The sequence below is a fragment of the Pseudomonas sp. ARP3 genome (assembly GCF_001029595.1).
GTDB lineage: Bacteria > Pseudomonadota > Gammaproteobacteria > Pseudomonadales > Pseudomonadaceae > Aquipseudomonas > Aquipseudomonas rhodesiae.
Window position 1 is genome coordinate 115,344 of sequence record NZ_LEKF01000001.1, and the last position, 110,848, is coordinate 226,191.

Consider the following 110,848-nt stretch of genomic DNA (forward strand, 5'->3'; position numbering starts at 1 on the left):
CCGCGCCGCCGCCCGTCAGCGTGGCGGCCGGTTCCACGGTGTGGCGCGACCACAGCCCCAGCTTGACGCCGTTATCGAGTATGAACAGGGCAAAGGTCGGGTTGAGTTCCACGGGCGGCTTATCGAGCAAGCGGCTGTAGAAATTCGCGCTGGTGGCGGGGCTGTCGACATACAGCAGGAAATAATGGGCGACGGTGTGCATGCAGGCTCCTTGAGGGCAGGCGGTTAAGTCAGCCCAGTCTAAAAGGTCGCACTGTCAGTTCTTGTCAGGAGCGTGGGGCACCGATGGAATCTGGCCGGTGTACAGCTGAATGATCTTGTCGATTTCCCCTGACATTTTCATGCGCTGCAACGTATCCAGGATTTGCTGCACCGGCAAATTGGGATCGTTACGCACAATGCAGCCCAGGCTCAACTCATCGACCACGGCGACCTTATGCAGACGCCGACCAAGCGGCAGAGACTGGTTGAAGCGATCAACCGTCCATTCGTTGATGACGGCGTATTGAAAGCGCCCAGCCAGCAGTTTTTGCAACACCTGTTCCTCACTGCGCGCTTCGTCACGGGTCAGCCGCCCGCTGGCAAACAACGCGGCCAGGCCGATGTAGCGGTAATTGAGTACGGTGCCGATGGCCTGCGGGGCCAGGTCGCTCAGTGTGACCGGTTGTTCGTCGGTACTGACCAGGACGCTGCGCTGCGCCATCAGCGGCACGCTCCAGGCGTAGTCGCCGGGCAGGTCATCGAGCCAGGCCTGGGTGACATAACAGCGCACGTCGATGTCGCCATGGAGCAAGGCAGTGGCGATGCGCGCGCGTGCCAGCACTTGGAACCGGGCCGGTAGGCCGAGCTGTGTGGCCAGGCTCGCCATCACGTCATACAAAATGCCCTGGGTCGGCTGACCGTTCTCCACTTGCACCATCGGCATCGCCCAACTGTCGGAAATCGAAAAACGCAGCGGGGCAGGCGCCGCCAAGCTGGCCGTGGTGATCATCCATAAAGCGCCCAGGACTACGCGCATACACTCTCCAGGTTCAGGCCGTTTCGGGGGCCAGTCAGCAGAGCTTAGTCAGATTAGACGAGCGTGCCGGATGCAATTTCCCCCTTGCTCCGCTAGCATTACCGGCCTCTGCTTCCCAGTTGCGACGGTTTTCGATGAGTTATCAGGTTCTTGCACGTAAATGGCGCCCGCGCTCGTTCCGCGAAATGGTCGGCCAGACCCATGTGCTCAAGGCTCTGATCAATGCCTTGGACAGCCAACGGCTGCACCACGCCTACCTGTTCACCGGTACCCGGGGGGTGGGCAAGACCACGATCGCGCGGATCATCGCCAAGTGCCTGAACTGTGAAACCGGGATCACCTCAACGCCCTGCGGCACCTGTTCGGTATGCCGGGAAATCGACGAAGGGCGTTTCGTCGACCTGATCGAGATCGACGCCGCCAGCCGCACCAAGGTCGAAGACACCCGCGAACTGCTGGACAACGTGCAGTACGCCCCGAGCCGTGGCCGTTTCAAGGTCTACCTGATCGACGAAGTGCACATGCTGTCCAGCCACTCCTTCAACGCCTTGTTGAAAACCCTGGAAGAGCCGCCGCCCTACGTCAAATTCATCCTGGCCACCACCGACCCGCAGAAACTTCCTGCAACCATTCTGTCGCGGTGCCTGCAGTTTTCCCTGAAGAACATGACTCCCGAGCGAGTGGTCGAGCATTTGACCCATGTGCTGGGTGTCGAGAACGTGCCGTTCGAAGACGACGCGCTGTGGCTGCTCGGCCGCGCGGCCGATGGCTCGATGCGTGACGCCATGAGCCTCACCGACCAGGCCATCGCCTTTGGCGAAGGCAAGGTCATGGCCGCCGATGTGCGTGCCATGTTGGGCACCCTGGATCACGGCCAGGTCTTCGACGTGCTGCACGCGTTGATCGACGGTGATGCCAAGGCGTTGTTGGAGGCCGTGCGCCATTTGTCGGAGCAAGGCCCGGACTGGAACGGCGTGCTCTCGGAAATCCTCAATGTGCTGCACCGCGTGGCCATCGCCCAGGCTCTGCCTGAAGGTGTCGACAACGGCCACGGCGACCGCGACCGGGTGCTGGCGTTGGCCCAGGCATTGCCGGCCGAAGACGTGCAGTTCTATTACCAGATGGGCCTGATCGGCCGTCGCGATTTGCCCCTGGCGCCGGATCCGCGCGGCGGTTTTGAAATGGTGCTGTTGCGCATGCTGGCGTTCCGGCCCGCCGATACGGCGGATGCGCCGAGACAGCCGCTAAAGCCAGTGGGGATCAGCCAGGCCACAGTTGATTCCGCCAAACCTGTGGCTGGCGCCGCCGTAGTCGCGCCAGTTGCCGCCGCGCCTGCGCCGGTCGCGCCTCCAGCTGAGGCGCCTGAGCCAGTAGTGGTTGCCGCGCCTGAGCCCGACCCTGTGGTCGACCTGCCGTGGAACGAACCGGCGGACGCCGAGCCCGAGCCCGAGTTGCAGCCTGCCGTGGAGCCCGTGCTGGAAACCACCGGCGAGCAACCCGAACTGACCCCGATGCCCACGCCGACGCCTGACAGCGTGGTGCCGGATGCGCCGGAGTGGGTGTCCGCGCCAGTGCCCGAGCCGACGGTCGCCCAAGTCGACGCGGCCACGCCGGGCATCGACCTCGACGACGAGCCGCCGCTGGACGAAGACTACATCGAGCCGGACATGGATTCGGCCTACAGCTACCTGGACGAATTGGCCAGCGAACACGCCGCCGAACCTGCCCCGGAGCCCGAGCCTGAACCCGCCGCAGCGCCGGCCACCGGTCTGGCTCTGCAGTGGCTGGAACTGTTCCCGAAATTGCCGATTTCCGGCATGACCGGCAGCATCGCCGCCAACTGCACACTGATCGCCGTCGACGGCGACCACTGGTCGCTGCACCTGGACCCGGCCCACAGTGCCTTGTTCAATGCAACCCAGCAGCGTCGCCTCAATGATGCCCTTAACCAGTACCATGGGCGCACGCTGACGATCAGCATCGAATTGATCAAGCCTGAGCAGGAAACCCCGGCCCAGGCCGCGACCCGCCGGCGTCTGAACCGCCAGCGTGAAGCCGAGGACGCGATCCACGCCGATCCGCTCATCCAGCAAATGATGCAGCAGTTCGGTGCGGTGGTGCGCCACGATACTATTGAACCTGTCGAAGCTCCGGTGCCCCAGGCGTCATGACACCGGGCTACTAACTTGATCCACGTACTTTTGAGGTGATTCCCATGATGAAAGGTGGCATGGCCGGCCTGATGAAGCAGGCGCAGCAGATGCAGGAAAAAATGGCCAAGATGCAGGAAGAACTGGCCAACGCCGAAGTCACCGGTAAAGCCGGTGGTGATATGGTCAGTGTGGTGATGACCGGTCGTCACGACATCAAGCGCGTGAGCATCGACCCGAGCCTGCTTGAAGGCGTCAGCGATGACGACCGTGAGGTGCTGGAAGATCTGTTCGCGGCTGCCGTGAACGACGCAGTGCGCAAGATCGAAGCCAACAGCCAGGACAAAATGTCCGGTGTGACCGCCGGCATGCAACTGCCGCCGGGCATGAAGCTGCCGTTCTGATCCGCAGGCTTTAGCTAGACTCCAATGCCAGGCATCGCGCCTGGCATTTTTGTTTATGCCGATCCGATCGAACCCTGGCACGGCACCCATGGTCTGCACCCTATACCGATGAATTCGATAAGGAGCCCTCTGATGCCTCACGAACCGACACTCAACCAGCGAATCGTCCTGGTTTCGCGTCCTAAAGGCGCACCGACCCCGGAGAACTTCCGCCTGGAGCGTGTGACTTTGCCGGAGCTGGCGGACGGCCAGGTGCTGCTCAAAACCCTGTACTTGTCCCTTGACCCCTACATGCGTGGGCGGATGAGCGATGCGCCGTCCTACGCGGCACCGGTGGAAATCGACGAGGTGATGACCGGCGGCGCTGTCAGCCGGATCGAGCAGTCGCGTCATCCGAAGTTTGAAGTGGGTGATCTGGTGGTCGGTGCGACCGGCTGGCAGAGCCACAGCATTTCCGACGGCCGCAACCTGATACCGGTGCCTAAGGGGCTGGCCAGTCCTTCCATGGCGCTGGGTGTGCTGGGCATGCCCGGCATGACCGCCTACATGGGCCTGATGGACATCGGCCAGCCAAAGGCCGGCGAAACCCTGGTGGTGGCCGCGGCGTCCGGAGCGGTCGGCTCGGTGGTGGGGCAGGTGGCTAAGCTCAAGGGCCTGCGTGTGGTCGGTATTGCGGGCGGCGCGCAGAAGTGCCGCTATGTGGTGGACGAGTTGGGCTTTGATGCCTGTATCGACCATAAAAGCGAGGACTTTGCCGACGAGTTGGCCCAGGCCTGCTTCAAAGGTGTGGACATCTATTTCGAAAACGTCGGCGGCAAGGTCTTCGACGCAGTGTTGCCGCTGCTGAACGCCAAGGCACGGGTGCCGCTGTGCGGCCTGATCGCCGGCTATAACGCCCATGAGGCGCCCAGTGGTCCAGATCGTCTACCGGCCCTGCAACGGACTCTGCTGACCAAGCGCGTGCGCATCCAGGGCTTTATTGTGTTTGATGACTACGGCGACCGTCAGCCCGAGTTCCTCAGCGCCATGGCGCCGTGGGTGCGCGAGGGCAAGATCAAGTTCCGCGAAGATGTGGTCGAGGGCCTGGAGCAGGCGCCCGAAGCCTTTATCGGCCTGCTCGAAGGGCGCAACTTCGGCAAGTTGGTGGTGCGCGTCGCGCAGGATTGATCATTTGACGCTAATCCGGGGCGCGGGTATAAACCGCGTCTCGTCGTTTTGTCGGACCCATGCCCCATGAGCTTCAGCCCCCTGATTCGTCAACTGATCGACGCCCTGCGTACTTTGCCGGGTGTCGGCCAGAAAACCGCCCAGCGCATGGCGCTGCAATTGCTGGAGCGTGACCGCAGCGGCGGCACTCGCCTGGCCCAGGCCCTGAGCCAGGCCATGGAAGGCGTTGGCCACTGTCGCCAGTGCCGCACTCTCACCGAAGAAGAGCTTTGCCCGCAATGCGCGGACCCGCGCCGCGACGACACTTTGCTGTGCGTAGTGGAAGGGCCGATGGATGTGTATGCGGTGGAACAGACCGGCTATCGCGGACGCTACTTCGTGCTCAAGGGCCACCTCTCGCCGCTCGACGGCCTCGGCCCGGAGGCCATCGGCATCCCGCAACTGGTGGCGCGTATCGAGGAACAGGGCACCTTTACCGAAGTCATCCTCGCCACCAACCCCACGGTGGAAGGTGAAGCGACTGCCCATTACATCGCCCAACTGCTGACCAACAAAGGCCTGATCACTTCACGCATCGCCCACGGCGTGCCGCTGGGAGGCGAGTTGGAACTGGTGGACGGCGGCACCCTGGCGCACTCTTTCGCCGGCCGCAAACCCATCGCCCTCTAGCCACCCCGGCTGTTGTAGTGAGCAGGCTTGCCCTGCGCTGGGCTGCGAAGCCGCCCCGCAACCTGGCAACCGTTTCCGCCTGACACACCGCAGCACCTGCAGACGGGGCCGCTTCGCGCCCCAGCGCGGGGCAAGCCCGCTCACCACTGCAAGCATGTGCGCCGCTCCCCGTGTAGTGAGCAGGCTTGCCCTGCGCTGGGCTGCGAAGCAGCCCCACAACCTTGCAACCGTTTCCGCCTGACACACCGCAGCGCCTGCAGACAGGGCCGCTTCGCGCCCCAGCGCGGGGCAAGCCCGCTCACCACTGCAAGCACGTGCGCCGCTCCCCGTGTAGTGAGCAGGCTTGCCCTGCGCTGGGCTGCGAAGCAGCCCCACAACCTGGCAACCGTTTCTGCCTGACCCAACGCAGCGCCTGCAGACAGGGCCGCTTCGCGCCCCAGCGCGGGGCAAGCCCGCTCACCACTGCAAGCGCGTGCGCCGCTCCCCGTGTAGTGAGCAGGCTTGCCCTGCGCTGGGCTGCGAAGCAGCCCTATAACCTGGCAACCGTTTCCGCCTGACCCACCGCAGTGTCTGGATACAGGGCCGCTTCGCCGCAACAAGTGTGTGGCGGGTTCAGTTCGGATTTCTTTGGCACCACGTTTTTTCGAATGCTTGTTAACCAAGCAAGCGCTTGGTAATTTCTCTCCACCGTTGCGTGGAGTTTGCCGATGTCTGCCTATCAGGATTACTTCGACCCCCATCACCAGCTGATCCGCGACAGCGTGCGACGCTTTGTCGAGCGCGAGATGCTGCCGGGCATCGAGCAATGGGAGGAGGCTCAAAGTTTCCCCCGCGAACTCTACGACAAGGCCGGTGCGGCGGGGATCCTTGGCATCGGGTATCCAGAATCATTGGGTGGCAGTCACGAAGGCGATTTGTTCGCCAAGGTTGCGGCCAGCGAAGAGTTGATGCGCTGCGGCTCCGGCGGCGTTGTCGCGGGGCTCGGTTCGCTGGATATCGGCTTGCCGCCGGTCGTCAAATGGGCACGGCCCGAAGTGCGCGAGCGAGTGGTGCCGCAGGTGTTGGCAGGGGCGAAGGTCATTGCTCTGGCGGTTACCGAGCCGGGTGGCGGTTCCGATGTGGCCAACCTGCACACCCGCGCCGTGCGCGACGGCGACTGTTACCGCGTCAGCGGCAGCAAAACCTTTATTACCAGCGGCGTGCGCGCCGACTTCTACACCGTGGCGGTGCGCACCGGTGGGCCGGGATTTGCCGGTATCAGCCTGCTGTTGATCGAAAAGAACACCCCTGGTTTTACCGTCGGTCCACCACTGAAGAAGATGGGCTGGTGGGCGTCGGACACGGCTGAGTTGTTCTTCGATGACTGCCCAGTGCCCGTCGGCAATCTGATCGGCGCCGAGAACATGGGGTTCGCCTGCATCATGGGCAACTTCCAAAGCGAACGCCTGGCTCTGGCATTGATGGCCAATATGACCGCGCAGATGGCCCTTGAACAGAGCCTGCGATGGGCCGCTCAGCGTGAGGCGTTCGGCAAACCCATCGGTAAATTCCAGGTGCTCAAGCATCGCTTGGCGGAAATGGCCACGGCCGTGGAAGTCTCGCGGGAGTTCACCTACCGCCAGGCAGCGAAGATGGCGGCGGGCAAAAGTGTGATCAAGGAAATTTCCATGGCCAAGAACCTGGCCACCGACACCGCCGACCGCGTCACCTACGACGCCGTGCAGATCCTCGGCGGCCAGGGCTATATGCGCGGCAATCTGGTGGAGCGGCTGTATCGCGACAACCGCATCCTGTCCATCGGCGGGGGGACTCGGGAGGTAATGAACGAAATCATCAGCAAGCAGATGGGCTTGTGATGGTCAGTGCCATTAGCGTTCAGTCAATGAAAACTGCGTCAGGCAAAACGTCGGGATGCCCATGTCTTCCAAGCGCTGCGAGCCACCCAGCTCCGGCAGGTCGATGATTGCGGCGGCTTCGAACACCTTCGCACCCATGCGCCGTACCAGGTTCGCAGCGGCTATCAGCGTACCGCCAGTGGCGATCAGGTCATCGAATATCAGCACCGAGTCGCCTTCGCACAAGCTGTCGGCGTGCACTTCCAGGAAGGCTTCGCCGTATTCTGTCTGGTAACCCTCGGCCAGCACATCGGCCGGCAGTTTGCCTTGCTTGCGAAACAGGATCAGCGGCTTGTTCAACTGATAAGCAATGATCGAACCGATCAGAAAACCACGAGCATCCATCGCGCCAATGTGGGTGAACTCGGCTTCGACGTAGCGCTGGGCAAAGCTGTCCGCCACCAGGCGCAGGGCCTTGGGCGATTGGAACAGCGGGGTGATGTCACGGAAGATCACCCCAGGCTTGGGGAAGTCGATGACAGGGCGGATCAGGGATTTGATGTCGAACGAGTCGAAGGTCATCGTCGAGGAGTCCTGGGTGCGGAAAACGGACTCGAAGTATACCTGCGACCTTGCCGATTGGCGCGGCCGCAGGTGTCTGCATCAACCTTCTATGGAGCCACCGGCCAGCGCGCACAGCTGGATCGGGTCGAGGATATGCACTTCCTTGCCTTCGGCGGCGAGCAGTTCGTTCTGCTGGAAACGGGTGAATACGCGGGACACGGTTTCCACCGCCAGCCCCAGATAGTTGCCGATTTCGTTGCGCGACATGCTCAAGCGGAACTGGTTGGCCGAGAACCCACGGGCGCGGAAACGGGCAGAGAGGTTAACCAGGAAGGTGGCGATGCGCTCGTCGGCGGTTTTCTTCGACAGCAGCAGCATCATTTGTTGATCGTCGCGGATCTCGCGGCTCATCACACGCATCAATTGGCGGCGCAGTTGCGGCAATTGCAGCGCCAGCTCATCCAGGCGTTCGAAGGGGATCTCGCACACCGAGGTCGTCTCCAGCGCCTGGGCCGATACCGGGTGAATCTCGGTGTCCATGCCCGATAACCCCACCAGTTCACTCGGCAGATGGAAACCGGTGATTTGTTCCTCGCCGCCGTCGCTCAGGCTGAATGTCTTCAACGCGCCGGAGCGTACTGCATAGACGGAATCGAACTTGTCGCCCTGGCGAAACAGAAACTCGCCTTTCTTCAGCGGGCGACCGCGTTTAACGATGTCGTCCAGCGCATCCATGTCTTCCAGATTCAGCGAAAGTGGCAGGCAGAGGGGGGCCAGGCTGCAATCCTTGCAATGGGCCTGGTTATGAGCGCGCAGCTTGACTGGCTCGGACATTACTAAAATCCTTGTGGGGAATCACACATAATGCGTAAGGGTAACGCACTGTGGGCAGTCAGGCCAGCCTGTACAAAAAAGCACCAATAGTATAGAGGTTAACGCAAGCCCGGCCCTCACCGCGCCGGGGCTTGCCCTTCAGATCACCCGCGAAAACCGCTGCCGGTTCTGGTGCTCCAAGTACGCATCGAACACCATGCACACCGAACGCACCAGCAGTCGGCCGGCCGGCAGCACGCGAATGCCGTGTTCGTCGAGGGCGATCAGACCATCCGTGGCCATCGCCTCCAGTTGCGGCCAGAGATCGGCGAAATACCCGCGAAAATCAATATTGAAAGCCTGCTCGACAGGTTCGAAAGCCAGGCTGAAATTGCAGATCAGTTGCTGAATTACTTCACGGCGCAAACGATCGTCCGTGGTGCAGACCAGGCCACGGCTGGTGGCCAGTTGCGCGCCAGCCAAGGTGTTCTGGTAGGTATTCAGGTCACTGCTGTTCTGGCAGTACAGATCGCCGATCTGGCTGATGGCCGACACCCCAAGCCCGATCAGATCGCAATGACCATGGGTGGTGTAACCCTGGAAGTTGCGTTGCAGCCGGCCTTCTTCCTGGGCGATGGCCAGCTCGTCGTCGGGCAGGGCGAAGTGGTCCATGCCGATGTAGCGATAGCCGGCCTGGGTCAGTTGTTCGATGGTGGTTTGCAGCATCAACAGTTTTTGCGCCGGGGAGGGCAGTTCGTCGCTGTTGATGCGGCGTTGCGGCATGAAACGTTCCGGCAGGTGCGCATAGTTGAACACCGACAGGCGGTCCGGCTGCAGCTTGATGACTTCCTCCACGGTGCGCGCGAAGTTGATCGGCGTCTGTTTAGGCAAGCCGTAGATCAGGTCGATGTTGATCGAACGAAATTGCAGGGTGCGCGCCGCGTCGATCACCGCGCGGGTTTCTTCCAGACTTTGCAGACGGTTCACTGCGCGCTGGACCTCGGGATCGAGGTCTTGCACGCCGATGCTCACGCGGTTAAAGCCCAGCTCGCGCAGCAGGCCCATGGTGGCCCAGTCGGCTTCGCGCGGGTCGATCTCGATGCCATAGTCGCCGGAGTCATCGTCTAGCAGGTTGAAGTGCTGGCGCAGGCAGGTCATGACCTGGCGCAGTTCGTCGTGGCTGAGAAAGGTCGGAGTGCCGCCGCCGAAGTGCAGTTGCTCCACCGGCTGCTTGGGGTCCAGGTGGCAAGCCACCAGTTGGATCTCCTGCTCCAGGCGTTGCAGGTAGGCGTGGGCGCGGCCTCGGTCCTTGGTGATGACCTTGTTGCAGGCGCAGTAGTAGCAAATGTTCGCGCAGAACGGCACATGCACGTACAGCGACAGCGGCCGTGTGGCCTTGCGGCTGTCACGCAGGGCGTGGAGCAAGTCGAATGTGCCGACTTGGCTGTCGAATTGCACGGCGGTCGGGTAGGACGTGTAGCGCGGCCCTGCCAGGTCGTAGCGGTTAATCAGATCGGTGTCCCAACGAATGGCGTCGAGCATGCGGGCGTCCCCCGGATAGGCTAGTGGGCCGAGTCTAGGGGTTGGCCGTAGGGGGCGCCTTGATTTGCGTCAACGGGGAGCGGCGCTATGCCACACGGCGTTTCAATGCCCCATCAACCAGTGCTGATGCGGGCCGGGCAGGGTCCAGATACCGAAGAGCACCACCAGCACACCGCCGGCCATGCGCACGCTGCGCTTGCGCAGTAAGGCAGTGACGCGTTCCGCCGCCAGCCCGGTGGCCAGCAACACCGGCCAGGTGCCCAGGCCGAACGCCAGCATCAGCAAACCACTGTCCAGCGCATTGCCTTGGCTGGCGGCCCAGAGCAGGGTGCTGTAGACCAGCCCGCACGGCAACCAGCCCCACAGCGCGCCCAGCAACAACGCGCGGGGCAGGCTGGACACCGGCAGCAAACGGTTGGCAATCGGCTGGATATGCCGCCACAGGCCGCGCCCGAGGCGTTCGATACGGGTCAGACCGCTCCACCAGCCGGCCAGGTACAGGCCCATGCTGATCAGCAGCAGACCGGCCAACACCCGCAGAATCATGGCCGCCGGGCTATTGGCCACGGCCCAGCCGGCCATGCCGATCAGCAGCCCGGCGCAGGCGTAGCTGAGGATGCGCCCCAGGTTGTACGCCAGCAGCAGACGAAACCGACGGCTGCGCTGCTCTTGAGGGATGGCCAGGGTCAGCGCCCCCATCAGTCCACCGCACATGCCCAGGCAATGGCCGCCACCGAGCAGGCCGAGGATCAGCGCGGAAACCAGTAACGGCGCCAGTTCAAGCATGGGGTGGTTCTTGGGGCTTGGGCGGTTGCTCGGGGCTGTTGGCTTCTTCGACGCCGGCCAAGTGGTTAGGATCCTGGTCATCGAACAGCACGCTGTGGGCCGGGCCGTCGAGGTCGTCGTACTGGCCGCTGTCCACGGCCCAGAAGAAGATGTAGATGGCGACGCCCACTAATAGCAGCGCCGCCGGAATCATCACGTATAAAGCTGGCATCTGCACTCCATGCCCGCGCGGCTCAAGCTGGCAGCGGGCGGGTTACTTGAGGGGCGCTGGCGGCCGGCGCGCTCGGCAGGCGAGTCAGGCGCAGGGCGTTGAGCACCACGGTCAACGAACTGAGGGACATGCCCACCGCCGCCCAAATGGGCGTGATCCAGCCGAGGGCGGCGAACGGCAGCATAAGGCCATTGTATAGCCCCGCCCACACCAGGTTTTCAATGATCACCCGTCGGGTGCGCCGCGCCAGGCTGAAGGCCTGCACCAGCGCATCCAAGCGGTTGGACAGCAGCACCGCGTCGGCGCTGGTCTTGGCCAGGTCGGTGGCCGAGCCCATGGCCACACTGATATCCGCGGCGGCGAGCACCGGCACATCGTTGACCCCATCGCCGAGCATCAACACCCTGCGGCCTTCCTGGTGCAGGCGTTGCAACACTTGCAGTTTGTCGTCGGGACGCAGGCCGCCGTGGGCCTCGTCGATGCCCAGCTCAAGCGCGACGCTGGCGACCATCGGCGAACTGTCCCCCGAGAGCAGCAGGGTGCGCCAGCCGCGTGCCTGGCAGGCTTGCAGCAAGGCCGGTGCGTCGCTGCGCAGGCGGTCGTCGAGCACGAACCAGGCGAGCGGGCCCTGGCGGTCACCCAGCAGCAGCCATTGTCCGGCTTCGTCGGGTGAGGCGGGCAAGGCGCAGCCGCTGAGTTCACACACGAACCCCGGCTGGCCGATGCGCAGCAGGCGCTCGCCCACGCGACCCTCCAGGCCGAGGCCGGGGGTGCTCAGCACTTCATCGGCAGCCAGCGGCGCACGCCCGAAAGCACGGGCAATCGGGTGCTCTGAACGGTTTTCCAGGGCGGCGGCCAGGCCCAGGCAGGCATCGCTGTCCAACGGGCCCAAGGGGCGAATCGCTCGCAGCGCCAGGCGGCCTTCGGTGAGGGTGCCGGTCTTGTCGAAAATCACCGTGTCGATTTGGTTAAGACCCTCCAGCACATGGCCGCGGGTCAGCAGCAAACCGAGTTTGTGCAGGGTGCCGGTGGCGGCGGTGAGGGCGGTGGGTGTGGCCAGCGACAAGGCGCACGGGCAGGTCGCCACCAGCATCGCCAGTACGATCCAGAACGCCCGCGACGCGTCCAACTGCCACCACCACAGGCCGATCAGCGCGGCGGCGAGCAGCGAGCCCAGCAGGAACCATTGCGCGGCACGGTCGGCGATCTGGGCCAGCCGCGGTTTCTCGGCCTGGGCCCGTTCCAGCAAGCGCACGATGGCGGACAGGCGGGTGTCGTGGCCCAGGGCACGTACTTCAACGGTCAGCGCGCCTTCCACATTGAGGGTGCCGGCGGTGACGCTATCGCCCACCTGGCGCGCTTGCGGCAGGTACTCGCCGGTCAGTAGTGACTCGTCGATGCTGGACTGACCGTCGAGGATCACTCCGTCCGCCGGCAGCACCGCGCCTGGGTGTACGCGCACGCGATCGCCCACTGCCAGTTCGCTGAGCAGGATGCGCTCGCTCTGGCCGTCGCTTTGCACGCGCAGGCACGACGCCGGCAGCAGGTTGACCAGTTGCGCAGTGGCGGCGGCGGTGCGTTCGCGGGCGCGGCGTTCCAGATAGCGCCCGGCCAGCAGGAACAGCGCGAACATGCCCACTGCATCGAAATACAGCTCGCCCACGCCACTGATGGCGGTCCAGATGCCCGCCAGGTAGGCGCCGCCAATCGCCAGGGACACCGACACATCCATGGTCAGATGGCGGGTGCGCAGGTCGCGCAACGCGCCTTTGAAAAACGGCGCGCAGCTGTAGAACACGATGGGGGTGGTCAGAAACATCGCTACCCAGCGCAGGATGACGTGCAGCTCTGGGCTCAGGTCGATATTGAATTCCGGCCAAGTGGCCATGGTTGCCATCATCGCCTGAAACCACAGCAACCCGGCAACGCCCAGTTGGCGCAAGGCCAGACGGTTTTCACTGGCCAATTGCTCAGCGGCGCGGTCCGCCTGATACGGGTGGGCGGCATAGCCGATATGGCGCAGTTCGCTGAGCACCTGGCTCAACGGCAGTTGCCCATCGGCCCAGCGGACCTGCAAGCGATGGTTGGACAGGTTCAGCCGCGCCTCGGCCACCGCGGGCAGGCTGCGCAGGTGTTTTTCGATCAGCCAGCCACACGCCGCGCAACTGATGCCTTCCATCAGCAGGGTGGTTTCGGCCAGTTCGCCGTCATGGCGCACAAAGGGTTTTTGCACGTCGGCGCGGTCATACAGCGCCAGCTCCTCCACCAGTTGTACCGGCAGCGCTTCGGGGTTGGCCGAGGCTTCGCTGCGATGCTGGTAATAGCTTTCCAGGCCCCCGGCCACAATCGCTTCGGCCACTGCCTGGCAACCTGGGCAGCAGAGTTCACGGCGCTCGCCGAGGATCTGAGCGGTGAACCGGCTGCCGGGCGGCACGGGCAGGGCGCAGTGGTAGCAGGGAAGTGGGGTGGTCATGGCTTGGAATCTTTAGGGGCTGGTAGGGCCTCGTCGCGGGCCAGCTCGACTCTCGCAGGGAGGGGCGGGACCGCGACGTGCGAAGCGCAGAGTGTTTACTTCTTCAGGTCTTCGGCGCCCTGCAAGGGCTCATCTCCCAGCAGTAAGTCTTTGTCGTGGCTGACTTCTTCTTCCTCGAACAGGCGCCAGGTCCTGTCGCCTTCCACACCCAAAAGCTCCACGAAACGGCGGCCTTCGACTTTATCGGTCACCTGACCCAGGTAGCGGCCCGGCTCGCTGTCGCTGCGGGTCAGGTTGATCTTGCGGTCTTTCTCCGGCTGGGTCGGTGAAATCAGGTTCAGTTGCAGGGTGTTGGGGTTGCTGTAGCCGGTGAGGTTCAGCTCGACCTCGCCGGTCAGTTCGTCCAGGTGCAGCTTGGCGCGCAACTGCAGGGTCTGGGCCAGGCGTTCACGATCCAGGGAGCGGTTGATGCCTTTGCCGGCCTCGTAGTAGTTGTCGTTGACCAGGTTGTCAGGGTTGTTCACCGCGATCGTCACCATGGACAAGGTCAAGGCCACCGAGCAGGCGAGGATACCGATGATGATCCAAGGCCAGAGGTGCTTGTACCAAGGGCTTGCGGCAGTGGCTACGGGCATTGTTCGGCTCTCTGTTTAACAACGTTGGGTTAACGGACCTGAGGGCCGATGAATCGGCTCTTGGCTTCGACGTGAATGCTCGGGTCATCGGCATCCTTGAGGATGAACGTCACCTCGTTGGTGCTCGATGGCACTTGTTCCGGCGCACTCGACAGTTCCACCGGCATGCTCACGATATCGCCGGCGGACACCTTGATCTCGCGGCGGCCCTGCAACTTGAGATCCGGCAGGCCGGCGGCATCGAGCACGTAGGTGTGGTCGCGCTGGTCCTTGTTCATGATCTTCAGGCTGTAGACGTTTTCGATGCGGCCTTCGGCGTTTTCGCGGAACAGCACGCGGTCTTTGCTGACGTCGAAGCCCACCAGCGAACGCATGAAAAACGCGGTGACCAACAGGCTGATCATCGCCAGCAATACCAACGCATAGCCGATCAGACGTGGACGCAGCTTGTGGGTTTTCTGACCGGACAGGTTGTGCTCGGTGGTGTAGCTGATCAGGCCGCGTGGGTACTCCATCTTATCCATGATGTTGTCGCAGGCATCGATGCACGCCGCGCAGCCGATGCACTCGATCTGCAGGCCGTCACGGATGTCGATGCCGGTCGGGCATACCTGTACGCACATGGTGCAGTCGATGCAGTCGCCCAGGCCCTGGGCCTTGTAGTCGGCGCCTTTTTTACGTGGCCCGCGCAGTTCGCCACGGCGTGGGTCGTAGGAGACGATCAGGGTGTCCTTGTCGAACATTACGCTCTGGAAACGCGCATAAGGGCACATGTAGATGCACACCTGTTCGCGCAGCCAACCGGCGTTGCCATAGGTGGCAAGGGTGAAGAAACCGACCCAGAAATACGACCAGCCATCGGCCTGGCCGGTGAAGAAGTCGAAGACCAGTTCGCGGATCGGCGAGAAGTAACCGACGAACGTCATGCCGGTGACGAAACCGATGATCAGCCACAGGCTGTGCTTGCTGAACTTGCGCAGGAATTTGTTGGCGCTCATCGGCGCTTTGTCCAGCTTGATGCGTTGGTTGCGGTCGCCTTCGGTGACCTTCTCGCACCACATGAAGATCCACGTCCACACGCTTTGCGGGCAGGTATAGCCGCACCACACGCGCCCGGCGTACACCGTGATAAAGAACAGGCCGAACGCGGCGACGATCAGGATGCCAGACAGCAGGATGAAGTCCTGAGGCCAGAAGGTTGCGCCGAAAATAAAGAACTTACGTTCCGGCAAATTCCACCACACAGCCTGGTGACCGCCCCAGTTCAGCCACACCGTGCCGAAGTAGAGCAGGAACAGCGCGGCACCGCCGAGCATGCGCAGATTGCGGAACAGGCCAGTGAAGGCACGGGTGTAGATCTTCTCGCGCGCGGCGTAGAGATCGACCGTCTGGCTTGAATGTTTGGCAGGCGGGGTAACGTCATGTACCGGTATTTGGTCGCTCATCATTGCATCCCACGGCGGTGGAGATTTGCCTCGGCCAGTACGTGCCAACCGGGGTCAAATTAAGGATGTTGCAGTAGCGTAATGATACGCCCCCGATGGTACGCCAAGGGTGCGACCTTTGGTCGCGTTGGGGGAAATCAATTGATGGTGTACGTGATCTGGATCAATTGACTTGGGAAGTATGGCCGGTTTTGCCGGTTCGACCTTCAAAAATGCCAGAGATGCAATGTGAGAAGGGCTGGCCCCCGATAGCAGAGTGTCAGTCAATAAAGGCATGACTGGCCCACTGCTATCGGGGGCCAGCCCCCTCTCACATGGGTTGTTTCTGTGTTGCTAAATAACGATCAGTCTCACTGCTCCTCGGCCTTTTTGTCTGCATGAGACAGGCTGTACACATACGCCGCGAGCAAGTGCACCTTGTCGTTGCCTTGCAGTTGTTCCTGCGCAGGCATCTGGCCCTGACGGCCGTAGCGGATGGTCTGCTGCAACTGAGCGAAGCTCGAACCGTAGATGAACGCGCCGGGGTGGGTCAGGTCGGGGGCGCCCATGGCCGGGGTGCCTTTGCCGGCGGGGCCGTGGCAGGCCACGCAGTTGGCGGCGAAGAGTTTTTCGCCGTTGGCCACGTCGGCCTTGGCCCCTTCAGGCAACTTGCGACCATCGAGCTTGGTCACCACAAAACCGGCCACATCGGCCACGCCTTGTTCGCCAATCACTTCGGCCCAGCCTGGCATCACCGCGTGGCGGCCTTTGAGGATGGTTTCCTTGATGGTGTTAGGTTCGCCGCCCCAGCGCCAGTCGGCGTCGGTCAGGTTGGGGAAACCATAGGCGCCCTTGGCGTCGGAGCCGTGGCACACCGAGCAGTTGGAGGCGAACAGGCGGCCGCCCATTTTCAGCGCTTGCGGATCCTTGGCGACTTCTTCGATCGGCATCGAGGCGAATTTGGCGAAGATCGGCCCGAACTTGGCGTCCGAGCGGGCCATTTCCTTCTCCCATTCGTGCACGCCGGTCCAGCCGGTCTGACCGTTGGCGAAGGGGGTTTGCTTGTCGTTGTCGAGGTAGTTATAGCCCGGCAGCAGACCCTTCCAGTTGCCCAGGCCCGGGTACAGCACCAGGTAACCAAGGGCAAACACGATGGTGCCGACGAACAGCATGAACCACCACTTGGGCAGCGGGTTGTCGTACTCCTCGATGCCGTCGAACGAGTGGCCGACGGTTTCGTCGGTTTGCTCGGCGCGCTGGCCCTTGCGGGTCGACAGCAGCAGCCAGGTCAGGGCGAAGATGGTACCCAGACTGAGGACTGTGACGTACAGACTCCAGAACGTAGTCATTCTTTGTTACTCCTAGAAGCTTGCTCGACGTGCTTGATGGCTTCGGGGTCATCCGCAAAGGGCAGCATGGTTGCGTCGTCAAACTCCGACTTGCGCTTGGGGCTGAACACCCACAGCGCCAGGCCGACAAAGGCCACCATCACCACAACGGTGCCCAGGCCACGAATCATCCCGATATCCATGAAGAATCACCGTTTGCTTTTGATGATGGTGCCCAGGCCCTGCAGGTAGGCCACCAATGCGTCCATTTCGGTCTTGCCCTTCACGGCAGCCGCGGCACCGGCGATGTCTTCGTCGGTGTAGGGCACGCCCAGGGTGCGCAAGACTTCCATCTTCTTCGCGGTGTCCTTGCCGTCGAGCTTGTTTTCCACGAGGAACGGGTACGCCGGCATTTTCGACTCGGGCACGACGTTGCGCGGGTTGTACAGGTGCGCACGTTGCCAGTCATCGGAGTAACGCCCGCCCACGCGCGCCAGGTCCGGGCCGGTGCGCTTGGAACCCCACAGGAACGGGTGGTCCCACACGCTTTCGCCGGCGACCGAGTAGTGGCCGTAGCGTTCGGTTTCGGCGCGGAACGGGCGGATCATCTGCGAGTGGCAGCCCACGCAGCCGTTGGCGATGTAGACGTCGCGGCCTTCCAGTTCAAGGGCGGTGCGCGGCTTCATGCCTTCGACCGGCTTGTTGGTCACGTCCTGGAAGAACAGCGGGACGATTTGGGTCAAGCCGCCGATGCTCACGGCGATGACCATGAAGAAGGCCAGCAGGCCGATATTCTTCTCGACTACTTCATGCTTCATCAGTGGGCTCCCACAACGGCGATCTTGGCGGCGGCTTCAGCTTCTACGGGGTCCGAGGCCCGCACGGTGCGGAACACGTTGTAGGCCATGAACAGCATGCCGGCGGCAAAGAACGCACCGCCCAGGGCACGAACGATGTAGCCCGGGTGGCTGGCTTGCAGCGCTTCGACGAAGGAGTAGGTGAGGGTGCCGTCATCGTTGATCGCACGCCACATCAGGCCCTGGGTGATGCCGTTGACCCACATCGAAGCGATGTAGAGCACGGTGCCGATGGTAGCCAGCCAGAAGTGCGTGTTGATCAGCCCGACGCTGTGCATCTGCGCGCGGCCGAACAGTTTGGGGATCATGTGGTACAGCGCGCCGATGGAGATCATCGCCACCCAACCGAGGGCGCCAGCGTGAACGTGGCCGATGGTCCAGTCGGTGTAGTGGGAGAGCGAGTTGACGGTCTTGATCGCCATCATCGGACCTTCGAAGGTCGACATGCCGTAGAACGCCAGGGACACCACCAGGAAGCGCAGGATCGGGTCGGTGCGCAATTTATGCCAGGCGCCCGAGAGGGTCATCATGCCGTTGATCATGCCGCCCCAGCTTGGCGCCAGCAGGATGATCGACATGGCCATGCCCAGGGATTGCGCCCAGTCCGGCAGCGCGGTGTAGTGCAGGTGGTGCGGACCGGCCCAGATATACAGGGTGATCAGCGCCCAGAAGTGCACGATGGACAGGCGATAGGAGTAGATAGGGCGTTCGGCCTGTTTCGGCACGAAGTAGTACATCATCCCCAGGAAGCCGGTGGTGAGGAAAAAGCCTACGGCGTTATGCCCGTACCACCACTGGATCATTGCGTCAGTTGCGCCCGAGTAAGCCGAATAGGACTTGAACAGGCTGACCGGCAACGACGCGTGGTTGACGATGTGCAGCATCGCCGTCACCAGGATGAATGCGCCGTAGAACCAGTTGCCCACATAGATGTGCTTGGTCTTGCGCTTGATGATGGTGCCGAAGAACACCGCAGCGTAGGTCACCCAGACCACGGCCAGCAAAATGGCGATGGGCCATTCCAGCTCGGCGTATTCCTTGGTGGTGGTGTAACCCAACGGCAGGGTGACGATGGCGCCGATGATGACCGCTTGCCAACCCCAGAAGGTGAAAGCGGCGAGGCCATCGGAGATCAGTCGCGTCTGGCAGGTTCGCTGCACGACATAGTAGGAGGTGGCAAACAATGCACATCCGCCGAAGGCGAAAATCACCAGGTTGGTGTGCAGCGGGCGCAGGCGACCGAAGGTCGTCCAGGGCAGGTCGAAATTCAATTCCGGCCAGACCAGTTGCGAGGCGATGAAGACCCCGAGCCCCATGCCAAGGATCCCCCAGACCACCGTCATGATGGCGAACTGGCGGACTACCTTATAGTTATAAGCAGTCGGACTGATTGCTGTGCTCATTCTAAGGTTCCACGGTTTAGGTTTTTTTATAGGTAAAAATCGGCCGCAAGTATGTAGAAAGCGAGGGGTCATTGCAACGCAATGACTGACCTGTATCAATGCGTTCCACGCCAGATTCTGCGCCCTTTCCATGTTTGGCGTAAGGACAAAATCCGAAATGGAAAGCTGATCGAGTGGACAGGAAATTTTGCAGGTCGCAACGTGACTCGTCGCGTACACCAGGATCGGTCCACTGTGCAAGCAAGCGTAGACCCGAATGGGAGGAGGGGAAAGGTTTGCTTTAGACGGGTGCGACACTTGGTCGCGTAGGGCGGTCGGTGTGGGAGCGAGCAAGCCCGCTCCTACAGACGAAGCAGCGGCCGCCCCGGGCGGGGCGGCCTTGTGTGGTTATTGCGCTTGGCTTTCTGGCTTTGCGCCATCAGCGTTGTGGGACAGGCTGTACACGTAAGCCGCCAGTAGGTGCACTTTGTCATTGCCTTGCAGGGCTTCCTGCGCTGGCATCTGGCCTTGACGGCCGTGACGGATGGTCTGCTGCAATTGCGCCAGGCCGGTGCCGTAGATGAAACCGGCGGGTTCGGTCAGGTTAGGCGCGCCCATGGCTTCCACACCGTGGCCTTGCGGGCCGTGGCAGGCAACGCAAGTGGTGTTGAAGGTGGCTTGGCCAGCGGCCAGATCGGCGGTGCTATCGGCCGGCAGCGGCAACTTGGCCAGGTCGTGGCGCACATAGGCCGCGACGTTTTTCACACCGTCTTCGCCCAGTACTTCACCCCAGGCCGGCATCGCCGCGTGGCGACCGTTCATGATGGTGGTCTTGATCGCCTCGGCAGAGCCGCCCCAGCGCCACAGGTTGTCGGCCAGGTTTGGGAAGCCGTACGCGCCCTTGGCATCCGAGCCGTGGCACACCGCGCAGTTGGAGGCGAACAGGCGGCCACCCATTTTCAGCGCTTGTGGGTCTTTGGCTACTTCTTCCACGGGCATGGCCGCGAATTTGGCGTAGATCGGCCCAAATTTCGCATCGGCCTTGGCCATTTCCTTTTCCCATTCCTTGGCCTGGGTCCAACCGCCTTCATAGCCCGGCAGCACGCCTTTCCAGTTGCCCAGGCCCGGATAGAGGATCAGGTAGCCGACCGCGAACACCAAGGTGCCGACGAACAGCATGAACCACCACTGGGGCAGGGGGTTGTCGTATTCCTCGATGCCATCGAAGGCGTGGCCCATGGTCTGGTCGACACTGCCTTTGGTCTCGCCCTTGCGGGTGGAGATCAACAGCCAGGTCAGCCCGATCAGGCTGCCGATGGTCAGTACGCAGATCCATGTACTCCAAAATAGGGTCATGGCCGAGTGCTCCTTATTGCAGGCTCTTCTTGAGCGTCGGATGGGGGGGCGGTGGGCTCGTCGGCGAACGGCAGCAGGCGCGCCTGCTCGAATTCCGCATTGCGCCGATTGTTGAACACCCACAGCGACAAGCCGATAAAGGCGATGGCGACCACCAGCGTGCCGAGGCCGCGGATGGTGCCCGCATCGAATTCAAATCCCATGGCTCACCTCTTGCTCTTGATGGCAGTGCCGAGCACTTGCAGGTACGAGACCAGCGCGTCCATCTCGGTTTTGCCCTTGAGGCTGGCCACGGCGCCCTTGATGTCGTCGTCGGTGTACGGCACGCCGAGGGTGCGCATTACGTTCAACTTGGTCTCGGTGTGGCTGCTGTCGACCGGGGCCGTGACGAGCCACGGGTAGGCCGGCATTTTCGACTCAGGCACCACGTTGCGCGGGTTGTACAAGTGCGCACGGTGCCAGTCGTCGGAGTAACGTGCGCCGACGCGCGCCAGGTCCGGGCCGGTGCGCTTGGAGCCCCACAGGAACGGGTGGTCCCACACGCTTTCGCCGGCGACCGAGTAGTGGCCGTAGCGTTCGGTTTCGGCGCGGAACGGGCGGATCATCTGCGAGTGGCATTGCACGCAGCCTTCGCGGATGTAGATGTCGCGGCCTTCCAGTTGCAGCGCGGTGTAGGGCTTCATGCCTTCGACCGGCTTGTTGGTCACGTCCTGGAAGAACAGCGGGACGATCTGGGTCAGGCCGCCGATGCTCACGGCGAGCACCATCAGCAGCATCATCAGGCCGACGTTCTTTTCAATCGTTTCGTGTTTCATCACTGACTCCTCAGGCCATCTGCGCGACAGGGGCGGCTTCGACAGGTTGTGCCGAGCGCACGGTGCGCCATGTGTTGTAAGCCATCAGCAACATGCCGCTGAGGAACACCGCGCCGCCCACCAGCCGCACGATGAAGCCTGGGTGGCTGGCCACCAGGGTCTCGACGAAGGAGTAGGTCAAGGTGCCGTCGTCGTTGATCGCACGCCACATCAGGCCTTGGGCAATGCCGTTGACCCACATCGAGGCGATGTAGAGCACGGTGCCGATGGTGGCCAGCCAGAAGTGCGCGTTGATCAGGCCAAGGCTGTACATCTGCTCGCGGCCGAAGACTTTCGGGATCATGTGATACAGCGCGCCGATGGAGATCATCGCCACCCAACCGAGAGCGCCGGCGTGTACGTGGCCGATGGTCCAGTCGGTGTAGTGGGAGAGCGAGTTGACGGTCTTGATCGCCATCATCGGACCTTCGAAGGTCGACATGCCGTAGAACGCCAGGGACACCACCAGGAAGCGCAGGATCGGGTCGCTGCGCAATTTATGCCAGGCGCCCGAGAGGGTCATCATGCCGTTGATCATGCCGCCCCAGCTTGGCGCCAGCAGAACCAGCGACATCACCATGCCCAGGGACTGTGCCCAGTCCGGCAGTGCGGTGTAGTGCAGGTGGTGCGGACCGGCCCAGATATACAGGGTGATCAGCGCCCAGAAGTGCACGATGGACAGGCGATAGGAGTACACCGGACGCTCGGCTTGCTTGGGCACGAAGTAATACATCATGCCGAGGAAACCGGCGGTGAGGAAAAAGCCTACCGCGTTGTGCCCATACCACCACTGCACCATGGCATCCGTCGCACCGCCGTACAGCGAGTAGGACTTGGTCAGGCTGACCGGGATTTCCAGGTTGTTGACGATATGCAGGATGGCCACGGTGATGATGAACGCACCGAAGAACCAGTTACCGACGTAGATGTGCTTGGTGTTGCGCTTGGCCACGGTGCCGAAGAACACAATGGCGTAGGCCACCCAGACGATGGTGATCAAGATGTCGATCGGCCATTCCAGCTCGGCGTATTCCTTGGAGCTGGTGTAGCCCAGCGGCAAGGTGATTGCGGCGAGCAGGATCACCAGTTGCCAGCCCCAGAAGCAGAACGCGGCGAGCTTCGGCGCGAACAGCTGGGTCTGGCAGGTGCGCTGCACCGAGTAGAAGGAGCTGGCGAATAGCGCACAGCCACCGAACGCGAAGATCACCGCGTTGGTATGCAATGGGCGTAAACGGCCAAAGCTGGTCCAGGGCAAATCGAAGTTGAGCGCGGGCCAAACCAATTGGGCGGCGAGAAAAACCCCGAGCCCCATGCCGACGATGCCCCACACCACCGTCATAATGGCGAATTGGCGGACCACCTTGTAGTTATAGGCGGTACTTAATGTAGTGTTCATGGTTCCCCATCCACGGTTCAACCCAAGCCGAGCGGCACTTGGGCTGGAGTTATAGGCAGACTAAATAGCGAGGCAAGCATGGGCAAAGAGCACAAGGCCAGTATTGACGGGGATCAATGGGCGCAGTGTGCGCGGGAACATGGCTGGTTGTGGAATGTCGCGTCCAACGCGCCCTCGGGCGGGCCGATCACGCTGATCCTGGCCCACGGCGCCGGCGCGCCAATGGACTCAACCTTTATGAACGACATGGCTGCACGCCTTGCCGCACAAGGCGTGAACGTGTTGCGCTTCGAGTTTCCCTATATGGCTCAGCGCCGGCTCGACGGCGGCAAACGCCCACCTAACCCGGCACCGAAACTGCTGCAGGCCTGGCGTGAGGTGTATGCCGAGGTGCGGCGTCATGTCGCTGGGTCTGTGGCCATCGGTGGCAAGTCCATGGGCGGGCGCATGGCCAGTCTGGTGGCCGACGAACTGGGCGCCGATGGGTTGGTGTGCCTGGGGTATCCGTTTTATGCAGTGGGCAAGCCGCAGAAGCCTCGGGTCGAACATTTGGCCGAGCTGAAGACCCCGACCTTGATCGTGCAAGGTGAGCGCGATGCTTTGGGTAATCGGGCCGCGGTAGAGACTTATGCGTTATCGCCAAGCATCGAGGTGATGTGGCTGGAGGCGGGGGACCATGACTTGAAGCCATTGAAGGCTTCGGGGTTTACGCATGAGCAGCATTTGGAGGCTGCGGCCGTGCAGGTGGCTGAGTTTCTCAGCGTCTGTTAGGGCCAATCGGGAGCAAGCCCCCTCCCACATTCGACCGCATTCCAAGGGATGTACGCGGTTAACTGTGGGAGGGGGCTTGCTCCCGATAGCGGCCTATCGGTTGAAACGTTCGACCAAGGAATACTGGCTATTAGCTGTATGGGTCAGGTCTTCACTCAATTGCGCCGAGTTCAGTGCCTGTTCCGAGGTTTGATCGGCCAGCAGTGCAATGGTGCTGATATTGCGGCTGATCTCCTCAGCCACCGAGCTTTGCTCCTCGGTCGCGGCGGCGATCTGGCTGGTCATATCGGTGATGTGCGCCACCGCTTCGCTGATGCCCACCAGTGCCTGATCCGCTTCCATTACCCGTGCCACGCCTTCTTCGGCCTGGCGATGCCCGGCATCCATGGTCTGCACGGCCGCGCTGGCGGTTTGTTGCAGCTTGGCGATCAAGGTATGGATCTGCCCGGTAGACTCGGCGGTACGTTGCGCCAGTTGGCGAACCTCGTCGGCCACTACGGCAAAGCCTCGACCCATTTCACCGGCACGCGCCGCTTCAATGGCGGCGTTCAGCGCCAGCAGGTTGGTCTGGTCGGCAATGCCTTTGATCACATCGACCACGCCACCGATTTCATCGCTGTCCTTGGCCAGTTGGGTCACGGTGACACCGGTTTCACCCACGGCGGTGGACAAGCGCTGAATCGCCTCGCGGGTTTCCCCGGCGATATCGCGGCCGCGACCGGTCAGGCGATTGGCTTCCTGGGTGGCATCGGCGGTGCGCTGCACGTGGCTGGCCACTTCCTGGGTGGTCGCGGCCATCTGGTTGACTGCGGTGGCCACTTGCTCGGTTTCGACGCGTTGGCGTTCCAGGCTGCTGGAGCTGTTGTGCGCCAGGGTATTGGACTGCGACGCCTGATCGTTGAGGTGCTCGGCAGTGTCCTGCAAGCGGGTCAGACACGTCCTCAGACGCGCCTCCTGGCTGAGGATCGACATCTCCAGACGCGCCTGGGCGCCACGGCTGTCGGTGTACATCTGCGCGATCAACGGGTCGGACGTGGTCTGCTCGGCCAGGCGCAGCAGGCGCTTGAGGCCGCGCTGTTGCCAGCTCAGGCCCAGCAGGCCCAAGGGCACCGACAGCGCCGCGGCCAAGGCAAAACCCCAGTGGGAGTTAAGCCAGGCCCCGATCATAAAGCTCAATTGGCTCACCAGAATAAAAGGCACCCAGTCCTGTAGCACCGGTAGCCACTTGTCGCGCCGTGGAATCGCCGACTTGCCCTGGTTGATGCGTTGGTAGAGCGCTTCGGCCCGGCGGATCTGCTCGGCGGTGGGTTTGACCCGCACCGATTCGTAGCCGACCACCTGGTTGCCATCGAAAATCGGCGTTACATAGGCGTTCACCCAGTAATGATCGCCGGTCTTGCAGCGGTTCTTGACAATGCCCATCCATGGCAAGCCTTGTTTGAGCGTCGTCCACATGTGCGCGAACACTGCCGCCGGAACATCCGGGTGACGTACCAGGTTGTGCGGCGCGCGCAGCAGTTCTTCACGGCTGAACCCACTGATCTCGACAAACGCGTCGTTGCAGTAAGTGATCACGCCCTTGGCATCCGTGGTGGAGATCAACCGTTGCTGAGCGGGGAAGGTACGTTCGCGCTGGGTAACGGGCTGGTTATTACGCATGATTGTTCAATCCGCAAGGCTTTCAGGGGGTATCGACCGGCACGGGGGTTTATTTAACTTATTTTTGCAACAATCAACCGGCCAGCATCGGATAGGTAAACAAGCCGAAGTGAAGCAGGTTCAAGCCAAAGTGCGTGGCAATCGCCGCCCCGAGGCCGCCAAACCGGTATGCCAAGCCGTAACCGACCCCGGCAATGCTCGCCAGCAGCACCCAGTGCCACCCCGCCCCCAGGTGCACCAGGCCGAATAGCAGCGACGCCAACAACAGCGCGAGGTTGTCGCCATAGGGCAGGTGCTTGAAGCGCCGGCTCAAGCCGCCTTGAATGTAGCCACGGAACAGCGCTTCTTCCACCAGCGTGACCAACAGCAGATTATTGAGCACCCACAGCCACGCCGGATCCGGCCATTTCGGTGCCCAACTGATGATGCCAAGCAGCGCCGCGCCGCCCAGGGCCGCGATGGCGGTGAGGGTCAAGGCTAGGGCGGTGACACAGATCGACAGGCGCAACGCGCGCCGCGCCACGATCCAGGGGCAGGCCAGCAGCAGCCAGAAGCCGATCAGAGGTTTGTCCTGATTCAGGTACATCGAGAACGGCACTGCATCGGGGGTGAAGCGTTGCGGGTCGATCCCGCGGCCGTTATAGAAGCCCGGCAACCAATGCATCGCCAGGCCCAGCGCCAATACGATAAACAGGCCGTGGCCCAGGTAGCGCGCCCAGGGTGTGCGTTGTTGGCGCACGGCGTAGCCGGCGACCAGCAGCAGGGCGACTGACACCAACGCCAGTGCACCCAATTGTCCGTAAACCAGGGCCATTACATAGCCGATGGAAAGCAGTGCCAGGTACAGCCAGGGCAGGGTCAGCATGGGGGGAATCCTTGAAAATACCGGGCGGCAGTATAACGACCGTCCCTGGCTCCCCGCATGAAACCTGCCTACAAGGTCTTGGCCAGTTTCCCTACCCGTAATACCAGCCACAGCGCGCCCGCGATCAACACCCCACCATATAGATGAGCCATGGACAGCGGTTCATCCAGCAATAAGGCGCCCCACAGCACGCCAAACGGCGGGATCAGGAATGTGGTGGTCATCGAGCGCACCGGCCCGATGGCCGTCAGCAAGCGGAAGTACAGCACGTAGGCAAACGCCGTACACACCAACCCGAGCCCCAGCAGCGATGCCCAGACCTGCCAACCGCCCCAACTGGCCGGTGGCTGATATAGGGCACTGACGGCGAAGAATGGCAGTAGAAACAAGGTCGCGCCGAGCATGCTGCCTAGAGCGGCGAGGCGGCTGTCCAGGCCGCCGCGTCGATCCAGCCAGCGGCGTGCCAGGAACCCGGCAAAGCCATAGCAGGTGGTGGCCAGCAGGCAGGCGAGGGCACCCATCAGCAGGGGCAGGTCGAATGCCACCGGCCCGGCGCGGGTCAGCACGGCCACGCCCAGCAGGCCCAGGCACACGCCGGCGATTTTCGAGGGGGTCAGGCGTTCGCTGAAGAACAACCCGCCGATCAACACGCCCATCAGCGGCGTGGTGGCGTTGAAAATCGCCGAATAACCGGCCGGCAGCACTTGGGCGGCCACCGAGTACATGGTGGCGGGGATCCCGGAATTGATCACCCCCAGCAGCAGGACAGTTCTGAATTTACCCTGGAAATCCCATTTCACCCGCATCACGGCCAGCATCACCAGCAAGCCGGCGGCGGCGATCGATACGCGGAAGAACGCGGTGGGCAGCGTACCGATTTCCGGCGCAATGATGCGCATAAACAAGAAACTCGCGCCCCAGATAGCGGCCAGTCCCAGCAGGTAGAGGGTGTCGACAGGTCTCACGGAAAACTTCCTACGCGAATAAGCCGGCGAGTGTTGCCCAGCGGCCTGCGCGGCACAATCCCTGATTACAGTGACGGCAGGGTGCGCACTGGTTTTTTGTCTGATTGAATCCAACTGCGCCGAAAATCCTTCTTCTCCTGGGTTCCCGCACTGGCTAAGCTCAGGGCTTCCCGATGCCCGTTCGAGGTTTCCCGCATGTCGCAGCCCACGCCCGCCCTTGCCATCGCCCGCACCATCCTTGAGGGCTTCGATGACTACCGCGAACACTTTCGTCAGATCACCGATGGTGCGCGCGAGCGTTTCGAAAAGGCCCAATGGCAGCTGGGCCAAGCGGCATCGGCGGCGCGGATCAACCTGTATGAAGAAAAGGTCGGCGAAGTCACCACGCGGCTGCGCGCTGGGTTCGAGGCCGCCGATCTGCTGGACATCGACCTGTGGCCTCTGGTGAAAAGCGCCTATATCGGCCTGATCGACCTGCGTTTCGACGATGAATTGTCCGAGACCTGGTACAACTCGATCTTCTGCGGCCTGTTCAGCCACGACCTGATCAGCGACGGCTGCATGTTTATCCACACCACCCGGCCCAGCCTGCGCCGCGCGCGGGCGGCGCAAACCCGTGTCTACGCGCCCGCCGGGCAGATTGCCGAGATGCTCGCGCAGATCGTCGAGGACTACCGCTTCAGCGAGCCCTACGCCGACCTGGCGGCCGACTTGCACCGACTCGAAGCCCAACTGCGGGAGAACTTGCCGGACTGGGTGTGCAAAGACCCGGACCTCAAAGTCGAGCTGTTTTCGTCGGTGCTGTACCGCAATAAAGGGGCCTACCTGGTCGGGCGCATCTATACCCGCGATGAGCAATGGCCGCTGGTGATTCCGCTGCTGCACCGCGAAGGGCAGGGCATCCGCATCGATGCGCTGATCACCGATGAGGCCGAGGTGTCGATCATCTTCTCGTTCACCCGTTCCTACTTCATGGTGGATGTGCCGGTGCCGGCGGAATTCGTCGGGTTTCTCAAGCGCATTCTGCCGGGCAAGCACATTGCCGAGTTGTACACTTCCATCGGTTTCTATAAGCACGGCAAGTCGGAGTTCTACCGCGCGCTGATCAACCACCTGGCCACCACGGACGACCAGTTCATCATGGCCCCCGGCGTGCGCGGCATGGTCATGAGCGTGTTCACCCTGCCGGGCTTCAACACCGTGTTCAAGATCATCAAGGACCGTTTCTCACCGTCGAAAAACGTCAACCGCGCCACCGTGATCGAAAAGTACCGCCTGGTTAAAAGCGTCGACCGCGTGGGGCGCATGGCCGATACCCAGGAGTTCGCCGATTTTCGCTTTCCTTTGAGTAAGTTCGACCCTGATTGCCTGGCCGAACTGCTGGACGTGGCCGCCGGGACTGTCGAAGTGGAAGGCGACACCGTGCTGATCCGCCACTGCTGGACCGAACGGCGCATGACCCCGCTCAACCTCTACCTGGAAAATGCCAACCCCGCACAGGTACGCGAAGCCCTGGAAGATTACGGCCTGGCCATCAAGCAGTTGGCGGCGGCGAATATTTTCCCCGGTGACATGCTGCTCAAGAACTTCGGCGTCACCCGTCACGGCCGCGTGGTGTTCTACGACTACGACGAAATCTGCTTTCTCACCGAGGCCAACTTCCGCCACATTCCCGCCCCGCGTACACCCGAGGATGAAATGGCCTCCGAGCCCTGGTACTCCATCGGGCCGCTGGACGTGTTCCCGGAGGAGTTCCCGCCGTTCCTGTTTGCCGACATCGGCCAGCGCAAGCTATTCAATGAACTGCATGGCGAGTTGTACAACGCGGATTATTGGAAGGGCCTGCAAGAGGCGATTCGGGCGGGGAAGGTGATCGATGTGTTTCCTTACAGGAGAAAGGGCCAGCCGTAAGTTTCAAGCGGCCCTTGCTGGCCGCTTGAAGCTTGCCGCTAACCCCCGCTTTTCTGCCACAATCGGCGCCCTGCATAAATAGACGGCCCTCACGTACCAGATGACTGACCAAGCGCCCACTATCGACCAACTGCTCAAAAACCTCGATCACGCCATGCTCGCCGACCGCCACCGCTTGCGCCGGCAGTTGCTTGAGCTGCGCAAGAAACCCGACGAGGAAAAGTTGGCGCAGTGGGTCGCGCGCATGCAGGCCTCCTGTGCCCAGGTGACGGCGCGGCGCGCCAGCCTGCCAGTGATCCGCTATGACGACAGCCTGCCCATCGCCGCCAAGCGCGATGAGATCAAGGCCGCGCTGAGCAAGCACCAGGTGTTGATCATTGCCGGCGAAACCGGCTCGGGTAAGACCACCCAGCTGCCGAAGATCTGCCTGGAGATCGGTCGTGGCCAGTACGGCCTGATTGGCCATACCCAGCCACGCCGGATCGCTGCGCGTAGCGTGGCCAGCCGCGTCGCCGAAGAACTGGCCACGCCCCTCGGCGCGCTGGTCGGTTACCAGGTCCGTTTCGAAGACCAGAGCGACGCCAACACCCTGATCAAGCTGATGACCGACGGCATCCTGCTGGCGGAAACCCAGAACGACCGTTATCTGGAACGCTACGACACGATCATCGTCGACGAAGCCCACGAACGCAGCCTGAACATCGACTTCCTGCTCGGCTACCTCAAGACCCTGTTGCCGCGTCGCCCGGACCTCAAAGTGATCATCACTTCGGCCACCATCGACCTGGAGCGCTTCTCCAAGCACTTCGACGATGCGCCCATCGTGGAGGTCTCGGGTCGTACGTTCCCGGTGGAGACTTGGTACCGCCCGCTGACCCTGGAGCAGGACGAGGAGGGCAACCGTGTCGAGGACGACCTCACCGTCGACCAGGCGATCCTCGCCACCCTCGATGAAATCGCCGCCTACGAGCGCAGCGAACGGCGTAGCCCCGGCGACGTGTTGGTGTTCCTGCCGGGCGAGCGCGAGATTCGCGACGCCGCCGACATGCTGCGCAAGGCCCAGCTCAAGCACACCGAGATTCTGCCGTTGTATGCGCGCCTGTCGCCGGCCGAGCAGCAGCGGATTTTCCAATCCCATCCTGGCCGTCGCGTGGTGCTGGCGACCAACGTCGCGGAGACCTCGCTGACGGTGCCGGGCATTCGCTATGTGATCGACAGCGGCACGGCGCGCATCAGTCGCTACAGCTACCGCGCCAAGGTGCAGCGCCTGCCCATCGAAGCGATTTCCCAGGCCAGCGCCAACCAGCGTAAGGGCCGCTGCGGTCGGGTTGAGCCGGGCATCTGCGTGCGTTTGTACAGCGAAGAGGATTTTATCGGCCGTCCGGAATTCACCGACCCGGAAATCCTGCGCACCAACCTCGCCGCGGTGATCCTGCAAATGCTGCACCTGCGCCTGGGCGAAATTACCGACTTCCCGTTTATCGAACCGCCGGACGGCAAGGCCATCAGTGACGGTTTCAATCTGCTGCAAGAGCTGTCGGCGGTGGACCGAAACAGCCAGTTGACCCCACTGGGCCGCCAGTTGGCGCGCCTGCCGGTGGACCCGCGCATGGGCCGCATGCTACTGGAAGCGGCCAAGCTCGGCAGTTTGCAGGAAGTGCTGATCGTCGCCAGTGCCATGTCGATCCAGGACCCGCGCGAGCGCCCACCGGAGCGCCAACAGGCCGCCGACCAGGCCCACGCGCAGTGGAAAGACCCGGATTCGGACTTCGCCGGCTTGGTCAATCTGTGGCGCGGCTTTGAAGAGCAGCGCCAGGAACTGACCGCCAGCCCGCTGCGCAACTGGTGCCGCAAAAACTTCCTCAACTATTTGCGCCTGCGCGAGTGGCGCGACTCCCATCGGCAGTTGAGCCTGATTTGCCGCGATATGCAGTTGGCCATCAATAAAGACCCGGCGGACTACCCGAAACTGCACAAAGCCGTGTTGTCTGGTCTGCTCAGCCAGATCGGCCAGAAGACCGAAGACGGCGATTACCTCGGGGCGCGTCAGCGGCGCTTCTGGATCCACCCGTCCTCGGGCATCGGCAAAAAGCGCCCGCAATGGCTGATGACCGCCGAACTGGTGGAAACCACCAAGCTGTATGCGCGCATGGTGGCCAAGATCGACGCCGACTGGATCGAGCCGCTGGCCGGGCACTTGATCAAGAAGAACCACTTCGAGCCCCATTGGGAGAAGAAGCGCGGCCAGGTCGTGGCCTTTGAGCAAATCACCCTGTTCGGGCTGATTGTGGTCGGCCGCCGGCCGGTGCATTACGGCCCAGTCGACCCGGTCGTCTCACGGGAATTGTTTATCCGCGAAGGTCTGGTGCGCGGCGAGATTCAGTCCCGCGCCAGGTGCCTCAGCGCCAACCAGCGCTTGCTGGAGCAGCTCGACGAACTGGAAGCCAAGGCCCGCCGTCGCGATATCCTGGCCGACGAAGAAACCCTGTACGCCTTCTACGACGCGCGCTTGCCGGCGGAAATCCACCAGACCGCGACCTTCGACAGCTGGTACAAGATCAACAGCCAGAAAGATCCGCAATTGCTGATCATGCGCGAGGAGGACGTGCTGGCCCGCGAGGCCAGCGAAGTCACCGCCGCGCATTACCCCGACACCTTGCACTTGGGCAATCTGGCCCTGGCCTTGAGTTACCACTTCGAACCCAACCACCCGCGCGACGGTGTGACCTTGCGCGTGCCGGCGCCGCTGTTGCCGGCGTTGCCCGCCGAGCGCCTGGAATGGCTGGTGCCAGGTTTGATCGAAGCCAAGTGCATCGCGCTGGTGCGCAACCTGCCCAAAGCGTTGCGCAAGAACTTTGTGCCGGTGCCGGACTTCGTCAAGGCCGCGCTGCAACGTATCGAGTTCGGCCAGGGCTCGCTGCCCCAGGCGCTGGGGCGCGAACTGCTGCGCATGACCGGTGCGCGGGTCAGTGACGAAGCCTGGGCAGAAGCGGCGCAGCAGGTGGAAAACCACCTGAAGATGAATCTGGAAGTGGTCGACGGCCAGGGCAAGTTCCTCGGTGAAGGGCGCGACCTGGCCGAACTGACCGCACGCTTCGCCGAAGCCAGCCAAGCCGCGCTCGCCGTGCCGCAGACCGCGAAAAGCCAACAACCGGTGGAGGCCAAGGTGTTCGCGGCGGTGGCCGAGAAGACCCAGCAGAACATCGCCGGGCTGTCCATGACGGTGTACCCGGCGCTGGTGGAAGAGAACGGCACGGTCAAGGAAGGGCGTTTCTCAACCGCCGCCGAGGCAGAGTTCCAGCACCGTCGCGCTTTGCAGCGCCTCTTGATGCAGCAGCTGGCGGAACCGGCAAAATTCCTGCGCGGCAAGTTGCCTGGTCTTACCGAACTGGGGCTGATGTACCGCGAACTGGGGCGTATCGACGCTCTGGTCGAAGACATCCTGTTGGCCAGCCTCGACAGCTGTGTGTTGGAAGGCGAAGCCAGCCTGCCGCGCGACGGCGCCGGCCTGGCGGCCCTGGCCGAGCGCAAGCGCAGCGGCTGGACCGAACACGCCGAGCGCCTGGCGCGCCTGACCCTGGATGTGCTGAAACTCTGGCACGGCCTGCAAAAGCGCTTCAAAGGCAAGATCGATCTGGCCCAGGCCGTGGCGTTGAACGACATCAAACAGCAACTGAGCAACCTGGTGTACCCAGGCTTCGTACGTGAAACGCCGGCGCAATGGTTCAAGGAACTGCCGCGCTACCTCAAGGCCATCGAATTGCGTCTGGAGAAGCTACCGAGCCAGGTACAGAAAGATCGAGTGTGGAGCGGTGAACTCAGCGGCCTGTGGACGCAGTACCAGAACCGCCTGAACAAACACACCCAAGAAGGCAAGCGCGACCCGCAACTGGAGCTGTACCGTTGGTGGCTGGAGGAATACCGCGTGTCACTGTTTGCCCAACAGCTTGGAACCAAGGTGCCGATTTCCGACAAGCGATTGAGCAAGCAGTGGAGCCTGGTCGAGGCCTGATCCCTTTTTCGGTCAGCCAGGCAGGCAGATTAAAATAGTAGAGGGGGCGTGGCGCCTCTCCTATTGAAACCCGCTGGCAGATGGCGCCAAATCCCGGTGTTTGTGGCAAACTTCGCCGCTATAAATGCCGGGATCGTCGCAGAAGTCTGCGGCGCGATGGAATAAAGCGATGCCAGTTTGGTGTCCGCGGTGCGGAATCGGACTACTTACAGTTTGGTACGACGGTACCAATATCTTCTGCCTGACAGATTTAGAGGAACGACCGTGCATAACGTCGTCATCAGCGGCACTGGCCTGTACACCCCGGCCAACAGCATCTCCAACGAAGAGCTGGTGCAGTCTTTCAATACCTACGTGCATCAGTTCAACAGCGACAACGCCGCCGCCATCGAGCGCGGCGATGTGCAAGCGCTGACCGAGTCCAGCGCGGCCTTTATCGAGAAAGCATCGGGTATCAAAAGCCGCTTCGTGATGGACAAGGACGGCATTCTCGACCCCCAGCGCATGACCCCGAGCCTGCCGGAGCGCAGTAACGACGAGTGGTCGGTGCTCTGCCAGATGGCCGTCGGTGCCGCTGAACAGGCCCTGCAACGCGCCGGTAAGACCGCCGCCGACATCGACGGTGTGATCGTCGCCTGCTCCAACCTGCAGCGCGCTTACCCGGCCATCGCCATTGAAGTCCAGGAAGCCCTGGGTATCGCAGGCTTTGGTTTCGATATGAACGTGGCCTGTTCTTCCGCTACGTTCGGCATCCAGAATGCCGCCAACAGCATCCAGCTGGGCCAGGCCCGGGCGATCCTGATGGTCAACCCGGAAGTTTGCACCGGTCACCTGAACTTTCGTGACCGCGACAGCCATTTCATCTTCGGCGATGCCGCCACGGCGGTGATCCTGGAGCGTGCCGACCTGGCCACCTCCGAGCATCAATTCGACGTGGTAAGCACCAAGCTGCTGACCAAGTTCTCCAACAACATCCGCAACAACTTCGGCTTTCTCAATCGCGCGGCGCCGGAAGGCATCGGTGCGCCGGACAAGCTGTTCGTGCAGGAAGGCCGCAAGGTGTTCCGCGACGTATGCCCGATGGTCGCTGAGCTGATTGGCGTGCACCTGCAAGAAAACCAGCTGAATGTGGCGGATGTGAAGCGCTTCTGGCTGCACCAGGCCAACCTGAGCATGAACCACCTGATCGTGAAGAAACTGCTGGGCCGCGAAGCCACGGTGCAAGAGGCGCCGGTGATTCTCGATACCTACGCCAACACCAGTTCGGCCGGTTCCGTGATTGCGTTTCACACTTACCAGGACGACTTGCCCAAGGGCTCGGTTGCCGTGCTCAGTTCGTTCGGCGCGGGTTATTCGATCGGCAGTGTCATCCTGCGCAAGCGCTGAATAACCGGAGTCTTTAATGGCTGCAGCGGACGACGCGCACCTGCTTGAACGCCTGCTCAAGGGCGAGCAGCAGGCTTACAAAGAACTGGTTAGCACCTATCAGAGCGCGATGCGGGCGGTGGCTTATGCCATCGTCGGCCAGCGCCATGCCGATGAAGTGGTACAGGACGCCTGGCTGTCGGTGGTGCGCAACCTGGCGAAGTTCGAGGGGCGTTCCAGCCTCAAGACCTGGTTGCTGACCATCACCGCCAATGCCGCCAAGGGCCGTTACAAGCAGAATCGTCGGGAGGTGCTGCTCGACGATTTGCCTTCGCCCCACGGCACCATCGGCGACGACCGTTTCAGCCCCGATGACGGTCACTGGGCCGTCGCCCCTTATGCCTGGCACCAGGACACGCCGGAGGCGTTACTCACCGAGGACGAGCTGCGCGACTGCCTGGAACATACGTTGCTGAGCTTGTCCGAGCTGCAAAGCAGTGTGTTGGTCTTGCGCGAACGCCAGGGCCTGGCGTTGGAAGAAATCTGTAATCTGCTGACCCTCTCGCTCTCCAATGTGCGAGTGCTGTTGCATAGGGCACGGCTTAAAGTCTTCGCCACGGTGGAGCATTTTGAGGAAACCGGCGAATGCTGACCTGTAAAGAACAAGTGGCACGTTCCAGTGATTATCTCGATGGGCAATTGACCTTTCGCGAGCGCCTGATGGTGCGTCATCACTTGATGTTCTGCGCGAACTGCCGCCGGTTTATCCGCCAGATGCGCCTGATGCAAGCCACCTTGAAGATGATGCCCGACGCGCCGGTCAAGAATGTGGATGCCTTGGCGCAGAGGCTCGCTGACGAGCGGCGCAAGGATCGCAAAGACGGGAAATAAACAGGCTCGCGTGGGTGAGCCGAACGGATGATGGGGATCGCCCCGCCCACGCCAGACTGTGACAACCACCTCGGGCCTTCCTGGCCCAAGGCTTACAACGCCTAGCTTCAGAACTTGGCTTCGGCATCCAACTGCAGGGTGTTGGTGTCGGCGTCGCGCTGGGTACGGCTGGAGAAATCCGCCTTGGTCAGGAAGTACGTGGCACCGACCGCGAAGTTCTTGTCGATGTCGTAACCCACTTTGAACTTGTGACCGCGCGAACCGGTGGTGCCGTTGGCGAAGTCCGAGTCGGTGAAGGCGCCGACCACGGCGTTACGCTGGGTGTCGCGGTAGTTGTAGTCCAGGTTGAAACCGAACACCTTGGACTTGGCGCCCAGCAACCAGGCGGTGTCCTGATCGGTGGAGGCGTCGTTGTTTTTCACGTATTGACCGTACAGCGACAGCGGTACGGCCAGGCCGCCGATGTCCAGTTGGCTGAAACCTTCGTACAGGCGGAACTCTTCGTTGGCCGAATTACCGTTGACCGCCAGCGCGCACGGCGTGGTGGTCGTGGTGCAGCGGCTGTCCTCATCGTTCTGATAGGCGTAGACGCTGCCGCCCACGGTCAGTTTCAGGTTGTCGGTCAGCGAGAAACGCGAGCCCAACTGGCCGGCGGTCAGGCGCAGGTCGTGGCGGAATTGCACGCCGTCGCCGTCGACGTTGTCTTTGAGGTTGTAGTTACCGATGCTGCCGAACAGCTCGGCGCTGCTGCCCAGCGGGTACTTGTAGGTCAGGGCCAGGCCTTCAGGGTTGATATCGCTATCCCAGATCACATCGCCCATGTTGACCCACGGTTGCAGCATCTTGCCGCCGATCACGTGCAGGTTCTTGATCTGGTCGGGGTGGTAGTCGATGTAGCCCAGGTCCAGCCAGATCGACTTCTTGTCGAAGTAGCCATCCTGATCCTGGTTGGTGGAGCGCGCATCGTCGCCGCCACCGGTGGCGATACGGATGCCGGTGTCCACTTGCGGGTTGATCTCGGTGTAAGCGCCCAGGCGGGCACGGATGCGCTGACGATCCTTGTCACGCCCGCCGTTGTTGGGTTCGCCGTCGATCTTGATGGTTTCCTGGCGGAAGCGTACATCACCCTTGAACTGCGTCTTGGCGGCCCAGGCCAGCTTCTGGTCGAACACGCTCAGTTCGTTGGCTTTCTTGGCGGTGGCCGCGATCTGTTCGTTGGTCTCTTGTTGAGCTTGCCGTGCGATCTGCTGTTCTTTCTGGTCTTTGGCCAACTCGGTTTGCAGTTCGGTGTACTGCGCCGCAGTGATCTGGCCGTTGGCCTTGAGCATGTCGAGCAATTTAGCGTCGACTGCGGCGCTGGCCGGAACGCTCAAGGCCAGCAACAGGCCGCCACACAGGACCGCCGCAGTTTTAGTGGAAGCAAGACGCATATCAATCTCCGAAAGTGGGGAGGGATGGCAAACCATCCAGGACACAACCGACCGTTGACGGACGGAAAAAAATAACCGCCTGCTAGAACCAGGCGCTCTAAAAACAGGCGTCAGTATCGCGGTGGTTTATGACGGAACAGTGGCAAAGTAATGTCATGTCGGTGACAAATTGTTCGGGCGTGGAACTATTGGTTTAGAGCCTTGTCCGGCGATTCAAGGGTGTGCTGGTCGCGGCGATAAGCGATACTCGCGAAGCTTTCACGCCATGATGTAGTGAGGATGCCGATGCCGTTGCAACGCCTGGACAGCCTGTCCGAAATCGCCCCGCAGACATGGGATGCGCTGCTACCGAGCGCCCAGCCCTTTGTGCGACATGCCTTCCTCAGCGCTTTGGAGGACAGTGCCAGCCTGGGCCCGCAGTCAGGCTGGCAAGCGGAGCATTTGCTGCACTGGGAGGGCGATCGACTGGTGGCGGCGCTGCCCGGTTATCGCAAATGGCATTCCTATGGCGAGTACGTGTTCGATCACGGCTGGGCCGATGCCTGTGAGCGCGCCGGTATCGATTACTACCCCAAACTGCTGGTAGGCGTGCCGTTCAGCCCGGTAAGCGGCCCGCGTTTGCTAGCCGCCAGCGTCGAGGATGGTTTCGAGCTGCTCAACAGCCTGCCCGGTTACCTGGAAATCGAAGGGCTCTCCAGCGCGCATATCAACTTTACCGACGGGTTGGCTGATGAGGCCTTGGCCGGCCAACCGGGCTGGTTGCAGCGCCTGGGTTGTCAATTCCACTGGCAGAACCGCGGCTACCGCGACTTTCAGGATTTCCTCGACGCCCTGAGCTCGCGCAAACGCAAGCAGATGCGTAAGGAGCGCGAGCAAGTGGCGGGGCAGGGCATCGAGTTCGAATGGCTGCAAGGCCACGAACTGAGCGAGGCGCAGTGGGATTTTGTCTACGCCTGTTACGCCAACACCTATGCAGTCCGTCGCCAGGCGCCGTACCTGACTCGCGCCTTTTTCAGCCTGCTGGCCGAACGTATGCCCGAGGCAATCCGCGTGGTACTGGCCAAGCAGGGCACACGCCCAGTGGCCATGGCTTTCAGCCTGATCGGCGGCGACAGCTTCTACGGCCGCTACTGGGGCTGCCTGGCGGAATTCGACCGCCTGCATTTCGAAACCTGTTTCTACCAGGGCATGGACTACGCCATCGCCCAAGGCCTGCAACGTTTCGACGCCGGTGCCCAGGGTGAGCACAAACTGATCCGTGGGTTCGAGCCGGTGATCACGCGGTCATGGCACTACCTGCGGCATCCGGGCTTGAAAAAGGCGGTGGAGGATTTTCTCGAGCGCGAACGGGTAGGCGTTTTGGCCTATGCCGAAGAAGCGAGGGCGGCGCTGCCGTATCGGCAGGCGTAAGCCGTTCGTCCGCGTCGCGGCAAACGAACTGTAAAATTGGCTATTTTGTATGTACAAAAGTACATACAGGCATTGCCATGCGTTTTGAATGGGATGAATCAAAAAACAAGGTCAATATTTCCAAGCACGGAATCGATTTCAATGACGTACCCGATATTTTTCGCCATCCGATGCTGGCCTTGCGCGATGATCGAGCGGATTATGGGGAAGAGCGTTGGATCTGTATTGGCTGGATAAAACGGTTAATGGGTGTAGTCGTATACACCGAGCGGTGTGGTGATGTGATTCGTATCATCTCCGCCCGAAAGGCAACTTAGAAGGAGGCCAAATACTATGACGCAAACATCCAAAACTGATTGGGAGCGCCTGGCCAAGATGAAAGATAAAGAAATCGATACCAGCGACATCCCTGAGCTGGACGCCGAATTTTTCCGACGTGCGGAGTTACGTGTGCCTGTAAAACAGGCGGTGACTATTCGGCTGGATGCTGACGTTCTTGAGTGGTTCAAAGGTCAGGGTACGGGCTACCAGACACGGATCAACCAATTGTTGCGTCAATACATGCAGGCCCATCAGGGTTAAGTCAGCCTCTATTGAATGCAGCCCTGCCCTGTATCGGCAGGGCTGCCCCGGCCCATCGTGGTATGGGGGCGTCAGGCTGGAGGCTCCTTACCCAACCATCCGTAAATAAAACCGCCGATCGCCGCACCCAGCAACGGCGCCAGCCAGAACAACCACAACTGCTGGATCGCCCACCCACCCACGATCAGCGCCGGGCCTGTGCTGCGCGCCGGGTTGACCGAGGTGTTGGTCACGGGAATGGAGATCAGGTGGATCAGGGTCAAAGCCAGGCCGATGGCGATGGGCGCCAGGCCCTTGGGGGCGCGTGGGTCGGTGGCGCCGAGGATGATCACCAGGAACATCGCCGTCATCACCAGCTCACTGACGAACCCCGCCGCCAGCGAATAGCCGCCGGGTGAGTGCTCGCCATACCCGTTGGCAGCCAGCCCCGACGCCAATTCGAAGCCTGGCTTGCCGCTGGCGATCATATACAACAATGCCGCCGCGACTACGCCGCCTATGACCTGGGCGATGATATAGGCCGGTAACTCCTTGGCCGGAAACCTCCCGCCGACCACCAAGCCCACCGTCACGGCTGGGTTGAGGTGACAACCGCTGATATGGCCGATGGCGACCGCCATGGTCAACACCGTCAGCCCGAACGCCAGGGAAACCCCCAGCAACCCGATCCCAACCGCCGGGAACGCTGCGGCCAATACCGCGCTGCCGCACCCACCCAACACCAGCCAAAACGTACCCAGCCCCTCTGTGACTGAACGCTTGAACAAAGACATGAAACCCGTCCTTGATAGATCGCTCTACCGAATCAGTAAATCAGTGATGCTCCCTGCAGATTTACTTCAGCGCCCGTCTGGGCACTGCACTGAATTACAGCATGGTCAGCGCAAAGTGCCAGGCGGACGGTGCAACCAGCGTTGTGTTCAGTCGATACCGACGAAGCCACCGGTTTGATGCTGCCATAGCCGCGCATACAGCCCGCCATGGGCCAACAGTTCGGTATGGCTGCCGCTCTCGGCGATCCGGCCTTTCTCCAGCACCACCAAGCGGTCCATGCGGGCGATGGTCGACAGGCGGTGGGCAATCGCGATCACTGTTTTGCCTTGCATCAGGGTTTCCAGGCTTTCCTGGATCGCTGCTTCTACTTCCGAGTCCAGCGCCGAGGTGGCCTCGTCCATGATCAGGATCGGTGCATCCTTGAGCAGCACCCGCGCAATGGCGATGCGCTGGCGCTGCCCACCGGAGAGTTTCACCCCGCGTTCGCCGACGTGAGCGTCCAACCCGGTGCGGCCTTCGGAGTCTGACAGCAGTGGGATGAATTCATCGGCGCGGGCTTTGTGGATCGCGCTCCAGAGTTCTTCATCGGTGGCGTCAGGCTTGCCGTAGAGCAGGTTGTCGCGGATCGAGCGGTGCAGCAGCGAGGTGTCCTGGGTAATCATGCCGATCTGCTCGCGCAAGGTTTCCTGGGCCACCTCGGCGATGTTCTGGCCGTCGATCAGGATGCGCCCACCTTGCAGGTCGTACAGGCGCAGCAGCAGGTTGACCAAGGTCGATTTGCCCGCGCCGGACGGCCCGATCAGGCCGATTTTCTCCCCGGCCTTGATGGTCAGGTTCAGGCCGCCAATGATCCCGCTCTGTTTGCCGTAGTGGAAATCCACCTGCTCGAAGCGCACTTCGCCATGGGGCACGCTCAGGCGCGGGGCGTTTTCACGGTCGACCACGGCCAGCGGTTGGGCGATAGTCTTCAACCCGTCCTGCACCATGCCGATGTTTTCGAAAATACCGTTGACCACCCACATGATCCAGCCGGACATGTTGACGATGCGGATCACCAGGCCCGTGGCCAGGGCGATGGCGCCCACCGAGATCAGCGACTGCGTCCATAACCACAGGGCCAGGCCCGTGGTAGTGACGATCAACAGGCCGTTCATGGTGGTGATCGCGATGTCCATGCTGGTGACCACACGGCTGGCCAGCTGGGTTTTTTCGGTCTGCTCGATGATCGCTTCCTTGGCGTATTGCTGCTCGTACTGGGTGTGCGCGAACAGCTTCAAGGTGGCGATATTGGTGTAGCCATCGACGATGCGCCCCATCAGTTTGGAGCGCGCCTCGGAGGAAATCACCGAGCGCTCTTTGACCCGCGGCACGAAATACCGCAGCGCCAGGCTGTAGCAGATGATCCACGTCACCAGCGGGATCATCAGGCGCCAGTCCGCTTCGGCAAACAGCACCAGCGAGCTGATGGCATAAATCGCGACGTGCCAGATCGCATCCACCGCCGCCACAGCGGAATCGCGCAGCGAGTTGCCGGTTTGCATGATGCGCTGGGCGATCCGCCCGGCGAAGTCGTTCTGGAAGAAATTCAAGCTCTGTTTGAGCACGTAGCTGTGGTTCTGCCAGCGGATCAGGCTGGTCATGCCGGGGCTGATCGTTTGATGCACCAGCAGGTCATGCAGGGCGCCGAAGATCGGACGCAGCAACAGGGCGACCACGGCCATCCAGATCAGCTCGCTGCTGTGCTCCTGGAAAAAATTCGCCGGCGGCGTGCCCTGGGCCAGGTCGATGATGCGGCTCAGGTAGCTGAACAGCGCGACTTCGATCAGCGCACCGATCAGGCCCACCACCAGCAGGGCGGCAAAATGCGGCCACACTTGGCGCAGGTAGTAGAGGTAGAAGGGTAGGACTTTGTCAGGTGGTGCGGCGCTGGGCGCGTCGCGAAAAATATCGATCAGTTGTTCGAAACGACGATAGAGCATTGGGGTTGACGCCCGCCGAGCGGGCTCTCCTTTCAGGTGCGCGCACAGCCTTGTGGGCTGTGCGCGGAGCATCCTGCAGACGTCAGTCGATGCGCTTGGCCGACTTGATCACGACAGGGTCGATCGGCACGTTTTGCATGCCTTGCTTGTTGGTGGTCTGGGAGTTGACGATGATGTCGACCACGTCCATGCCCTTGACCACTTTGGCGAATACCGCGTAACCGGCGTCACGGCCTGGGTCGAGGAACGCATTGTCCGCCACGCTGATGAAGAATTGGCTGGTGGCCGAATCCGGGTTGGAGGTGCGTGCCATCGACAGCGTGCCACGCACGTTGTGCAGGCCGTTGCTGGCTTCGTTCTTGATCGGCGGCTGGGTGTCTTTCTGCTGCATCTGTGGAGTGAAACCCCCGCCCTGGACCATGAAACCCGGAATCACGCGATGGAAAATGGTGTTGGTGTAAAAGCCTTTGTCTACGTAGTCCAGGAAGTTTTTGGTACTGATCGGCGCCTTGACCGGGTCCAGTTCGACTTCAATGTCACCATTGGTGGTGGAGATCAAAACGTGCGGCGCCTTGGCCGGCTGGGCCGCCATCAAGTTGGCAGCGAACAGAACGGAACCGGCAAAGAAGGCGATTTTTTTCAGCATGGGTCAGTGATCCTGAGCAGTGGTGTCGACGGTCTTTAGAAATTCGAGCAGGGTTGCGTTAAAGACCTCGGGTTGATCCAAGGGCGTGGCATGGCGGGAATCTTCGATGACCACCAGTCGCGCATCGGGCAGCAGTTTTACATAGATTTGTTTTTGCGCCACAGGGGTGTAGTCGTGGTCGGCGCTGATGACCAGGGTTGGACAGGCGATGCTGGACAGTCGTTCCTGCACGCCCCAGCCCACAATGGCGTCGAAGCTGGCGAGATAAGCACGTTTGTCGTTTTTTGCCCAGCGTTCGGCCATCTTGCGCCGCAGGTCGGCCTGCTGCGGTTTGGGAAACAGCCGGTCACCGAGAGCCTTGCCGATGGTGTTCAGGCTGAGCACCCGGGCCAGCGTCCAGCGTTTGGTCCATTGCCAATAGTCATTGGCGCTGCGCAACTTGACCTCAGGCGCGCTGTTGACGATGCACAGGCTGCGGACGCTGCCGGGCTCGTCCACCGCCAACTGAAACGCAATCATGCCACCCATCGACAACCCCACCACATGGGCCGGCGGCAGGTCGAGGTGTTGGATCAGTGCGCTCAGATCGGCGCTGAAGCCAGGGATGCTGTAGCGTTCGCGAGGTTTGTCGGAGCGCCCATGGCCGCGTACATCTACCACGATCAGGCGGTAATGCCGGGACAGCACCGGCACCTGCAGCTCCCAGTCCTGGCTGCTGGAGCCCAGGCCATGAATCAAGATCAGTGGGGTGCCGTGGCCGTATTCCTCGTAGTGCAGGCTGCAGTCGTCATGGTCGAACCAGGGCATGCTTGAACTCCGTTTCAGGCTTGTCGAGGGGCGGCGAAAGGGGCGTCCAACGGAGCGGTGTCGAAGGTGCGCAGCAATTCCACGAGGATCTGCGTGGCCGGCCCCAAGGGTTTGTCCTTGTTCGAATACAGGTAGAACGTGGGATGGCGGCTGCCGCCCTGTTCCAAAGGTAGCTGCTTGAGCACGCCCTCGGCGAGTTCGCGTTCGATCATGTGCCGTGGCAACCAGGCAAAGCCCAGGCCGCTGCCTACAAAGGACGCCGCCGTGGCCAGGCTGCCGACGGTCCAGCGCTGTTCGGCGCCGAGCCAGCCCACATCCCGCGGCTGCTGACGGCCGGAGTCGCGGATCACCACTTGCATCTGGCTTTCCAGGTCCTGGAAGCTCAGCGCGCGGTTCATACGGTGCAGGGCGTGCTCGGGGTGGGCGACGGCGACAAACTCCACATCGCTCATCTCGGTGCCCAGGTAGCCGGGGATACTGAAACCGCAAATCGCCAGGTCGGCCACGCCTTCGATCAGCAGCTCTTCGACGCCGGACAGCACTTCCTCACGCAAGCGCACGCGGCAACCGCGGCTTTGCGGCATAAATGCACTCAAGGCGCGCACCAGGCGAGCGTTGGGGTAGGCGGCGTCCACCACCAGGCGCACTTCGGCTTCCCAGCCTTGCTCCATATGGTGGGCGAGGTCTTCCAACTGGCTGGCGTTTTTCACCAGTTGCCGCGAGCGGCGCAACAGCACTTCACCGGCGTCGGTGAGTACAGCCTTGCGCCCGTCGATGCGCAGCAGCGGCACGCCGAGTTGGTCCTGCATGCGGGCTACGGTGTAGCTCACCGAAGACTGCGAACGGTGCAGCGCTTCGGCCGCCTGGGCGAAGCCGCCATGGTCGACCACGGCTTGCAGCGTGCGCCATTGATCGAGGGTAACGCGGGGCGCTTTCAAGATGGGTTCCTCTTGTCCTAAGCTGGCGGTCCTTATTGGAGACTGCCGAATGAGAAAATTCTGTTGTGTGCTGCTGGCGCTGCTGCCGTTGAGCGCGTTCGCCTACCCTATCGATGTGAGCAAAAAGATCGACGGCGTGAGCGTGGACTACACTGCGACCGACGTGGATGCCGATATCAGTTCGATTCAACTGAATAACTACGGCACCAACGATGCCCAGTGCTCGGTAGTCTTCACCAACGGTCCGGAGTCGCCGCGTCGGCGTACCGTCTCGGTACCGGCCGGCAAGAGCACCAACACCACGGTCAAATTCAACCGCGCGATTATCAAGATGCGTATCGCCCTGACCTGCACCCCGAAATAACCCATCAGCGGAGCAGGCCAACAGGGATACTCCGCTTATCAACAAATTTCTAGATGGGTTATAGCAGTTTTTTGCGCTTTTTTATCGAATGAGCCCTGGTTAATCTTTTCTCCATCGACTTACAGCAGTTTCAGATGGAGCCTACATAGCCATGTCCAACGTTCTGATCATCGAAAGCAGTGCACGCCAGCAGGATTCCATTTCCCGCCAACTCACTCAACAGTTCATCAGCCAATGGCAGGCCGCCCACCCGGCGGACCGGATCACCGTGCGCGACGTGGCCCTCAACCCGGTTCCGCATTTGGACGCCAACCTGCTCGGCGGCTGGATGAAACCGTCGGAACAGCGCAACGACGACGAACAGATCTCTCTGGACCGCTCCAACGAATTGACCGATGAGCTGTTGGCCGCCGACGTGCTGGTACTGGCCGCGCCGATGTACAACTTTGCCATCCCCAGCACCTTGAAAGCCTGGCTGGACCACGTATTGCGTGCCGGCGTGACGTTCAAATACACACCCACCGGGCCCCAGGGCCTGCTGACCGGCAAGCGCGCCATTGTGCTCACCGCGCGCGGCGGCATTCATACCGGCGCCAGCTCCGATCATCAGGAACCGTATCTGCGCCAGGTTATGGGCTTTATCGGGATTCATGAGGTCGCTTTTATTCATGCCGAAGGGGTGAACCTGAGCGGCGACTTCCAGGAAAAAGGCATCAATCACGCCAAAGCCCAGTTGGCCCAGGTGGTGTGAAGCTTTAATCGCCAGATAATCCCGCGGTGTTTATATCGCTGCACGCCAACCCTTCAAGTACGCGTAACGAACCTCCCTTTGCACTTGTGCTCCTGAGTGCTCCTGCCCGACTGACGCTTTAGCGAGGTCGGGTTTTTTTTGCCCCGAGTTTCGTCCCGCGGCGAAAAGCTTTAATGTCCCGCCCATTCGAAACGAGGCGCGCATGGGCTATCTACTGGTTGTCACCCTGATTCAGGCATTTTCCTTCAGCTTGATCGGCGAATACCTCGCCGGTCACGTCGACAGCTACTTCGCGGTGCTGGTGCGCGTGGTGCTGGCCGGGCTGGTGTTTATCCCGCTGACGCGCTGGCGTTCGGTGGAGCCGGCGTTCATGCGCGGCATGCTGGTGATCGGCGCGCTGCAGTTCGGCGTGACCTACGTGTGCCTGTACCTGAGCTTTCGCGTGCTTACCGTGCCGGAGGTGCTGCTGTTCACCATCCTCACGCCACTGCATGTGACCCTGATCGAAGATGCTCTCAACCGCCGCTTTAATCCCTGGGCATTGCTGGCTGCCCTGGTGGCAGTGGCGGGTGCGGCAGTGATTCGCTTCGACCAGGTCACCCCGCACTTCCTGATGGGCTTTTTGCTGCTGCAATTGGCCAACTTCACCTATGCCGCCGGGCAGGTCATGTACAAGCACCTGGTGGCGCGCTACCCGAGCGACCTGCCGCACTACCGACGCTTCGGCTATTTCTACCTCGGCGCATTGCTGGTGGTGTTGCCGGCGTTCCTGTTGTTCGGCAAAGCTGATTTTCTGCCGCAAGCGCCGCTGCAATGGGGTGTGCTGGTGTTCCTCGGCCTGGTCAGCACGGCATTGGGCCTGTACTGGTGGAACAAGGGCGCATGCCTGGTCAACGGCGGCACCCTGGCGGTGATGAATAACTTGCACGTACCGGTTGGGTTGTTGCTCAACCTGTTGATCTGGAACCAGCACGAGCCGCTGGGCCGGTTGGCCTTGGGCGGGCTGGTGATTGTGGGGGCGGTGTGGATCAGTCGGTTGGGCGTCAAGGCGCCCAACCGCTCGCTGGCTTAAACCGCCGGGTAATCCGGGGCTGCTAAATGACTGGCGCCCGCCACCGCCGGCAGCATCCCCGCCCGCAGATCGTTGCCACTGGGTTGCTGGTACAGGCTCAGGCCGAACTCCGGCAACACCGCCAGCAGGTAATCGAAGATATCGCCCTGGACTCGTTCGTAATCGGCCCACGCCGTGGTGCGGGTGAAGCAGTAGATCTCCAGCGGCACGCCTTGGGCGGTGGTCTGCATCTGGCGGACCATGCAGGTCATGTTCGGCTGGATGTCCGGGTGGCTTTTCAGGTAGGCCAGCGCGTAGGCGCGGAAGGTGCCGAGGTTGGTCATGCGCCGGCGGTTGGCCGACAACTGCGCGCTGTGACCCTGAGCTTGGTTCCAGGCCCTGAGTTCGGCTTGCTTGCGGCTGATGTAATCGGTGAGCAGGTGCACCTGGGTCATGCGCACTTCTTCGTCGTCACGCAGGAAGCGCACGCCGCTGGCATCGATGAACAAGCTGCGCTTGATGCGCCGCCCGCCCGAGGCCTGCATGCCGCGCCAGTTTTTGAACGATTCGGACATCAAGCGCCAGGTGGGGATGGAGACGATGGTTTTATCGAAGTTCTGCACTTTCACCGTGTGCAAGGTGATGTCCACCACATCGCCGTCGGCGCCGACCTGGGGCATTTCAATCCAGTCGCCGACCCGTAGCATGTCGTTGCTGGTCAACTGCACGCTGGCGACGAACGACAGCAGCGTGTCCTTGTAGACCAACAGAATCACCGCCGACATTGCACCCAGGCCGGACAACAGCAACAGCGGCGACCGGTCGATCAGGGTGGCAACGATGATGATCGCGCCGAACACGAACAGCACCATCTTGGCCAATTGCACATAGCCCTTGATCGAACGGGTGCGTGCGTGTTCGGTGCGGGCGTAGATGTCCAGTAGGGCGTTGAGCAGGGCGCTTATGGCCAGCACCAGGAACAGGATGGTGAACGCCAGGGCCACGTTGCCGATGAACAACGTGGCAGTCTTGCTCAGGTCGGGCACCAGATACAGGCCGAACTGAATCACCAGAGACGGTGTCATCTGCGCCAGACGATGGAAAACCTTGTTGTGCCGCAGGTCGTTGAGCCAGTGCAGGGCCGGTTGGCGCCCGAGCAGTTTGACCGCGTGCAGGATCAGGTAGCGCGCCACCCGACCCAGTACCAGGGCCACCACCAGCAATACCAGCAAGCCCAGGCCCGCATGCAGCATGGGATGTTGGTCGAGTGCGTCCCAAAGGTCTTGGACGTTGCGCCAGAGCTGTTTGATATCCATGAATAAAGCGATTCCTCGGTAAGACAAGTCGGGGGCGATTAGAGCACCTGAGTGCGACAAAGTTGACGTCGCCGACACAATCAAGCACAAAAAAACGCCTGATTGGGCCCGTTCGCGTAAAGAAACTCGGTTTGGACGCCCGAAACCGTTACCCTATGCAGCTGATATTTTGCATTTCTTCGAGGTAGCACCCGTGTTTTCCCAATTCGCCCTGCACGAACGCCTGCTCAAAGCCGTGGCCGAGCTTAAATTTGTCGAGCCTACGCCTGTGCAAGCCGCGGCCATCCCGCTCGCGCTCGAAGGGCGTGACCTGCGGGTGACAGCGCAAACCGGTAGCGGCAAGACCGCCGCTTTCGTCCTGCCGGTCCTGAATCGTTTGATTGGCCCGGCCAAGGTCCGCGTCAGCATCAAGACCCTGATCCTGCTGCCGACCCGCGAGCTGGCCCAGCAGACCCTGAAGGAAGTCGAACGCTTCTCGCAGTTCACCTTCATCAAGTCCGGCATCATCACCGGCGGTGAAGACTTCAAGGTGCAGGCCGCCATGCTGCGTAAGGTGCCGGACATTCTGATCGGCACGCCAGGGCGCATGATCGAACAACTCAACGCCGGCAACCTGGACCTCAAGGAAGTCGAAGTGCTGGTACTCGACGAAGCCGACCGCATGCTCGACATGGGCTTTGCCGACGACGTGCAGCGCCTGGTGGGCGAGTGCGTCAACCGTCAACAGACCATGTTGTTCTCCGCCACCACCGGCGGTTCGACCCTGCGCGACATGGTCGCCAAGGTGCTGAACAACCCGGAACACCTGCAGGTCAACAACGTCAGCGACCTCAACGCCACCACGCGTCAGCAGATCGTCACCGCCGACCATAATGTGCACAAAGAGCAGATCCTCAACTGGCTGCTGGCCAACGAGACCTATCAGAAAGCCATTGTGTTCACCAACACCCGCGCCGCCGCCGACCGCATCTACGGCCGCCTGGTCGCCCAGGAATACAAGGCGTTCGTGCTGCACGGCGAGAAAGACCAGAAAGATCGCAAGCTCGCCATCGACCGCCTCAAGGCCGGCGGTGTGAAGATCCTGGTGGCCACCGACGTGGCCGCCCGTGGCCTGGACGTGGATGGCCTCGACCTTGTGATCAACTTCGACATGCCGCGCAGCGGCGACGAATACGTGCACCGTATCGGCCGCACCGGGCGGGCCGGCAACGATGGCCTGGCCATCTCGCTGATCTGCCACGGCGACTGGAACCTGATGTCGAGTATCGAACGCTACCTCAAGCAGTCGTTCGAGCGCCGCACCATCAAGGAAGTCAAAGGCACCTACACCGGGCCGAAGAAGGTCAAGGCGTCGGGCAAGGCCGTCGGCGTGAAGAAGAAAAAGACCGACGCCAAGGGCGACAAGAAGAAAACCGGCGCCAAGTCGCCGACCAAGCGCAAGATCGCCAACCGCCCGAAGACCGACAACCTGTCGTTGGTGAGCAAGGACGGCATGGCCCCGCTCAAGCGCCGCAAACCCGAAGCGCCAGCTGCTGAATAAGCCTGGGGCGATATAAAAAAACCGGACGATGTCCGGTTTTTTTATGGGCTCAGTTTTCGGCCTTGGCGGCGGCCTCTTTCAGTTCTTTGAGGCGCGCGTCGATCAACTGACATTTGTCGGGGAACTCCGCGCTCTCGGTGTCCAGGTCCATTTTCTGCAGTTCGTCGTTCATCTCCTTGGCCTTGGCTGGGTTCTGTTCGGTGAGCCGGGTCACTTGCTTAGCCAGCTCCTCGCGCTTGGCGGTGGCTTCTTCCGGCGTACAGGCCCAGGTCGGCAGGGCGGTGAGCAGAGCGGCGGCGACGGTCAGATTCATCAGGGTTTTCATGGGGCGACCTCCTTGGCGTTTGTACGCAGTTGAGGGGGCGAACGTCTGGAAAGTTCAGAGAAATGACGCCCGTCCATTCGGCTGAACGGCTGCCGACGTGACAGGTCACACCTGCTGACGGGCCACTTTTGCTCACGCCCGCAGGAGGAATCAGGATGACGACTTACAACTGGGATTTGATCGAACGTTTGCTGCACGAAGTGCAAAACGGCGAGGGCAGCTTCGCCCCGCGCAAATATGCGGAGCAGGAAGCCGCCGACAAGGCCACGGCCGGTGAGTCCATCGGCAACCTGGATGCGCTGAAAAAGACCGCCGCCGACTATGAAGCGTTGCTGTTCAAGCGCGGCTTTATCGAATCGCGCCCGGAAGAACAAGGCGGTAACGGCGAGAATTTCATTTTGACCCCACGGGGAGCGAGCCTGCTGTCCCTGATTGACAGCTCCATTCCTGGCAACGCTCATCCGCGTCAGGTCATGGACGAGCAGGAAGACGCATTGGACCCTGAAACCTTTGATCGCGTGGCTTCCGAAGCGGCGATTGCGGGCGGCGCGATCTAGGATCGTTGTCGAGTTGCTAAGGCAGCCCGCATTTCAACGGGCAGCGGCCTTGAGGCACTTGAGTGCCTTGAAGTCGCTGCGCACGCCGTCGATTTTCTGGGTGAGTTTTAACCGCTGTTGCGGCGTGCTGTCGGCCATCAAGTCGACGATCAGGCTTCGCGCTTGCGCTTCAGTCTGGGCGTAGGCGGCACGGTATTGCGGGGTCCATAGGCTTTCACGGTCCACCAGCAGTTGCTGCATCTTTTGTGGGAAATCGGCACTGCGGCGTTGCTGGACCGCGTCGATAAACTGCGCCTGCCAATGGGCGCGGTTGCCGATCCACTGCTCATTCTGCTCACCCAGCGCGACCGACCAGGCCAGGACGCGGGCTTGCTGGCTGGGGCTGAGCGGGCCCATCCAGCTGTCCAGGCGCTTGCGCATGCGTTCGGCGCGCTCCTTGATCTGCTGTTGCAGTGGGGGCTTGAGGTATTCGTCCTGACGCTTGCGCAGGTCTTTGGCCAGCGCGGCGTTCATTTCCTCGACCTGCTCATCGTCCAGCCCTTGCAGCAGCTCGATGGCCGACGGGGTGATTTCTCGTGCAACCTCGGCAATCGCTTGTTTGGCCTCGACGGTGCGGGTTTGCAGCGCGGCGTCCGTGACTTGATTGGCGTCCACCATCTGTTGCAGGCGGTCCAGCCAGTCCAGGTAGCCCGGCAGTTGCGTGGTGCAATGCCAGGCCAGGTGTTCTTTGAGTGTGTCGTTGAACCAGCTCTTCTGCCCGGCGTTCATGTCCAGGTAGTCATTGAGGGTCCAGGGGATGATCACGTCCAGATTGCGATAGGCCAGGCCCACGCGATTGCAGCCGGCGAGCACCAGGCTCAGGGTCAGTACTACCACCAATAGTTTGAGCCGACGCAGCATGAGCGGATCCTTGCACAGAGGGGACTTGTGCATGTGAACCCTGGCCGGGTCCGACAGTTCAGCCCATCAATAAAACGAGCGCACGGCCTTGAGAGTCAGCAGGCCATCGCATTGCGCGTTGTGCCCGGAGTAGGCGGAGCAATTGCCGCCGCTGAGGCTGGAATCGCTGTAGATCAGGTCCAGGTCGATGCCCTTCCAGGCGCGGGAAAACTGCACCGACCAGTCGCTGAAACTGCTGATGGAGCCGCCATCCACCGACACTGGCGAGCCTAACTGATGGGTGGTGTACTTCATGCTTACCCCGATCCCGAACGGCTGTGTGCCGCTAAGGTCGGCAAAGAGGGTGCTGTCCTGGCGGTCCGGGTCGTTGCTGAAGGAGGCGCCGAAACGATTGCCGAGCAGGTTCAGACCTCCGTAGAACTCCTGGCTGTTGAGCGGGCTGAGGGTGGGGTAGCTGTAGTGGATCAAGCCGACTTCGTAGCCCAGGGTCTGATCGAAAGGGTGTTTGAAGCCCATATACGAATCGATTTCGAGGTTGCTGGAGGAGGATAGCCCCATGTTCGGCGAGAACTGGCCGAAGTACAGGCCGCTGTCGTGGCTCAGATCCAGGCCGCCGTGGAACGAGCCACTGCCCGGCGACGTCGGCTTGACCAGGCCCTGGGCCATGCTGCGGCTGGGGGTTGTACCCAGTTTCAGGTCGAAGTCGCCCAATTCGCGTTGGAAGATTTGCGCTTCGGCCAGAGGGCTGGCGACCAGGGCAGTGATCAGGAATATGCAGGGTTTAAACATGCTTCACTCCATGAAAAGCGAGGAGCAGTGACGGAAAAATCGGGCAGATGCCCGCGCTAGACGCGTGCAAGGATACCGGCGAATAGCAGTCGGTGAGGCCCGTTCGTCGATTAGCGTGCTATTGAATGCAATGGGAGGGTGGTACTGACGCTAGTCCTAGCGCCTTGAAGGCAAGGCGCTTAGGGACCAGGTGTGTTGCGAGAGTGTTACTTCTTGCCCAGGCTGATCTGCTTGGACGGGCCGAAAGTCTGGCCGCTTACGCCCTTGGCAATTTGCTGGATTTCGCCACCGGATTTAAGGAACGCAGCAATCTGGCTGTTGATCGATTCGCTGGTTTCAACGGCGGGAGCTGGCTTTGCTTTGCTGTTGGATGCTTTTACACGCATGGCGGCCACTAACCTGTAGAGAATTAACTTGGCCAGGCATCGTACATGAAATACTTGACAATTGCTTGGTAAATATCCCCTGAGAATAAAGCGCCCGGTTGAAAATGGGCAAAGTTGGGCCTATGAATAACCCGCTAACTTACTGTTTTAACTGGATAGCCCTGGAACGACTGGCCTGGCGCGCCGGGCGAAATTCATCAGGATGATCTGACGAGCGGGGCAGGGCCAGCAGAAAGCCACGCAACCCCTGGATTTTTCAGGCGTGCGCGCGTGGCGGGCACAACTCGGGTAGAATGCCGCCCACGTAACGAGGGGTTTGGAAATGGCTTTAGTCGGGCGCTACAACAGCTTGCAAGTGGTTAAACACACTAACTTTGGTTTGTACCTCGATGGTGCGCAAGACGGTGAAATCCTCTTGCCTAATCGGTATATCCCCAAAGATATTCCCAGTGAAGATGAAGACTGGCTTAACGTTTTTATTTATCTGGACAGCGATGACAAACTTATCGCTACAACTGAAAAGCCCAAAGTTCAAGTGGGCGAGTTCGCCAGTTTGAAAGTAGTGGAAGTCAACAGCATTGGTGTATTCCTCGATTGGGGGCTGCCCAAAGATCTGTTGCTGCCTTACTCGGAAGAAAAGCGTCAGTTGAGCGCGGGTGAGTATTGCGTGGTGCATGTCTATCTCGACAAGCACACGAAGCGCATCACCGCCACTGCGCGCCTCGACCGTTACCTGGACAAGACACCCGCCAACTATCAGGTGGGCCAGGAAGTCGATCTGCTGGTGGCCGAAGCCACCGATATGGGTTTCAAGGCGATCATCAACAACAAACACTGGGGCTTGATCCACAAGAACGAAGTGTTCAAATTCCTGCGTCCCGGCAAGGAAGAGAAAGGCTTTATCAAGGAGATCCGCGCCGACGGCAACATCAGCTTGAGCCTGCAACCGGTCGGTCAGGAAGCGGCCTCCAGCCTGAACTCGAAGATCCTCGCCAAGTTGCGCGAAAACAACGGCACCTTGCCGGTCAGCGATAAAAGCGATCCGGCGGTGATCAGCAACTTGTTCGGCGTGAGCAAAGGCAACTTCAAGAAAGCCATCGGCGCGCTCTACAAACAGGGCCAGATCGTGATTCATGCCGATCGCATTGAACTAAGCTGAGGGCGTTTTGCTCTTCTGTAGGCGCTGATCGGCGCCTACAGAGGCTGTTTCCATGACCAAGAAAATCCTGTTTGCCTACCTGGGCACGTTGCTCGCCTTTTTGATTCTGGACGGCCTCTGGCTCGGCGTCCTTATGGGCCCCACCTACAAATCCCTGCTGGGCCCTCTGATGCTCGATCAACCTCGGCTGTTGCCCGCGGTGCTCTTCTATCTCTTGTATGTGCTCGGCTGCGTGGTATTCGTGGTGCTGCCCAGCGTCAGTTGGCAGCGCGCGGCGCGCTTGGGCGCATTGTTGGGGCTGGTGGCGTACGGCACTTATGATCTAAGCAACTGGGCCACGTTGCAGGGTTGGTCCGCTCAACTGGCAGTGATGGACATGGCTTGGGGCACCTTCCTCACGGCGGCCTGCTGCACGGTGGGTTACGTGTGTGCACATCGGGTGCACTGATGATTGTGTACAGGATAAATCTGCACCGTTGCTGAGCGAAGTGCCGCTGATTAAGGTTCGCTGATCCCCTTGGACTGCCGTAACACAGGGATTGTGTGCCATTGGCACGTATTCTGCTGACGATCTCGTATACAAACCATGCCGCCTCCCGTATGCACCCGCTACGGCAGCGCAGGCCGGTATGACGAGGAGCCAGCGATGACCGAACAATTGCCCAACGGCTACAGCCCACGCCTGTACAACCAGGACCTTGGTCCACTCCCGCAAAAGTGGACCTGGTACAACATCTTCGCCTTCTGGATGAGCGACGTGCACAGCGTCGGTGGCTACGTGTTCGCCGCCAGCCTGTTCGCGCTGGGGCTGGCCAGTTGGCAGGTGTTGATCGCCTTGCTCGCCGGCATCTGCATCGTGCAATTGATCGCCAATCTGGTGGCCAAGCCCAGCCAGCAAGCGGCAGTGCCTTACCCGGTGATTTGCCGTCTGGCGTTCGGGGTGTTCGGTGCGAATATTCCCGCGGTGATTCGCGGCCTGATCGCCGTGGCGTGGTATGGCATTCAGACCTACTTAGCGTCGAGTGCCTTGATCATCGTGGTACTGCGATTCTTCCCACAAATGGCGGTCTATGCCGAGCCGCATTTCGCGGGCCTCTCCTACCTGGGCTGGTTTGGTTTTCTCAGCCTATGGGTGCTGCAAGCCGCCGTGTTCTGGGCCGGGATGGAATCCATCCGCCGTTTTATCGATTGGGCGGGCCCGGTGGTGTACGCCGTGATGTTTATCCTGGCCGGCTGGATTGTGTGGAAGGCGGGTTGGGCGAATATCAGTTTCACCCTGGCGGAAAAATCCCTGTCGGGTTGGCAAGCGTTTGGCCAGGTGATCGTCGCCACGGCGTTGGTGGTGTCGTACTTTTCTGGGCCCACCCTGAATTTCGGCGATTTCAGCCGCTACTGCCGCAGCATGCAAGACGTGCGACGCGGTAATTTCTGGGGCCTACCGGTGAATTTTCTGGCGTTTTCCCTGGTCACCGTGGTGATTGTTTCAGGCACCTTGCCGGTGTTTGGCGAGATGCTGCATGACCCCATAGCCACCGTCTCGCGGATCGATAACAGCATGGCTGTTCTGCTCGGTGCCTTTGCATTTGTAACCGCGACCATCGGCATCAATATCGTCGCCAACTTTGTATCCCCGGCGTTCGACTTCGCCAACGTCGCGCCGAGCAAAATCAGCTGGCGCGCCGGGGGCATGATCGCGGCGGTGGCCTCGATCTTCATCACCCCGTGGAACCTGTTCAATAACCCGCTGATGATCCACTACACCCTGGATATTCTCGCGGCGTTCATCGGGCCGCTGTTCGGCATCCTGCTGGTGGACTTCTACCTGATCAAAAAACAACGGATCAATGTGGATGCGCTGTTCGATGACAGCCCGAGCGGGCGCTATTACTTCGACGGTGGTGTGAACTGGACAGCGGTCAAGGCGCTGGTGCCCGCGACGCTGGTGGGCGTTGCGATCACCTTCACCCCGGCATTGCAGGGCCTGGCCAACTTCGCTTGGTTCACTGGGTGTTTGCTGGGCGGCCTGTTCTTTCTGGTGCTGGCGCGACGCGAGCAGGGTCGCGTGCCGGCGCCGCTGGTTGCGAGCTGAGGACGATCCCGCCCGCCACTAACAGACCTGCACCGGCGATTACCAACGCCGGCTGCAAACCGCCGCTCAGATGGCTGCTGATCGAGGCCAGCAACGGGCCGCTCAATTGCCCGATGGCGAAACTGGCAGTGAGCAGCCCGGTGTTGCGCTGGTAGCCGTGGGGCGCGATCTCTCGCAGACGCGCCATCACCAGTTGCATGCAGGCCAGGAACGGCCCGCCGCATAGCAGCACGCCCAAGGCCAGGCCCCAGCCATTGCCCAGCAGGCAGGCGAACACCCCGGCCGCTTGCAGCCATAAGGTCGTCATCAGCCAACGGCGGGTAGTGTGCGCATCCTTGCGGCGCAGGCTCGCGGCCACCACGCCAAGGGCCGATGCCAGGCCAAAGCAGGGCCAGAACAGATCGGCCTGCCAGGCGCCCTTCAATTGTGCACTGGCCATTTGCGACAGAAAGGTCGCCGGGATGATGTAGCCCACGCCGTACAGCACGTAAACCCAGCACAGATGCGTGATGCTGCCATTGCGGCCAGCGCTGACGTCGGCCCCTGGCGCGGCGGTTGCCTTGACCGGCGGCAGGAACGGCAGAATCGCCAGCAGCATCACCAACGCCACGCCGCCATACACCCGCCACAGTATTGCGCTACTTTGCCCCACTTGGTTGGCGACCAGTGCCAGCACCCCCGTCAGCAAAATCCCCAGCCCCGGTCCGGCAAATACCAGTGCCCCCAAGCGCGGGCGGCCGGCGGCAAGCGCCAGGGGCTGGCTCAGGCTGGTGATCATCACCAACGCCCACGCGCTCGCCACTCCCGTGCCGAACCGGAGTAACAAATGCGCCCAAAAGCCATGGGCCCAAGACGAGGCCACGGTCAGCAGCACACACAGCCATAAGCCGCCGTACAGACGGCCGCGAATATGCTGATGGCTGCGGGCGAACATCGAATCCACTGCGCCGACGAAATAGCCCAGGTAGTTGGCGGCCGCGATCAGGCCCGCGTCAGTCAGGTCGATCTGGCCTTCATTCAATAGGTGGGGCAGTTGCGGAGTGAGCGCGAAACGGCCAATGCCCATAGCCATCATCAAGGCGATGAAGCTGGCGAGTAAGCGGATTAACGGCGACATGGTCAGGGGTTCCTGCAAGAAACGTATGACGGTCAGCCTAAGGTGCATTGACTTTCTGCAAAAATGAATAATAGTGAGCAACTTGTTCAGTTTTGGAGAAAGGCATGGAGTTCAGTCAATTGCGCATCTTCCAGGCGGTGGCCGAAGAGGGCTCCATCACTCGCGCGGCCGAGCGCCTGCACCGCGTGCCGTCGAACCTGTCGACACGCCTCAAGCAGATGGAGGAACAGCTCGGCGTTGAATTGTTCGTGCGCGAACGTCAACGCTTGCAGTTGTCCCCGGCAGGCAAGGTGCTGCTGGACTACAGCACGCGCCTGCTGGCCTTGCATGACGAAGCCCACGGCGCGGTGCAAGGCGGCCAGCCGGCAGGGGATTTTGTGCTGGGCAGCATGTACAGCACCGCGGCGATTCACCTGCCGACCTTGTTAGCGCGTTATCACAAGGCTTATCCGCAGGTGAACTTGCAGGTGCAGTCGGCGCCCAGTGGCGAATTGCTTGAAGGCCTGATCACCGGGCGCCTCGACGCGGCCTTGGTGGACGGCCCGCTGACCATCGCCTCTTTGGATGGCATCCCGTTGTGCGAAGAGCGCTTGGTGCTGATCTGTGAAGCGGACCATGCGCCAGTGCGCGGGCCTCAGGACGTGGCTGGTCGCGCAGTGTTCACCTTTCGCCGCAGCTGCGCTTATCGCGCGCGTCTGGAAAGCTGGTTTGCCCAGGATCGTGTGGCCATGGGGCGCGCTATTGAGATCGAGTCGTATCAGGGCATGCTCGCCTGTGTGATTGCCGGTTCGGGAGTGGCGTTGATGTCCGAATCCATGCTTGCCAGCCTGCCGGGCAGGGACAGTGTGTCCGTTCATCCGCTGATAGGGCAATTTGCCACTGCGACCACCTGGTTGATGTGGCGAAAAGGTATGCTCGGCGCTAACCTCAACGCATGGATCGACCTGCAGCAAACAGGCAAGGCCGAGTTGCTGCCAGACACCCGCGCCATCGCTTGAGCGATCCGTCAGGATTCAGACCTATTCGGTAATAGTTCGTTGTGGTTTGCCGCAAGCAATACGTAGTACTTAGGGCTATTATCAGTAGGAAGCGGCGATATTTTATGTAGGGCAATTCAGCTTCCGCCGATCCGCACTACCCTCAAAGGGGGCACCACCATGAAAGAGAAAATTCAAAACTGGCTCCATGACCTCGGCGTCGCCCTGGGCTTGATCGAGCCACCGCTGCAGCCGGTGCCGATTCGCACGGATGATGAGCAGCGTCGCCCACGTCGCCGGTGAGCCGCGATTAAGGGAACATTGAGCACTTCGCAACTGTAGCAGCAGGCTTGTTAGGGCAAGTCTGCCACCACAGGTGTCTTAGCCTGCCCTGTGTCACACGTTCGTCTTTGAGTATCGGAATCGGACTACTTGTTTGTCAGATTCGCCTGGCTTAGTTAATCCGAAAAATCAGCGTAGAAAAAATCTCCAGCACCTACATGAATCTGCTGGAGATAAGCCCATGACGCTCTCATGTGTCCCGCCCGTCGCCGCTTCACTGATCGCCACCCTCGACACGGTTTTACACATCGCCCCTGTCTCTAGACGCTGGAGGGCCGACGCCCCCGGCAACGTCGTGTTTCTTCCCCCCACCCTGGCCAAGCAGACACTGCTGTTGCAGATCGCACTGTTGCGGCCGTCCGCGTTGATTGTCGCGGACCAAGTCATCGACGCCGAAATCATTGAGCGCTGGCGCACAGCCCACCCATTTGGCGACCTGTGTCTGATTCGTAGAGGCACGAGCCTGGATAAAGTACGACTGGACTTGTGCGAAGCGAACGATATTCGAGTAATCAATACCCCGGGCATCAACGCGCCGCATGTGGCGGCGTATATGGCGCATTGGCTGACGCTTGGCGAGGGGGCCTTGCCTTCTGAAGTCGGCGTAGTTGGCTACGGGAATGTGGGCAAGGCGCTTGTCAGATTGTTGCTTGAGCGTGACCCCCATGTGCGAATCAAGGTGCTGGGTGAGCATCAGTCCCAAGAGACCGCCGACAGCAGAGTGACATTTGCGGTGGACCGGTTCGAAGCGCTGACGGGGGCCCATGCTGTCGCCCTATGCCCGACCCGGAATGACGAAACCACGCCCCGCATCGATGGGGCGTTGATTGAGTGTCTGCACCCACACGCCCGTCTGGTTTGCGTCGTCGAGCCAGACGTGTTCAGCGACGATGCGGTCCAGGCCCTGGCAGTGGCTGAACACCTTCAATTGGTGCTGGGCTGCGGGTCCGTCACATTGGGTGAGTTTCGCTCGCGCGCTCAACTGCTTGGATGCAGTCTCGATACCTGGCGCAGGCCGGTGACCTTCACCATTCAAGCCACCTCCAGCGATGCCTGCCATGGCGACCTTGACCACGCCGTCTGCGTTCAGCAGAGCCTGATGGCCGTGCGCGGCCTGCTCAAGCGGTCCCTTGCCAAATCTTTCACTATCCCGACCGTGCAAACTGATGCCGCCGCGCCATGTGTGTCGATCGTCGGCAGGGGGATCAATAGCCTGTTTCAAGCCGTGATGTTCCGCTTGGCCAACTATCAGGTCACGGTGTACGGAACCGAACGACACAGCGATGATGCCCGCCTTAAGCACGTCAATATGTGGCCCATGTCAACAACGCAGCCGACAGCAGAACCAGAGCCCGACCACCGCTTGCCCGTTGAGTGTCACCGCGCAGGGCTAGAGCTGTTCGAAAAGCTGCTGGCGGACAACCCTTCGTTGGCACGACTCGCACACGGGCAGGCGACCACTGCGTTGTGGGATGAGCTTGAGGCGCTCTTGGGTGCCTCTGGGGTCCGGTTTCTGCCCCAGCAGTTGAGTCCGGCTCAAACTGCCGCACTGAGTAGGCGGCACTGCGTTGTGTCGGTCTTGGAGGGTGATGATCTCGAAGAACTATCCATCGTGTACCGCTGCGCCCACAACCGCATGGTCGCCGGCGGAACCTATGCCGCGGGCACCACGCAGGGGTTGCTGTGGGCTTCTCTGGTGCAGGAAATCATCCAAGCCAAAGCGCCTATGGTTTTGGCCATGAACGCCCAATAAAAAAAGCGGGTGCGACCTCCGACGTTGCACCCGCTGAAGAAACCGCTTTGTCTCACACCGCCCGAGCTGTCACGCCTTGTGGCTTGCGCGACAGCAGGCTCACCGCGACAAAGCTCACCAGCCCCACCGCCAGGCTGTAGTAGATCGGTGTGTTCGCATCCAGGCCATCCTTGAACATAAAGACCAGCGCCGTCACAAAGCCCAGGGCCATGGAGGCGATCGCGCCAGGTGTGCTGGCGCGTTTCCAGAAGATCGCGCCGATCAGCGGGATCAACATACCGCCCACCAACAGGTTGTAGGCCAGGGTCAGAGCGCTGATTACGTCGTTGACCACCAACGCAATGCCCAGCACTGTCGCGCCGGTCAGCAGGGTGAACAAGCGGTTGAGGCTCAGGCTCGACTGCTTGCCGCCGCGCAGGCGCGGCAGCAGGTCTTCGGTCAGCACGGTAGAGGCGGCCAGCAAACCGGCGCTGGCGGTGGACATCATCGCTGCCAGCGCTGCGGCGATCACCAGGCCGCGAATGCCGTCTGGCAGCGACAGTTTCACGATAGCGGCGAAGGCGTTGTTGACGTTGTCCAAGTCCGGGATCAGCACATGGGCCGCCATGCCGATCAATGCACAGGCCAGCCCGTAGAGCACGCAGTAGAAACCGGCGAAGGTTCCGGCGTACTGCGCGACTTTTTCATCACGGGCGGTGAACACCCGCTGCCAGATGTCCTGGCCGATCAAAATGCCGAAGAAGTAGATCATGAAGTAGGTGATGATGGTGTCCCAGCCGATCGCGGTGAAGCTGAAACTCGACGCCGGCAGCTTGGCCACCAATTCGTCCCAGCCACCGACGCGATACAGGCAGATCGGCAGCAGGATAAACATCAGGCCGACGGTCTTGATCACGAACTGCACGATGTCGGTAAGGGTCAGCGACCACATGCCGCCGATGGTCGAATACACCACCACCACGCCGCCGCCCAGTAGCACCGACACCCAGAACGGCAGGCCGAACAGCACTTGCAGCACGGTGCCGATGGCCAGGATCGAGGTGACGCCGATCATCAACGCATACGCCAGCATGATCACCGCGCTGGCCTGGCGCGCCATGGGGTTGTAGCGTTTTTCCAACACCTGAGTGACGGTGAAGATCTTGAGCTTGAGCAGCGGCTTGGCCAGAAACAGATTCAGCGCAATGATCCCCATGCCCAGCGCCGCGCACAGCCAAAAGCCCGAGATGCCGTGCACATAGCCCAGGCGCACCGTGCCGACGGTAGACGCGCCACCCAGTACCGTGGCGGCCATGGTGCCCATGTACAGCGACGGGCCCAGGTTGCGGCCGGCCACCAGGTAATCTTCGTGGGTCTTGGCGCGGCGCATGCCGTAATAGCCGAGCACGAGCATACCGGCGGCGTAGATGAGTACGACGAATAAATCCAAAGCCATGACGGCGAGTCTCCGATTATTGTTTTAGGCGGTTTGCACGCGGGTAGTGGCCAAAGCCCTGGCCGACTCGGTCGGTCCATACACCGACGCCGGCTCCGGGAACACCCGCAACAGCGTCAGGTACACCACCGAAGCCAGCCCCAGGGTCACCGGCAGGCTGATGTCGATGCCGTCGGCCAGGTTGCCCAGCGGCCCGACGAACTGCCCCGGCAGGTTGACGAAGCACAACCCCACCAGCGCGCTGGGAATCCATGCCCCCAAACCGCGCCAGTTCCAGCCGTGGCTGAACCAGTAACGCCCGCCGGTCTCGCCGCGGGTGAACACTTGCAGGTCATCCGGGCAATAGAAGCCGCGGCGCACGATCAGGCCGATGATCATCATCACCATCCATGGCGTGGTGCAGGTGATGATCAGCACGGCGAAAGTCGACACGCTCTGCACTAGGTTGGCGGCGAAACGTCCGATAAAGATGAAGGCAATCGACATCACGCCGATCAGCAATGTCGCCCTGACCCGAGAGAGCACGCGGGGGAATACGCTGGACATGTCCAAGCCGGTGCCATACAGCGAGGTGGTGCCGGTGGACATGCCGCCGATCACCGCGATCAGGCACACCGGCAGGAAGAACCACGTCGGCGCCACCGCCAGCAGGCCGCCGACATAGTTGTTGGCCGCGATGTAATCCGGCGCCTTGACCGCCACGATGGTCGCGGTGGCCAGGCCGAACAGAAACGGAATCAGCGTGGCGATCTGCGCGGCGATCACCGCCAGCATGATGCGCAGTTTCGGCGTCTCGCGCGGGATGTAGCGCGACCAGTCCCCCAGGAACGCACCGAAGGAAATCGGGTTGCTCATGGCCACCAGTGCCGCGCCGATAAAGGCCGCCCAGAAGCCGCTCTGGCCTAAGGCCAAGCTGCCGGCGAAATGGCTGTCGAAGGTCGGTGCGAAGGCAAAGATGCCCAGTAGGAACAGTAGGCTGGCCGCCCACACGGCAATGCGATTGACCCACAGCATGAAACGAAAGCCATAGATGCACACCGTCAGCACCAGCAGGGCAAACATGCCGTAGGCCAGGCCAAGGGTCAGGTCGTTTTCCGGCAGGCCGATCAGACGTTTCGCTCCGCCGACCAGCGCATCCCCCGAACTCCACACCGACAGGGAGAAGAAGGCAATCGCCGTCAGCAATGACAGAAACGAGCCGACAATGCGCCCATGCACACCGAAGTGCGCGCCGGACGACACCGCGTTGTTGGTGCCGTTGAGCGGCCCGAACAGGCCCATGGGCGCCAGGATCAGCGCGCCCACCAGCACGCCCAGCACAATCGCCCACACACCGGCCTGGAATGACAGGCCGAACAGTACGGGGAAGGAGCCCAACACGGCGGTGGCAAAGGTATTGGCACCGCCGAAAATCAGTCGGAACAGATCCTTGGGGCTGGCGGTGCGCTCGTGGTCCGGGATCTGTTCGACCCCGTTGGTTTCTATGGTGCGAATACTTTTTTGGTTGTTTTTATTATTCATGATCAGCTCCGATCACATTGGCTAAGGGGGCGGCAGCCCTTCCGGCATAGCGGACAAATGTTCGTGACAGGCCAGCCACAGGCCTTGTTTTTGTTGTGTGCCAGACCCTTGCCGAATAAACACAATGGTCTCGCGTTCCTGGCTGGAGCAGTGCTCCCCATGCATGCGCAACTCGGTGGCCACGTCATGCATAAAAATCGCCACATCCCCGTGCAGGCTGACGTGGGCATTACTCGACGTGCAGGACAGCACCTCGAATCCTTCGTCCCTGCGCCAGCTGTCCCACAACGTCTGGTAAGCGTCGCGACTCAGCAACGGCTGGGGCAGGGTATAAAACACAAAGCTGGCATCGGCGGTGAATGCGTCGAAGTAGGCGGCGCGGTCATTGCGTGCGAACGCGGCCACCAGATCGGCGGCCGCTTGCAGCACCTCGTGCGCGCTCATCAGCGGTGCGCCACGCCAGGCAGCACGCAGAGCATTTCGTACAGCAGATTCGCGCCCAACAGGGAGGTATTTCCGGTGGTGTCGTAGGGCGGTGACACTTCCACCAGGTCGCAACCCACCAAGTCCAGGCCCTGGCAACCGCGGATGATTTCGATCGCCTGAATGGTGGTCAACCCGCCGATTTCCGGGGTGCCGGTGCCAGGTGCCCAGGCCGGGTCGATGCCGTCGATATCGAAGCTCAGGTACACCGGGCCGCCGCCGACTTTTTCCCGCACTTCGGCCATCAGAGGGGCGAGAGAGTGGTGCCAGCATTCTTCGGCCTGGACTACGCGAAAGCCCTGCTTGCGGCTCCAGTTGAAGTCTTCGGCGGTGTAGCCCTGGGCGCGCAGACCGATCTGCACCACGCGGTCGCAATCGAGCAGGCCTTCTTCCACCGCGCGGCGGAACGTGGTGCCGTGGGCGATTTTCTCGCCGAACATATGGTCGTTGACGTCGGCGTGTGCATCGATGTGCACCAGTCCGACCTTGCCGTGTTTTTTGTGGATCGCCCGCAGGATCGGCAGGGTGATGGTGTGGTCGCCGCCCAGGGTCAAGGGGATCACGTCGTGTTCGAGGATCTCGTGATACGCCTCTTCGATAATGCGCACGGCATCCAGCAGGTTGAAGGTGTTGATTGCCACGTCACCGATGTCCGCCACCGACAGCGAGTCGAACGGCGCGGCGCCGGTGGCCATGTTGTAAGGGCGGATCATTACCGATTCGGCGCGGATTTCGCGGGGCCCAAAGCGGGTGCCGGCGCGCAGTGAGGTGCCGATGTCCAAGGGCACGCCGATAAACGCGGCGTCTAGGCCCTTGGCCGTTGCCAGGTGGGGCAGGCGCATCATGGTGGCGATGCCGGCAAAGCGCGGCATTTCGTTGCCGCCCAGTGGTTGGTGAAAAATCTTGTCCACGGGAGTGCCTCATCGTTGTTTTGGTTGTTGGGGGCCGATTCTGCGAAAAGCGCGGCGCCGGACAAATCGGCTGAGGCAAATACTTAGTTCAGATTTTTCTAAACTAAAGTAGGCAGGTAGACTGCCGCTCTCAACCCTCGGAGCCGCCCATGGCCAACGCCTTGCCAGACCTGAAACTCCTGCGCATCTTCGTCAGCGTCGTGCGGCACCAGGGGTTCGCCAATGCCCAGCACGAACTCAACCTGTCGACATCGGCTATCAGCACCTATATGAGCCAGCTGGAATCGGCGCTCGGCCTGGTGCTGTGTCATCGGGGGCGCGGCGGCTTCAGCCTGACCAGCAAGGGCGAGTTGTTCCATCAGGAAACCCTGCGCTTGCTGGCCGAGCTGGAAGGCTTCGAGCAGTACGCCGCCGCGCTCAAAGGGGAATTGCGCGGTACCCTCAAGCTCGGCGTGCTGGACTCCACAGTCAGCGACAAGGCGCTGCCGTTCGCTGAAGTGATCGGCGCCTACAGCCAGGAACACCCGGCGGTGCACCTGCATCTGTCGGTCATGAGTCCCTACGAATTGCAGCTTGGCGTGCAGGACAATCGCCTGGACCTGGCGATTGGCGCCTTTTCCAATCGCATGAGCGGGTTGATCTATATGCCGCTGTACCGCGAGCAGCACTGGCTGTATTGCAGCTCGCGCCATCCGCTGTTCGGCGAGCGGCGTATTCCGGAACAGGTGATTACCCAGCAGCGCATGGTTGGACGCGGCTACTGGAGCCAGGCGGAACTGGCGCGTCATGGTTTCAAACACAGCGCGGCGACCGTGGAAAGTATGGAGGCGCAGTTGATCCTGGTGCTGTCCGGTGCCTATATCGGTTACCTGCCGGAACACTACGCCCAGGCCTGGGCCGACAAAGGCGATCTGCGGGTGTTGTTGCCCGCCACCTTTGGTTATCAGGCACCGTTTTCGATGATTATGCGCCGGGGCCGCAGCCGCGAACCGTTGATCCAGACTTTCCGCGACTTACTTAAAGCTCAGCTCAATCAGGCCTGATACCAGCATGTCCAGACCCCAATGTTCCCGTTGCCTCAGGCCCGCCGCCCATTGCTTGTGCGCGCTGATTCCCCGTCTGGATAGCCGCACTCGGGTGTTGTTGTTGCAGCATCCGAGCGAGGTCAACCATGCGCTCAATACCGCGCGCCTGGCGGCATTAGGTTTGAACAATGCGCAACTGGTGGTGGGCGAGGTGTTCGATGATCTGCCGACCTTGTTGAACCCTCCCGGCTATCAGGCACGGCTGTTGTTTCCCGCTGACGACGCCCAGCCATTGCACGCTTATGGGCCCGACGCCCAGCCGCTGTTGCTGGTGGTCCCCGACGGCACCTGGCGAAAAGCACGTAAATTGCTGCACATGAATCCGTTGTTGGCGGCGTTGCCACGGGTGTCGCTGGCCGAGGGCGGTGTGTCGCGCTATCGGCTGCGCAAGGCGCCCGGGCCGGGAGCCTTGTCGACGGTTGAAGCAATTGCGCAGGCATTGCAGGTGCTGGAGGCACCCACTTCTTTCGAGCCACTGCTCAAACCTTTTGAAGCGTTGATCGACGGTCAGATTGCGGCGATGGGTGAGGCGGTTTTTCAGAAAAATCATGGCGGCGGGCATTGGGAATAGGCGGGGGGCGTTGCAGCATGAAATGCGCTCGCATGTGGGAGGGGGGCTCGCCCCGGATAGGGCCCTCACAGCTGCCCATTTCCCTCGCTTATTCCCATAAGCCATAAGTACCGCACTTTGCGTGATATGGCCCGCCGACCTTTCCCGGTATGATGTGCGCCCCGCAGTCTGGATTGCGAATACGCCATGACCTTGCAGTACCCCACTATCGCCGATTGCGTCGGCAACACGCCCCTGGTCCGCTTGCAACGCATGGCGGGTGAAACCAGCAATACCCTGTTGCTCAAGCTCGAAGGGAACAACCCGGCCGGCTCGGTAAAAGACCGCCCGGCGCTGTCGATGATCACTCGCGCCGAGTTGCGCGGGCAGATCAAACCGGGTGACACCCTGATCGAAGCCACCTCGGGCAACACCGGGATCGCCCTGGCCATGGCCGCCGCGATCAAGGGCTACAAAATGATCCTGATCATGCCCGACAACGGCAGCGCCGAGCGCAAGGCGGCAATGACCGCCTATGGCGCCGAGTTGGTGCTGGTGACCCAGGAAGACGGCATGGAAGGTGCTCGCGACCTCGCCGAGCGTATGGCCGCCGCAGGCCGTGGCCTGGTGCTCGACCAGTTCGCCAACGGGGATAACCCTGAGGCGCACTACACCAGCACCGGCCCGGAAATCTGGCGCCAGACCCAGGGCACCATTACCCATTTCGTCAGTTCCATGGGCACCACCGGCACCATCATGGGCAACTCGCGTTACCTCAAGGAGCAGAACCCGGCGATCCAGATCGTCGGCCTGCAACCGATGGAAGGCGCGGCTATCCCCGGCATTCGCCGCTGGCCAGAGGCCTATCTGCCGAAGATCTACAACGCCTCGCGGGTCGATCGCATCATCGACATGGCCCAGCGCGAAGCCGAAGACACCACCCGCCGCCTGGCCCGTGAAGAAGGCATCTTCTGCGGCGTTTCCTCCGGCGGTGCGGTGGCCGGCATGCTGCGGCTGTCGAAAGAAGTGGAAAACGCGGTGATCGTCGCGATCATCTGTGACCGAGGCGACCGTTACCTGTCGACCGGCATTTTCGACGAACCCAACTGATGGCCAAGCACGACAGAGGCCTGCGCTTCCAACCGACGGGCGGCAGCCGGGCCCCACAGATTCCGGTGGGCAAGAAACAACGCCTGACCATCGAGCGCCTGGCCAATGACGGGCGCGGCATCGTGTTCTTCGAAGGACGCACCTGGTTCGTCAATGGCGCCCTTGCCGGTGAAGAGGTCGAAGCGCGGGTGTTGGGCACCCACGGCAAAGTGGTCGAGGCCCGCACCGAGCGGGTGTTCAGCGCCAGCGAACTGCGCCGCCCTGCACCTTGCGCGCATTTCGGCCGCTGCGGCGGCTGCAGCGTGCAGCATCTGGCGCATGACGAACAACTCGCCTTGAAACAGCGCATGCTCGCCGAGCAACTGTCCCGTGTGGCCGGTATCGAGCCGTCGGAATGGGCGGCGCCGTTGAGTGGCCCGGAATTCGGCTACCGTCGCCGCGCCCGCGTGGCCGTGCGCTGGGACGCCAAGGCCAAGACCCTTGAAGTGGGTTTTCGCGCGGTGGCCAGCCAGGACATTGTTGCCATCGATGAATGCCCGGTGCTGGTACAGGCCTTGCAGCCGATCATGCAGCGCCTGCCGAACATGCTGCGCCGCTTGAGCAAACCTCAAGCCCTGGGGCATGTGGAGTTGTTCAGCGGGTCGTCCATCGCTGTGTTGTTGCGGCATATGGCGCCGTTGTCCGAAGCGGACCTGCTGGTGTTGAAAGAATTCTGCGCGTTCCATAACGCTCAATTGTGGCTCCAGGGTGAGGGGCAACCGGCACCGGTGGAGCCCGATCTGACCCTGGGATTTGGCCTGGAAGCCTGGGATCTGGAGCTGGCGTATCGGCCAGGGGATTTTGTTCAGGTCAACGCCGGGGTCAATGAGGCGATGGTGGCCCAGGCCCTGGAATGGCTGGCGCCGCAACCCGACGAGCGGGTGCTGGATCTGTTTTGCGGTCTGGGCAACTTCGCCTTGCCATTGGCGCGCCAGGTGCGTGAAGTGGTCGCGGTAGAAGGTGTGCAGACCATGGTGGACCGGGCGGCGCTCAACGCCGTCAGCAACAATTTGCATAATGCGCGGTTTTTTCAGGCCGATTTGTCTCAGCCTTTGACTGACGCAGAATGGGCCAAGCAGGGCTTTTCTGCGGTACTCTTGGACCCACCTCGCGATGGTGCTCAGGAGGTGGTGCGCAAGCTCGCCACCCTGGGAGCCAAGCGTCTGGTGTATGTGTCCTGCAACCCGGCGACGCTGGCGCGGGACACGGTTGAGTTGGTCAAGCAAGGCTACCGGCTAAAACGTGCCGGGATCCTCGATATGTTTCCGCAGACAGCGCATGTCGAGGCCATGGCGTTATTTGAAGCGGGCTAGGATGCCCGTTTAATCCGACTGGCCTGCATTCTCCAGGGCCGTGATCCGCCAGGGAATCTGCAGGGTGAGCTTTAGTGATAAAGCAGGTTGGCGATGATTTTTGACGCATCGAAGGTGCGTCGTAGGGAAGGTAAGCAAGATGGTACAGGTGAGAGCACACCAGCCGATCAACACTGACGGCAGTATCAATCTCGAGGCATGGCTGGATCATGCGGTCAGTGTCGATCCGGCACTGGACCGTGAAGCCTTGAAGGCCGCCTGCGAGTTCGCCCGTGAGTCTGAGCAACAGGACAACGCGGCGAAGAACCTGTGGGCCGAAGGCACTTCAAGTTTTCGCACCGGCCTTGAGATCGCCGAGATCCTTGCCGATCTCAAGCTGGACCAGGATTCGCTGATCGCCGCCGTGCTCTATCGCGGCGTGCGCGAAGGGCATATTCCGTTGCCGACGGTCAGCCAGCGCTTCGGTGCGGTGGTGGCCAAACTGATCGACGGCGTGCTGCGCATGGCCGCCATCAGCGCCAGCCTCAGCCCGCGCCAGTCGATGGTGCTGGGTACCCAGGGCCAGGTCGAGAACCTGCGCAAGATGCTGGTGGCGATGGTCGACGACGTGCGCGTGGCCCTGATCAAGCTGGCCGAACGCACCTGTGCGATCCGTGCGGTCAAGAACGCCGACGACGAGAAACGCAACCGCGTCGCCCGCGAGGTCTTCGATATCTACGCGCCCCTGGCGCACCGCCTGGGTATCGGCCATATCAAGTGGGAGTTGGAAGACCTGTCCTTCCGATACCTGGAGCCCGATCAATACAAACAGATCGCCACGCTCTTGCACGAGCGCAGGCTGGATCGCGAGCGCTTCATCACCGATGTGATGAACCAACTGCGTTCCGAGCTGCAGGCCACCGGGGTCGAGGCTGACATCAGTGGCCGCGCCAAACACATCTATTCCATCTGGCGCAAAATGCAGCGCAAGGGCCTGGCTTTCAGCCAGATCTACGACGTGCGTGCGGTGCGCGTGCTGGTGCCGGAAATGCGCGACTGCTACACCGCGCTGGGTATCGTCCACACCCTGTGGCGGCACATTCCCAAGGAATTCGACGACTACATCGCCAACCCCAAGGAAAACGGCTACCGCTCGCTGCACACAGCGGTGATCGGCCCCGAGGGCAAGGTCCTGGAAGTGCAGATCCGCACCCATGCCATGCACGAAGAGGCAGAGCTGGGGGTGTGTGCGCACTGGCGCTACAAGGGCACCGACGTCAAGGCCGGCTCCAATCAGTACGAGGAGAAAATCTCCTGGCTGCGCCAAGTGTTGGAATGGCACGAAGAACTCGGCGACATCGGCGGCCTGGCCGAACAACTGCGGGTCGATATCGAACCGGACCGGGTCTACATCTTTACGCCGGACGGCCACGCCATCGACTTGCCCAAGGGTGCCACGCCGTTGGACTTCGCCTACCGCGTGCACACCGAGATCGGCCATAACTGCCGGGGCGCCAAGATCAACGGGCGCATCGTGCCGCTCAACTACAGCCTGCAGACCGGTGAACAGGTCGAGATCATCACCAGCAAACACGGCACCCCCAGCCGCGACTGGCTGAACCCGAACCTGGGTTACATCACTACATCGCGGGCGCGGGCCAAGATCGTCCATTGGTTCAAACTGCAGGCCCGCGACCAGAACGTCGCCGCCGGCAAGACCCTGATCGAACGCGAACTGGCGCGCCTGGGGCTGCCCCAGGTGGACTTCGACAAGCTGGCCGAAAAGGCCAATATGAAGATTGCCGAGGACATGTTCGCCGCCCTCGGTGCCGGCGACCTGCGCCTTGCGCAGTTGGTCAACCTGGCCCAGCAACTGGTGGAGCCGGAGCGCGGCAACGAACAACTGGAGCTGATCCCACGCAAAGCCACCGGCTACAAACCTGGCAAGCGCGGCGATATTCAGATCCAGGGCGTGGGCAACCTGATGACGCAGATGGCCGGTTGCTGCCAGCCGCTGCCGGGCGATGCCATCGTCGGCTACATCACCCAGGGTCGTGGCGTGAGCATTCACCGTCAGGACTGCGCTTCGGTGTTGCAGCTGGCCGGGCGTGAGCCGGAGCGCATCATCCAGGTCAGTTGGGGGCCGGTACCGGTGCTCACCTATCCGGTGGACATCGTCATCCGCGCCTACGACCGTTCGGGGTTGCTGCGCGACGTCTCGCAAGTGTTGCTCAACGAGCGGATCAACGTGTTGGCGGTCAACACCCGCTCGAATAAAGAGGACAACACCGCGTTGATGTCACTGACCATCGAGATTCCCGGGCTGGATGCGCTGGGGCGGTTGCTGGGGCGGATTTCCCAGTTGCCGAACATCATCGAGACGCGGCGTAATCGCACGCCATCATGAGTAGCCCGATGTACAGCCTCGAAGACCTGCTGCACTTGATGAATCGCCTGCGGGACCCGCAATACGGGTGCCCGTGGGACATCAAGCAAACCTACGCGAGCATCGTCCCGCACACACTCGAAGAAGCCTACGAGGTGGCCGATGCCATCGAGCGTGGCGACTTCGATCACTTGCAGGGCGAGCTAGGCGATTTGCTCTTTCAGGTGGTGTATTACAGCCAGCTGGCGCGGGAAGAAGGGCGCTTTGAATTTGCCGGGGTGGTCGACAGCATTACTCGCAAGCTGATTCGGCGTCACCCCCATGTGTTCCCGACCGGCGATCTGTATGCGCCGCTGGATGTCCCGCGACTCAGCGAAGAACACGTCAAGGAACGCTGGGAGCAGATAAAGGCCGAGGAGCGCGCGGAAAAATCCGACGCACCGCAGCAGCTTTCACTGCTCGACGATGTGCCCAACGCCTTGCCGTCCCTGTCCCGTGCCGCCAAGTTGCAGAAACGCGCCAGCCAGGTCGGTTTCGACTGGCCATCGGCCTTGCCGGTGGTGGACAACGTGCGCGAAGAGTTGGATGAAGTCCTCGAAGCCATGGCCGATAACGACCCGGCGGCCATTGCCGATGAAGTCGGCGACCTGCTGTTCGCGGCGGTCAACCTGGCCCGTCACCTCAAGGTCGACCCCGAAACCGCGCTGCGTGGCGCCAATGCCAAGTTCGAACGACGCTTCCGATTTATCGAACAGGCATTGCGCGAGACCCAGCGTCCCATGGAAGATTGCACCCTCGAAGAGTTGGACGCCCTATGGGGCGAAGCCAAACGTCAGGAAAAGAACGTGTCCAGCTGCGGTTGAGCAGTTGCCTAAGTGAGTAAGCACCATGAGCCTTTCCCTTCGCGACCAGTTGCTCAAAGCAGGTCTGGTCAATCAAAAGCAGGCCAAGCAGGTCGGCAAAGAGAAACAGAAGCAGCAACGTCTGGTCCACAAAGGCCAGGCCGAAGCCGATGACACCCAGGCGCGCCTGGCCCTTGAGGCCAAGGCCGAAAAGATCAAGCGCGACCAGGAACTGAACCGCCAGCAGCAGGAAAAAGCCGAGGCCAAGGCCCGTGCGGCCCAGGTCAAGCAACTGATCGAAACCTCGCGCCTGCCCAAGCTGACCACCGAGGACTACTACAACTTCGTGGATGACAAGAAGGTCAAGCGCCTGTCGGTCAACACGTTGATGCGCAACAAACTGAGCAACGGCTCCCTGGCGATCGTGCATCACGGCGGCGGTTATGAAGTGATCCCACGGGAGGCCGCGTTGAAGATCCAGGAGCGCGCACCCGAGCGCATCGTGCAGCTCAATATCCTCACCGAGAGCCAGGTGCCGGACGAGGATGATCCCTACGCGGCTTACCAGATCCCTGACGACCTGATGTGGTAAAGAGCCGGCTTGTTGTGGTGAGCGGGCTTGCCCCGCGTTGGGCTGCAAAGCAGCCCCAAAACCTGGTTGAGATTCTGTCTGACGGAATGCGTTAGCCGTGCTCAGGGCTGCTCCGCAGCCCAGCCCAGGACAAGCCTGCTCACCACAACCCTCTACACGATTTCGGGTTTCAGGCGCTTTCTGCCTGGCGTCTCATCTCGAGCATTTCAAGCTCGTTCTTATAGTTCTGAGCGTCGCTTTCGTTATGAAACATGCCGACCAGCAGGTCTTGTTGGTGTACATCCCAGATGTGAATCCCATGGCCCAACGCTTCATGGGACATATGTGCATCGTCGCGTTCAGTTACTTTTACAGTCATCTGCTTGCTCCAATCTCTGGTGGATCTGCGGCAAGTCGTCGCAGGCTTTTGTTATATGTTTTGTTAGCTTGCTAAGTAAACCGGTTTTGCCTGCAACAATTCATTGCATGAAACGCAACAGTGCTGCAGGCCCCGTAAACCGCGACATTGCGCCGCAGAGCCGTGGGCTTGATGACAAAAGTTTCATGTGAAAGGGCTTGCCCCACCCTGTGCGAGCGAGAAAAACAGGCGAAAAAAAGCCCCGCATTCGCGAGGCTTTCAGTCTTATCGATCTATCAACTGCCTTTGACCGCTTTACCGTCAACGGTGCCGTCTTGCAGCATGATGTTGTATTCCTTGCCGTCGGTCTCAACCTGGCGCAGGGCTACCAGAATGCCGCCCTGGTCCTTGGCAAACCACATCTGGGTGATGCGCTTGCTTTGCGTCGGATCACGTACCCGCTCGACCTTGATGGCGTCGATGGAGCCGACCTTGGTCTGGACCTTTTCCGGGCCGATCACGCGGAAGTCGTAGGTGTCGACATCAGTGCCTTCCACCACGTTGTAGCTCATGCTCTTTTTGCCGGCCGCGACATCGCGCTGCAAGGCCAACTGGTAGGTCGACTTATCGAGCATGCCGCTTTGCAGAGGCACATTCACGGCGTCTTTGTTTTCGAAGCCGGTGACTTTCTTGGCTGCCTGATCGAAGTCCAGGTTGATTTTCTTGGCTTTGCCCAGGCCGCCGCGTTCGAAGGTGTAGCTCTTCGGTTGCAGGCTGTCCTTGTCAAACAGGATCACGCTAGTTTCAGTCAGGCTGGCAATCATCATGGAAGCCTTGAAGTTCAAGGTCCACGTGCCGTCGCTATTCTTGGTCAGGCTGCGTTCGGCCGAACCACTCATGGGCAACTGTTTCCAGTCGGCGGTGTAGCTTACGGAGAAGGGATGAAGGTCTGCCGCTTGCACCGCAGGCAAGGCGAACAGCGCAAAAGCGAAGAGCAAGGCACGACGCATAAAATCTCCTAGGTTCGAATCAAGTGGCCGCTGGCCGCGAGTAACTGGCCGTCCAATAATGCACCCTGGTCACCGAGAATCAACCGCCCCTCGGCAAACCAGCGAACCGCCAGCGGGTAAATCCTGTGTTCCTGGGTGTGAACCCGTTGCGCAAGCGTCTGCGCCGAGTCATCCGACTCTACCGGAACCACTGCCTGTACGACCAGAGGCCCGCCATCGAGTTCCTCGGTGACGAAGTGCACGCTGCAGCCATGCTCGCGGTCACCGGCATCAATGGCACGTTGGTGCGTGTGCATGCCCTTGTATTTGGGCAGCAGGGAAGGGTGGATATTCAGCAGGCGCCCGGCGTAATGGCGCACGAAGTCAGCGCTGAGGATGCGCATGAAACCGGCCAGTACCACGAGCTTGGGATCGAAGGCGTCGATCAGTTCCACCAGGGCGCGATCAAAAGCCTCGCGGCCGTCGAACGCCTTGTGATCCAGGGAGCGGGTTTCGATTCCCGCGTCCCTGGCGCGTTGCAGCCCATAGGCGTCGCTACGGTTGGAGATCACCGCAGCGATGCGCACCGGGCTGTCGCCGGTGCGCGTGCTGTCGATCAGGGCCTGCAAGTTACTGCCGGTGCCGGAGAGCAGCACCACGACATCACAGGTTGCCGGCATCAGTGCGCCTTAAGGTTCTTCAGTTCAACCTGGGCCGCGCCTTCCGGAGCAGTGGCGATCTGGCCGATGACCCAAGGCTGCTCGCCGGCTTCGCGCAATACGTTCAGCGCGGTTTCCACATGTTCCTGCGCTACGCAGATGACCATGCCCACGCCGCAGTTCAGCACACGGTGCATTTCGGTTTCGTTGACGTTGCCTTTTTCCTGCAACCAATCGAACACCGCAGGACGCTGCCAGCTGGCGACGTCGACAATAGCCTGAGCGCCTTTTGGCAGGACGCGCGGGATGTTGTCCAGCAGGCCGCCACCGGTGATGTGGGCCATGGCCTTCACGGCGCCGGTGTCCTTGATCAGCTTGAGCAACGGCTTGACGTAGATGCGGGTCGGCGCCATCAGCAGGTCGGTCAGTGGCTTGCCGTCGAGCTGGGTGTTTTCGATGTCGGCACCCGACACTTCGATGATCTTGCGGATCAGCGAGTAGCCGTTGGAGTGCGGACCGGAGGATGGCAGGGCGAGCAGGGCGTCACCAGCGGCCACTTTGGAGCCGTCGATGATTTCGGCTTTTTCTACAACGCCGACGCAGAAACCGGCCAGGTCGTAGTCTTCGCCTTCGTACATGCCAGGCATTTCAGCGGTTTCGCCGCCTACCAGGGAGCAACCCGACAGTTCGCAGCCAGCGCCGATACCGGTGACCACTTGTGCGGCGGTGTCCACGTTCAGCTTGCCGGTGGCGTAGTAGTCGAGGAAGAACAGCGGCTCGGCGCCACATACCACCAGGTCGTTGACGCACATGGCCACCAGGTCGATGCCGATGCTGTCGTGCTTGTTCAGGTTCAGGGCCAGGCGCAGCTTGGTGCCCACGCCGTCGGTGCCGGACACCAGGACTGGCTGCTTGTAGCCGGCCGGGATCTCGCAGAGGGCGCCAAAACCGCCCAGGCCGCCCATGACTTCGGGGCGCGCAGTGCGCTTGGCGACGCTCTTGATGCGTTCGACCAATGCTTCACCGGCGTCGATGTCTACACCGGCGTCCTTGTAGCTCAGGGAGGGTTGCTTGCTCATGATCCAGGCCTTTAGGGGGGATTTCTGGGTAACGACCGAGCGGGCGGGGGCTTTTGTAAAGAGGCCCAGCCGTTGACGGTCTGCGAAGGCGCGCGATTTTATCAGGCTTGAGGGGCAGCGGCCATCCTCGGGCCGACGGGCAGGGCCATATCGGCTAAAAAAGGCGATTAAAAAAATGCTAATCGACTCGGCTTCAGCGCCTATTAAGGTATAGCCTTGAACCCGCTAGTACTGTGACAGTACGAAAACTTACCGAGACCCCGTGAATGTTTTACCGGTCGCCGTGGTCCCAGCCCAGGCGAAACCGAGTTCGCGCGGTCTGTTCCAGCCGCTAAATCTGTCGTTCGGGAATCTTTCATGCGTCTGTGTAATGTGTTTTTTGTGGGCTGTTTGTCGTTGGTCAGCCTGGCGAGTCATGCCGAAACCCTCAACGGCCTTTATCAAGTACTTGAGCCGGTCAGCAGCCAGTCGCCCCAGGAGCGCGACCAAGCCACCCAGCGCGCGGTGCAGACCCTGGTGATCCGCCTGACTGGCGATGCCAAAGCCGCCGAAGGTCCGGGCCTGGCGGCGGTACGCAAAGATCCGCAGCAGATCATCAGCCAGTACGGCTACGACGCCGGCCCGCCGGAAAGCCTGCAAGTGGATTTCGACCCGGTGAGCACCGATCGCGCATTGCGTGACGCCGGGTTGTCTATCTGGGGCAGTAATCGGCCCTCGATCCTGGGCTGGTGGCTGAATGATTCCACCGAGGGCAGCAGCCTGGTGGGCGACGGCCAGTCCGCCGCCCAAGCGCTGCGTCGTGCGGCGCAACACCGTGGCTTGCCGCTGCGTCTGCCATTGGGCGATCTGGAAGAGCAAGTAGTGGCCACCGCGCCGAACCTGGAGAGCGCCGATGCCACGCCGCTGCGGGCTGCGTCCGAACGCTACGGTGCCGATGCGTTGCTGGCGGTGCATGCGCGTCAAGAAGGTAATCAGTGGCAGGCCAAATGGCGCCTGTGGTTGGGCGACAAGGCTGATCAAGGCACCGCCGAGGGCGCAGACACCGCAGCGCTGGCGGATGCGGTGATGTTGGCCGTCAGCCAGAAGCTGGCGCCGCGTTTTGCGGTCAAGCCGGGCGTCAGCACCGAGCAGTTGCTGGAAGTGCAGGGCATGAATCTGGAGCGCTACGCAACGCTTGGGCATCTGCTTGAGCCGTTTGGCGGTCAACCGCTGCTGGTCGATGGCGACCGCATTGTGTATCGCGTGAACGGCAGCGCCGAGCAATTGCGTACCCAGTTGAGCCTGGCCAAGTTGCAGGAGGTTCCAGCGGCTGAAGCCCAGCCAGTGACCGACGGAACGCCACCGGCCGCTGCCCCCGAACCCCAGGCGCAACTGCGTTTTCGCTGGTAAACGTTCTTCCTTATATAGATAGAAGCAAACAGATGGAGTGGTTTATGGCGGATACGCGTCGTTGGGTGTGGCTTGGCGGGATTGTCCTGCTGTGCGTTTTTGTGTTCTTGCTGCATTCGATCCTGACGCCGTTCCTGGTTGCGTTACTGTTGGCCTACCTATTCGATCCCGTGGTGGATCGTCTGGAAAAAGCCGGCCTTTCGCGAACCTTGGGCGTGGTAACGGTGTTCGCGCTGTTCACCTTGATCGTCACGGCCCTGGTCCTGGTGCTGGTGCCGATGCTGGTCAAGCAGCTGTATCGATTGTATGAGCTGGCGCCGCAAATGCTCGACTGGCTGCAGCACACGGCGATGCCGTGGGCTCAATCCAAGCTGGGGCTGTCGGATGGCTTCTGGAAGTTCGACAAAGTTAAGGCGGCCATCAGTGAGCACATGGGCCAGACCACCGATATCGTCGGTGTGGTGCTTAGCCAGGCCACCGCTTCCGGGCTCGCGCTGATCGGTTGGTTGACCAACTTGGTGCTGATCCCGGTGGTGGCGTTTTACCTGCTTCGCGACTGGGACATCATGATGGCCAAGATCCGCAGCCTGCTGCCGCGTGACCGCGAAGAGCGCATTGTGTCCCTGGCCGAAGAGTGCCATGAAGTGCTGGGCGCATTCGTGCGTGGTCAGTTGCTGGTGATGCTCGCCTTGGGCGTTATCTATGCCGCCGGGTTGATGGCCATCGGCCTGGAGCTGGGCCTGTTGATCGGGCTGATTGCCGGTTTGGCTGCGATCGTGCCGTACATGGGGTTTGTGATCGGGATCGGCGCGGCGTTGGTGGCGGGTCTGTTTCAGTTCGGCGGCGATCTTTACCCGATGCTGGGTATCGTTGCAGTGTTTATGGTCGGCCAGGCGCTGGAAGGCATGGTGCTCACGCCGCTGTTGGTGGGGGATCGCATCGGTCTGCACCCGGTGGCCGTGATCTTTGCGATCCTGGCGGGCGGGGAGTTGTTCGGTTTTACCGGCATCCTGCTGGCCCTACCGGTGGCTGCGGTGATCATGGTGCTGGTGCGCCATGTGCATGATCTGTACAAGGATTCGGATGTGTACACAGGGGTCGAAGACCCCGACCTGTAATCGCAGTGTCACAAGCCCGGCGCAACGCCGGGTTTGTTGTTTATTCAGGCGTGGCGTCAAACAATTCGCGTAAAACCAACAAGTTAACGCAAACCTTTGATTTTGCTTGAGGTCTGCTGCATTGTGCGCCCGACGTCACGGGTATAAACTTCGCAAACTTTTCACAGAGGCCACTAACGGTTCGATGGGAGCCGTTCAGTCAGCATGAAACCGATTCAGCTGCCCTTGGGTGTGCGTCTGCGTGACGACGCCACCTTCATCAATTACTACCCAGGCGCCAACGCCGCTGCACTCGGCTATGTCGAGCGGCTCTGCGAAGCCGACGCCGGGTGGACTGAAAGCCTGATCTATCTGTGGGGCAAGCATGGCGTGGGGCGTACCCACCTGTTGCAGGCCGCGTGTCTGCGCTTCGAGCAGATGGGCGAACCGGCGGTGTACCTGCCGTTGGCTGAGTTGATGGATCGCGGCGTCGGCATTTTCGACCACCTTGAGCAATACGAGCTGGTCTGCCTCGACGACCTGCAGGCCATAGCTGGCAAAGCTGACTGGGAAGAAGCGCTGTTCCATCTGTTCAACCGCCTGCGTGACAGTGGCCGACGCCTGTTGATTGCGGCCTCCACCTCGCCGCGGGAATTGCCGGTCAAGCTGGCGGACCTTAAATCGCGCCTGACCCTGGCGTTGATCTTCCAGATGCGCCCCTTGTCCGACGAGGACAAATTGCGCGCCCTTCAGTTACGAGCCTCGCGGCGCGGCCTGCATCTCACCGATGAGGTCGGGCATTTCATCCTGACCCGTGGCACTCGCAGCATGAGCGCATTGTTCGATCTGCTTGAACAGCTCGATCAAGCTTCCTTGCAGGCGCAAAGAAAATTGACGATCCCTTTTCTCAAAGAGACATTGGGCTGGTAACGCCTTGATTTTCAATGTTTCGGCACTTTTCAGGCGCCAGAAAACCTGCGTATGAGCCCGGCGAGCTACGCATTTTTGTCGATAAATGGAATTACGGCTTAGATGTCAGGGTCGAATCGGGAAGTCACAAAAGGCACGATTGAATTTGCAAATCGATGTGATAGAGGGCATAGTCGCGGCTTCTAAATCTATCAGCCACGGTCGTGCCCATGCTAAATCGCTTCGCACCCCTCGTGCCTCTCGCACTCGTCACCCTGTTGTTTGGTTGCGCGTCCCACCCTCAACAGGTGGCAGAACAGCAAAAACCACAGGTTCAAAACCAGGCAAAATTCGTCGCGGCGCAATCTTCCACTGTTTATGAGGAAGAAGTGGCGACCGAAAAAGAGCTGGCCGACTTTTCCGGCAGCAAGCCTTATCAACTCCCAGTTCTGGCCGACAGCATTCTTGAGCGCGGCATGTCCCTGATCGGTACCCGTTACCGTTTCGGCGGTACCTCCGAAGCCGGTTTCGATTGCAGCGGCTTTATCGGTTATCTGTTCCGTGAAGAGGCCGGCATGAACCTGCCGCGTTCGACGCGCGAAATGATCAACGTTAATGCACCGCTGGTCGCGCGCAACAACCTCAAGCCCGGCGATCTGCTTTTCTTCAGTACCAGTGGTCGTGGGCGCGTCAGCCACGCCGGTATCTATTTGGGCGATAACCAGTTTATCCACTCCAGCAGCCGTCGCAGCGGCGGTGTTCGAGTCGACAATCTGGGCGACAGCTACTGGAGCAAAACCTTCATCGAAGCCAAGCGTGCCTTGGCGATGGCTCCGACTACCGTTACCGCCAGCAAGTAAAGTTAAAGTGATACTTGAAGTTTGACGTGTAAGCGCTAGAATCCCTGGACATTGTTGTAATCGGTACGCGCGAGCTTTGCTTGCGCGTTCTGGTTTTCAGCGTTCGGCAGCGAAAGCCGCATCCAGACCAGGATTGTTCTGCACATGTCGACCTCGGCCCGCCTGATTCTTATCCTCTGCGCCGCGCTTATCAGCGCCTGCGCCAGCCGGCCACCGCCCGCGCCCGTCGCGGTCAAGCCCAAGCCGGTGTTCAACTATTCCACGCAAAGTTTCTCGCCTGCCGCCGAAGACGTGCTGTTTCGCGCGCTCGGCCTGGTCGGCACGCCTTATCGCTGGGGCGGCAACACCCCGGACTCTGGGTTTGATTGCAGTGGCCTGATCGGGTTTGTGTTCCGCGATGCCGCCGGCATCTCGTTGCCGCGCACCACCCGAGAGCTGATCGTGATGCGTGCCCAAGATGTGAGCGAGCAGAACCTGCAGACCGGCGACCTGCTGTTCTTCGCCACCGGCGGCGGCTCCCAAGTCAGTCACGCCGGTATCTATGTGGGTGAAGGCCGCTTCGTACACGCACCGCAAACCGGCGGTACGGTGAAACTGGACACCTTATCCAAAGCCTATTGGCAGAATGCCTACCTGAGCGCCAAACGCGTGTTGCCGGCTGAGCATTTGGCACGCAATCCTTAATCCAATGTGGGAGGGAGCAGTTCCCTCCCACATGGTTTTTGCGGTGTTTATTTAGCGGCCGACACCCGCCACACCTTGTTCCCCACATCATCGGCCACCAGCAAATCGCCTTGCTGATCAATCACCACGCCCACCGGCCGGCCCATGGCTTTTTCATCTTGATCGAGGAATCCGGTAAGTACATCCACAGGTTGCCCTTTCGGCTGGCCACCCTCGAACGGTACGAAGATCACTTTGTAGCCACTGTGTGGCTTGCGGTTCCACGAGCCGTGCTGGCCGATAAACGCGCCGTTGCTGAAGGCGGGTGGCAATTTGCTCCCTTGCGCAAACGTCAGGCCCAGTGAAGCGGTATGTGGCCCCACTGCATAGTCCGGGGCAATGGCTTTGGCCACCAAGTCCGGATTCTGTGGCGTGACGCGTTCATCCACGTGCTGGCCGTAGTAGCTGAAGGGCCACCCGTAGAAAGCGCCGTCTTTGACCGACGTGATGTAATCCGGCACCAAATCGCTGCCGATCTCGTCGCGTTCGTTCACTGCGGTCCACAGTTTGCCGCTCTGGGGTTCCCAGGCCATACCGTTGGGGTTGCGCAAGCCTGAGGCGAAGATGCGGTGCTGGCCGCTGGCGCGGTCCACTTCCCAGATCGCAGCGCGGCCTTGTTCGGCCTCCAGGCCATTTTCACCGACGTTGCTGTTGGAGCCGACGCTCACGTACAGCTTGCTGCCGTCCGGGCTGGCGATCACGTTTTTGGTCCAGTGGTGGTTCAGCGGTCCGCCCGGCAGCTCGACCACCGTGGTGCCTGCGGTCTTGATTGCAGTGGCGCCCGGTTGATAGGCAAAGCGCAGCAGTTTGTCCGAATCGGCGACATAGAGGTCGTTGCCCACCAGTGTCATACCGAACGGCGAGTTGAGATTTTCCAGGAACACCGTGCGGGTTTCCGCCACACCGTCGTGGTCGGCATCGCGCAACAGGGTGATGCGGTTCGGGCTGGGTACGCCGGCGCCAGCGCGGTCCATGACCTTTTCCATTACCCAACCACGAATGCCTTTGGCGTCATCCGGCTTGGGCGGCGCGTTGGTTTCCGCCACCAGCACGTCGCCATTGGGTAAAACGTACAGCCAGCGCGGGTGATCCAGGCCTTCGGCAAAAGCGCTCACCTGCAAGCCTGGTGCTGCCGTGGGCTTGGCGCCGTCGGGCCAGCCGATGGCCGGGGCGATGTTGACGGTGGGGATCAGGGTCTTGTTCGGTTGCGGTAAGCGCGGCGATGGCCCCGTGCCGTCGCTGATCTGCAAAGTGGAGCTTTCACCGCAGGCGGTGAGGCTGCCGGCGAGCATGATCAGTAAGGCGAGTCTGGTTTTATGCATGGTGTTCTCCTTGATACCTGTAGGGATAGAGGAGGGCGCGGGTGCGATGGTTCAAGAACAAGGCCGGCTTTAATTGACGCTCCACCCCCAACCCACTAACCTTCGCGGCTTGTTTCAGGTGCTCTGTGACCCACGGGTCGACGGAGTGAAACAGGGAAGCCGGTGAGTGAGCGCACTTGTACACAGTGTGGCCGCGATCCCGGCGCTGCCCCCGCAACGGTAAATGAGTCAAGACGCTGCCTTTGGCCACTGTATCCCAGCGATACGGGAAGGCGCAGCGTCGGTCTGTTCCTGGTTCGCCGGGAGCGGTCCACTTATGAGCCCGGAGACCGGCCTGGATCATTCAACAGCATCACGGTGGGCGATGCTTGGCTGTCTGATTGTGTTTTTTCCTGCCCGCCGTTTTTGTCCAGCCCCAACGGAGAGCTGCCATGACCGATTCCCCCGACCGCGACGAACGCCACCTGGCGCGCATGCTGCGCAAAAAAGCCGTGATCGACGAGCGCATCGCCAATTCCCCCAATGAGTGCGGTTTGCTGCTGGTGCTGACCGGCAACGGCAAAGGCAAGAGCAGCTCGGCCTTCGGCATGCTGGCCCGGGCCATGGGCCACGGGATGCAGTGCGGTGTGGTGCAGTTCATCAAGGGTCGCCACAGCACCGGCGAAGAGCTGTTCTTCCGGCGCTTCCCCGAACAAGTGCGCTTTCATGTCATGGGCGAAGGCTTCACCTGGGAAACCCAGGACCGCCAACGCGACATCGCCGCCGCCGAAGCCGCCTGGGCTGTGTCCCGCGCGATGCTGCAAGACCCGACTATCGGCTTGGTGGTGCTGGACGAACTGAATATCGCCCTCAAGCACGGCTACCTCGATCTGGATCAAGTGCTAAGCGACCTGCAAGCTCGCCCTCCGATGCAGCATGTGGTGGTCACCGGCCGTGGCGCCAAGCCCGAAATGATCGAGATGGGCGACACCGTCACCGAAATGGGCATGCTCAAGCACGCTTTCCAGGCCGGTATCAAGGCACAGAAAGGCGTCGAACTTTGAATCAGCCTCGTCATTGCCCGGCCGTCCTGATCGCCGCACCGGCGTCCGGCCAGGGCAAAACCACCGTCACCGCCGCGCTGGCCCGCTTGCATCGCAACCTGGGGCGCAAGGTGCGGGTGTTCAAATGCGGCCCGGACTTTCTGGACCCGATGATCCACGAGCGCGCCAGCGGTGCGCCGGTGTATCAACTGGACATGTGGATGGTGGGCGAGCAGGAAAGTCGCCGTCTATTGTGGGAGGCCGCCGGCGAGGCCGATCTTATTCTGATCGAAGGCGTAATGGGCCTGTTCGACGGCACGCCTTCCAGCGCCGACCTGGCCCGGCATTTCGGCGTGCCGGTGCTGGGCGTTATCGACGGCACCGCCATGGCCCAAACCTTCGGTGCCCTGGCCTTGGGCCTGGCGCGTTACCAGCCGGATCTGCCGTTCGCCGGGGTGCTGGCCAACCGCGTCGGTACGCTGCGTCATGCGCAACTGCTCGAAGGCAGCCTCACCGAGGGCCTGCGCTGGTATGGCGCGCTGTCCCGCGAAACCGGGATCGAGTTGCCCAGCCGCCACCTGGGCCTGGTGCAGGCCAGTGAGCTGAATGACCTCGACCTGCGCCTGGACGCCGCCGCCCAAGCCTTGGGCAGTAGTTGCGAAGTGGCGGTGCCGCCGCCTGTCACGTTCGCCGCGCCGACGATCATCGAAGCCGAACCGCTGCTGGCCGGTGTGCGCATCGCGGTGGCCCGCGACGAAGCCTTCGCGTTTACCTACGGCGCCAGCCTCGACCTCCTACGGGCTATGGGCGCCGAGTTGCACTTCTTCTCACCGATCCACGACCGCGAACTGCCCGACGTCGACAGCCTCTACTTGCCCGGCGGCTATCCGGAGCTGCATCACCAGGCCCTGGCGCAAAACACTACGATGCTGGCCGCCATCCGCGCCCATCACGCGGCCGGCAAACCGATGCTCGCCGAGTGCGGCGGCATGCTCTACCTGCTGGACTCGCTCACCGATGTCGACGGCAACCGTGCCGAACTGGTGGGCCTGTTGCAGGGCGATGCGGTGATGCAGAAGAAACTCGCCGCCCTGGCCCTGCAAAGCGTCGAATTGCCCGAAGGCGTACTGCGTGGCCATACCTACCATCATTCCCTGACCAGTACCGAGTGGCAGCCGATTGCCCGTGGCCAAAGCCCGAATGGTGGGCGCGGTGCCGAGGCAGTTTTCCGACAGGGGCGGATGACCGCCTCTTACGTACACTTCTATTTCCCATCGAATCCGCCGGCGGTCGCCGCTTTGTTTGCCCCGAGCCGAGCTGAAACCCCCTCCACTGTGGGAGGGGGCTTGCCCCCGATAGGGCCATGACCGACAACGCTTTCCCCCAGGCCGACCGCGACGCCGTCTACCGCGCCATCGCCGAACGCCGCGATATGCGCCACTTCAGCGGCGGCAGCGTCGCTTGCGAGGTGTTGCAGCGCCTGCTCCAGGCTGCGCATCAGGCGCCGAGTGTCGGCCTGATGCAGCCGTGGCGCTTTATCCGCATCAGCGACCGCGTATTGCGTGGGCAGATTCAACAACTGGTGGAAGAGGAGCGAGTGCGCACCGCTGAGGCGCTGGGCGAGCGCTCTGACGAGTTTATGAAACTTAAGGTCGAAGGTATTAACGACTGTGCCGAAGTCCTAGTGGCGGCGCTGATGGACGATCGCGAGCGGCATATTTTCGGGCGCCGTACGTTGCCGGAGATGGACATGGCGTCGCTGTCCTGTGCGATCCAGAACCTGTGGCTGGCGGCCCGCGTCGAGGGGCTGGGCATGGGCTGGGTCTCGTTGTTCGAACCCCAAGCCCTGGCCGACCTGTTGGGGCTGCCTGCCGGTGCCAAGCCGCTGGCGGTGTTATGCCTGGGCCCGGTGGCCGAGTTTTACCCGGCACCGATGTTGCAACTCGAAGGCTGGGCCGAACCTCGGCCGCTGAGTGACATGCTGTATGAAAATGTGTGGGGACTGAGTCGATGAGTGTGGCCTTGCTGTGTGTCGCCGCCGTGGCGCTGGATGCGCTGCTGGGCGAGCCCAAGCGTTGGCATCCGCTGGTGGCGTTCGGCAATTTCGCCGGGCGCATCGAGCAGCGTTTCAACAGCGGCGGGCGCGGCTGGCGCAGCCATGGCGTCACCGCCTGGTTTATCGCGGTGGTGCCGCTGATGCTGCTGGCCACCGCTTTATCGTGGGCGCCCTATATCGGTTGGGTGCTGGAGATTCTCGCGCTGTACTGCGCCCTCGGTATGCGCAGCCTCGGCGAGCATGTGTTGCCGGTGGCCCAGGCGTTGCGCGGGGATGACCTTGATGAGGCGCGCAAACGCGTGAGTTATCTGGTAAGCCGCCAGACCAGCGAATTGGACCGCACCGAAGTCGCCCGCGCCGCCACCGAGTCGGTCCTGGAAAACGGCAGCGACGCGGTGTTTGCCGCGCTGTTCTGGTTTGTGATCGCCGGTGTGCCCGGTGTGGTGCTGTACCGCCTCAGCAATACCCTGGACGCCATGTGGGGTTATCGCAACGAACGCTTCGAACGGTTCGGCTGGGCGGCGGCAAAAATCGACGATGTACTCAACTACATTCCCGCGCGTCTGGTGGCGTTGACCTACGCCGTACTCGGCAAAACCGGCCTGGCCCTCAAATGCTGGCGCACCCAGGGCCCGACTTGGGACAGCCCCAACGCCGGCCCGGTCATGGCGTCCGGTGCCGGCGCCTTGGGCGTTGAGTTGGGCGGTGCAGCGATCTATCACGGTGAACTGCACCAACGTCCGCCACTGGGCGAAGGCCCGGCGGCGGATGCGGATGCCATCGAGCGGGGCTGGCAACTGGTGCAGCGCGGCGTATGGTTGTGGCTGCTGATCCTGTGCGCGGGGGCGCAATTCTATGCTTGAACATGGCGGGCGACTGCGTAAGGCATCCATTCAATATGGGATCGCCGAAGCCAATTGGCTGGATCTGTCCAGCGGCCTCGCGCCCTGGCCTTGGCCGATCCCCGAAATCCCGCTGCGGGCCTGGGCACGCCTGCCGGAAACCGACGACGGCCTGGAGCAGGCCGCCAGCGAGTATTACGGCTCGCCCCACTTGTTGCCGGTGCCCGGTTCCCAGGCCGCGATCCAGTTGCTGCCGCGCCTGCGCCGCGCCGGCAAGGTCGGCGTGGTGTCGCCGTGCTACGCCGAACATGCCGAAGCCTGGCGCCGCGCCGGTTACGTGGTGCGCGAGGTCCAGGAGCAGGAAGTGGACTTTTACCTCGACGGCCTCGACGTGCTGGTGGTGGTCAACCCCAACAACCCCACCGGTCTGAGCTTGAGCCCCCAACGCTTATTGGACTGGCACGCGCGCCTGGCCCAGCGGGGCGGCTGGCTGGTGGTGGACGAAGCCTTTATGGATGTCACGCCGCATTTGAGCCTGGCGGGTCAGGCCCATCTCGTCGGCTTGATCGTATTGCGTTCGTTCGGCAAGTTTTTCGGCCTGGCTGGAGTGCGCTTGGGCTTTGTCCTGGCCGACCGTAAGTTGCTCAAGCTGCTCGCCGATCAGGTCGGGCCATGGGCAGTCAGCGGGCCGACGCGGGTGTTGGGCCAAGTCTGCCTGCGCGATGCCGAAGGGCAGGCACGCCAGCGTGCGCGTTGCCTGGAGGCCGGTGCGCGTTTGTATGCGTTGCTTGAACAGCGGGGGTTCCAGCCGCAAGGCGGCTGCGCGCTGTTCCAATGGCTGATCACGCCGCATGCCGAACGCATGCATGAGTTCATGGCCCAGCGCGGCATCCTGCTGCGCTTGTTCGTCCACAACAGCAGCCTGCGCTTCGGCCTGCCGGACACCGAGGCCGATTGGCTGCGCCTCGACGAAGCCCTGGTCGCCTATAAGGACGCCACATGAGTACGCTGATGGTGCAAGGCACCACCTCCGACGCCGGCAAAAGTACTCTGGTAACCGCGCTGTGCCGTTGGCTGATTCGTCAGGGCGTTGCCGTTGCACCGTTCAAACCGCAGAACATGGCGCTCAACAGCGCCGTGACCGCCGAAGGCGGCGAGATCGGCCGCGCCCAGGCCGTGCAGGCCCAGGCCGCGCGGCTGGCGCCCCACACCGACATGAACCCGGTGCTGCTCAAACCCAACAGTGACACCGGCTCCCAGGTGATCATCCATGGCCGCGCCGTGACCAGCATGAACGCCGTGGCCTATCACGATTACAAAGCCATCGCCATGCAGGCCGTGCTGGCCTCCCATGCGCGACTGAGCGCGGCCTACCCAGTGGTCATGGTCGAAGGGGCGGGCTCCCCGGCGGAGATCAACCTGCGCGCCAACGACATCGCCAACATGGGCTTCGCCGAAGCGGTGGATTGCCCAGTGCTGCTGATCGCCGATATCAATCGCGGCGGTGTGTTCGCTCACTTGGTGGGCACTCTGGAATTGCTCTCGCCCAGCGAGCAGGCGCGGGTCAAGGGCTTCATCATCAACCGCTTTCGCGGCGATATTGCGCTGTTGCAGCCAGGCCTGGATTGGCTGGAGGCGCGCACAGGCAAGCCGGTGGTGGGGGTTCTGCCCTATGTGATGGATTTGCACCTGGAGGCCGAGGACGGCATCGACCGGCGCCAGATCGACAAAGCCGCGCAGGTCCTCAAGGTGGTGGTGCCGGTGCTGCCGCGCATCAGCAACCATACGGATTTCGACCCGCTGCGCCTGCACCCCCAGGTGGACTTGCAATTTATCGGCCCGGGCCAAGCGATCCCGGCCGCCGACCTGATTATCCTGCCGGGCTCTAAAAGCGTGCGCAGCGACCTCGCCTACCTGCGCGGCAATGGCTGGGACAGTGCCGTGGCGCGGCACTTGCGCTACGGCGGCAAGGTGCTGGGTATTTGCGGCGGCCTGCAGATGCTCGGTGAGCAGGTGCACGACCCCCTGGGTCTGGAAGGACCTTCCGGTTCCAGCGATGGCCTGGGGCTGCTGGCCTTCAGCACGACCCTGGAAGAAGAGAAGCAATTGCGCAATGTGCGCGGCCGTTTGCTGCTGGAAGACGTCGAGGTCAGCGGTTATGAAATCCATGCGGGGGTAACGTCCGGCCGGGCTCTGGCGAGCCCAGCCGTGCGCCTGGACGACGGCCGCCATGACGGCGCGCGCAGTGCCGACGGGCAGATCCTCGGCACCTACCTGCACGGCCTGTTCGAAACGCCGGCCGCATGTAGCGCGCTGCTGCGCTGGGCGGGGCTGGCGAATGTGCAGGAGGTGGATTATCACGCCCTGCGCGAGCGCGATATCGAGCGTTTGGCGGATCTGGTGGAGCAGCATTTGGATACCGATTTATTGCGCAGCCTGTGTGGAGTGGCCCCATGCACCAACTGATCCTCGGCGGCGCCCGCTCCGGCAAGAGTCGACTGGCGGAAACACTTGCGGTCGACACGGCGTTGCCGGTCATTTATGTCGCCACCAGCCAACCCCAGGACGGCGAGATGAACGCACGGGTGGCCTTGCATCGCCAGCGTCGTCCGGCGCACTGGGGTTTGATCGAAGAACCGATCGAGCTGGCGCGGGTGCTGCGTGAACACGCCGCCGCCGACCGCTGCCTGCTGGTGGATTGTCTGACCCTGTGGCTGACCAACCTGCTGATGCTCGAAGATCCGCAGCGCCTGGCGCTGGAGCGCGACCACTTGCTGGAGACCCTGGCCACGCTGCCGGGGGAGATTATTTTTGTCAGCAACGAGACCGGTCTGGGTGTCGTGCCGCTGGGCGAATTGACTCGCCGCTATGTGGATGAAGCCGGTTGGCTGCATCAAGCCTTGGCCGAGCGGTGTCAGCGCGTGGTGCTGACGGTCGCCGGACTGCCCCTGACATTGAAAGGTACTGCGTTATGACTGACACCTGGTGGCTCAACCCCTGTAAGCCTGTCGACACCGAGGCGTACGAAAACGCCTTGGCACGCCAGCAGCAATTGACCAAACCCGCTGGCTCCCTCGGCCAGCTGGAAGCGTTGGCGGTGCAACTGGCCGGCTTGCAGGGGCGAATCAAGCCTGCGGTGGATCAGCTGTGGATCGCGATCTTCGCCGGCGATCACGGCGTGGTGGCCGAAGGGGTGTCGGCGTTTCCCCAGGCGGTGACCGGGCAGATGCTGCACAACTTTGTCAGTGGCGGGGCCGCCATCAGCGTGCTGGCGCGGCAATTGGAGGCGTGTCTGGAAGTGGTCGACCTGGGCACGGTGACACCGTCCCTGGACCTGCCGGGTGTGCGTCACCTGAATATCGGCGCGGGTACGGCCAATTTCGTCGACAGCCCGGCGATGAGCGTCGCTCAGGGGCGGTTGGCGTTGCAGGCCGGACGTGACAGCGCACAGCGCGCATTGGAACATGGCACGCAGCTGTTTATCGGCGGCGAAATGGGCATCGGCAACACCACGGCGGCGAGCGCGCTGGCCTGTGCCTTGCTCGATTGCCGAGTCAGCGACCTCACCGGTCCGGGCACCGGCTTGAATGCCCAGGGTGTTAGTCACAAGGTGGCAGTGATTGAGCGTGCATTGGCACGGCATGCTGCCCAGCGCGGCGATGTGTTGCAGACGCTGTTCAACCTGGGCGGCTTTGAAATCGCCGCGTTGGTGGGCGCCTACCTCGCCTGCGCCCAGGCCGGCATCGTGGTGCTGGTGGACGGGTTTATCTGCAGCGTCGCCGCACTGGTGGCCACGCGTTTGAATGCGGCCTGTCGCCCGTGGCTGCTGTTTGGCCATCGCGGCGCCGAGCCGGGCCACCGTCATGTGCTGCAACACCTGGATGCGCAACCGTTGCTGGACATGGGCCTGCGCCTGGGCGAAGGCAGCGGCGCGGCGCTGGCGGTGCCGTTGCTGCGCTTGGCCTGTGCGCTGCACGGGCAGATGGCGACCTTCGCCGAAGCTGCCGTGGCGGATCGCCCGGCATGACCTTGCACCTGGACCTGCTGCGCCACGGTGAAACCGAGCTGGGCGGCGGCCTGCGCGGCAGCCTGGACGACGCGCTTACCGCCAACGGTTGGGCGCAGATGCGCGCCGCCGTGGCGCAACAAGGCCCGTGGGACCGGCTGATCAGTTCGCCCCTGCAACGCTGCGCGCGGTTTGCCGATGAACTGGGCGCCCAGCTCAACGTGCCGGTGAGTCTGGAAAAAGATTTGCAGGAATTGCACTTCGGCGCGTGGGAAGGGCAGAGCGCAGCGGCGCTGATGCAAACCGATGCCGAGGGGTTGGGGCGCTTCTGGGCCGATCCCTACCGGTTCACGCCGCCCGAGGGCGAGCCGGTTGAAGATTTTTCCCAGCGGGTTCTGGGTGCTGTCGCACGTTTGCATCAGGCGTATGCCGGTGAGCGTGTCCTGTTGATCAGTCATGGCGGGGTGATGCGTCTGTTGCTGGCCCGCGCGAGGGGGCTGCCTCGTGAGCACTTATTGAATGTCGAAGTCGGCCACGGTGGGTTGTTCAGCCTGCGTGTCGCCGCCGATGGCGCGTTGGGGGAAGGAAGCTGACGATGTTGCCGTTCTGGATCGCCTTGCAATTTCTGAGCAGCCTGCCGATTCGCCTGCCAGGCATGCCGCAGCCGCAGGAAATGGGACGCTCGTTGCTGTTTTACCCGGTGGTCGGTGGGGTGTTCGGTGTGCTGTTGTGGGGGCTGAGTATCGCATTGACGGGCGCGCCATTGCTGCTGCACGCGGTGCTGCTGCTGACTGCCTGGGTCTTGCTCAGCGGCGGCTTGCACCTGGACGGTCTGGCGGACAGCGCTGACGCCTGGCTGGGTGGCTTCGGTGATCGCGAGCGCACCCTCACTATCATGAAAGATCCGCGCAGCGGGCCGATTGCCGTGGTGACGTTGGGCCTGGTGTTGCTGCTCAAGTTCAGCGCGTTGGTCGCCTTGATCGAACAGCACAACACTGCGGCATTGATCCTCGCGCCGTTGATTGGCCGCGCGTCGATGCTCGCGTTGTTCCTGAGTACGCGTTATGTGCGTGCCGGCGGCTTGGGTCAGGCACTGTCGGAGCATTTACCAAGGGCTGTGGGGCAGCAGGTGCTGATCCTCAGCGGTCTGGCGTGCCTGCTGATCGGTGGGTTCAGCGGCGGGGTGGCAGTGCTGCTGGCGGCTATCGCCTTTGTAGGCCTGCGCCAATTGATGATCAATCGCCTCGGTGGCACTACCGGCGACACTGCCGGTGCGCTGCTGGAGCTGCTGGAAGTCGTGGTATTGGTCGGCTTGGCGCTGTAACACTTTCTTGCATTTGCTCAATCGCGGGTATATACACGTTCCATGCTTGCCTCCCAATGTTTATGCACCAACCTGCGACGTGCCGCCCGTGGCGTCAGCAGGCATTACGACGGCGCCCTCGACGGCTTCGGGATCAACGTTGCCCAGTATTCTTTGTTGAGCAACCTGCAACGCCTGGATCAACCGAGTATCTCCAGCCTAGCCGATGCGATGGGGCTGGATCGCAGTACCCTGGGCCGCAACCTGCGGGTGCTGGAAGGTGAAGGGCTGGTGCAACTGGTGGAAGGCGATGATTTGCGCAATCGCCTGGTGCAGCTCACCGCGGCCGGTGAAGCACGCCTGGCTGCCGCGTTGCCGGCCTGGGAAGCGGCACAGCAGAAACTGATCGATAAATTGGGCGCGCAAAAACGCGAAACCCTGTTGGCCTTGCTGGATGAACTCGCCTGAACGCGGGTTTGTTCGATAATAAGCGGGTATATACCCGCGAACGGAGAATAAGAAATGACCTCGATGTGGCGCACCAGTGGCTGGGTTCTTTTGGGGAGTGCGCTGATCCTGGCGTTATCGTTGGGTGTGCGGCACGGGTTCGGCCTGTTTCTCGCGCCGATGAGTACCGAATTCGGCTGGGGCCGTGAAACCTTCGCCTTTGCCATCGCCTTGCAGAACCTGATCTGGGGCCTGGCGCAGCCGTTCACCGGCGCGTTGGCGGACCGCTTCGGCGCCACCAAAGCGGTGTTTGTTGGCGGTGTTTTATACGCGGCGGGCCTGGTGCTGATGGGCATGTCCGATTCAGCGTGGTCGCTGTCGTTAAGTGCGGGCTTGCTGATCGGAATCGGCCTGTCGGGCACTTCGTTCTCGGTGATCCTGGGGGTGGTGGGCCGCGCCGTGGCTCCGGAAAAACGCAGCATGGCCATGGGCATCGCCAGCGCGGCCGGGTCGTTCGGCCAGTTCGCCATGGTTCCGGGCACCTTAGGCCTGATCGGTTGGCTGGGCTGGTCCGCCGCATTGTTGGCGCTGGGCTTGATGGTGGCGTTGATTCTGCCGCTGGTCAGCATGCTCAAGGATCGGCCGCTGCCGGTCATGGCCGGTCAGCAGACCCTGGGTGAAGCGCTCAAGGAAGCCTGCGCTCACTCCGGGTTCTGGTTGCTGGCCTTTGGGTTTTTTGTGTGCGGTTTCCAAGTGGTGTTTATCGGTGTGCACCTGCCGGCCTATCTGGTGGACCAGCATCTGCCGGCAACCGTCGGCACCACGGTGCTGGCGCTGATTGGTCTGTTCAATATTTTCGGCACCTATACCGCTGGTTGGCTCGGCGGGCGCATGTCCAAGCCGCGCCTGCTGACGGCTTTGTACCTGCTGCGGGCGGTGGTGATCGTGCTGTTTCTGTGGGCGCCGGTCACAGAGATGTCGGCCTACCTGTTCGGCATGGCCATGGGCTTCTTGTGGCTGTCCACCGTGCCGCTGACCAACGGCACCGTTGCGACGCTGTTTGGTGTACGCAACCTGTCCATGCTCGGTGGCATCGTGTTTCTGTTCCACCAACTCGGTTCATTCCTCGGTGGGTGGTTGGGCGGGGTGGTCTATGATCGAACCGGCAACTACGATTTGATCTGGCAGGTGGCAATTCTGTTGAGCCTGCTCGCCGCGGCCCTGAATTGGCCGGTGCGCGAGCGGCCGGTGGCGCGTTTGCAGGCGCAAATGGAGGTGGCATGAGTTCGACCTGGTATTGGCTCGGCGGCGCAGCAGTCATGGCGCTGTTGCTGGCGCTGGCCTGGTGGGGCTGGCAGCGCGGCGGTCTGGCGTTGATGCAACTGGGCATGTCGATCTGTTAAGTTCGATCCCTGAATTCTTAAAAGGATATTTCCCCATGCAGATGCGCTGGCTTGCAGTACCCGTGCTGATGGCGGCCTTTGGCGGTGTGGCGATGGCCGCCGACTGCCCACCCTTGCTGGAGGGGCAATTGCCGAAGTTGCGCGCCAAGGAGTCCATCGATCTGTGCCAGCGCTTTGCCGGCAAGCCGCTGGTGATCGTCAATACCGCGAGCTTCTGTGGTTTCGCCCCGCAGTTCAAAGGTCTTGAGGCACTGTACCAACGCTACAAGGACCAGGGCTTGGAAGTGATCGGCGTGCCCTCCGATGATTTCAAGCAGGAAGCCAAGACCGGCGAAGAGACGGCCAAGGTCTGCTACGTCAACTACGGCGTGACCTTCACCATGACCGAGCCGCAGAAGGTCAAAGGCCCGGACGCGGTGCATTTGTTCAAAGTGCTGGCGCAGCAGAGCAATGCGCCGAAATGGAATTTCTACAAATACGTGATCGACCGCCAGGGCAAAGTCATCGCCGATTTTTCCAGCCTGACCAAGCCGGACAGTCCGGATCTGATCGAGGCGGTGGAGCAGGCGCTGGCCTCCAAACCCTGATCGACACCCATTGAAAAGCCCCGCCTCGTTTGCAGGAGAGCGGGGCTTTTTTACGCCTCGGTGAAATCAGAAGCGATAGGTCATGCCAAGCCCGAAACCATTGGCGCTGTTTTCGTACTTGGCGTTGTAGCTGGCCAATTGGTTGGAGCGCGCAATCTTGACGTCTTCTTCCTTCAGGTAGGAGTAGGCCACGTCGACCGTCATGTTTGGCATGACCTCGTAACCCAGGCCCAGGCTGAAGATGGTGCGGTCACCGGTAGGAATACGCGGCGAACGGTCAGTGTTGTTGGTCGGCGACTGGTCGAACGTCAAGCCGGTACGCAGTACCACCTGCTTGGTCAACTGATACGACGTGCCCAGGGCGTAGGCCCAGGTATCGTGCCAGTTCTGTTCTTCCTTGATGGTGCCGACCAGAGCGGGGGCCAGCGCGCCGCCCGTTGCGCCACCCACGAGGCCTTCGTTCTTGACTGTGATGTCTTTCAGGCGGCTCCAGCGGGTCCATGTGGCACCGGCATAGAGTTTCCAGGCGTCGGTCAGGTCTTGAGTCACCGACAGGTCGTAGGACTCAGGGGTATCGATCTTCAGGGATGCGTCGTAGCGGTTGCTACGCAACAGGCCCGAAGTAGCAGTCGGTGCGCTCACCTCGGTGTGGCCGTCCAGCTTATAGCTGACTTTGGAGTGGTAGGTCAGGCCCACGCGAGTGGTATCGGTGGCTTGTACCAGTACGCCGACGTTGAAGCCCAGCGCGGTGTCATCACCTTTGATCTTGATGTTGGTGTCTGGCGCCGCTGGGTTGAACGACAGGTCCGATTCCAGGGTACCGGCGATGCGGTTGATGGTCGGGCCGAAACCGACCGAAACGCGATCATTGAAGGCGTAGCTGACAGTCGGTTGGAAAGTGATGACTTTCACTTCGCTGTTGCTGCCGAAGCTGCGGCCCTGGAAGCCTTTTTCGTAGTCGGTCACCAGGCCAAACGGTGCGTACACGCCAAAACCGACAGCCCACTGATCGTTGAGTTTGTTGGTGTAGAAACCGAAAGGCACGGCAGTGAAAGGCACCATATCGCCTTTGTTGCTGCCGCGAGAGCGGCCGCTGACGTCGCTGATATCGGTGGAGGCATCAATGGCTGCTACGCCGCCAGTGATTTGCTGGCCATTCAGGCGAGCCATACCGGCAGGGTTGCCGTAAACAGTGCTTGCATCATCGGCAGTGGACGAGCGACCTGCGAAGCCCGTACCCATCCCGCTGACACTCTGTTCGTTGAGTGCGAAACCGCTTGCGAACAGTTGGGAGGAGGCCATGGCAACGGCGAGGCTAAGTGTGGTCTTGAGCATTACTTTTTTCATTATTAGAACTCCGTGGTGATCACCGCTGCGGAAAGTATCAATAAAATACACAACGCGCTACAGGCTGTAATACTGGAGATAGAGCTGTTTTGTAGGACAATCCGACCAAAATTCGCGTTTTTTGCCGAATCTTGCAAATTGCCCGGTCAACAGGCCATGTGTTTCTTGGGCGAAACACAGGTTTGCCAGGCTTGGGTGAAATCTCGCAGTCTCCCTTGAGGGTGAAAAATTTCTTTCCAGATACGCGCCATGCCTAAAACATCGCCGGGCGGTGGCAGGGCGGCGGCATGTTGTTCCACCAAAAGCCAAGCGATGGCGGTGGCGTAACGCAGGTTGACGGTGAGTTCAAGCTGAGGAGCGCTGAGAAACGCGTGCTGGCTGGCCAAGCCGCGCACCAGGCTGGCCCGGTCAGGGTCCAGCGCCAAATAGGTGTCCCACAGGGCGCGATGGCACGGCTCGGTAATGCTGTACAGGCCGTGACCACGCCGATCATGCAGCGCCGAGCCCAATTCGGATTGGCTGGCGGCGATACCCAGCAGCAGGGATTCCGCGTTCGGGTCGTGACGGCCGAGGTACATCAAGGTCGGCCGGATCACATATCGACACAATTCGCTGGCAGCGATACCCATAAACGTCTCAATCCATAAAAGGGGTAGGCGAGGCCTGAGACAGTAAGGGCTTGGCAGCGGTGGATCGGATCTCAGGCTCGCCGGAAGCGGATCATGCCGCTTGAGTTGAAGTGTAGTGTCATATTTGTGATGTAAAGGCCTGTTTTTAAAACATCTTATTCATTTAGTTATATCGTTTATATCTATTTGAACTTAACCGAAATCGGTAAAACAGTTATTTCGGGCAATAAAAAACCCTGTGGGTTAAACAGGGTTTTTTGTGTTTCAGCGACTCGGGTCGATCAGGCAACCAGTGCCTGGCGGGTACGCTCGATCACGGCCTGCAGCGGTTCTGCGCTGGAGTATTGATCGGGGTACAGGCGTTCGCTATGACGGGCGATGCCATGCTCGTTGACCAGGGTGAAGCTGAAGCAGCCTTTGCGAGCGGCCATGATCAGGCAGTTCATTGGAGCAAAAGCGTTGGTAAGGGTGCGAATGGCATCCTGAGTATGGATTTGAGTGGACATATTATTGGTGTTCCTACAAATGACACGGTTAAGAACCGTGCAACGTTAAAACGTTCCAGTGACGTTGATCACCATTGATCAAACGAAGAACCCGACTGGAACAAAGCAGCCAGTTTGAAGCGCTGTTCAATAAGGCGCGCTTGGGCTGGCAGGTAGGTACTTAGGAGGGCAGGCAACACGACAAGGGCAAAGGTTCTGGGCCCGGGGTGAAGATCCTGATCAATTTGCAGGTTGGTTCGGTCAGAGTATTGAAACTTCGCGGCACCCTTTGCTTGTTCAAAGGCAGTGTCGACGCAAGTGATACCTGGAAACCATCGAGGTGGTCGATCCCGTGTTGTTCAGGGGATTTGTTCGACCAGAATTGACTTTCAGCTTGGTACTAACGCCGCGGATAGTAACGGATTGAAACAGGTAAGGGAAGTGTGTTCGCCAAAAAACCAGTCAGCCTGTGAGCAGGCCGCGATAGACCAGCACCGTCGCGGCCGCCGCCAATGAGCAGCCCAACGCGTAGGCGGCCAGGGTCAGACGCAAGGATTGACCGGTTTCTACCACTGTAATCAGGCCGCTCATGTCGTTGATGCGTCCTTCTCCCAGCTCAATGCACAAACTAACCGCAGTGAACGTGGCAGACAGCAGAATTGCGATGGCAAACAAGGCTCCGTCTGGAGAAGGTAACGCGGCATTGATTCCTAAGGAGATGGCGCAGATGGCCAGTAACAACACGGCGAACAACAGCATTCCCTTCATCGACCCACCCAGCCTTGCATTGCAGGTCCGGCAGTGTGGACAGCCTGGGAGGATTTGAAAAGTCCTTAATGGGATAGGGCGGTAACAATTCTGACGCGTGTCGCTTAAAAAATCGCGGCGATATAACCGGCGCATGGTACTTGTGCACATTAGTTGCAGCGTATGTAACCAAGCCGTCAACTTCTGGAAAAGCCCGCCATTTGCCTGCATTGGAAATTTAAGTCAATGAAAAATCTGGCTTTTTTTTATTGGTGAAAAAATCGTCAGTTTGACTGCGAGCCCCGTTCCATGGGGCTTTGCGCCAGTTGAGGGCGGGTTGTCCACTGAGTTATCCACAGCTTCTGTGGATTGTCCCAAGCGCTTGCTCTAGCACGGGCGTGCACGGTTTTTTCAGCTTTACCTGTGCGAAAAAAAGAGTAGAGTGGCGCGCCTTCCGTTCTGTCCCACAGTGCTTTATGAAGTTTCGCTCAGTATCACCTGCCGTTACCGATACCCTCCAAACTGTTACCGCACCCAAGCGTTTTTCCTTGAAAGTCGCGCTGTGGCTGCTCGACAGCCCACGCCTGGGGCATAGCGCCAATGTCAAACATTTCGCCGGGCGCTTGCTCAAGCAGCCTGCCCGGGAAGGTGTAGTCGCTGCTCAGAGCCGTCTGGGTCAATTGATGTGCCGCGAGTGCGGCAGTGCCCGCGACCGTCGCATCGGCCATGATCTGCTGCGCCAGGCGGCCCGTGCCGGCGACGTGCGGGCCCAGCGCGAATTGCGCCAGGTCGAAGACTGAGCTGTCCTCTGACCCTGTGCTTGGTTAACCTTGCTCTTTTTCGGTGATGGCAGACATGGCGATGGCTTTTGACTGGACCAGTATTGCCCTGGGCCTTGCAGGCGCCGCAGTGCCGCTGTTGGCAGTGTGCTGGCAGCTTCAGCGGCGACTGAGCGCGCGTATGGCCGGCTGGGAAGTGCTCGAAGAACGCTTGGCCAACGCGCAGTTGGCCCAGGAAGGTCTCGCCGCGCAACTGGATGCCAGTCGCGATGAAATCAGCGACCTGAGCCAGGCCAACACCGCCAAGCAGGCCGATCTGGCGGCGCTGCGCCGCGAAGTCGAACTGTTGCAGATCGACCGCGACAATGCCCGCGATGCCGCCCACGCCTGGAACCTCGACCGCAGCGCCAAGGAGGCCGAATTGCGTCGTCTCGATGCGTTGGCGGCCGCGCTGAGCGCTGAACTGCGCGAGCAACAGGACAGCCATCAGCAACGCTTGGCCGATCTGCAAGGCTCGCGCGATGAGTTGCGTGCGCAGTTCGCCGAGTTGGCCGGCAAGATCTTCGATGAGCGTGAGCAGCGTTTCGCCGAGACCAGCCAGGAACGCCTGGGCCAGTTGCTCGATCCGCTGAAAGAGCGCATTCAGTCCTTCGAAAAACGTGTGGAAGAAAGCTATCAGAACGAAGCGCGCGAGCGTTTCTCTTTGGCCAAGGAGCTTGAACGCCTGCAGCAACTGAACCTACGTCTATCGGACGAAGCCACCAACCTGACCCGTGCGCTGAAGGGCCAGAAAACCCAGGGCAACTGGGGCGAACTGATTCTTGAGCGGGTGCTGGAGCACGCGGGCCTGGAGAAAGGCCGCGAGTACCAGACCCAGGTCAGCCTCAAAGGCCCGGACGGCGAGCGCTTCCAGCCGGATGTGCTGATCATGCTGCCCGGTGACAAGCAAGTGGTGGTGGATTCCAAGGTCAGCCTGACCGCGTACCAGCAGTTCGTCGCGGCCGAAGATCAGGTGATCGGCCAGGCGGCGTTGAAACAGCATGTACTGTCCCTGCGCAATCACGTCAAAGGCTTGGCCAGCAAAGACTACAAGCGCCTGGAAGGTCTGCACAGTCTGGATTTCGTGTTGTTGTTCGTTCCGATCGAAGCGGCTTTTTCCGCCGCGCTGCAGGCTGAGCCGAACCTGTTTCAGGAGGCGTTCGACCGGCATATCGTCATCGTCAGCCCCACCACGTTATTGGCCACGCTGCGGGTGATCGACAGCCTGTGGAAGCAGGAGCGCCAAAGCCAGAACGCCCGTGAAATCGCCGAACGCGCCGGCTGGCTGTACGACAAGTTCGTGCTGTTTATCCAAGACCTGGATGAAGTGGGCAACCGTCTACAGCAATTGGATAAAGCTTACAGCGCCGCGCGAAACAAGCTGACAGATGGACGCGGCAACCTGGTCAGCCGCACTGAGCAACTCAGATTGCTCGGTGCACGCGCCAGCAAAAGCCTGCCGGCGGATTTGTTGGAACGGGCGATGACCGATGCGGACGGCGTGGCGCATCTGCCTGAATAATCGCCCCGCACAAACTTGGCCTACAACGGCAGATGCCGACTCAACAGCGCCCGCAACGCCGCCGGCTTGACGGGTTTGGCTAAATAATCCAAGCCCGCCGCATGCACTTCGGCCACGCTCTCCGGGCGCCCGTCGGCGCTGATGACTACGCCGGGAATCGGTTCGGCCAACTGCGTGCGCAGCCAGCCCATCAATTCCGTGCCGGTTTCGCCATGGTCCAGGTGGTAATCCACCAGCGCCAGTTGTGGGCGTACCCCCTCGGCCAGCAGCGCCGCGCATTCAGCCTGATCCCTGGCCGTCCACACTTCGCAACCCCAACGGGTCAATAGGCTGCGCATGCCGATCAGGATGCTCTCTTCGTTATCCACGCACAGCACCTGCGCGCCGCTGAGGGGCAAGCCGTTTTCCTGTGCTGGCTTGGGTAGCGGGCTGGCCTGGTTGCGCGCCAGCGGCACACTCACGCTGAACACGCTGCCCTTGCCGGGCCATGAGCGCACGCTCAGGCGGTGACCCAGCACGCGGCACAGGCCGTCGGCAATCGCCAAGCCCAGGCCCAGCCCCTTTTCCGCGCGGGTCTGGTGGCTGTCCAGGCGTTTGAACTCTTCGAAGATCACCTTTTGCTTATCCGGCGGGATACCGGGGCCGCGGTCCCACACTTCCAGGCAGAGTTCGCCTTCGCGACGCCTTACGCCGAGCAGCACCGGGCCGTCGGCATAACGGAAGGCATTGGTGAGAAAATTCTGCAGGATGCGCCTCAGCAACTTGATGTCGCTGTCCACCCGTAAACGGCTGCCGCGCAGGCGGAAGCGCAAACCTTGCTCCTGGGCCAACGCCTTGAATTCGGCGCCCAGGGTGTCGAACAGCTCGTTGAGAACGAACGGCTGGCGTTGCGGGTTGATCTTGCCGTTTTCCAGGCGCGAGATATCCAGCAGATCGCTGATCAGGTCTTCGGCCGAGCGCAGCGAACTGTCCAGATGCTGCACCAATTGCCGTGCCTCGTCGGAGAGTCCGTCGCTTTGGTGGGAGAGGGCGGCGGAGAACAGGCGCGCGGCGTTCAACGGCTGCATCAAGTCATGGCTGACCGCCGCCAGAAAGCGGGTTTTCGACTGGCTGGCGGTTTCGGCCACGCTCTTGGCGTCGGTGAGGGCCAGGTTAAGCTGCGACAGTTCATGGGTGCGTTCGGTAACCCGTTGTTCCAGGCCCTCGTTGGCCTCGGTCAGGGCCTGTTCGGCTTCACGGAACGCGGTGATATCAGTGAAGCTCATGACAAAGCCACCGCCAGGCATCGGGTTGCCGATCAGTTCGATCACGCGGCCATTGGGAAACAAGCGCTCGGACGTGTGCGCACGGCCCTGGCGCATCCAGTGCAGACGCCGCGCCACATGCACCTCGGCTTCGCCCGGCCCGCACAGGCCACGCTCGGCGTTGTACCGGATGATGTCGGCAATCGGCCGGCCTACGCTGATCAGGCCCTCCGGGTAATTGAACAACTCCAGATAACGCCGGTTCCAGGCCACCAGTTTGAGAGACTGGTCCACCACGCTGATGCCCTGGGTGATGTTCTCGATGGCGCCCTGCAGCAGGGCGCGGTTGAACTGCAGCACTTCCGAGGCTTCGTCGGCGATGCGTACTACGTCCTCCAATTGCATGTCCCGACCTTCAATCGCGGCTTTTACCACCGCGCGCGTCGATGAAGCGCCGAGCACACCGGCCAGCAGGCGTTCGGTGTGGGCGATCCAGTCGTTGTCGGCATTCTGGTTGGGGTTGAAGCCTTTGCCTTGGCGATAGGCAAAACGGATAAAGCTTTGCTGCGCGCGCTCTTCACCCACGAAACGCGCGGCCAGGCTGAGCAGGTCGCTGATCTGCACCGACAGCATCGAACGGGCGCTGGCACGCTGGCTGATTTCCTGGCCGATAAAGCGTCCGGCCTGCCAGTGCTCGGACACCCGCGTGCGCGACAGCATCGACACCCACACGAACAGCGTGAAGTTGCCCGCCAGGGAGAACACCGTGCCCAGGGTCAGCGAAGTCACGGACAGCCCTAGCGGGTGGGAATGCATCCACGTCAGCCCTGGGAACAGGCTTAGCGACCATCCCAGACTTTTCGCGGTAACCGGTAGGACCAAGGTGTAGAACCACAGGAACGTGCCTGCGGCGAGACCGGCAAACACTCCGCGCCGGTTTGCTTGCTTCCAATACAGCGCGCCGAGCATCGCCGGCGCCAATTGGGTCACGGCGGCGAAGGCGATCTGGCCGATGGTCGCCAGGCTCGCCGTGGAGCCCAGCAGGCGGTAACTGACGTACGCCAGCAACAGGATGATGACGATGCTCACCCGACGCACCGACAGCATCCAGTGGCGGAACACCTCGAACGGCCGCTCGGCGCTGGAGCGGCGCAACAGCCATGGCAGCAACATGTCGTTGGACACCATGGTGGATAACGCGATGCTCGCCACGATCACCATGCCGGTAGCCGCCGACGCGCCACCGATAAACGCCAGTACCGCCAGCGCTGGATGGGCTTCGGCCATGGGCAGGCTGATCACGTAAGAGTCCGGCAGTACCGAGGCCGGCAGCAGCATCTTGCCGCCGAGGGCAATGGGGATCACAAACAGCGCGGCCAGCACCAGATAGGCCGGAAACACCCACTTGGCCAGGCGCAGGTCCTGAGGCTCGATATTTTCCACCACGGTCACATGAAACTGCCGGGGCAGGCAGATGATCGCCATCATGGCCACCCCGGTCTGCACCACCATGGATGGCCAGTTAACGGTCTCTTGCCAGTATTCCTCCAGGCGAGGGGTGAGCATCGCTTGGTCGAGCAGGTCGCCGAAACCGTCGTACAGGCCGTAGGTCACGAACGCACCCACCGCGAGAAAAGCGAACAGCTTGACCAGGGACTCAAAGGCAATGGCCAACACCATGCCGCGATGGTGTTCGGTGGCATCGAGGTTGCGCGTACCAAACACGATGGTGAACAACGCCAGTACCAGCGACACGATCAGCGCGGTGTCCTGAGCGCGCGTGCCGGTGGTGTCGGCCCCGGCGCCGATCAACAGGTTGACCCCCAGCACAATGCCTTTGAGCTGCAGGGCGATATACGGCAGCACGCCCACCAGGCAGATCAACGCCACCACCACCGCCAGGGATTGGGATTTGCCATACCGCGCCGCGATAAAGTCGGCGATGGAAGTAATGTTTTCCTGCTTGCTGATCAGCACCATCTTTTGCAGGACCCAAGGTGCCAATACCAGCAACAGCACCGGTCCCAGGTAGATCGGTATAAATGCCCACAACTGTTCGGCAGCCTGGCCGACAGCGCCGAAGAAGGTCCAACTGGTGCAGTAAACCGCCAGCGAAAGACTGTACACCCAGGCACGCATGCGCGGCGGCAGTGGCGCATGGCGACGGTCGCCGTAGAAGGCGATGGCAAACATAATGGCCATATAGGCCAGGGCGACGGTGGCGATCAGCCCACTGGACAGCGTCATGGGAACTCCGAACAAAAGAACACCCAGGCATTCCAGGCCCGGTGGGACAGTCTCGCATGATGCTTGGGGTTAGTCAGTGTCGACCAAGGTCGTGTGGGATCTTATGTCGCACACGGCGTTCAGCGTGGCGGCAGGGTTTTCTGGCGCAGGATATAGACAGTCACCAGCACGGCGCTGGTCAGCATGAACCCGCGTGCCCAAGGTAGTGGCACCAGATAGCAGGAAATACCGATGCTCAGCCACATCAGGCCGATGGCGTAGACCTTGCCCTTGAGCGGGATGCCATTGCCATCCAGATAGTCACGAATCCACGGGCCCAGGCGCGGGTGTTCCACCAGCCACTGGTAGAACCGCGGGGAGCTTCGCGCGAAGCAGGCGGCGGCGAGCAAGAGGAAGGGCGTAGTGGGCAGGACCGGTAGGAAAATACCGATCACGCCCAGGGCCACGCTCAGCCAGCCGATGGCCAGCAGTGCGTAGCGCAGCAGCGGCGAACGCTTGCCCATGGGTGTCACGGGCGAGCGACTCAGTGGTGACGTGGCTTGAGGATCGCCGGTTTTTCATCAGGGGCGTTGCACAGCAGGTACAGGGCGGTCAGGGCTTCCGGGATCTGTACGATCATGTCGTCCATCAGGTTGGCGTCGGAAGCGATGTCGGAAAATTCCGCCTCTTCTTCGAACAGGCCCGAACCGACCATGATCGGCAGCAGCATCTCGCTGACCTCTTCCTCGGCGGTTTCGAACCAGGCCGCTTCACGCAGGAACACGCCTTCCATGAAACCGATGCACCAGCCGCGCAGGTCGGAGTCGTCCGGGTCATCGCCCAAGTCCAGCTCGCACGGCAGCTCGAATTCCTCGTCGGATGCCAGTTGGCGACCGATATGGGCCTTCAGGGCCACCAGGGTGGACTCGATTTCTTCGCGCTGGGCGGCGTCGGCGTAGTGGGGTTCTTCGGCGAACAGCGCGTCGATCCATTCGCGGTCGGGCACGACCTCGGAGCAGATGGACAGGGCGGTCAGGTAGCCGTGGGCGGCTACATAGTCCAGCGCCTCCTCATGCAGCTCATCGGCGTCGAGGAAGGCTTGCAGGCGGGTTAGTTGCTCAGCGAAGGACATGAAGGACTACCTTGGGGATAAACGATGCTGAATTCTAGGCGTTCTTGCGCCCACAGGCCAGCCGCCATGCACATTTGCCCGGTTTTAAAGACGGGCTGCAATTCGTCAGTGGCGCCCTTTGCCGGATGACGCTCGGGTATACTGCCGCGTTTTGTGATGCCCCTACCGGCCAGGAGCCCGCCCGAGAAAACTTCGCTTACGGATTATTTTCCGAGGCCGCGTTTTTTTTCGGCCAGCCTATACGGAGGGTTTCGGCACTTTTTTGGAGTTCTACATGCTCGAGCAGGCTCAACGCGTCCTCAAGGACATCTTCGGCTACGACAGTTTTCGTGGCCGTCAGGGTGCGATCATTGAGCGCGTGGCCAGTGGCGGCGATGCCCTGGTGCTGATGCCTACCGGCGGCGGCAAGTCGTTGTGCTTCCAGGTGCCGGCGCTGTTGCGCAACGGGTTGGCGGTGGTGGTATCGCCGTTGATCGCTTTGATGGACGACCAGGTAGCAACCCTTGAGGAACTCGGCGTGGCCGCTGCTTCCCTGAACTCCACCCTCAGCGCCGAGCAACAACGCGACCTGGCCGCGCGGATCAAACGCGGTGAAGTCAAAATGCTCTACCTCGCCCCGGAGCGGCTGGTGCAGCCGCGCATGCTGGCGTTCCTGCAGGGGCTGGAAATTGCCCTGTTCGCGATTGATGAGGCGCACTGCGTCTCGCAATGGGGCCACGATTTCCGGCGCGAATACCTGCAACTGGGCCAACTGGCGGAACTGTTTCCCGACGTGCCGCGCATTGCGCTGACCGCCACGGCCGACAAACGTACCCGCGAAGAAATCGTCGAACGCCTGCATTTGCAGAACGCCGAGCGCTTCCTGTCGAGCTTCGACCGGCCGAACATTTTCTACCGCATCGTGCCCAAGGAGCAGCCGCGCAAGCAGCTGTTGGCGTTCCTGTCCGAGCGGCGCAGCGATGCGGGTATTGTCTATTGCCTGTCGCGCAAGAAAGTCGACGAAGTGGCCGCGTTTCTGTGTGAACAGGGTTACCCAGCCTTGCCTTACCACGCCGGCCTGCCGAACGACCTGCGCGCCTATCATCAGAAGCGTTTCCTCAACGAGGAAGGCTTGATCATGGTGGCGACCATTGCGTTTGGTATGGGCATCGACAAATCCAACGTGCGCTTTGTCGCCCACATGGACCTGCCCAAGTCGTTGGAAGCTTATTACCAGGAAACCGGACGTGCCGGCCGTGATGGTCTGCCGGCGGATGCGTGGATGGTCTACGGCCTGCAAGACGTGGTGATGCTCAAGCAAATGCTGCAGAACTCCGAAGGCGATGAGCGCCACAAGCGCCTGGAACAGCACAAGCTCGATGCCATGCTCTCGCTGTGCGAAGAGACCCGTTGCCGCCGTCAGACGCTGCTGGCTTATTTCGACGAAGACATGCCCGAGCCCTGCGGGCATTGCGACAACTGCGTGGACGGCGTGCAGACCTGGGACGCCACCGAACCGGCGCGCCAGGGGTTGTCGGCGATCTACCGAACCGGTCAGCGTTACGGCGTGGGCCATCTGGTGGATGTGTTGCTGGGCAAGGACAACGAAAAAGTTCGCAGCTTTGGCCACGAAAAACTCTCGGTTTACGGCGTCGGCAAGGCCCGCGCCGAAGGCGAGTGGCGCTCGTTGTTCCGGCAAATGGTGGCCCGCGGCCTGGTGGACATCGACCTTGAAGGGTACGGCGGGCTGCGCCTTAACGACAGTTGCCGGCCACTGCTCAAGGGTGAAGTGAGCCTGGAACTGCGCCGCGATCTCAAGCCGCAGACCACTGCCAAAAGCAGCACCAGCCAAGCCAGCCAACTGGTGCGCGGGGAAGAGCGCGAGCAGTGGGAAGCCTTGCGCGCCCTGCGGCGCAAACTCGCACAGGAACACAGTGTGCCGCCGTACGTTATCTTTCCGGACTCCACCTTGCTGGAAATGTTGCGCGAGCAACCCGCCACCCTGGCGGAAATGGCCCGCGTCAGCGGCGTGGGCGCGCGCAAGCTGGAGCGCTATGGCCAGGCCTTTCTCGAAGTGCTCGGTGGTCAGGCCGAGGCGCCCAAGGAAGTGGCCGACATTCGCCACGAATTGATCAGCCTGGCCCGCGCCGGAATGACCCCGATCCAGATCGCCGGCCAACTGCAATGCTCGGAAAAAAACGTCTACACCTTGCTCGCCGAATCCATCGGCAAGCAACAGTTGTCGTTGGAGCAAGCACTGGATTTACCGGAAGATTTGCTGGGTGAGATCCAGGACGCTTTCCTTGACGGCGAAGGCGAATTGCCAGCTGTCGCGGAGATCGCACCGTTGTTTACCGGGCGTGTGCCGGAGGGGGTTCTGTACTGCGTGCGAGCCGCTTTGCAGTCAGAATTCGAAATTTAATGTGTCAATTACGACAATGTCACAGATCAGTACTGAGCGGCGCTTGCCTAAGGGCAAGGCTCATGCTTAGCTGACTAATAATTAGCCACATTTTATTTTCAGTCTAAAACATGAGTTTTTTATGCCGTTAACCGATCAACACCGTTTTGGCATGCAGCTGGCGCAAATGTCCCGAGGTTGGCGCGCCGAGCTGGACCGCCGTTTGGCGGGGCTGGGCCTGTCCCAGGCGCGTTGGCTGGTGCTGTTGCACCTGGCCCGTTTCGAAGAAGCTCCTACTCAGCGTGAGCTGGCCCAGAGCGTCGGGGTAGAGGGGCCGACCCTTGCAAGGCTGCTCGACAGCCTTGAAGGCCAGGGCCTGGTGCAACGCCAGGCGGTGCTCGAAGACCGTCGCGCCAAGCGCATCCTGCTGTGCGACAGCGCCCGTCCTCTGATCGATCAAATTGAAACCATTGCCACCGAGTTGCGTCACGAGCTGTTTGCCGGCGTAAACGAGGCGGACCTGCGTGTGTGCATGCGGGTGCATGCGCATATTCTGGCGAATCTGGAAAAGTCCTGAGCTGCGCAGATGGCTGAGCCTGTTGTGATGAGCAGGCTCACCCCATCTTAAAAGCCTGCCGCATTGACCCTATGCGCGCAGGCTCCCTAGAAAGTCTGCCCCAGGTTCAGGTACACCGCCTTCTGGTTATCATCGTTGAAGCCATAACTGAAATTCAGTGGCCCCAGTGGCGTGTCGAACCCGAGGAAAACACTCGCGGCGTTGATATAGCCGCTGTCGAATTCATTGTCGTTGTTCCACGCCCGCCCACGTTCCAGAGACGCGCCCAGGTACAGCGGGAAATCCAGCGGCAAGTACGAACGCGGCGTCAGCCGGCGGTAGTACACGGCGCGCATCAGGCTGATGTTTTGCCCCGAGATCGCGTCCTGGCGAAAGCCTGACAGCTGTCTGGCACCGCCGAGCAGGAAGCTGGAAATCACCACGTCCGAATCGTCCAGGGTGCGCCCGTAACGTCCGCCCAGCACCAGAGTGTCCGGGCCGTGGCTCATGGCTTTGTCGAGTTTGAACTCCCATTGACGGTAGCGTTGATCCGAGCCTAACCCCGGTTCGAATTCGCGATAAGCCAGGCCGATGTCTTCACCGGAGTGGGGGAAGTACACGTTGTCCAGAGAGTCGAAGGAGTATTTCAGCTCATAGAAGCCTTCGCTGAAGCTCACGCTCGGCAGGTCGCGGTCGCCGATGCGTACGTCCGCCTGGCCCCAGGCTTCGCCGACACCGAAGCGAATCTCACCGCTGTTGCCGATCTGCCGCCCCACATTCAGGCCGAAGCCGTAACGTTCCAGGCGGTATTCGGAGATGGGGTCGTTATCCAGGATCAGCTCGACGTTCTGTGCCTGGGCGCTGATATAGGGCGCGACGAAGTAACGCGAACCGGCGTCCATCGGTTGGTAGAACTCGCTGTACAGCTCTTGGCGGTCGCCGATCTGCACGCGCGTCAGCCATTCCGCGCCAAGGCGGTTGATGCCGTTGATGCGGTAGCTGGCGCCCAGGTTGAAGGCACTGTCGCCGCGCATGTCATCCGACAGGTTCAGCCCCAGGCGCAGGTAGTCGGTGCCGCTGCGTTTGCCGTGGGCGCTGATTACAAGGGTGTTGTCCTGGCCTTTCTTGATCACGCGGTATTGCACCTGATCGAAGTAGTCCAGGCCATACAAGGTGCCCATGTCGGTTTGCAGGCGACCCAGATTGAGCGGTTCGCCCAAGGGTTGGCGGATGTAGTAGCGGATGACGTCGTCGCTGACTTTCGAGTCGTTCTCCACCGTGATGGCGGTGATGACCGGGGTGCGCTCGCCCGGCGTGCGCGCGGCCACCAGCTGCGGGTCGATCGGCTCAGCCGGACGCAGGTGCGCCAGGCGCACGTCGAGGGCGCGGGTGGCGCGGTAGCCGGCGTCGATCATGTCCTTGGCGCGGCCGAAATCGGTCACGCCATAGGCTGCCAGCGGCGGCTGGATCAGCACATCCCTGGGTTGCAGGGCTTTGAGTTGCTCTTCGGAATTGCGCCGGGTCATCAGGGTGATGGACTGGTTGAGTACGTCCACCACCGTGGCCAGTTGCTTGCGCGAGCGTAGCGGGGTGCCGATGTCCACCACGATGGCGATATCCACGCCCATCTCCCGCGCGACATCCAGCGGGATGTTATCGGTCATGCCGCCGTCCACCAGCAGCCGGCCGTCCAGCTCCACGGGGGCGAACACGGCTGGGATCGACATACTCGCGCGGATCACCTTGGGCAAGTGGCCCTTGCGGAACACAACTTTTTCACCGGTGGTGATATCGGTGGCCACCGCGCGGAACGGGATCGGCAGTTTGTCGAAATCGCGGGTGTTGCTGCTGTGGGCGAACATGCTTTCCAGCAGCAGCGCCAGGTTCTGGCCCTGGATCACCCCCAGCGGCAGGCCGAGGCTGCCGTCATCGCGGAAACTGAGCTTCTGCTTGACCAGGAAGTCCCGGTCATCCTGCTTGCGGCGAAACGGCACGTCTTCGCGCGGCGGTGCGTCGGAGAGCGCCTGTTGCCAATCGATGTTCAATGCGAGTTTTTCCAACTCGTCGATCTTGTAGCCGGAGGCATACAGCCCACCAATCACCGCGCCCATGCTGGTGCCGGCGATCGCATCGATCTGGATGCCTTGCTCTTCCAGCGCCTTGAGCACCCCGATATGGGCCAGGCCTCGGGCGGCGCCGCCAGACAGCACCAGGCCGACCTTCGGGCGCGGAGCGTCCACGGCATGGGCAAGGAGGGGGAGCAGGCACAAAAACAGGCAGGACAGCAGGCGGCGCATCTTGAATCTCGGAGCTGGACGATAAAGGCCGCTATTATAGCCACCCGATCCTCCGCGCCCGTTATGCCAGGAACCTGTCAAATTATGTCGTCGATTAAACCCGAGGTCGTCATCACCTATTGCACCCAATGCCAGTGGCTGCTGCGTGCCGCGTGGCTGGCCCAGGAACTGCTGAGTACATTTGCCGATGACCTGGGTAAGGTCTCACTGGTGCCGGCTACCGGTGGCACGTTCCATATCACCTGTGACGGTGTGCAGATTTGGGAGCGCAAGGCCGACGGCGGTTTCCCCGAGGCCAAGGTGCTCAAGCAGCGGGTGCGCGACCAGATCGACCCGGCGCGCGATCTGGGCCACAACGACCGTCCCCAATGACGTCACCGCCCCGTGCAAGGGGCGGTGAACTGAGCGCTATCTGGCGTCCAACTTCTGTTTGATGAATCCGACAACCCAGGTCAACACCGCACCGCCCACGCCGCCGCCGAGGATATTGCCGCCAACGGCCGCCACATCCAGTGCTTCGCCGCCTGGAGTACCGGTCAATGCCGAGACAAGCTGACCCAGAACCAGCCCGCCGACACCGCCCAACATCGTGTTAAGCCCGGTACCCAGGCTTTGTTTGGTCATGCCGGCGATGTTTCCGCCAACAGCGCCGCTGACGATTTGAACCAACACGTTAATGAGCATTTCCATGATCAGGTCCTGCATAGCGTTAAGGGAGTGACCACTCGCTTGCAGCAACTGCGGAAAATGCCCTGGCTGTCGTCGAGGAGCCGTTATCCGTTGAACGACGACAGACTGTTGCGGATGCCCGAAGTATAGATCAGGCCGTTGCGGTCGGTTGTTTGGCCGGGCCGGCGCTGCTTATCAGGCCGGAAATCACGATGGCGACGATGATCAAGGCGCCCCCCAGCAGCATGCGCAGGGTCGGCGTTTCGGCAAACAGCAGCCACGCCATGGTGATGCCGTAGACCGGCTCCATGGCAAACACCACCGACGCCGTACGCGCCTTGATCACCGCCAGGCTGGCGACAAACAGGCTGTGGGCCAGGCCGGTGCAGAACACGCCGAGCAGGCCGATCCACAACCAGTCCAGCGCTCGCACATGCGCCAGGCCCGGTGCGGCCACCGGCAACAGGCACGCCGCGACTACCAGGTTCTGGCACAGCGCCGCCTGCACCGCCGGAATGCGCCCGGAGCCGGCGCGGTTGTTCAGGGACAACAGGGAAAACAGCAAGCCCGAAAGGATGCCCCAGAGCAGGCCACCGGTGGCTTCACTGGCCAGGTTGAAGTCGGGGGTCACCAGCACCAGGCCGACCGTGACCAGTACCACCAGCAGTACTTCGTTGGCGCGAATACGCTCGCGGAATATCAGCCCTTCCAGAATGACCGTAAACGCCGGGAACGCCGTGAACCCCAGGGTCGCGACCGCCACACCGGCCACCTTGACCGCAAGAAAAAATGTCACCCAGTGCGCCGCCAGCAACACGCCGCTGACCAGCAGCCGACGCCAGTCGCGCCGCTCCAGGTGCTTCCACGGAGCGCGGCTGGCGAACCGGGCGAACACCGCCAGGGCGAGCACGGCAAACACGGCGCGACCAAACACGATGATGGCCGGCGAAGCGGCCGCCAGTTTGCCGAATACGCCGGTAAGGCCAAACATTAGTGCGCCGATATGCAGGGCGCCGAGGGCTGTGCGGGGAGTCATTGCGTTCCTTCAAACCACGAGAGTGACAGGCTCGCAGTCTAGTGGCTTGGGATGGCTGGCGTCTGTCGTGAGGCTCGCGCGTTTTAGCGCAGGACTCGCCCTAAGGCGAGCGCCGCAATGCGCCGGGAGACGCGCCGAACTCACGGGACATAGCGGCGGCAAACGCGCTCTGGGAGCTATAGCCGACCCGCTCGGCGACTTCACCGATGGGCAGCGCGGTATCGCGCAGCAGACTCAGGGCTTTATGCAGGCGTCGGCTGCGGATGTAGTCCATCGGCGTCTGCCCGCACTCGGCGACGAACCGCGCGTGCAGGCGCGCCACCGACAGCCCGGCGATGCGCGCCAGATCGGCCACTTGCAGGGGGTGCGCCACGTGCCGTTCGATATGGGCATTGAAGGCCGGATAGGGCAAGCGTCGACCTGGCACGGGCTGGGGTTGCGCAGAATTGAGGCTGGCCAGCAGCAACACCGAACCTTGCTGCACGATCAGCGGGTCGTCCACTGGGCTGTGGGCCAGCCACTGCACCAACTGGTGCTGACGTGCATCCAGGGCCAGGCGCGCGGGTTGGTCGAGCAGGCGTCGGCTCGCGTCGGCATGTTCGCCAAGGGACTGCAGCAGCCAATGTTCGGTGGGTACGTCCAGCACCAGGCAGCGGCTGCCATCGCGACTGCCGCAGGCGTGATGGGCAGAGAAGGGCAGTACCATCACGCTGCTTTCGCGCACTTGGCTGCCACGGCCATCGACCTCCAGATCCAGATGCCCGGACAGGCCGAACACCAACTGCGCATGCGCGTGGCTGTGGGCGATGGGCGCTTCGAGGTAGTGGCGTAGGGTGAGGGACGGTCTCATCACGGTCTCCTGAGCGGCGAGGCGCCAGTCTACAACGCATCGTGGGCGCCGGTCGCTGTCATCAGACTGACCCACACTTGTCATGGGCCATTAACCGCCATGGCGCAAGCTCGCGAAAACACCGTCGAGGGATGCCCATGACCAGTGCCGAGTTCGCCAAGCCCAGCCGCAAACAACGGGTGCGTACCCTGTGGATTTCCGATGTGCACCTGGGCACCCGGGATTGCCAGGCCGACCATCTTTCGCAGTTCCTCAAGGGCTATCACGCCGATAAGGTCTACCTGGTGGGCGACATTATCGACGGCTGGAAAATGCGCGGCGGCATGTACTGGCCCCAGGCGCACACCAA

110 protein-coding genes and 1 riboswitch (2 of these 111 only partly in view) are annotated in these 110,848 nt (G+C 61.5%); of the genes, 57 read left to right on the top strand and 53 right to left on the bottom strand.

Annotated elements, in window-relative coordinates; translation table 11 throughout:
- On the bottom strand, positions 1–202 hold the 5' portion of the coding sequence (locus tag ABX75_RS00505; protein WP_047881285.1) for a VOC family protein. Its footprint begins 170 nt before the window's first position; the window shows 202 of its 372 coding nt (coding positions 1–202); its start codon is at positions 200–202; its stop codon lies off the left edge, out of view.
- 54 nt (positions 203–256) lie between these two features.
- Positions 257–1,018 carry an ABC transporter substrate-binding protein gene (locus ABX75_RS00510; protein WP_047881286.1) on the bottom strand — a complete coding sequence of 254 codons (762 nt, stop codon included), beginning with the start codon at positions 1,016–1,018 and terminating at the stop codon, positions 257–259.
- Between the two features lie 134 nt (positions 1,019–1,152).
- On the opposite strand from ABX75_RS00510, the gene dnaX reads away from it, so the two are divergent.
- The 5 genes from dnaX to ABX75_RS00535 all read left to right on the top strand — a co-directional run bounded on the left by dnaX (position 1,153) and on the right by ABX75_RS00535 (position 7,264).
- Complete coding sequence (dnaX, locus tag ABX75_RS00515) at positions 1,153–3,189, top strand: DNA polymerase III subunit gamma/tau (RefSeq protein WP_034099684.1); 2,037 nt, start codon at positions 1,153–1,155, stop codon at positions 3,187–3,189.
- A gap of 44 nt (positions 3,190–3,233) precedes the next feature.
- Complete coding sequence (locus tag ABX75_RS00520) at positions 3,234–3,572, top strand: YbaB/EbfC family nucleoid-associated protein (RefSeq protein ID WP_017527493.1); 339 nt, start codon at positions 3,234–3,236, stop codon at positions 3,570–3,572.
- A gap of 132 nt (positions 3,573–3,704) precedes the next feature.
- The gene (locus ABX75_RS00525) at positions 3,705–4,739 is read left to right on the top strand and encodes an NADP-dependent oxidoreductase (RefSeq protein WP_034099683.1); all 1,035 of its coding nucleotides are present in this window, start codon (positions 3,705–3,707) and stop codon (positions 4,737–4,739) included.
- Between the two features lie 66 nt (positions 4,740–4,805).
- A complete protein-coding gene (gene recR, locus ABX75_RS00530; protein WP_014719453.1) occupies positions 4,806–5,408 on the top strand; it encodes a recombination mediator RecR in 603 nt (200 codons plus the stop codon).
- A gap of 707 nt (positions 5,409–6,115) precedes the next feature.
- Positions 6,116–7,264 (top strand): acyl-CoA dehydrogenase family protein, encoded by a 1,149-nt coding sequence (locus ABX75_RS00535; protein ID WP_047881287.1) that lies wholly within the window; start codon positions 6,116–6,118, stop codon positions 7,262–7,264.
- 12 nt (positions 7,265–7,276) lie between these two features.
- Here ABX75_RS00535 and ABX75_RS00540 read toward each other — a convergent pair whose 3' ends face one another.
- The 16 genes from ABX75_RS00540 to ccoN (ABX75_RS00615) all read right to left on the bottom strand — a co-directional run bounded on the left by ABX75_RS00540 (position 7,277) and on the right by ccoN (ABX75_RS00615) (position 22,864).
- Positions 7,277–7,825, bottom strand: a complete 549-nt coding sequence (locus ABX75_RS00540) for an adenine phosphoribosyltransferase (protein WP_034114796.1) — start codon at positions 7,823–7,825, stop codon at positions 7,277–7,279.
- 81 nt (positions 7,826–7,906) lie between these two features.
- Positions 7,907–8,641: a Crp/Fnr family transcriptional regulator FnrA gene (fnrA, locus tag ABX75_RS00545; RefSeq protein WP_034099680.1), complete on the bottom strand. Its 735-nt coding sequence runs from the start codon at positions 8,639–8,641 to the stop codon at positions 7,907–7,909.
- Positions 8,642–8,779: 138 nt separating this feature from the next.
- Positions 8,780–10,162, bottom strand: coding sequence for an oxygen-independent coproporphyrinogen III oxidase (gene hemN / locus ABX75_RS00550; protein ID WP_034099679.1), 1,383 nt, complete (start codon positions 10,160–10,162; stop codon positions 8,780–8,782).
- A gap of 102 nt (positions 10,163–10,264) precedes the next feature.
- Positions 10,265–10,948 (bottom strand): sulfite exporter TauE/SafE family protein, encoded by a 684-nt coding sequence (locus tag ABX75_RS00555; RefSeq protein ID WP_034114795.1) that lies wholly within the window; start codon positions 10,946–10,948, stop codon positions 10,265–10,267.
- Positions 10,941–11,159 (bottom strand): cbb3-type cytochrome oxidase assembly protein CcoS, encoded by a 219-nt coding sequence (gene ccoS / locus ABX75_RS00560; RefSeq protein WP_034099677.1) that lies wholly within the window; start codon positions 11,157–11,159, stop codon positions 10,941–10,943. Before ccoS ends, ABX75_RS00555 begins: the two co-directional genes overlap by 8 nt.
- A 22-nt stretch (positions 11,160–11,181) precedes the next feature.
- Entirely contained in the window at positions 11,182–13,632 is a 2,451-nt protein-coding gene (locus tag ABX75_RS00565) for a heavy metal translocating P-type ATPase (RefSeq protein ID WP_047881288.1), read from the bottom strand.
- A 95-nt stretch (positions 13,633–13,727) separates the two neighbouring features.
- Positions 13,728–14,267: a FixH family protein gene (locus ABX75_RS00570; RefSeq protein ID WP_047881289.1), complete on the bottom strand. Its 540-nt coding sequence runs from the start codon at positions 14,265–14,267 to the stop codon at positions 13,728–13,730.
- A gap of 29 nt (positions 14,268–14,296) precedes the next feature.
- Positions 14,297–15,712, bottom strand: coding sequence for a cytochrome c oxidase accessory protein CcoG (gene ccoG / locus ABX75_RS00575; protein ID WP_034099674.1), 1,416 nt, complete (start codon positions 15,710–15,712; stop codon positions 14,297–14,299).
- A gap of 350 nt (positions 15,713–16,062) precedes the next feature.
- Positions 16,063–17,040, bottom strand: a complete 978-nt coding sequence (ccoP, locus tag ABX75_RS00580) for a cytochrome-c oxidase, cbb3-type subunit III (protein WP_034099673.1) — start codon at positions 17,038–17,040, stop codon at positions 16,063–16,065.
- On the bottom strand, positions 17,037–17,222 hold the full coding sequence (locus ABX75_RS00585) for a CcoQ/FixQ family Cbb3-type cytochrome c oxidase assembly chaperone (RefSeq protein ID WP_020372609.1): 186 nt from the start codon (positions 17,220–17,222) through the stop codon (positions 17,037–17,039). The genes ccoP (ABX75_RS00580) and ABX75_RS00585 overlap by 4 nt, the downstream gene beginning before the upstream one ends.
- A 6-nt stretch (positions 17,223–17,228) precedes the next feature.
- A complete protein-coding gene (ccoO, locus tag ABX75_RS00590) occupies positions 17,229–17,837 on the bottom strand; it encodes a cytochrome-c oxidase, cbb3-type subunit II (RefSeq protein ID WP_003193167.1) in 609 nt (202 codons plus the stop codon).
- Complete coding sequence (gene ccoN / locus ABX75_RS00595) at positions 17,837–19,279, bottom strand: cytochrome-c oxidase, cbb3-type subunit I (RefSeq protein WP_040269079.1); 1,443 nt, start codon at positions 19,277–19,279, stop codon at positions 17,837–17,839. The genes ccoO (ABX75_RS00590) and ccoN (ABX75_RS00595) overlap by 1 nt, the downstream gene beginning before the upstream one ends.
- Positions 19,280–19,666: 387 nt before the next feature.
- Positions 19,667–20,614 (bottom strand): cytochrome-c oxidase, cbb3-type subunit III, encoded by a 948-nt coding sequence (gene ccoP, locus ABX75_RS00600; protein WP_034114792.1) that lies wholly within the window; start codon positions 20,612–20,614, stop codon positions 19,667–19,669.
- Positions 20,611–20,817, bottom strand: a complete 207-nt coding sequence (locus ABX75_RS00605) for a cbb3-type cytochrome c oxidase subunit 3 (RefSeq protein ID WP_034099670.1) — start codon at positions 20,815–20,817, stop codon at positions 20,611–20,613. Before ABX75_RS00605 ends, ccoP (ABX75_RS00600) begins: the two co-directional genes overlap by 4 nt.
- A 3-nt stretch (positions 20,818–20,820) precedes the next feature.
- On the bottom strand, positions 20,821–21,429 hold the full coding sequence (gene ccoO / locus ABX75_RS00610; RefSeq protein ID WP_034099669.1) for a cytochrome-c oxidase, cbb3-type subunit II: 609 nt from the start codon (positions 21,427–21,429) through the stop codon (positions 20,821–20,823).
- A 10-nt stretch (positions 21,430–21,439) separates the two neighbouring features.
- On the bottom strand, positions 21,440–22,864 hold the full coding sequence (gene ccoN, locus ABX75_RS00615; protein WP_034138921.1) for a cytochrome-c oxidase, cbb3-type subunit I: 1,425 nt from the start codon (positions 22,862–22,864) through the stop codon (positions 21,440–21,442).
- Between the two features lie 78 nt (positions 22,865–22,942).
- Between ccoN (ABX75_RS00615) and ABX75_RS00620 the strand changes: the two genes are divergently transcribed.
- Positions 22,943–23,635, top strand: coding sequence for an alpha/beta family hydrolase (locus ABX75_RS00620; protein WP_047881290.1), 693 nt, complete (start codon positions 22,943–22,945; stop codon positions 23,633–23,635).
- Positions 23,636–23,728: 93 nt separating this feature from the next.
- Here ABX75_RS00620 and ABX75_RS00625 read toward each other — a convergent pair whose 3' ends face one another.
- The 3 genes from ABX75_RS00625 to ABX75_RS00635 form a co-directional block, all read right to left on the bottom strand.
- Positions 23,729–25,294 (bottom strand): PAS domain-containing methyl-accepting chemotaxis protein, encoded by a 1,566-nt coding sequence (locus ABX75_RS00625; protein ID WP_034099665.1) that lies wholly within the window; start codon positions 25,292–25,294, stop codon positions 23,729–23,731.
- Positions 25,295–25,367: 73 nt separating this feature from the next.
- Positions 25,368–26,159 (bottom strand): CPBP family intramembrane glutamic endopeptidase, encoded by a 792-nt coding sequence (locus tag ABX75_RS00630; RefSeq protein ID WP_034114789.1) that lies wholly within the window; start codon positions 26,157–26,159, stop codon positions 25,368–25,370.
- Positions 26,160–26,227: 68 nt separating this feature from the next.
- Positions 26,228–27,124 (bottom strand): DMT family transporter, encoded by an 897-nt coding sequence (locus ABX75_RS00635; RefSeq protein ID WP_034114788.1) that lies wholly within the window; start codon positions 27,122–27,124, stop codon positions 26,228–26,230.
- A gap of 195 nt (positions 27,125–27,319) precedes the next feature.
- Here ABX75_RS00635 and aceK point away from each other — a divergent pair, with 195 nt between their 5' ends.
- The 5 genes from aceK (at position 27,320) to ABX75_RS00660 (ending at position 35,303) form a co-directional block, all read left to right on the top strand.
- Positions 27,320–29,035, top strand: a complete 1,716-nt coding sequence (aceK, locus tag ABX75_RS00640; protein WP_034114787.1) for a bifunctional isocitrate dehydrogenase kinase/phosphatase — start codon at positions 27,320–27,322, stop codon at positions 29,033–29,035.
- 100 nt (positions 29,036–29,135) lie between these two features.
- The gene (gene hrpA, locus ABX75_RS00645) at positions 29,136–33,047 is read left to right on the top strand and encodes an ATP-dependent RNA helicase HrpA (protein ID WP_047881291.1); all 3,912 of its coding nucleotides are present in this window, start codon (positions 29,136–29,138) and stop codon (positions 33,045–33,047) included.
- Between the two features lie 264 nt (positions 33,048–33,311).
- On the top strand, positions 33,312–34,433 hold the full coding sequence (locus ABX75_RS00650; RefSeq protein WP_034099658.1) for a beta-ketoacyl-ACP synthase III: 1,122 nt from the start codon (positions 33,312–33,314) through the stop codon (positions 34,431–34,433).
- Between the two features lie 16 nt (positions 34,434–34,449).
- Complete coding sequence (locus ABX75_RS00655; RefSeq protein WP_034114785.1) at positions 34,450–35,064, top strand: RNA polymerase sigma factor; 615 nt, start codon at positions 34,450–34,452, stop codon at positions 35,062–35,064.
- Positions 35,058–35,303: a zf-HC2 domain-containing protein gene (locus tag ABX75_RS00660; RefSeq protein ID WP_034099654.1), complete on the top strand. Its 246-nt coding sequence runs from the start codon at positions 35,058–35,060 to the stop codon at positions 35,301–35,303. Before ABX75_RS00655 ends, ABX75_RS00660 begins: the two co-directional genes overlap by 7 nt.
- A 107-nt stretch (positions 35,304–35,410) precedes the next feature.
- Here the strand turns inward: ABX75_RS00660 and ABX75_RS00665 are convergent, their stop codons facing one another.
- Positions 35,411–36,733 carry a putative porin gene (locus ABX75_RS00665; RefSeq protein ID WP_034099652.1) on the bottom strand — a complete coding sequence of 441 codons (1,323 nt, stop codon included), beginning with the start codon at positions 36,731–36,733 and terminating at the stop codon, positions 35,411–35,413.
- Between the two features lie 285 nt (positions 36,734–37,018).
- Here ABX75_RS00665 and ABX75_RS00670 point away from each other — a divergent pair, with 285 nt between their 5' ends.
- The 3 genes from ABX75_RS00670 (at position 37,019) to ABX75_RS00680 (ending at position 38,725) form a co-directional block, all read left to right on the top strand.
- Positions 37,019–38,143 carry a GNAT family N-acetyltransferase gene (locus tag ABX75_RS00670; protein WP_047881364.1) on the top strand — a complete coding sequence of 375 codons (1,125 nt, stop codon included), beginning with the start codon at positions 37,019–37,021 and terminating at the stop codon, positions 38,141–38,143.
- 77 nt (positions 38,144–38,220) lie between these two features.
- On the top strand, positions 38,221–38,460 hold the full coding sequence (locus ABX75_RS00675; RefSeq protein WP_047881292.1) for a BrnT family toxin: 240 nt from the start codon (positions 38,221–38,223) through the stop codon (positions 38,458–38,460).
- A 16-nt stretch (positions 38,461–38,476) separates the two neighbouring features.
- Positions 38,477–38,725, top strand: coding sequence for a BrnA antitoxin family protein (locus ABX75_RS00680; RefSeq protein WP_034114783.1), 249 nt, complete (start codon positions 38,477–38,479; stop codon positions 38,723–38,725).
- A gap of 71 nt (positions 38,726–38,796) precedes the next feature.
- Here ABX75_RS00680 and aqpZ read toward each other — a convergent pair whose 3' ends face one another.
- The 5 genes from aqpZ to ABX75_RS00705 all read right to left on the bottom strand — a co-directional run bounded on the left by aqpZ (position 38,797) and on the right by ABX75_RS00705 (position 43,869).
- Entirely contained in the window at positions 38,797–39,498 is a 702-nt protein-coding gene (gene aqpZ / locus ABX75_RS00685) for an aquaporin Z (RefSeq protein ID WP_034099649.1), read from the bottom strand.
- A gap of 147 nt (positions 39,499–39,645) precedes the next feature.
- Positions 39,646–41,478 (bottom strand): ABC transporter ATP-binding protein, encoded by a 1,833-nt coding sequence (locus tag ABX75_RS00690; RefSeq protein ID WP_047881293.1) that lies wholly within the window; start codon positions 41,476–41,478, stop codon positions 39,646–39,648.
- Between the two features lie 82 nt (positions 41,479–41,560).
- The gene (locus ABX75_RS00695) at positions 41,561–42,124 is read right to left on the bottom strand and encodes a peptidylprolyl isomerase (protein ID WP_047881294.1); all 564 of its coding nucleotides are present in this window, start codon (positions 42,122–42,124) and stop codon (positions 41,561–41,563) included.
- Positions 42,125–42,127: 3 nt separating this feature from the next.
- Positions 42,128–42,931, bottom strand: coding sequence for an alpha/beta fold hydrolase (locus ABX75_RS00700; RefSeq protein WP_047881295.1), 804 nt, complete (start codon positions 42,929–42,931; stop codon positions 42,128–42,130).
- A 14-nt stretch (positions 42,932–42,945) separates the two neighbouring features.
- Positions 42,946–43,869, bottom strand: a complete 924-nt coding sequence (locus tag ABX75_RS00705) for a LysR family transcriptional regulator (RefSeq protein ID WP_034099642.1) — start codon at positions 43,867–43,869, stop codon at positions 42,946–42,948.
- A gap of 49 nt (positions 43,870–43,918) precedes the next feature.
- Between ABX75_RS00705 and ABX75_RS00710 the strand changes: the two genes are divergently transcribed.
- The 3 genes from ABX75_RS00710 to ABX75_RS00720 all read left to right on the top strand — a co-directional run bounded on the left by ABX75_RS00710 (position 43,919) and on the right by ABX75_RS00720 (position 46,056).
- Complete coding sequence (locus ABX75_RS00710) at positions 43,919–44,233, top strand: hypothetical protein (protein WP_034099640.1); 315 nt, start codon at positions 43,919–43,921, stop codon at positions 44,231–44,233.
- A 151-nt stretch (positions 44,234–44,384) separates the two neighbouring features.
- Entirely contained in the window at positions 44,385–44,984 is a 600-nt protein-coding gene (locus ABX75_RS00715) for an FMN-dependent NADH-azoreductase (RefSeq protein ID WP_034114781.1), read from the top strand.
- Positions 44,985–45,186: 202 nt separating this feature from the next.
- Entirely contained in the window at positions 45,187–46,056 is an 870-nt protein-coding gene (locus ABX75_RS00720; RefSeq protein ID WP_034099636.1) for a carboxylate/amino acid/amine transporter, read from the top strand.
- Here the strand turns inward: ABX75_RS00720 and ABX75_RS00725 are convergent.
- Positions 46,053–47,351, bottom strand: coding sequence for a mechanosensitive ion channel family protein (locus ABX75_RS00725; protein WP_047881296.1), 1,299 nt, complete (start codon positions 47,349–47,351; stop codon positions 46,053–46,055). The two genes, ABX75_RS00720 and ABX75_RS00725, sit on opposite strands and share 4 nt — an antisense overlap.
- Positions 47,352–47,544: 193 nt before the next feature.
- Here ABX75_RS00725 and ABX75_RS00730 point away from each other — a divergent pair, with 193 nt between their 5' ends.
- On the top strand, positions 47,545–48,891 hold the full coding sequence (locus tag ABX75_RS00730) for a DEAD/DEAH box helicase (protein WP_016979359.1): 1,347 nt from the start codon (positions 47,545–47,547) through the stop codon (positions 48,889–48,891).
- A gap of 49 nt (positions 48,892–48,940) precedes the next feature.
- On the opposite strand, the gene ABX75_RS00735 is transcribed toward ABX75_RS00730, so the two are convergent.
- Positions 48,941–49,216 carry a hypothetical protein gene (locus ABX75_RS00735; RefSeq protein ID WP_034099632.1) on the bottom strand — a complete coding sequence of 92 codons (276 nt, stop codon included), beginning with the start codon at positions 49,214–49,216 and terminating at the stop codon, positions 48,941–48,943.
- A gap of 155 nt (positions 49,217–49,371) precedes the next feature.
- On the opposite strand from ABX75_RS00735, the gene ABX75_RS00740 reads away from it, so the two are divergent.
- A complete protein-coding gene (locus ABX75_RS00740; RefSeq protein WP_034114778.1) occupies positions 49,372–49,773 on the top strand; it encodes a hypothetical protein in 402 nt (133 codons plus the stop codon).
- 33 nt (positions 49,774–49,806) lie between these two features.
- Here ABX75_RS00740 and ABX75_RS00745 read toward each other — a convergent pair whose 3' ends face one another.
- The 3 genes from ABX75_RS00745 to ABX75_RS00755 form a co-directional block, all read right to left on the bottom strand.
- On the bottom strand, positions 49,807–50,673 hold the full coding sequence (locus ABX75_RS00745) for a DUF6279 family lipoprotein (protein ID WP_047881297.1): 867 nt from the start codon (positions 50,671–50,673) through the stop codon (positions 49,807–49,809).
- Positions 50,674–50,739: 66 nt separating this feature from the next.
- Positions 50,740–51,462 carry a TorF family putative porin gene (locus tag ABX75_RS00750; protein ID WP_034099626.1) on the bottom strand — a complete coding sequence of 241 codons (723 nt, stop codon included), beginning with the start codon at positions 51,460–51,462 and terminating at the stop codon, positions 50,740–50,742.
- Between the two features lie 206 nt (positions 51,463–51,668).
- On the bottom strand, positions 51,669–51,848 hold the full coding sequence (locus ABX75_RS00755; protein ID WP_003193095.1) for a hypothetical protein: 180 nt from the start codon (positions 51,846–51,848) through the stop codon (positions 51,669–51,671).
- Between the two features lie 322 nt (positions 51,849–52,170).
- Here ABX75_RS00755 and ABX75_RS00760 point away from each other — a divergent pair, with 322 nt between their 5' ends.
- The 3 genes from ABX75_RS00760 to ABX75_RS00770 all read left to right on the top strand — a co-directional run bounded on the left by ABX75_RS00760 (position 52,171) and on the right by ABX75_RS00770 (position 55,096).
- Entirely contained in the window at positions 52,171–53,007 is an 837-nt protein-coding gene (locus ABX75_RS00760; protein ID WP_034099624.1) for a S1 RNA-binding domain-containing protein, read from the top strand.
- Between the two features lie 52 nt (positions 53,008–53,059).
- Positions 53,060–53,455, top strand: coding sequence for a DUF2177 family protein (locus tag ABX75_RS00765; protein ID WP_034099623.1), 396 nt, complete (start codon positions 53,060–53,062; stop codon positions 53,453–53,455).
- 198 nt (positions 53,456–53,653) lie between these two features.
- Positions 53,654–55,096: an NCS1 family nucleobase:cation symporter-1 gene (locus ABX75_RS00770; protein WP_047881298.1), complete on the top strand. Its 1,443-nt coding sequence runs from the start codon at positions 53,654–53,656 to the stop codon at positions 55,094–55,096.
- On the opposite strand, the gene ABX75_RS00775 is transcribed toward ABX75_RS00770, so the two are convergent.
- On the bottom strand, positions 55,008–56,213 hold the full coding sequence (locus ABX75_RS00775) for an MFS transporter (protein WP_047881299.1): 1,206 nt from the start codon (positions 56,211–56,213) through the stop codon (positions 55,008–55,010). The two genes, ABX75_RS00770 and ABX75_RS00775, sit on opposite strands and share 89 nt — an antisense overlap.
- 104 nt (positions 56,214–56,317) lie before the next feature.
- Here ABX75_RS00775 and ABX75_RS00780 point away from each other — a divergent pair, with 104 nt between their 5' ends.
- The 3 genes from ABX75_RS00780 to ABX75_RS00785 all read left to right on the top strand — a co-directional run bounded on the left by ABX75_RS00780 (position 56,318) and on the right by ABX75_RS00785 (position 59,285).
- Positions 56,318–57,211, top strand: coding sequence for a LysR family transcriptional regulator (locus ABX75_RS00780; protein ID WP_034099619.1), 894 nt, complete (start codon positions 56,318–56,320; stop codon positions 57,209–57,211).
- Positions 57,212–57,370: 159 nt separating this feature from the next.
- Positions 57,371–57,493 carry a PA1414 family protein gene (locus ABX75_RS29590; protein WP_003193089.1) on the top strand — a complete coding sequence of 41 codons (123 nt, stop codon included), beginning with the start codon at positions 57,371–57,373 and terminating at the stop codon, positions 57,491–57,493.
- Positions 57,494–57,713: 220 nt separating this feature from the next.
- Complete coding sequence (locus tag ABX75_RS00785; RefSeq protein ID WP_047881300.1) at positions 57,714–59,285, top strand: amino acid dehydrogenase; 1,572 nt, start codon at positions 57,714–57,716, stop codon at positions 59,283–59,285.
- A gap of 52 nt (positions 59,286–59,337) precedes the next feature.
- On the opposite strand, the gene ABX75_RS00790 is transcribed toward ABX75_RS00785, so the two are convergent.
- The 4 genes from ABX75_RS00790 to speB are packed head-to-tail and all read right to left on the bottom strand — an operon-like array spanning position 59,338 to position 63,635.
- Entirely contained in the window at positions 59,338–60,720 is a 1,383-nt protein-coding gene (locus ABX75_RS00790) for a sodium:solute symporter (protein WP_034114773.1), read from the bottom strand.
- 24 nt (positions 60,721–60,744) lie between these two features.
- Entirely contained in the window at positions 60,745–62,241 is a 1,497-nt protein-coding gene (locus tag ABX75_RS00795) for a cytosine permease (RefSeq protein WP_034099615.1), read from the bottom strand.
- Positions 62,242–62,262: 21 nt separating this feature from the next.
- A complete protein-coding gene (locus tag ABX75_RS00800; protein WP_034138898.1) occupies positions 62,263–62,685 on the bottom strand; it encodes a nuclear transport factor 2 family protein in 423 nt (140 codons plus the stop codon).
- Positions 62,685–63,635 (bottom strand): agmatinase, encoded by a 951-nt coding sequence (gene speB, locus ABX75_RS00805; RefSeq protein WP_047881301.1) that lies wholly within the window; start codon positions 63,633–63,635, stop codon positions 62,685–62,687. Before speB ends, ABX75_RS00800 begins: the two co-directional genes overlap by 1 nt.
- 149 nt (positions 63,636–63,784) lie before the next feature.
- Here speB and ABX75_RS00810 point away from each other — a divergent pair, with 149 nt between their 5' ends.
- The 7 genes from ABX75_RS00810 to ABX75_RS00840 all read left to right on the top strand — a co-directional run bounded on the left by ABX75_RS00810 (position 63,785) and on the right by ABX75_RS00840 (position 71,531).
- On the top strand, positions 63,785–64,678 hold the full coding sequence (locus tag ABX75_RS00810) for a LysR family transcriptional regulator (RefSeq protein WP_034099609.1): 894 nt from the start codon (positions 63,785–63,787) through the stop codon (positions 64,676–64,678).
- A gap of 7 nt (positions 64,679–64,685) precedes the next feature.
- Positions 64,686–65,291, top strand: a complete 606-nt coding sequence (locus ABX75_RS00815; protein WP_047881302.1) for a tRNA-uridine aminocarboxypropyltransferase — start codon at positions 64,686–64,688, stop codon at positions 65,289–65,291.
- A gap of 186 nt (positions 65,292–65,477) precedes the next feature.
- Positions 65,478–66,380 (top strand): cysteine synthase CysM, encoded by a 903-nt coding sequence (gene cysM, locus ABX75_RS00820; protein WP_034114771.1) that lies wholly within the window; start codon positions 65,478–65,480, stop codon positions 66,378–66,380.
- Complete coding sequence (rlmD, locus tag ABX75_RS00825) at positions 66,380–67,732, top strand: 23S rRNA (uracil(1939)-C(5))-methyltransferase RlmD (RefSeq protein ID WP_047881303.1); 1,353 nt, start codon at positions 66,380–66,382, stop codon at positions 67,730–67,732. The genes cysM and rlmD overlap by 1 nt, the downstream gene beginning before the upstream one ends.
- 139 nt (positions 67,733–67,871) lie before the next feature.
- Positions 67,872–70,118 (top strand): GTP diphosphokinase, encoded by a 2,247-nt coding sequence (gene relA, locus ABX75_RS00830; RefSeq protein ID WP_034114769.1) that lies wholly within the window; start codon positions 67,872–67,874, stop codon positions 70,116–70,118.
- 8 nt (positions 70,119–70,126) lie between these two features.
- Positions 70,127–70,960, top strand: a complete 834-nt coding sequence (gene mazG, locus ABX75_RS00835; protein ID WP_047881304.1) for a nucleoside triphosphate pyrophosphohydrolase — start codon at positions 70,127–70,129, stop codon at positions 70,958–70,960.
- Positions 70,961–70,985: 25 nt separating this feature from the next.
- Positions 70,986–71,531, top strand: coding sequence for a DUF2058 domain-containing protein (locus ABX75_RS00840; protein ID WP_034099601.1), 546 nt, complete (start codon positions 70,986–70,988; stop codon positions 71,529–71,531).
- A gap of 169 nt (positions 71,532–71,700) precedes the next feature.
- Here ABX75_RS00840 and ABX75_RS00845 read toward each other — a convergent pair whose 3' ends face one another.
- From ABX75_RS00845 to purM, 4 genes are all read right to left on the bottom strand, one after another.
- Positions 71,701–71,889, bottom strand: a complete 189-nt coding sequence (locus tag ABX75_RS00845) for a hypothetical protein (RefSeq protein WP_034099600.1) — start codon at positions 71,887–71,889, stop codon at positions 71,701–71,703.
- A gap of 275 nt (positions 71,890–72,164) precedes the next feature.
- On the bottom strand, positions 72,165–72,878 hold the full coding sequence (locus ABX75_RS00850) for a DUF3108 domain-containing protein (protein WP_034099599.1): 714 nt from the start codon (positions 72,876–72,878) through the stop codon (positions 72,165–72,167).
- An 8-nt stretch (positions 72,879–72,886) separates the two neighbouring features.
- On the bottom strand, positions 72,887–73,537 hold the full coding sequence (purN, locus tag ABX75_RS00855) for a phosphoribosylglycinamide formyltransferase (protein WP_034099598.1): 651 nt from the start codon (positions 73,535–73,537) through the stop codon (positions 72,887–72,889).
- Complete coding sequence (gene purM, locus ABX75_RS00860) at positions 73,537–74,595, bottom strand: phosphoribosylformylglycinamidine cyclo-ligase (protein WP_034099596.1); 1,059 nt, start codon at positions 74,593–74,595, stop codon at positions 73,537–73,539. The genes purN and purM overlap by 1 nt, the downstream gene beginning before the upstream one ends.
- Before the next feature lie 357 nt (positions 74,596–74,952).
- On the opposite strand from purM, the gene ABX75_RS00865 reads away from it, so the two are divergent.
- The 5 genes from ABX75_RS00865 to ABX75_RS00885 all read left to right on the top strand — a co-directional run bounded on the left by ABX75_RS00865 (position 74,953) and on the right by ABX75_RS00885 (position 79,534).
- A complete protein-coding gene (locus ABX75_RS00865) occupies positions 74,953–75,984 on the top strand; it encodes a DUF2066 domain-containing protein (protein WP_034099594.1) in 1,032 nt (343 codons plus the stop codon).
- 44 nt (positions 75,985–76,028) lie between these two features.
- Entirely contained in the window at positions 76,029–77,102 is a 1,074-nt protein-coding gene (locus ABX75_RS00870) for an AI-2E family transporter (protein ID WP_034099592.1), read from the top strand.
- A gap of 204 nt (positions 77,103–77,306) precedes the next feature.
- Positions 77,307–78,011, top strand: coding sequence for a DnaA regulatory inactivator Hda (gene hda, locus ABX75_RS00875; protein ID WP_034099591.1), 705 nt, complete (start codon positions 77,307–77,309; stop codon positions 78,009–78,011).
- Positions 78,012–78,220: 209 nt separating this feature from the next.
- Positions 78,221–78,850 carry a C40 family peptidase gene (locus ABX75_RS00880; protein WP_034099590.1) on the top strand — a complete coding sequence of 210 codons (630 nt, stop codon included), beginning with the start codon at positions 78,221–78,223 and terminating at the stop codon, positions 78,848–78,850.
- Positions 78,851–78,994: 144 nt separating this feature from the next.
- Positions 78,995–79,534 carry a C40 family peptidase gene (locus ABX75_RS00885; RefSeq protein ID WP_034099589.1) on the top strand — a complete coding sequence of 180 codons (540 nt, stop codon included), beginning with the start codon at positions 78,995–78,997 and terminating at the stop codon, positions 79,532–79,534.
- A gap of 47 nt (positions 79,535–79,581) precedes the next feature.
- On the opposite strand, the gene ABX75_RS00890 is transcribed toward ABX75_RS00885, so the two are convergent.
- Positions 79,582–80,895: a sorbosone dehydrogenase family protein gene (locus ABX75_RS00890; protein ID WP_034099588.1), complete on the bottom strand. Its 1,314-nt coding sequence runs from the start codon at positions 80,893–80,895 to the stop codon at positions 79,582–79,584.
- A gap of 99 nt (positions 80,896–80,994) precedes the next feature.
- Positions 80,995–81,248, top strand: a riboswitch (cobalamin riboswitch).
- Positions 81,249–81,326: 78 nt separating this feature from the next.
- On the opposite strand from ABX75_RS00890, the gene cobO reads away from it, so the two are divergent.
- Genes cobO through ABX75_RS00955 form a run of 14 tightly spaced genes read left to right on the top strand, consistent with a single transcriptional unit; the run spans position 81,327 to position 92,561 of the window.
- Positions 81,327–81,938 carry a cob(I)yrinic acid a,c-diamide adenosyltransferase gene (cobO, locus tag ABX75_RS00895; RefSeq protein WP_034099587.1) on the top strand — a complete coding sequence of 204 codons (612 nt, stop codon included), beginning with the start codon at positions 81,327–81,329 and terminating at the stop codon, positions 81,936–81,938.
- Positions 81,935–83,284: a cobyrinate a,c-diamide synthase gene (locus ABX75_RS00900; RefSeq protein WP_047881305.1), complete on the top strand. Its 1,350-nt coding sequence runs from the start codon at positions 81,935–81,937 to the stop codon at positions 83,282–83,284. The genes cobO and ABX75_RS00900 overlap by 4 nt, the downstream gene beginning before the upstream one ends.
- Entirely contained in the window at positions 83,281–83,931 is a 651-nt protein-coding gene (gene bluB / locus ABX75_RS00905) for a 5,6-dimethylbenzimidazole synthase (protein WP_047881306.1), read from the top strand. Before ABX75_RS00900 ends, bluB begins: the two co-directional genes overlap by 4 nt.
- Positions 83,928–84,836, top strand: a complete 909-nt coding sequence (cbiB, locus tag ABX75_RS00910) for an adenosylcobinamide-phosphate synthase CbiB (RefSeq protein ID WP_047881307.1) — start codon at positions 83,928–83,930, stop codon at positions 84,834–84,836. Before bluB ends, cbiB begins: the two co-directional genes overlap by 4 nt.
- Positions 84,829–85,818 carry a threonine-phosphate decarboxylase CobD gene (gene cobD, locus ABX75_RS00915; RefSeq protein ID WP_034114763.1) on the top strand — a complete coding sequence of 330 codons (990 nt, stop codon included), beginning with the start codon at positions 84,829–84,831 and terminating at the stop codon, positions 85,816–85,818. Before cbiB ends, cobD begins: the two co-directional genes overlap by 8 nt.
- Positions 85,815–87,281, top strand: a complete 1,467-nt coding sequence (locus ABX75_RS00920; protein ID WP_047881308.1) for a cobyric acid synthase — start codon at positions 85,815–85,817, stop codon at positions 87,279–87,281. The genes cobD and ABX75_RS00920 overlap by 4 nt, the downstream gene beginning before the upstream one ends.
- The gene (gene cobU / locus ABX75_RS00925; protein ID WP_047881309.1) at positions 87,269–87,790 is read left to right on the top strand and encodes a bifunctional adenosylcobinamide kinase/adenosylcobinamide-phosphate guanylyltransferase; all 522 of its coding nucleotides are present in this window, start codon (positions 87,269–87,271) and stop codon (positions 87,788–87,790) included. The genes ABX75_RS00920 and cobU overlap by 13 nt, the downstream gene beginning before the upstream one ends.
- Positions 87,787–88,842, top strand: a complete 1,056-nt coding sequence (gene cobT, locus ABX75_RS00930; protein WP_047881310.1) for a nicotinate-nucleotide--dimethylbenzimidazole phosphoribosyltransferase — start codon at positions 87,787–87,789, stop codon at positions 88,840–88,842. The genes cobU and cobT overlap by 4 nt, the downstream gene beginning before the upstream one ends.
- Entirely contained in the window at positions 88,839–89,414 is a 576-nt protein-coding gene (gene cobC, locus ABX75_RS00935; protein ID WP_047881311.1) for an alpha-ribazole phosphatase family protein, read from the top strand. The genes cobT and cobC overlap by 4 nt, the downstream gene beginning before the upstream one ends.
- A gap of 2 nt (positions 89,415–89,416) precedes the next feature.
- On the top strand, positions 89,417–90,145 hold the full coding sequence (locus tag ABX75_RS00940) for an adenosylcobinamide-GDP ribazoletransferase (RefSeq protein ID WP_034099571.1): 729 nt from the start codon (positions 89,417–89,419) through the stop codon (positions 90,143–90,145).
- 42 nt (positions 90,146–90,187) lie between these two features.
- Entirely contained in the window at positions 90,188–90,592 is a 405-nt protein-coding gene (locus tag ABX75_RS00945; protein WP_034099569.1) for a MarR family winged helix-turn-helix transcriptional regulator, read from the top strand.
- Positions 90,593–90,646: 54 nt separating this feature from the next.
- Positions 90,647–91,855 carry an MFS transporter gene (locus ABX75_RS00950; protein WP_034099567.1) on the top strand — a complete coding sequence of 403 codons (1,209 nt, stop codon included), beginning with the start codon at positions 90,647–90,649 and terminating at the stop codon, positions 91,853–91,855.
- A complete protein-coding gene (locus tag ABX75_RS29595; protein ID WP_256203843.1) occupies positions 91,852–91,974 on the top strand; it encodes a hypothetical protein in 123 nt (40 codons plus the stop codon). Before ABX75_RS00950 ends, ABX75_RS29595 begins: the two co-directional genes overlap by 4 nt.
- A gap of 35 nt (positions 91,975–92,009) precedes the next feature.
- The gene (locus ABX75_RS00955) at positions 92,010–92,561 is read left to right on the top strand and encodes a glutathione peroxidase (protein ID WP_034114756.1); all 552 of its coding nucleotides are present in this window, start codon (positions 92,010–92,012) and stop codon (positions 92,559–92,561) included.
- 66 nt (positions 92,562–92,627) lie between these two features.
- Here ABX75_RS00955 and ABX75_RS00960 read toward each other — a convergent pair whose 3' ends face one another.
- The 4 genes from ABX75_RS00960 to ABX75_RS00975 form a co-directional block, all read right to left on the bottom strand.
- Positions 92,628–93,908, bottom strand: coding sequence for an OmpP1/FadL family transporter (locus ABX75_RS00960; RefSeq protein WP_047881312.1), 1,281 nt, complete (start codon positions 93,906–93,908; stop codon positions 92,628–92,630).
- 146 nt (positions 93,909–94,054) lie between these two features.
- A complete protein-coding gene (locus ABX75_RS00965) occupies positions 94,055–94,537 on the bottom strand; it encodes a hypothetical protein (protein WP_040269040.1) in 483 nt (160 codons plus the stop codon).
- A 281-nt stretch (positions 94,538–94,818) separates the two neighbouring features.
- Positions 94,819–95,043 (bottom strand): hypothetical protein, encoded by a 225-nt coding sequence (locus ABX75_RS00970; protein ID WP_007898912.1) that lies wholly within the window; start codon positions 95,041–95,043, stop codon positions 94,819–94,821.
- Between the two features lie 441 nt (positions 95,044–95,484).
- The gene (locus ABX75_RS00975; RefSeq protein ID WP_034114754.1) at positions 95,485–95,790 is read right to left on the bottom strand and encodes a hypothetical protein; all 306 of its coding nucleotides are present in this window, start codon (positions 95,788–95,790) and stop codon (positions 95,485–95,487) included.
- Between the two features lie 455 nt (positions 95,791–96,245).
- On the opposite strand from ABX75_RS00975, the gene ABX75_RS00980 reads away from it, so the two are divergent.
- Entirely contained in the window at positions 96,246–96,569 is a 324-nt protein-coding gene (locus ABX75_RS00980; protein ID WP_034138870.1) for a hypothetical protein, read from the top strand.
- A gap of 175 nt (positions 96,570–96,744) precedes the next feature.
- Entirely contained in the window at positions 96,745–98,109 is a 1,365-nt protein-coding gene (rmuC, locus tag ABX75_RS00985; protein ID WP_169868058.1) for a DNA recombination protein RmuC, read from the top strand.
- Between the two features lie 20 nt (positions 98,110–98,129).
- Here rmuC and ABX75_RS00990 read toward each other — a convergent pair whose 3' ends face one another.
- The 3 genes from ABX75_RS00990 to ABX75_RS01000 form a co-directional block, all read right to left on the bottom strand.
- Positions 98,130–101,600: a PAS domain-containing hybrid sensor histidine kinase/response regulator gene (locus tag ABX75_RS00990; RefSeq protein ID WP_047881313.1), complete on the bottom strand. Its 3,471-nt coding sequence runs from the start codon at positions 101,598–101,600 to the stop codon at positions 98,130–98,132.
- 119 nt (positions 101,601–101,719) lie between these two features.
- Positions 101,720–102,103, bottom strand: coding sequence for a YbaN family protein (locus ABX75_RS00995; protein ID WP_034099551.1), 384 nt, complete (start codon positions 102,101–102,103; stop codon positions 101,720–101,722).
- A gap of 20 nt (positions 102,104–102,123) precedes the next feature.
- Entirely contained in the window at positions 102,124–102,711 is a 588-nt protein-coding gene (locus tag ABX75_RS01000) for a YecA family protein (protein ID WP_034099550.1), read from the bottom strand.
- A gap of 274 nt (positions 102,712–102,985) precedes the next feature.
- Here ABX75_RS01000 and recQ point away from each other — a divergent pair, with 274 nt between their 5' ends.
- Both recQ and ABX75_RS01010 read left to right on the top strand, forming a co-directional pair.
- Complete coding sequence (gene recQ, locus ABX75_RS01005) at positions 102,986–105,112, top strand: DNA helicase RecQ (RefSeq protein WP_034099548.1); 2,127 nt, start codon at positions 102,986–102,988, stop codon at positions 105,110–105,112.
- Between the two features lie 121 nt (positions 105,113–105,233).
- Positions 105,234–105,668: a MarR family transcriptional regulator gene (locus ABX75_RS01010; protein ID WP_034099546.1), complete on the top strand. Its 435-nt coding sequence runs from the start codon at positions 105,234–105,236 to the stop codon at positions 105,666–105,668.
- An 86-nt stretch (positions 105,669–105,754) separates the two neighbouring features.
- On the opposite strand, the gene ABX75_RS01015 is transcribed toward ABX75_RS01010, so the two are convergent.
- Entirely contained in the window at positions 105,755–107,944 is a 2,190-nt protein-coding gene (locus ABX75_RS01015; protein WP_034099544.1) for a patatin-like phospholipase family protein, read from the bottom strand.
- A gap of 84 nt (positions 107,945–108,028) precedes the next feature.
- On the opposite strand from ABX75_RS01015, the gene ABX75_RS01020 reads away from it, so the two are divergent.
- Complete coding sequence (locus ABX75_RS01020; protein ID WP_034099542.1) at positions 108,029–108,316, top strand: SelT/SelW/SelH family protein; 288 nt, start codon at positions 108,029–108,031, stop codon at positions 108,314–108,316.
- A gap of 36 nt (positions 108,317–108,352) precedes the next feature.
- Here the strand turns inward: ABX75_RS01020 and ABX75_RS01025 are convergent, their stop codons facing one another.
- The 3 genes from ABX75_RS01025 to ABX75_RS01035 form a co-directional block, all read right to left on the bottom strand.
- Positions 108,353–108,634: a hypothetical protein gene (locus tag ABX75_RS01025; protein ID WP_040269035.1), complete on the bottom strand. Its 282-nt coding sequence runs from the start codon at positions 108,632–108,634 to the stop codon at positions 108,353–108,355.
- Positions 108,635–108,764: 130 nt separating this feature from the next.
- On the bottom strand, positions 108,765–109,649 hold the full coding sequence (locus tag ABX75_RS01030; RefSeq protein ID WP_047881314.1) for a DMT family transporter: 885 nt from the start codon (positions 109,647–109,649) through the stop codon (positions 108,765–108,767).
- A gap of 100 nt (positions 109,650–109,749) precedes the next feature.
- Entirely contained in the window at positions 109,750–110,499 is a 750-nt protein-coding gene (locus ABX75_RS01035) for an AraC family transcriptional regulator (protein ID WP_034114747.1), read from the bottom strand.
- A 137-nt stretch (positions 110,500–110,636) separates the two neighbouring features.
- On the opposite strand from ABX75_RS01035, the gene ABX75_RS01040 reads away from it, so the two are divergent.
- A protein-coding gene (locus ABX75_RS01040; RefSeq protein WP_034099534.1) for a UDP-2,3-diacylglucosamine diphosphatase crosses the window boundary here: on the top strand, positions 110,637–110,848 show its 5' portion. It continues 607 nt past the right edge of the window; the window shows 212 of its 819 coding nt (coding positions 1–212); its start codon is at positions 110,637–110,639; its stop codon lies beyond the right edge, outside the window.

What these genes read in the sequence shown, in the direction of transcription:
- ABX75_RS00510 (WP_047881286.1), bottom strand. Translation starts at nt 1,018, where the DNA reads ATGCGCGTAGTCCTGGGCGCTTTATGGATGATCACCACGGCCAGCTTG.
- dnaX (WP_034099684.1), top strand. Translation starts at nt 1,153, where the DNA reads ATGAGTTATCAGGTTCTTGCACGTAAATGGCGCCCGCGCTCGTTCCGC.
- ABX75_RS00520 (WP_017527493.1), top strand. Translation starts at nt 3,234, where the DNA reads ATGATGAAAGGTGGCATGGCCGGCCTGATGAAGCAGGCGCAGCAGATG.
- ABX75_RS00525 (WP_034099683.1), top strand. Translation starts at nt 3,705, where the DNA reads ATGCCTCACGAACCGACACTCAACCAGCGAATCGTCCTGGTTTCGCGT.
- recR (WP_014719453.1), top strand. Translation starts at nt 4,806, where the DNA reads ATGAGCTTCAGCCCCCTGATTCGTCAACTGATCGACGCCCTGCGTACT.
- ABX75_RS00535 (WP_047881287.1), top strand. Translation starts at nt 6,116, where the DNA reads ATGTCTGCCTATCAGGATTACTTCGACCCCCATCACCAGCTGATCCGC.
- ABX75_RS00540 (WP_034114796.1), bottom strand. Translation starts at nt 7,825, where the DNA reads ATGACCTTCGACTCGTTCGACATCAAATCCCTGATCCGCCCTGTCATC.
- fnrA (WP_034099680.1), bottom strand. Translation starts at nt 8,641, where the DNA reads ATGTCCGAGCCAGTCAAGCTGCGCGCTCATAACCAGGCCCATTGCAAG.
- hemN (WP_034099679.1), bottom strand. Translation starts at nt 10,162, where the DNA reads ATGCTCGACGCCATTCGTTGGGACACCGATCTGATTAACCGCTACGAC.
- ABX75_RS00555 (WP_034114795.1), bottom strand. Translation starts at nt 10,948, where the DNA reads ATGCTTGAACTGGCGCCGTTACTGGTTTCCGCGCTGATCCTCGGCCTG.
- ccoS (WP_034099677.1), bottom strand. Translation starts at nt 11,159, where the DNA reads ATGCCAGCTTTATACGTGATGATTCCGGCGGCGCTGCTATTAGTGGGC.
- ABX75_RS00565 (WP_047881288.1), bottom strand. Translation starts at nt 13,632, where the DNA reads ATGACCACCCCACTTCCCTGCTACCACTGCGCCCTGCCCGTGCCGCCC.
- ABX75_RS00570 (WP_047881289.1), bottom strand. Translation starts at nt 14,267, where the DNA reads ATGCCCGTAGCCACTGCCGCAAGCCCTTGGTACAAGCACCTCTGGCCT.
- ccoG (WP_034099674.1), bottom strand. Translation starts at nt 15,712, where the DNA reads ATGAGCGACCAAATACCGGTACATGACGTTACCCCGCCTGCCAAACAT.
- ccoP (WP_034099673.1), bottom strand. Translation starts at nt 17,040, where the DNA reads ATGACTACGTTCTGGAGTCTGTACGTCACAGTCCTCAGTCTGGGTACC.
- ABX75_RS00585 (WP_020372609.1), bottom strand. Translation starts at nt 17,222, where the DNA reads ATGGATATCGGGATGATTCGTGGCCTGGGCACCGTTGTGGTGATGGTG.
- ccoO (WP_003193167.1), bottom strand. Translation starts at nt 17,837, where the DNA reads ATGAAGCATGAAGTAGTCGAGAAGAATATCGGCCTGCTGGCCTTCTTC.
- ccoN (WP_040269079.1), bottom strand. Translation starts at nt 19,279, where the DNA reads ATGAGCACAGCAATCAGTCCGACTGCTTATAACTATAAGGTAGTCCGC.
- ccoP (WP_034114792.1), bottom strand. Translation starts at nt 20,614, where the DNA reads ATGACCCTATTTTGGAGTACATGGATCTGCGTACTGACCATCGGCAGC.
- ABX75_RS00605 (WP_034099670.1), bottom strand. Translation starts at nt 20,817, where the DNA reads ATGGGATTTGAATTCGATGCGGGCACCATCCGCGGCCTCGGCACGCTG.
- ccoO (WP_034099669.1), bottom strand. Translation starts at nt 21,429, where the DNA reads ATGAAACACGAAACGATTGAAAAGAACGTCGGCCTGATGATGCTGCTG.
- ccoN (WP_034138921.1), bottom strand. Translation starts at nt 22,864, where the DNA reads ATGAACACTACATTAAGTACCGCCTATAACTACAAGGTGGTCCGCCAA.
- ABX75_RS00620 (WP_047881290.1), top strand. Translation starts at nt 22,943, where the DNA reads ATGGGCAAAGAGCACAAGGCCAGTATTGACGGGGATCAATGGGCGCAG.
- ABX75_RS00625 (WP_034099665.1), bottom strand. Translation starts at nt 25,294, where the DNA reads ATGCGTAATAACCAGCCCGTTACCCAGCGCGAACGTACCTTCCCCGCT.
- ABX75_RS00630 (WP_034114789.1), bottom strand. Translation starts at nt 26,159, where the DNA reads ATGCTGACCCTGCCCTGGCTGTACCTGGCACTGCTTTCCATCGGCTAT.
- aceK (WP_034114787.1), top strand. Translation starts at nt 27,320, where the DNA reads ATGTCGCAGCCCACGCCCGCCCTTGCCATCGCCCGCACCATCCTTGAG.
- hrpA (WP_047881291.1), top strand. Translation starts at nt 29,136, where the DNA reads ATGACTGACCAAGCGCCCACTATCGACCAACTGCTCAAAAACCTCGAT.
- ABX75_RS00655 (WP_034114785.1), top strand. Translation starts at nt 34,450, where the DNA reads ATGGCTGCAGCGGACGACGCGCACCTGCTTGAACGCCTGCTCAAGGGC.
- ABX75_RS00660 (WP_034099654.1), top strand. Translation starts at nt 35,058, where the DNA reads ATGCTGACCTGTAAAGAACAAGTGGCACGTTCCAGTGATTATCTCGAT.
- ABX75_RS00665 (WP_034099652.1), bottom strand. Translation starts at nt 36,733, where the DNA reads ATGCGTCTTGCTTCCACTAAAACTGCGGCGGTCCTGTGTGGCGGCCTG.
- ABX75_RS00670 (WP_047881364.1), top strand. Translation starts at nt 37,019, where the DNA reads ATGCCGTTGCAACGCCTGGACAGCCTGTCCGAAATCGCCCCGCAGACA.
- ABX75_RS00675 (WP_047881292.1), top strand. Translation starts at nt 38,221, where the DNA reads ATGCGTTTTGAATGGGATGAATCAAAAAACAAGGTCAATATTTCCAAG.
- ABX75_RS00680 (WP_034114783.1), top strand. Translation starts at nt 38,477, where the DNA reads ATGACGCAAACATCCAAAACTGATTGGGAGCGCCTGGCCAAGATGAAA.
- aqpZ (WP_034099649.1), bottom strand. Translation starts at nt 39,498, where the DNA reads ATGTCTTTGTTCAAGCGTTCAGTCACAGAGGGGCTGGGTACGTTTTGG.
- ABX75_RS00690 (WP_047881293.1), bottom strand. Translation starts at nt 41,478, where the DNA reads ATGCTCTATCGTCGTTTCGAACAACTGATCGATATTTTTCGCGACGCG.
- ABX75_RS00695 (WP_047881294.1), bottom strand. Translation starts at nt 42,124, where the DNA reads ATGCTGAAAAAAATCGCCTTCTTTGCCGGTTCCGTTCTGTTCGCTGCC.
- ABX75_RS00700 (WP_047881295.1), bottom strand. Translation starts at nt 42,931, where the DNA reads ATGCCCTGGTTCGACCATGACGACTGCAGCCTGCACTACGAGGAATAC.
- ABX75_RS00710 (WP_034099640.1), top strand. Translation starts at nt 43,919, where the DNA reads ATGAGAAAATTCTGTTGTGTGCTGCTGGCGCTGCTGCCGTTGAGCGCG.
- ABX75_RS00715 (WP_034114781.1), top strand. Translation starts at nt 44,385, where the DNA reads ATGTCCAACGTTCTGATCATCGAAAGCAGTGCACGCCAGCAGGATTCC.
- ABX75_RS00720 (WP_034099636.1), top strand. Translation starts at nt 45,187, where the DNA reads ATGGGCTATCTACTGGTTGTCACCCTGATTCAGGCATTTTCCTTCAGC.
- ABX75_RS00725 (WP_047881296.1), bottom strand. Translation starts at nt 47,351, where the DNA reads ATGGATATCAAACAGCTCTGGCGCAACGTCCAAGACCTTTGGGACGCA.
- ABX75_RS00735 (WP_034099632.1), bottom strand. Translation starts at nt 49,216, where the DNA reads ATGAAAACCCTGATGAATCTGACCGTCGCCGCCGCTCTGCTCACCGCC.
- ABX75_RS00740 (WP_034114778.1), top strand. Translation starts at nt 49,372, where the DNA reads ATGACGACTTACAACTGGGATTTGATCGAACGTTTGCTGCACGAAGTG.
- ABX75_RS00745 (WP_047881297.1), bottom strand. Translation starts at nt 50,673, where the DNA reads ATGCTGCGTCGGCTCAAACTATTGGTGGTAGTACTGACCCTGAGCCTG.
- ABX75_RS00750 (WP_034099626.1), bottom strand. Translation starts at nt 51,462, where the DNA reads ATGTTTAAACCCTGCATATTCCTGATCACTGCCCTGGTCGCCAGCCCT.
- ABX75_RS00755 (WP_003193095.1), bottom strand. Translation starts at nt 51,848, where the DNA reads ATGCGTGTAAAAGCATCCAACAGCAAAGCAAAGCCAGCTCCCGCCGTT.
- ABX75_RS00760 (WP_034099624.1), top strand. Translation starts at nt 52,171, where the DNA reads ATGGCTTTAGTCGGGCGCTACAACAGCTTGCAAGTGGTTAAACACACT.
- ABX75_RS00765 (WP_034099623.1), top strand. Translation starts at nt 53,060, where the DNA reads ATGACCAAGAAAATCCTGTTTGCCTACCTGGGCACGTTGCTCGCCTTT.
- ABX75_RS00770 (WP_047881298.1), top strand. Translation starts at nt 53,654, where the DNA reads ATGACCGAACAATTGCCCAACGGCTACAGCCCACGCCTGTACAACCAG.
- ABX75_RS00775 (WP_047881299.1), bottom strand. Translation starts at nt 56,213, where the DNA reads ATGTCGCCGTTAATCCGCTTACTCGCCAGCTTCATCGCCTTGATGATG.
- ABX75_RS00780 (WP_034099619.1), top strand. Translation starts at nt 56,318, where the DNA reads ATGGAGTTCAGTCAATTGCGCATCTTCCAGGCGGTGGCCGAAGAGGGC.
- ABX75_RS29590 (WP_003193089.1), top strand. Translation starts at nt 57,371, where the DNA reads ATGAAAGAGAAAATTCAAAACTGGCTCCATGACCTCGGCGTCGCCCTG.
- ABX75_RS00785 (WP_047881300.1), top strand. Translation starts at nt 57,714, where the DNA reads ATGACGCTCTCATGTGTCCCGCCCGTCGCCGCTTCACTGATCGCCACC.
- ABX75_RS00790 (WP_034114773.1), bottom strand. Translation starts at nt 60,720, where the DNA reads ATGGCTTTGGATTTATTCGTCGTACTCATCTACGCCGCCGGTATGCTC.
- ABX75_RS00795 (WP_034099615.1), bottom strand. Translation starts at nt 62,241, where the DNA reads ATGAATAATAAAAACAACCAAAAAAGTATTCGCACCATAGAAACCAAC.
- ABX75_RS00800 (WP_034138898.1), bottom strand. Translation starts at nt 62,685, where the DNA reads ATGAGCGCGCACGAGGTGCTGCAAGCGGCCGCCGATCTGGTGGCCGCG.
- ABX75_RS00810 (WP_034099609.1), top strand. Translation starts at nt 63,785, where the DNA reads ATGGCCAACGCCTTGCCAGACCTGAAACTCCTGCGCATCTTCGTCAGC.
- ABX75_RS00815 (WP_047881302.1), top strand. Translation starts at nt 64,686, where the DNA reads ATGTCCAGACCCCAATGTTCCCGTTGCCTCAGGCCCGCCGCCCATTGC.
- cysM (WP_034114771.1), top strand. Translation starts at nt 65,478, where the DNA reads ATGACCTTGCAGTACCCCACTATCGCCGATTGCGTCGGCAACACGCCC.
- rlmD (WP_047881303.1), top strand. Translation starts at nt 66,380, where the DNA reads ATGGCCAAGCACGACAGAGGCCTGCGCTTCCAACCGACGGGCGGCAGC.
- relA (WP_034114769.1), top strand. Translation starts at nt 67,872, where the DNA reads ATGGTACAGGTGAGAGCACACCAGCCGATCAACACTGACGGCAGTATC.
- mazG (WP_047881304.1), top strand. Translation starts at nt 70,127, where the DNA reads ATGTACAGCCTCGAAGACCTGCTGCACTTGATGAATCGCCTGCGGGAC.
- ABX75_RS00840 (WP_034099601.1), top strand. Translation starts at nt 70,986, where the DNA reads ATGAGCCTTTCCCTTCGCGACCAGTTGCTCAAAGCAGGTCTGGTCAAT.
- ABX75_RS00845 (WP_034099600.1), bottom strand. Translation starts at nt 71,889, where the DNA reads ATGACTGTAAAAGTAACTGAACGCGACGATGCACATATGTCCCATGAA.
- ABX75_RS00850 (WP_034099599.1), bottom strand. Translation starts at nt 72,878, where the DNA reads ATGCGTCGTGCCTTGCTCTTCGCTTTTGCGCTGTTCGCCTTGCCTGCG.
- purN (WP_034099598.1), bottom strand. Translation starts at nt 73,537, where the DNA reads ATGCCGGCAACCTGTGATGTCGTGGTGCTGCTCTCCGGCACCGGCAGT.
- purM (WP_034099596.1), bottom strand. Translation starts at nt 74,595, where the DNA reads ATGAGCAAGCAACCCTCCCTGAGCTACAAGGACGCCGGTGTAGACATC.
- ABX75_RS00865 (WP_034099594.1), top strand. Translation starts at nt 74,953, where the DNA reads ATGCGTCTGTGTAATGTGTTTTTTGTGGGCTGTTTGTCGTTGGTCAGC.
- ABX75_RS00870 (WP_034099592.1), top strand. Translation starts at nt 76,029, where the DNA reads ATGGCGGATACGCGTCGTTGGGTGTGGCTTGGCGGGATTGTCCTGCTG.
- hda (WP_034099591.1), top strand. Translation starts at nt 77,307, where the DNA reads ATGAAACCGATTCAGCTGCCCTTGGGTGTGCGTCTGCGTGACGACGCC.
- ABX75_RS00880 (WP_034099590.1), top strand. Translation starts at nt 78,221, where the DNA reads ATGCTAAATCGCTTCGCACCCCTCGTGCCTCTCGCACTCGTCACCCTG.
- ABX75_RS00885 (WP_034099589.1), top strand. Translation starts at nt 78,995, where the DNA reads ATGTCGACCTCGGCCCGCCTGATTCTTATCCTCTGCGCCGCGCTTATC.
- ABX75_RS00890 (WP_034099588.1), bottom strand. Translation starts at nt 80,895, where the DNA reads ATGCATAAAACCAGACTCGCCTTACTGATCATGCTCGCCGGCAGCCTC.
- cobO (WP_034099587.1), top strand. Translation starts at nt 81,327, where the DNA reads ATGACCGATTCCCCCGACCGCGACGAACGCCACCTGGCGCGCATGCTG.
- bluB (WP_047881306.1), top strand. Translation starts at nt 83,281, where the DNA reads ATGACCGACAACGCTTTCCCCCAGGCCGACCGCGACGCCGTCTACCGC.
- cbiB (WP_047881307.1), top strand. Translation starts at nt 83,928, where the DNA reads ATGAGTGTGGCCTTGCTGTGTGTCGCCGCCGTGGCGCTGGATGCGCTG.
- cobD (WP_034114763.1), top strand. Translation starts at nt 84,829, where the DNA reads ATGCTTGAACATGGCGGGCGACTGCGTAAGGCATCCATTCAATATGGG.
- ABX75_RS00920 (WP_047881308.1), top strand. Translation starts at nt 85,815, where the DNA reads ATGAGTACGCTGATGGTGCAAGGCACCACCTCCGACGCCGGCAAAAGT.
- cobU (WP_047881309.1), top strand. Translation starts at nt 87,269, where the DNA reads ATGCACCAACTGATCCTCGGCGGCGCCCGCTCCGGCAAGAGTCGACTG.
- cobT (WP_047881310.1), top strand. Translation starts at nt 87,787, where the DNA reads ATGACTGACACCTGGTGGCTCAACCCCTGTAAGCCTGTCGACACCGAG.
- cobC (WP_047881311.1), top strand. Translation starts at nt 88,839, where the DNA reads ATGACCTTGCACCTGGACCTGCTGCGCCACGGTGAAACCGAGCTGGGC.
- ABX75_RS00940 (WP_034099571.1), top strand. Translation starts at nt 89,417, where the DNA reads ATGTTGCCGTTCTGGATCGCCTTGCAATTTCTGAGCAGCCTGCCGATT.
- ABX75_RS00945 (WP_034099569.1), top strand. Translation starts at nt 90,188, where the DNA reads ATGCTTGCCTCCCAATGTTTATGCACCAACCTGCGACGTGCCGCCCGT.
- ABX75_RS00950 (WP_034099567.1), top strand. Translation starts at nt 90,647, where the DNA reads ATGACCTCGATGTGGCGCACCAGTGGCTGGGTTCTTTTGGGGAGTGCG.
- ABX75_RS29595 (WP_256203843.1), top strand. Translation starts at nt 91,852, where the DNA reads ATGAGTTCGACCTGGTATTGGCTCGGCGGCGCAGCAGTCATGGCGCTG.
- ABX75_RS00955 (WP_034114756.1), top strand. Translation starts at nt 92,010, where the DNA reads ATGCAGATGCGCTGGCTTGCAGTACCCGTGCTGATGGCGGCCTTTGGC.
- ABX75_RS00960 (WP_047881312.1), bottom strand. Translation starts at nt 93,908, where the DNA reads ATGAAAAAAGTAATGCTCAAGACCACACTTAGCCTCGCCGTTGCCATG.
- ABX75_RS00965 (WP_040269040.1), bottom strand. Translation starts at nt 94,537, where the DNA reads ATGGGTATCGCTGCCAGCGAATTGTGTCGATATGTGATCCGGCCGACC.
- ABX75_RS00970 (WP_007898912.1), bottom strand. Translation starts at nt 95,043, where the DNA reads ATGTCCACTCAAATCCATACTCAGGATGCCATTCGCACCCTTACCAAC.
- ABX75_RS00975 (WP_034114754.1), bottom strand. Translation starts at nt 95,790, where the DNA reads ATGAAGGGAATGCTGTTGTTCGCCGTGTTGTTACTGGCCATCTGCGCC.
- ABX75_RS00980 (WP_034138870.1), top strand. Translation starts at nt 96,246, where the DNA reads ATGAAGTTTCGCTCAGTATCACCTGCCGTTACCGATACCCTCCAAACT.
- ABX75_RS00990 (WP_047881313.1), bottom strand. Translation starts at nt 101,600, where the DNA reads ATGACGCTGTCCAGTGGGCTGATCGCCACCGTCGCCCTGGCCTATATG.
- ABX75_RS00995 (WP_034099551.1), bottom strand. Translation starts at nt 102,103, where the DNA reads ATGGGCAAGCGTTCGCCGCTGCTGCGCTACGCACTGCTGGCCATCGGC.
- ABX75_RS01000 (WP_034099550.1), bottom strand. Translation starts at nt 102,711, where the DNA reads ATGTCCTTCGCTGAGCAACTAACCCGCCTGCAAGCCTTCCTCGACGCC.
- recQ (WP_034099548.1), top strand. Translation starts at nt 102,986, where the DNA reads ATGCTCGAGCAGGCTCAACGCGTCCTCAAGGACATCTTCGGCTACGAC.
- ABX75_RS01010 (WP_034099546.1), top strand. Translation starts at nt 105,234, where the DNA reads ATGCCGTTAACCGATCAACACCGTTTTGGCATGCAGCTGGCGCAAATG.
- ABX75_RS01015 (WP_034099544.1), bottom strand. Translation starts at nt 107,944, where the DNA reads ATGCGCCGCCTGCTGTCCTGCCTGTTTTTGTGCCTGCTCCCCCTCCTT.
- ABX75_RS01020 (WP_034099542.1), top strand. Translation starts at nt 108,029, where the DNA reads ATGTCGTCGATTAAACCCGAGGTCGTCATCACCTATTGCACCCAATGC.
- ABX75_RS01025 (WP_040269035.1), bottom strand. Translation starts at nt 108,634, where the DNA reads ATGGAAATGCTCATTAACGTGTTGGTTCAAATCGTCAGCGGCGCTGTT.
- ABX75_RS01030 (WP_047881314.1), bottom strand. Translation starts at nt 109,649, where the DNA reads ATGACTCCCCGCACAGCCCTCGGCGCCCTGCATATCGGCGCACTAATG.
- ABX75_RS01035 (WP_034114747.1), bottom strand. Translation starts at nt 110,499, where the DNA reads ATGAGACCGTCCCTCACCCTACGCCACTACCTCGAAGCGCCCATCGCC.